Origin of the sequence: Mucilaginibacter sp. NFX135 (assembly GCF_048565145.1) — a bacterium.
In the GTDB taxonomy this organism is placed as follows: domain Bacteria; phylum Bacteroidota; class Bacteroidia; order Sphingobacteriales; family Sphingobacteriaceae; genus Mucilaginibacter.
Window position 1 is genome coordinate 1,382,323 of the sequence record NZ_CP183412.1, and the last position, 115,343, is coordinate 1,497,665.

The window sequence follows — 115,343 nt, forward strand, 5'->3', positions numbered from 1 at the left end:
CTTCCTGCCCAGATCGGTACCATGGATCAGATCGGGGTGGATGAACAGTGCCCAGCCTTCTTCTACTTGAACATCTGGTCCGGGACCTATAACCTGGTCGGGCGCTGTAAACATCAGAGAGCCTTCATTAAAATCATAATGTCCCTTACCGTATTTTAACAATCCGTCGAACTTTTTACATGAAATGATATAAAACCCAAACCGGTAAAATACCTCTGCTTTAGGCCGATAGTTTTTATAGAAATCGCAATGGTCAATCACACTCACCAGAGGATGCCTGGGTGAGGCGTATTGTACCATTTGGTGCAGTTGGCTGATTGATTTAATGTCAATGTATTTATCGGCCATGTTGTTATTGATAAGATAAAGTTACTATAAAAAAGGGAAGGCTGCCCAGGTTAGAGAGTAGGGATTTTTGGGAATAAGGAGCAAGGATATAAGGAGCAAAGACTAAGGAAAAAAGAAAAGTCCTTGCTCCTTATTCCCAAAATCATTGCTCCCTACTAAATCCCCATTTGGCCTATTATCATTTTTTTGAAATCCACATCATCCATTTGGTGTCTTGCCTCCAATATTGGCCCGGCATCATGGCCTACTGGGTAACGTAATTTTTCGGTACCATCGGTGGCTGCTTCATAAATGGCATTGGCCACTTCGCTAATGTTCTCAGACATCGGCCATTGCTCTACCGCGCTGATAAATTTATCAAATGGCGCCTGGTAATCGCCTGATCCGCCAACGCCGTAAATGGATATAGAACGACCTGCGAACTCGGTTTTATAACCACCCGGTTCAACTATTTTTAAGCGGATACCTAATGGGTTTAACTCATATTGGATAGATTCTGTTAAACCCTCCAACGCAAATTTGGTAGCATGGTAAAGAGATGAAAATGGGAAAGTAACCTTGCCTCCGATGGAAGAAACATTGATAATGATGCCTGATCTTTGCTGGCGCATCAGGGGTAACAAGGCTTTGGTCACATCAATCAGCCCAAAGAAATTAACATCGAATTGTTTTTTGATCTCTGCTTCACTGGCAGCTTCCAATGCACCAAATGCACCATAACCCGCATTGTTTACCAATACATCAATGTGACCAAACTTTTCAATACCGGCTTTCACTGCGTTTTGTATGCTGGCCTTGTCGGTTACATCCAATTTGGTTAATAAAACCTGATCAAGTGCCGGTAATTCTGTTTCTTTTTCTGGCGAACGCATGGTAGCTATAACGTTCCAGTTGTTTTTATGAAATAATTTAACGGCCTCTTTTCCAAATCCTGATGAAGCGCCGGTTATTAATACTGTCTTTTTCATTGCTTTTATATTTAAATGCTGAAGCAAAGGTGGGACGAAAGGCGCAGACAGATTTATACTTTTCAACTGATCACTTATACTTTTAGAGGATGATGATGAGCTCATCCTTACATTTATCATTTTGATAACTCTGCCCTTTCAAAATGATAGTCGGGATTTTCCCCTGTTTTTTAAAATACCACTATTTTATGGCCCTATCTCATTTTAAGCCGATTTATAGCAACAGGTATTTTATGGCATGTTATTGGTTTGTGTGTCCTGATTTATTAATAGTCAAATATTTTATGTTATGGCATCAATTTATATCGTATTAAAAATAGTGACTTTATTAGCGGTTATCATTATTCCGTTAGCCGGTCCCAAAAGGAAAAAACCGGCACACATATCCGGAACAGGCAAATTTGCGGTAAATGAAAATGGTTATCTGGAACATTACACCGGTAACCCTATACAAGCGTACAACCCTGCTCAATTACCATTCAGATACGGTTGAACTCAGTGAAAGTTAGATGATCCATTTTGTCCCGAAGTAACCTCGGAGAAATTTTACAGACCGGATAGTAATGATGCCGGTATCATTATAATTGATGTCATTAATAAATCATAATCAATAATTATGAAAATTTCTTAAACTTTTCATAAATCCAAATCGTTACTTGTTAACTGAGGGTTAATAAGTGTTTGTCATTAAAAATCAGGAATTATGAAGATTTTTGTAGCGAATATTCCATTTTACGTAAGCGGTGTAGGTATCAGGCAATTGTTTGAATTATTTGGTGCCGTTATAGCTGTTAAAATTATAATAGAACCTAAAACGGGTAAGAGCAAAGGTTTTGGCTTTGTGGAGATGCAGGATGACCAGCAAGGTTTACACGCGATCAAGGAATTGGATGGCAGTACCATAGGCGATCGGGACATTGTGGTTAAGCTTGCCGATCAGCAACCCGAAGAAGTCCATGTACATAAACGCCCGCGCATTTCAATAAGATAAACAAATGCGCTTTTTCTTATTTAATTAGGGTTATTTTAATGAACGAAATGATAACAATGGCAGAAATTGCTGCCAGAACGTTAACCGTTAACGTGATACATTTGCTAAAAAGCGAGATAGGGGAACAAGGGATAGTGGCCGCTTTGGGTAACCAGGTGTTGATTAGTATTAGCAAAGCTGATTTTGAACAAAAGCTCGGTAATCTCCTGCAAAAGATCTATTACACTATTGACAAACATTTTCCGGTACGCCAGGATCATCTATCAGTTGTTATACGAGATACGGATGCCCGATATGAAAATGTGTTCAAAATATGGAAGTCGGTCTGAGTTTTTAATTATTTAACTGAACCGTATTTATTGCTATAAATACAAGCATACAGTTAAAGAACTAAGCAATAGTAACGGTAACACCAGCACTTTCCAGCGTGTTTACTACATGATCTGATACCTGGTCATCGGTAATGATCTGGTCTATTTCATCAATATTACATATTTTACCAAAACCACGTTTCCCGAATTTGGTAGAATCAGCCAGTACAATGGTTTTGTTAGAGATGGCCATCATTTGTTTATTCAAATGGGCCTCCATAGCATTGGTTGTAGTGAGGCCATATTCAATATCAATACCATCCACACCCAAAAACAGCATGCTGCAGAAAAAATCTTTCAGGATGTTTTCGGCGTAGGCGCCCATTACTGATGAGGAACTTTTTCTGATCATTCCACCCAGTTGCAATACTTCAACCCCCGGGGTATGGATCAGCTCGATAGCTACATTTAACGATGAGGTGATAACCGTAAGAGCTTCCCTGGCTTGTATGCTTTTTGCAAAGGCCTGTATGGTTGTACCCGAAGCCAGAATAATAGAATCATTAACCCCGATGAGGCCGGCAGCAGCAGCCCCGATACGCATCTTTTCGGCCGAATTTATTTTTTCTTTTTCATTTACCGGCCTATCAGAAGTGTAAGGGTTACTTTGTGTAGCCCCGCCATGCGTACGGAAAAGCAAATGTTTTTCTTCCAGATATTTCAGATCCTTCCTGATGGTTACGGACGAGACTTTCAATTCTTTGCACAGGTCAACTACTTCAACATAGCCCTCCTTTTGCATTTTATTGATAATATACTGGTGTCGCTCTGTTAAATTGATCATAAAATCATCAATCAAATTTATAGGGCCAAATTACACATTATGAATATCAAATGTTTAATAAAGTACACGATTAACCACTATAAAAACAATTTTATATACGATGATCAGCAATCACTTGTAGCTGTTGCATATCATGCTAACTTTAACTTATTGTTAGGCTATTGTTTTTGATGTTTTTTTCTGGTAGTGTTAATGTAGTGGTAAACTAAATGGAAAAGTGAATGGCAATATCAAAAATTCCTATTTATATTTAGGTCCCAATTAATTATAAACGTAAATAGTAAAGTGCATAAAATTATTAACAGTGATCAAATTCAGCAATTGATTGCAGGTGAAGAGTCTGCATTTGATGCTATTTATGAAATGTACTGTGAAAAAGTTTACAGGCTGGCATTCAGATTTTTAAAAGACAGAGAACAGAGTGAAGAGATTGTTCAGGAATGTTTTATAAATCTTTGGATGAGCCGGGAAAAATTAAACCCCGAAGGAAATATGTGGCTTTACATTTATGTAATTGCCAAAAGATTATCACTAAATGCATTAAGGCAAATTTGCCAATCCAGAGAGTTTGCCGATAAATTGATCAATCGTATTGTAACCTCACACAACGATACAGAAGAAGATTTGCTGGTTAATGAATTGGAGAAGTTTACAGAAAACATCATTAATAAACTACCCAAACAGCAACAACTCATATTCAGATTAAGCCGCGTAGAGCACCTGTCGCACAAAGAAATAGCTGATCAATTGCAGATATCGCCAAATACGGTAAAAAACCATATGGTTGAGGCGCTCAAAACTTTAAGATCCCACTTGCAATATTCAGATCTCATCTATTTTGCAGTTTTATTTTTCTGGATTTAATTTTTTTTATTTCTGACTAGTCCTATCCTATAGTTGGTGTGTTCTCTACGTACCAAACCCATTCTGGGTATTATAAACCATCATATATGAATAAGGATAAACTCGAGCGTTTATTACAGCAGTATTTTAATAATACCATAACTGATACCGACTGTATTGAGTTGCTTGATTATCTGCGTAATAATGATTCCGACGAAATAGCTAAGACAATAGATGAGCGGTTATTGATGCTTGAAGAAGGGCCGGAGTTTAATCGTTTTCAGGCTAAAAAAGTTTTAGAGCGCATTAAATCTGATAGCAGATTTATTCGTGAAACTGAAGAACCTGAGGATAGTAAATCTGCAAGCAAATGGTACAGCAACTGGATAAGAGTTGCCGTTATCCTTGTTTTTTTTAGCGCTGTTAGCTTTTATTTTTTATTTAACAGGTATAATAAAGTAACCGATCAAAATGATTTAACAAAAGTTAAATCTTCTCAAATTTTACCGGGCAGCGCTAAAGCAAGCTTAACGCTGGCAAATGGTAAAGTTATTTTATTGGACAGCGTGGCTGATGGGATGCTAACAAAATCTGGCCGAACAGTGGTTAACAAGGCTCATAATGAAGGACTTGTTTATAATGCGCAGGCAGATAATAACAGAACAATTGCACATACCGATACTATATATAACACATTAAGCACCCCGCGTGGAGGCGAGTATAAAGTGAAGCTCCCAGATGGTACCAATGTATGGTTAAACTCATCATCATCATTAAGTTACCCCGTGGAGTTTGCAGGTAACGAAAGGCATGTAAAGCTTACCGGAGAAGCCTATTTTGAAGTCGCTAAAAATAGGAATAAGCCTTTTTATGTTCATGTTACTAACACCTATGTGAAAGTTTTGGGTACACATTTCAATATCGCGGCCTATAATGATGATGCGGAACTTACCACTACTTTATTAGAAGGCTCAGTTCAGATCAGTAAAAATAATAAGCAGTGTTTATTAAAGCCAGGCCAACAGGCTGTTATTAAAAACAACACCGATTTAATCAATGTTTCTGAAGCCAGCATTAACCAGGTTATGGCCTGGAAAAACGGGTATTTTGTATTTAACGATGACAACATCAACGCCATCATGAAAAAGTTATCGCGCTGGTATGATGTGGATGTTGAATATCAGGGCAGCTTTGAAAATCAGCGTTTTGGGGGCACATTTTACCGCTCCAAAGGAATTACAGAGTTATTGAATAATCTGGAAAAAATAGGAAAAGTACACTTTAAAATTACAGGAAGGAGGATTATAGTTATGCAATAAATCTACATTCCCATTTCTCACTTATTATTATCTGGAAGTAAACCAGGAGCGTTTCGGACCGCCCCTGGTGTCAGCCATGATCCGGCTATGACAGATAATGAAATTAATTGCAGCGAATACAACCACTTAATTAATAAACTGACATTCAAATGTATAAAAATTTTACTGCATTTACTTGCGGCAAACAACGTGGGCGCCTATATAAACCTGTGCTTATCATGAAACTAACCCTAATTTTGCTAACGGCCACCTTTTTACAGGTAACAGCAGCAACTTACGCACAGAAGGTTACATTGAAGGCCGAAAAAAGCAATCTGAAAGAAGTATTTGAGCAAATACAAAATCAAACAGGCTACGATTTTTTATATAACTCAGACGACCTGAAGTTTGCCAAACCGGTAAGCCTTGATCTTAAAAATGTCCCTTTAAAACAGGCACTGGATATGTGCTTTGCCAACCAGTTACTCACCTATGTAATTGAAAATAAAACCATATTAATTAGTAAAAAAACAGGCCAGAGTGACAATGCTAAGCCACCGAAAAAAATTACGGGAAAAGTTACTGACAATAAGGGCTTTCCCTTACCAGGGGTAACGATTAAAGAGAAGGGAACAAGAACTGGTGTAGTGACCGACAATAATGGAAATTATACCATTAATGTTAGTGATGATAACGCCATACTGGTTTTTAGCTTTGTTGGCTTTGTAACCCGCGAAATGCCGCTTAATGGTAAACCACAACTCAATATAACCCTCGAAGATAATCCAACTGACCTGAACGAAGTTGTAGTAGTAGGTTATGGTACGCAAAGGAAAGAATCGGTTACCGGGGCCATTACCTCTATTGGTACTAAAGACCTGGTACAATCGCCAACCGCGAATTTAAGTAATGCATTAGCCGGCCGTTTATCAGGTTTAACGGCTATCCAAACATCGGGTAAACCAGGCGATGATAACTCAACCCTATATGTGCGAGGTGTTGGAACCTATACCGGTGTAACCGCACCGCTGATCATGGTTGATGGTGTTGCACGCGATACCTATAATGACATCGATCCCAATGAAGTTGAAACGGTGAGCATATTAAAAGATGCTTCTGCTACAGCAGTATATGGTGTTCGTGGTGCCAACGGTGTTATTCTGATCACCACCAAGCGCGGTAAAGAAGGCGCTCCTAAAGTAAGTGGTACAGCCCAAACGGCTATATCACAATTCTCCAGTATGCCTAATTTTGTTAATTCATACCAATATGCTTCCTTATTAAATGAACAGAGTTATGAGAACTATTGGATACAGCATTCCCGTGATGCTGATGTAAAAACCTGGAGTGATTTTGCCCAGAAAAGAGATGCTAATTGGGTAAAAGAAGCCACGATCTATTACTCACCTGATGACCTGAAATATTACCAGAATGCACATACGCCCACTGTCAATGGAAAGCCAAATCCTTATTATGACCCTTACGGACATCCGGATCAGGATTGGAAAAAACAGATCTTTAATAAGTTCACACCGCAAACCCAGTACAACGTAAATATTACCGGTGGAACGCCGTCTGTAAAATATTTCGTATCCCTTGGTTATTTGAAACAAGGGGGCTTGTTTAATACAGATTATATGCCATTCGGTGACGACATGCAGTTCAAGAAAAAACGTTACAATTTGCGTTCAAACCTTGATTTTGATGTCAATAAAAACTTCCGCGTATCGGTTGATATTGCTACACAGTATGTAACTATAACAGGTATGGATAATGATGCCTATACCTGGGAAAAACGTATCCTATGGTCTTCGCCGCTTGGATCGCCTGGTATTATCAATGGTAAATTTGTGGTGCCATTTAGTAATCAGAACGAACAGCTCAATCCATTATATGCCATAGCCAACAGCAATAATTACAATATCAACACCAATAGTACCTTAAATTCTTCAATCAAATTAACGCATAAACTCGATTTTATTACCGAAGGTTTATCAATCAACGCAAGAGGTGCTTATGATAGTTATTTTCAGGACCGCTCTTACGGAAAGTATACACCATTGCTATATGGTGTACGACCTAATCCAAATGGCGATAAATTAAATCCCATCCTGGTGCAGTTGACTAATGATGTGGCGCCCATGAGATCAACTGATTACTACACCGAAAAATGGCGTAAGCTATATGGAGAGTTTTCGATAAACTACAACCATACTTTTGCAAAAAAGCATGTTGTTACAGGTCTGATATTAGCAAATGCCGAAAAACGGTATGACCCAACTTATGTCCCTGATCTGCCCCATGCATATGAAGGTGCCGCTGCAAGGGTAACTTACGCTTATGATAATAGATATCTGGCCGAGTATAACATGGGTTATAACGGATCAGAAAATTTTCCCGAAGGTAAAAGATTTGGTTTCCTGCCTGCTTATTCATTGGGTTGGATTGCCAGTAATGAGTCTTTCTTCCCCAAAACCGATTATGTAACCTACCTGAAAGTCAGGGGGAGTTTAGGTAAGGTAGGAAATGATGGGATTTATGTACCTGGGAGTAATCCCCCACAGTTAGCGCGTTACCTGTACCTACCTGATACCTGGAAATATGGCGATAGCTATACTTTCGGAACGCTCAATGATCGTAACAGTGTACAAGGAGCAATGGAGAATGTATTGGGTAATCCAAACGTTACCTGGGAGGTTGCCACCAAATCAAATATAGGTTTAGAGGCACATTTGTTTAACGAACGTGTTACGCTTACGTTTGATCACTTTAACGAACATCGTAAAAACATCCTTTCATACCGCGGAAGTGTTCCGGGTATAGTTCAGGCAACTTTACCTCCATACAATTTAGGTGAGGTGAAAAATTGGGGTAATGAGTTGGAGATCACCTATAACAGTGCCCCCGGAAAATTTACCTGGTGGGTAAAAGGAAATGCCTCAACCAACAAGAACAAGATTATTTTCCAAGACGAAGCTATTGCTCCCGGACAGGAATATAATGCCGCTACCGGTCGCCCTATCAATCAGGGATCATACCTGCAGGCAAACGGCTTGTATACTTCATGGTCACAGCTATATGCTATTGATGGTAACGGAAACCCCATATTGTCAAGCCCGGTAAGGGCCTTAGATAAAAGTGGGAAACCTTATGTAAACGCTGCAGGGAACCCGGTTTATCAGAAAGATCTGGGTTATGCGGGTGCTCCGCTGCAACCCGGAGAGGTGAGGTTGGTGGATGTTAATGGTGACGGTATCATCAACGAAAAGGATTATGTGCGAACCGGTAAAACAGATATACCGGAACTTAGCTACGGTTTTTCATTCGGTTTCAGCTATAAAGGTTTCGACTTTTCGGCACTCTTGCAGGGTGTTGGCGGAGTGGCCAAATATGCCATGCAGGAGCTTCATTTTAACAAGCAGCAATCACTTTTTGATGTGGATCTGAACCGCTATACGCAGGAGCGCTATGACAATGGCGACCGGATCGACTTTCCTATTGCTGCCTATAACCAGGCGGCCGCCTACAGCACTTTTTTCCTGAAAAGTACCTCATATCTGCGATTGAAAAACATGGAGATAGGGTATACGCTCAAGCCAAGTTTTTTGAAAAAAGTGGGTATCAAATCTGCCCGTTTTTATGTGAACGGTTTGAACCTGTACACATGGTCACCTAATAAAATATGGGGTGATCCCGAAAACTTAGGATACATCGGTTATCCGCTAACCCGAACTTATAACGCGGGTTTAAATGTTAATTTTTAATCAACTAATAGCTAAATAATGAAAAGAATAAATATACTCATATTGCTTTTTGTAGGTATTGTTGGTGGCTTGTCTACAACAAGCTGCAAAAAAAGCTTTCTGGAAAAACCCAAAGGTGGGTCGGTAACGGTTGATACTATTTTTGACAGCAAGAACCAGGCACAGTATGCGATAGCAGAGATGTATTATCTGTGCATAAGGGGTTATTTTCCGCAAACCTATGATGGTTGCCGTCCCGAAGCCATTACAGATCAGCTTTATATTATACACCCTGCTTATGATTGGGCTTCAAATACAATTGGTACCGGATCATATATAACCGGTAACATGAGTGCCGACGCCAACTGTGATTACGGTTTTGGCGCGGATAATGGCCCTGGTTATGGCTGGCATTACAAAGGCATAAGGCAGGCAAACCTGGTATTAAAAAATATCAATAAGGTTGCTGATGCCGATGCAAACTGGAAGACAGATGTAAAAGGGCAGGCCCTTTTTTGCAGGGCTATGCAGCATTTTGAGGCGTTTAGATATTATGGTGGTATCCCCATTGTAAATAAACCTTTGGACGGTGACTCCAAAATCGAGATACCGCGCAGCTCGGTACAATCTGTAGTTGATAGTGTAGTTAAATGGTGCGACCAGGCTGCAAGCATGCTGCCCGCTACACGTGCATCTGCCGATTTTGGAAAGGTTACCAAGCTGGCTGCTTTGGCTTTAAAAGCCAGGATATTATTATATGCTGCAAGTCCGCTTTATAATACACCAGCCAATTTAAAAGCCGAAGTATCAGGCGCTCGTTTTGGAGATGGTCGCGATACAGTATTGGCTTATGCGAGTTATGACCAGGAACGTTGGAACAAAGCGGCCAAGGCTGCTAAAGACGTAATAGATAACGCAGGAGGTGCAGGGGTATCTTTACTCAATACCGGGAAACCTTTAACAACTGGCGAAACCTATGCCACACTTGGTGATTATGAGTCGGTATGGAACGTATTTGCAAACCAGGAGCTGATTTTAGTGAACACGGCTAACCAGGCGGGCAGCGGTTTTGTGTGGGGACAGTATTTATCGTCGAAATTACGTTTGGCTCAATGGGGCGTAAAGAACAATGTGCCTGTTGAATTTATACAGCAGTATGAAAAAACGGACGGTACTAAGTGGACTTTACCTGCTACCGGTGCCGACTTGCCGGTTGATATTGCAGCTCTTAATCTTGATCCCAGGTTTTATCAAACCATTGCTTACGATGGTAAATATTACAGCAGTCAGCGTGGTGTTTTAGCCTATTATAAAAAGGGGGATTATGCAACCGATGGTAACCTGGCCAGTAGTGATGCCGGGGTTGATGGTTATGCTACAGAGGTGTATAAGTTTGTTGCCCGGGTTGATAACATGACGGATAATCACCTGGCCTGGCCGGTGTTTCGTTTAGCGGAATTTTATTTGAGCTACGCCGAAGCATTGAATGAATACCAGGGGCCGGGAGGCGATGCCACCAACTATCTTAACCTGATCAGAAAAAGAGCCGGTATGCCCGAAAAGCATCCTGCTGACGCCGGTTCATTCAGGGATGCTATTCAAAATGAACGTACTATTGAATTAGCCTATGAAGGTCATCGGTATAATGACCTTAACCGTTGGCTAAAGGCAAAATCGGTGTTAAATGGTACTTTGCACGGTATCCAAACCACCGCAAGGAAAGGTACAGACGGGCAATTAAAGCGAACCTGGCAGGTTGTGCCTTTTGTTACAAGAGTGTTTCCCGCAAAATACTATTACGTTCCGTTCCCCAGTAAAGAGATCAGTTTAAGATATCTGGGTAATAAGAGTTGGGATGGACAAAATCCGGGGTGGTAATCAGCTGTACACATTAACAATTAATGAGAAAAATGAAAAAAGAATATATAAGCCTTTTTGCATGGATTTTTACGTTCTGTAGCTTTTCTGCCGCCAATGCGCAAACTACAAATGTAAGTCAGGCAGATTCCATTAAAGCCAATAATACCGCTTCAAAAGCAATAATTGATGGTGGAATAAAAACTGAAAGATCCTGGAGAAATACAGGCGCGGTTTTTACCCTGCCGGGTGAAGACTTAACCCATATGACCGTAGGTAATTTATTAAATACACTTCAGGGGCGCATTCCGGGTTTAACTGTGGTAACCGGATCTGGTGAACCTGGGTATGATAATCCCACCCTTTATGTTAGGGGGCAAAGCAGCTGGAATATAGCCGGGAACCAGGTACTCATTTATCTGGACGGCTCACAGGTTGATATGGGAGCCATAAGTGGTTTATCAGCTTATGAAATAGAATCGGTAACGCTGTTAAAAGACGCTGCTGCATTAGCCGTATATGGGTTACAGGGCGGAGCTGGTGTGCTCAGTATCAAAACCAAACGAGGAGCGGTGATGCCTAAAACACAAATAACTGTTAACGGCAGGTATGGGATACTCAGCGCCATTGACCTGCCCACGGTGATGGATGCCTATGGCTATACCACAGGTTATAATCAGGCTTTAAAAAATGATGGCTTGCCTATTAAGTATCCAAATCCGGAATTGTATAAGGCTGCTAACGATCCGTTTCACCCAAATGTGAACTGGTATGATGAGTTGCTTAAAAAAACCTCAACTATTCAGGATTACAATTTTTCTTTCAGGGGAGGAAATGCCACAGCCAAATATTTTGTGCTGATGAATTACACCAACTTTGAAGGTTTATATAAAAATGCCAATATTATTGATAAGGATTTTGGTACAAACGCCAGGTATACCAAGTTAAACCTTCGGGCTAATGTGGAACTGCAGTTGAACAAAAATCTATCGGTAATGGCCAATATCAGTGGTATAACTGAAGATAGAAATACCCCATCAGGCTTTGCCGCGGGTGATGTATTCAACGCGCTCATGTATTTGCCCGCTTCTGCTTTCCCGGTGAAAAATCCAAATGGTTCCTGGGGAAATAGTTCTGTGTACAATTTTAACCCGGTTGAGCTTCTGCAACAAAACGGAGTGTATAGCTCTCACACCAGAACCCTGCAAACAACCTTTAGCTTTACCCAGAAACTGGATGCCATAACCAAAGGCCTGGATCTGCGGGGCTTGGTATCATTTAGCAACCAGTATGTTGGTGTTTATCAAAAACTGTTCTCGGTGCCGTCTTATGAGATTGTAAAAGATGCTAATGACCAGCCGGTAATGTCAAATGGCAGTGTTGTTTATAAAACGATAGGCACTATCAGTCAGTCAAGTAATGACAACGGCGGCCCATTCTGGAACCGGACTACTGTACAGGTGGGTTTTGATTATGATCGCAGTTTTGGCAAACATACTTTTACCGGTATGATCATGGCCCGAAGGCAAGGTTATAGCCACAACGGTTTAACTTATCAGGTACGTACACAAGGCTTGTCTGGCGATTTAACCTATGACTATGATAAAAAATACATTGTTGATTTTTCTGCCGCGTACAATGGATCGGCTGATTTTCAGCCAGGTAACCGATATGGTTTTTTTCCTGCGGTTGGTTTGGGCTGGATAGTATCTAAAGAAGATTTCTTGAAAGATAACGCTTCTGTTAATTTCCTGAAGTTAAGAGCTTCTTATGGTTCTACCGGTAGTATCAATGAAAATTACCGTTTCTTATATCAGCAATTTGCAGTAGGTGCCCCGGGATGGATTACCGGAACCGCTAACACCAACCATGGTGGTCTTGCAGAGGGCCCTTTCACCAATGCGAATGCTGCATGGGAAAAGAAAACCACACTAAACATTGGTGTTGATTGGGAGTTATGGAAAAACCTCTCGGGTACTGTAGATGTATTTACAGAAAAACGCACGGGTATCCTCGAGATCCCATCGGCTGGCGTACCCGATTACACCGGTTTTAACTTGCAATATGCCAATACAGGTGAGGTACATAATAAAGGAATTGAAGCCTCTCTTAAATTTGACCAAAAGCATCGTAATTTTGAATACTATGTAGGTGGATCGGTAGCTTTTGCCCGGAATAAAATAACCAAAAGATCCGAAGCTCCGCAGCCTTATAATTACCTCTACACACAAGGCTATCCGCTTAATCAAATGCGGGGGTTGGTTTTCAAGGGCTTCTATCAACAATCTGATTTTGATGCTAATGGTAATTTAAAGCAGGGTGTAGTTGCCTCTTCATATACCAATGTGAAGCCAGGTGATTTGAAATTTGCCGACCAGGATGGCAATGGTATCATTAATGATTATGACAAGGTACCCTTAAATTATACCAAATTACCCGAAATTACCATTGGCTTTAACCTTGGTTTTAAATATAAAGGATTTGATTTTGACGCCTATCTGCAGGGGGTTATGCATCGTACAGTTAGCTTGCTTGATGATGCCCCATACTATATTAAACCATTTGTAAACAATAACAACATTACCGCATTTTCGGCAAACAGCTGGACTCCTGAAAACGCCACTACGGCTACTTCGCCCCGCCTTTCTACCCTGAGCAATGCCAATAATACCCAGGCATCTGATTTTTGGATGCGCAACGGTAACTTTTTGAAACTACGCAGTGTTGAACTGGGCTATACTTTACCTCAAAAGGGCTTTTTAAAGAAGCTGGACGCCATAAGGGTATTTGTAAATGGAACCAACTTGTTTACATGGGATAAAATTGACGATCTGGAGGCCGAACGCCTTTCTATGGGATATCCTTTAATGAAAACTGTAAGTTTTGGAATGAAAGTGAAATTGTAGTAATAAACTATTTGTAATTACAAGGAAATGAAAAAAAATCGATATATAATAACATTGCTGGCAATAGGTACGCTGCTTTACTCCTGTAAACGTGATTACCTTGATGTGCAAACGCTGCAGGCGGGTGTTACTGTTGATAAACTTTACAGCAACTATAACTATGTACAGCAGCAGGTTTGGAATATTTACAGTTACCTGCCCGATGGTCTTGCCAATCTGGATATGGAAGCCGCTACCGATAATGCGGAAGCTACCAACGCCTTAGATACAGCGCAAACCTTTAATACCGGTACCTGGAACCAGTACAATAACCCTGCTGATGTTTGGGCCCGAAACTTTAAAGGTATAAGACAAGCTAATCTTTATCTGAAAAATAAGGGTGCAGTTGATATTTCCTATATCAAGGATAAGATCACCTCAACAGATTCAACCGCCTATTTTAACGCCCGCAATAACGTTAAGTTTATGGAAGGTGAAGCCCTTTTTTTGAAAGCGTTTTTTTACCTCGAATTAGTTAAGCGTTATGGAGGCGTGCCTATTTTGGAACAGCCGTTGGATTATGATGATGCTAACAGCTGGAAAAATGTACAGCGAAACTCTCTTGATGAGTGTCTGAAGTATATTGCTTCCTTGTGTGACAAATCAGCGGCTATTATACCGGCTAACCTTAGTCCTTACTCCTGGTATGAGGCGGGCCGTGTTACGCAAGGGGCAATAAAAGCGTTAAAAGCAAAAGCGCTGTTATATGGAGCGAGCCCGCTGTTTAAAGATAACGGTTCAACTGTAACCTGGGCACAAGCAGCAGCCGCGGCGCATGATGTAATGACCTTGAACGCTTATTCTCTTGATGCTAATTATACCAATTTATATGGTGCAAATAGCACAACATCAGCCGAGCTTATTTTTTATCGTCGTTATGGAGCTATAAATACGGTTGAGTATGCGAATTACCCAATCTCATTTCAAAATAGCAGGGGCGCCAGCATCGCACCAACTGAAAATTTTGTGGAAAGTTTTGAAGTGCTTCAAAAGGATGGATCGGGTAATATAACCGGTTCTGTACCCTTTAGCTGGAGCAATTCAATCCATGCGGCAAATCCATATCAAAACCGCGACCCCCGTTTCACTGCCACCGTTGTATATAATGGGGCTACTTTTAAATCCACAACTATCGAAACGTTTACCGGTGGTAATAGTGGCCTGCCAAAACAAAATGCTACTAAAACTGGCTATTACCTATCAAAGTGGGTTAATCAATCTATCGATCTGGTTAATAACACGAAGGCCAATCATGCCTGGATCTATTTCCGATATGGAGAACTCCTGCTGAATTATGCTGAAGCCATGTATAATGCTTACGGCGCCGATGCCGATCCTCAAGGATACGGGATGACCGCACTGCAGGCCATCAACAAGGTAAGGCAACGCGTAAAAATGCCGGTATTAACTGCTTTGAACCAGCAAGCCATTGAACATGAGCGTAATGTGGAGTTGGGTTATGAAGATCAACGTTTTTGGGATGTCCGCAGATGGAAAGAAGGATCATTATATTTCAAAGCTCCGGTAAGCCGTATTGAGATCACTAATTCTGGAGGTTCAAATAGCTATGCAGTTAAGCAATTAGAAGCGCGGGTGTTTGATGAAAAAATGAATTGGTTCCCGATTCCGCAAAGCGAGATCGCGAAAACCAATTGGAAACAAAACCCGGGTTGGTAATAATATCCGGATCATCATATGGGCAAAGTATGATGATCCCTCTTAAATATTAAGGATTTAAAAAATATTTTATGAAAATTCATGTATCATCAATGCTAAAATGGGCTACCTGTTTTGTATTGACCATAGCTTCCTGTAAACAGGAATACCTGGAAGGTGTAAAATCAAATCCAGCGGTAAAGGTTTATTTACCACAGGCAGAAAAACCAAACGGGCTTGTCGACGTCCTTGTTGACGGCAAACTGGTTGTTGACAGCGTAGCCGGCACAGCTAATTTTTCGGTACTAGTATATCGTGGCGGCGAATCAAACTTTGATGCTTTAACCGTAGATGTTGGTATTGATAATACCGCGATTGCAGGATTAATCACCTCAGGTGCATTACCTGCCAATACCGTTGTACTTGATCCCGCCGATTATAGCTTGCCCTCAAAAGATTCTGTAACACTTGATAATCATATCATGAAAGGCACTATCATACCTAAAGTAAAGATCGCTTCTATGACTAAATATGGTGGGAAAACGGTGGCTTTAGGGATTAAAATAGCCAATTCATCAAAACAGGAGATCAACACCGATATGAATAAGGTGATCATTTATTTTAATGTTGATCAGTTATTGGATGCCGTTACCCCTAAAACCAACATGGTAGATAAAACCAAATGGACAGTTTTAAAGATAGCATCTAATGATAATGTTACGTTTAAGATTAATGATGATGGAAGCATACTGGCATCAGGAGGTAGCGGCGGGCACCAGGGTGTTTATCAGCCTTTTGAAGTAAGAGCCAACAAACAGTATAAGATCGACTTTAATGTACAGGGACAAGGTGCTACCAATACCTGGTTTGAGGTTTATTTGAGTGCTTTGCAGCCAACCCAAGGTAAGGATTATAGCGACGGAGGCATCCGTATGGCGCTGAATACCTGGACAGGTTGCGGAAATACACCTTTTAACGGCTTATTATCAGCTGTTAAATGTGCCGGAAGCGGAAATGTAGTTTCATTCCCTAATGCTGGTACCGTTTGGCTGGTTATTAAATCGGGGGGTGACAATTTGGGTACTGGTGGTATTAAACTCACCAATATAGATTTTAGAAGGGTTAATTAACCCATAATATTAGCGAGCTCTTTTTGAGATATAGTTGATATAGTATATGGATACCATGAAGCGTCCCGGGATGAGATACGGGGCGCTTTTTTATTTATTACAAATTATCAAATAGTAGTACCTTCAAAAAATGTTAAATAAGAAGTTTATAGGCCTGATCAGTATATTGTTTGTCATGATTGTTTGGGGGAGCAGTTATCCTGTAACTAAAATGATCATTAATGACATACCGCCAATAGCACTTGCTTTTTGTCGTTGTTCTGTAGGGGCTATTACTTTGCTGCTGATATTTTTTATCAATAAGGATAAACCTTTCCGCGAATATTTGGTTGATGCACCCTGGTTTCTCATCATCTTTATGGGCCTCACAGGCGTTACCTGTTTTTATATTCTTTTTAATATTTCTGCCCAAATGACTTCTGCCTCGGTGGGCTCTTTGATACAGGGTTTTATCCCAATTTGCATAGCCTTATTTGCTGCGGTGTTCCTTAAAGAAAAACTATCTGCAGGGCAGATCACCGGGATAATTGCCTCTTTAATAGGCGTAATGCTGATCGGGTTTTTATCAGGCGATAATAACAGCGATACCCGGAATAGCATAACCGGGAACTTGCTAATGATAGTTGCAGTAATGTCATGGGGGGCATACACTATTATGTCTAAAAAGACAGCTCACTTTAACCCGCTGCTAATTACGAGTTTAAGCACGTGTATTGGTTCACTGTGTTTGCTACCTGCTGCAATATTTGAGAACCGGCACTCGGGCTGGCCGGTTATACACCTGGGCTCCTGGCTGGCTATCTTATACCTCGGGGCTGTATCTTCGGGTATTTGTTATTTGCTTTATAATAAATCACTCCGCTTATTATCGGCTTCACAGGTTGGAAATTTCACCAATCTCGATCCGGTAGTTGGATTGATCATTTCGCTCGTTTTTTTAAACGAGCATATCAATATTTTACAGATGGCCGGCGCTGTTTTAGTTTTGGGCGGAATTGTGCTGAGTATCAGGAAAAGCCGGTTGGCTGATTAAACCAGCTTATATATGAGTATCTATGAAAGTTAAAAGGATCGTAACTAATATCAGCACAACAGATGTTACTGAAGCTAAACGTTTTTACCAGGATGTATTAGGGCTTGACGTGATAATGGATTATGGGTGGATAGCAACATACGGCTCGTCAGATAACATGAGTATCCAGATCAGCTTTGCATCCGAAGGCGGCTCTGGTACACCGGTTCCCGATGTTTCTATAGAAGTAGATGATATCAATATCGCCATCGAACGGGTAATTAAAGCCGGTTTCAGGATTGAATATGGGCCGGTTGACGAACCCTGGGGCGTAAGGCGCTTTTATGTACGTGACCCATTTGGCAAGCTGATCAATATACTTGCGCACCTATAGCATATCAATCCCTTATCGGATAATAGCCACCCAACCCGCTAAAGGCTTGCTGCCATTCTTTAGATCGATGATATAATAATAAGTACCCGGTGGTACCTTATTGCCATGGTAAGTGCCATCCCATGGTGTACCATAGCCATTGGCATGAAATAAAGCCTGTCCATAACGGTTAAATATATTAACGGTACAATTCGGATAGTTAACCAGATCGTCAATTTTCCAATCATCGTTATACCCATCTCCGTTGGGCGTAAATGTATTGGGGATATGAATGGGGGTTATTACTGTAACCGTAACCGGAACCACAGATTGGCAATTGAGCGATGAGGTAGCCGTGAGGTAATAAGTGGTAGTAACTGCAGGGTTTGCTATCGGATATGATGTATTGGTACTGCTCAACCCCAATGCGGGCGACCAGCTTAAAGATACAATATCCCCGGATAGTTGTGGAACCAGCGTAATATTTTCGCCGAATTTTATGGTTGGATTTTGGGCAAAAACAATACCCGGTGCCGGGTTAATATGAGCCTGTACAGGCATACTGGTTTGTGGAACGGTGCAACTCGCGTTATTAGTTGTAATACATGTAACCACATCGCCGTTTTGCAGGGTATTGCTGCTAAAGGTTGGCTGGTTTGTTCCGGCATTAACGCCGTTTACCTGCCATTGGTAACTGTTTACTGTTGCTCCTGGAGGTATACTTGCTGTAAAGTCAATAACCTTGCCTGAGCATACGGTAGCATCAGCCGGCAAAGAGCTAATGGTAGAAACTATACCCCCTTGTGCAGAAGTAGAGTTGATAGAGCTTACCACAGTAATAGGAACATCGATGGAGGCTGTACCTCCTAACATTGCCGGCGTGTTAGTATTGCCATTATTATTGCCAACTATACCATTCCCAGCTATAGTAGTAAGCTGTCCTCCCGGGGTTATGCGTACAATACGCTCATTATCCCTGTCAACTACGATCAGGTTACCAAAAGGATCCAGTTTGATGCCGATAGGGTTATTTAGGGTTGCCTTATCACCAGGGTTGGTGGTGTACAGTGTAAGCGTGGTCACTTTACCCGATGGATCTATCTTACGGATGGCATTATTCTTTGAGTCAGTTACGTATAAATTCCCCTGGTTATCCCTGATAATACCTCTCGGCTGGTTAAAACTGGCCGCAGCTCCGATACCATCAGTAAATCCTGAACCGTCATGGCCTGCTATGATGGTTATAGTGCCATCAGGTGCTATTTTTTTAATAGCACTGCTATAATCGGTTATATATAAATTCCCGAGCGGATCTGTAGTAATGCCTACAGGATTGTTTAATTTCGAAACAGATGATGGGGCGGTAACGGTAGTAACCATACCCCCCGGCGTTACCTTACGGATGAGATAATCGCCTTGCGTTATATATAAATTGCCGATAGCATCTATAGTAATACCCTTTGGGTCCTGAAAGCTCGCAGCCGTGCCTTGTCCATCAACCGTTTTATTTTGACCGTTACCGGCTATGGTAGTAACGGTGCCATTAGGTGTTATCTTTCTCACGCGGTCATTCTCGTCAATTACATATAAATTCCCAGATGGGTCAATGGTTATACCATTAAGCACTTTAAACTTAGCGGCCGCGCCACTACCATCGGCATAATCACAGGAGCTGCCACCCGCCAAAGTGGTTACCGTACCATCGCTCGCAATTTTCCTGATACTGCAGCTATAGCCATCAGCCACATAAATATTGCCGGCTGCATCGGTTACCGCATCGGAAGGTACGCTAAAAGTAACAGCCTGGGGGTTGGGGCGCAAATTGCTGCTGGTAAGTGTAATAGTTTGATTTCCAATATTTGCGCAATTCAAATTTTGAGGACTTATGGTATTAGTTAACGTGCTGCCATCACATACAAACGGCGAGCCCAGATCCGATACCTGTACCTCATAACTTCCACTTTCACTCAATTGAAGTGTTATGGGGCCTGGTCTTGGAAAAATTACGGGAGTTGCATAAGAGGTAACTGTAAAAAAAATGGCTGTGATACCGCCAAACTGATCGCTGGCAGTTAGGGTTATTTGAGTGGGTTGATTTACGTTTAATGGGGTACCAGCAAGCGGATCTTGTTTGATGCTAAGTATTGCAGCAGTACTGCAAATATCATGAGGGGCAAACACTGCGGTATAATCCGGCAAAACGGTATTACAACTATTGTCTGCAGGAATGGTTATATCATGGTGATCTGGAAATACAGGAGTGCTGGTAACTATCACCGGTATGGATTGAGTTACCGTTGTGCCCGGTGTACCATTACTGGCTGTTACGGATATACTTCGGAGACCAAGTGATGAGCAATCGAGTGGGGGTGTATTAACTACTTTGGTTCCGCTTGCAGCAAGCCCGGTGACATCGGCAACATCTGTAAACAGAACAGTTCTGTGGCCGGTTTCGTCAAGCTGCAATCTTACGCCTGTTTTAGCTGTGATTTGCGGAGCTTGTGCTGAGGCTATGCCAAAGACAAAAATTAACAGGCAAAATACGTACAAGCCTTTTTTTAATGCTCCGGATACACCAGCAATTATCCTGTAATTTTTTAGATGATAGCGAGAGGCAAAAATAAAGGTTGAAAGCATCTTTTTCCTTGCATTACAGATAATGCATCGCATTATCCAGCAGTTAACACAAAGCCATTAGTTTAGCAAATTAAACGAAAAAGCAGTTCATTATGTTCAGTGTGCCTGTATCCATATTATTCATTATCCATAGATCCTTTCATAACCGATTGGCAAAAGATGACAATAGGTTAAGCTAAACTATAAGCTTTAAAACCTAAATTAGTGATCATGAAAATGGAGCGGTATCTTCCTGCTGAGATTTTAGGTCCTTTTGTTGAGCATTACCTTTTTATTGAAAGCGAACATGGGATGGAAAATCGCGTGCTGCCTGATACTGGTATGGTTATGGGATTTAGGTATAAAGGCACCATAAGCGATGAAATTGCGGGAATAAAAAATAATTTGCCAACTGCATTACTCACCGGATTACGAAAATCAGTCCGCCTGATCAATTACTTGGGGCAAGCTGCTTCGTTTCTTGTTATTTTTAAACCTGGAGGAGCGACGACATTTTTTAAAGAACCGCTCCATGAATTGTTTGGTGTAAGCTTAGCACTGGATACCCTGATCGGGCAGCAGAAATTGGTTGAAATAGAAGAACAACTGGCCGAAGCAAAGGATAATTTTCAACGGATTGCCATTATAGAGCGGTTTTTACTTTCCAGGTTATATCAGACCAAATCTGATTTGCTTATCCAATATGCTATTAAACAGATCCGCTTAAGTAAGCTACTGTGTGGACACATCTTTTCAATGCACTAATAGTTAAAAAAAGCTGCTCCGGAGGAGCAAAATGTCGGTAGCAATAATAAAAGTTAACCTCTTTAGTGCCATAGGTACTCCACTAATCGACTTAGGGTCTATTAATGCACTATTATTTGACCCACGAAGTTAAAAAGTGACGTACCTACGGCAAGTAAAAATTTCTTTTGATCCTTCTTCTACCGACATTCAGCCCCTACAGGGCATATTAAAAGATGTGTCCGCACAGTAGCTTAAGTAAGGGGAATTTACGAATAAAAGAACTCATAGGTACATTGCCCATTAGTCATGATTCCTTCGAAAAAAGGTTCCGAAAAATAACAGGCACATCGCCCAAGCAATTTTCGTCTATAGTGCGTTTACGAAACCTGATAGAGAATTATGATCCTACGGTCGATCTTACCGAGACTGCTTTGGCTGCCGGTTATTTTGACCAGGCCCATTTTATAAAAGATTTCAGAACGTTCGCCGGGCAAACCCCGCATGAGTTTTTCAAATCGACCATTTACTGGTAAATCAATGATTTTTTACAATTATTAGGTTTCTGCATTGCTGAATTTTGGATAAACAATAATTCAGAATATATCATGCAACAAATATTCATCGACAAATTTATAATCCCTCAAAACGGTAAACAAGAATTTACCGAGCGGATGAATTTTAACAGGGATTTTATTAAAAACTTACCGGGCTTTTTAGGTGATATAGCTTACGAGCGCGAAGACGAAAACGGGAATACCATTTGTATTACCGTTGCCACCTGGGAAAGCGAAGATGCCCTAAATCAGGCGAAAGCCGCAGTGCAAACGGAGTACCAGCGCATTGGCTTTAATCCGGCCGAATTGATCGCCCGCCTGAACATTACTATGGAACGGGATATTTACCAACCAGCAGGCAATTGATCAAAGTATCAGCAGGTATATTTTATTTGTATACCTGCTGATTCTTCAGGCCTTACGGGATCACTTTTTTACGGCGGAATTCATCAAACAAATCCTTGAACATCTGTTCAGTATCTACATATTCATGAAAACCAAAGCGGCGTGCTTTGGAACCATCGGCAAAAAAATCATAATCCCAGGAGAATACAAAATCGCCAAAACCCCAGTAAGAAACATCTTGATAATAGTGTTTTTCGAGACCATACTTTTCCTGTATCTTTTCCCATATCGGCGCTTTGTCCGCCATTACCGTTTGCAAAGGCATTTGGAGCGGAGGTGCAATTTCCATATCAAAATAGCGTGCAATTTTAGGCCACATTTCGTTCCACCTAAACAGATCACCGTTGTTGATATTAAAAGCCTGATTAGCACAGGTTGGGTTTGTTGCCGCCCACACCGTAGCTTTTGCTAACAGCCCGGCATCGGTCATTTCCATCAATTTATCATAGGCGCCCGGTTTACCCGGAAAGCGTAAAGGGATCCCCAGCTCTTTAGAGATAGTAGCATAAACAGCAATGAGGAGAGCCAGGTTCATTGGATTACCCAATGCAGTGCCGCCCACTACCGAAGGCCGGATGGCCGACCATGTCCAGCTTTTGCCTTGCTGTCGTTGCTCCAGAAAATTTTGCTGATCAACGTTAAACTCGGGCGGCATATGGCCGGCGTCACTTTCTTTAGCGGGCGTTTTAAAAGGGCCAAGGTGTGCACCATAAACTTTATATCCCTGCATCAGGCTGATGTGTTGCAAGTTCAAAGCGATAGGTTCGATGGCATCAACCACGTTAATCAGCATGGTTAAATTGGGCTCCACCAGTTCGGCCCAGGTAGGTTTATCCTGATAGGCGGCATAAAATATATGGGTAACCGCCGATAGTGAGTTGAGTTGTTTAACGGTATCCTCCTTATCAAGCAGGTTTACCGGGATGTAGGTAACGTTTGCCGTAGAAGTACCACCCCGTCGGGATAAGCCGATAATATTCCAGCCGCCAAGTAACAAAAGATGATTGATAAGATTAGTGCCGATAACGCCGTTAGCGCCAACTATCAGTGCCGTTTTAACAGGATTTGAAATTTGATTGTTCATGATATTGTTTGTTGCTGATATCAAAATTCAAGCTTTTGGATCCTTTAAACCCTGTAAAAAACAAGTATTAGTTATGTAAGATCATAGGTAAGATGAATAGAGAAAAAATATTTTTTAAAATACATTGTAATGCGATGCTATTTGTATAGCTTTGTATTATGGAAGCTAATGTAATAGCAAAATGGGAAACGCAAATGAAAAAGGGTACGCTTGATTTCATTATACTGCTGCTTTTAAAAAAGAAAGACCAATACGGGTACGAATTATTGGAGCACATTAAGTCGGCATCAGGATATGATATCAGCGAAGGAACCATCTACCCGCTTTTGAACCGCTTAAAAGATGATCATTTAATTGAATCAAAATGGGTAGAAATGGAAACCGGCATGCCCCGGAAATATTATAGTATCACCAGTAGCGGCCAGCTTTCATTGGAAAAAATGACAGCATTTTGGACTACGCTATCCGGCAATCTTAAAAACCTTATTTAAAAATATTAAATCATGAACAAAGACACACTACTAAATGATCAGCATTATAAAACCTATATGAAAAAGGTGCATAGCATGATCAGCAGGCTGCCTAAACATGATCAGGCAGATATTCAACGGGAGATCAGCAGTCATATTTATGAAAGCTTGAATAACTACCCCGAAACAACAGTAGAGCAAGCCCTGGAAAATCTGGGAGAGCCACAAACCTATCTATCAGAATGGGTGGTAACCAAAAAGTTGGAAACGGCTGCCGGTACGTTTAATCCTTTCCGGATAATATGGGGGCTGATCAGCGGGATTGTTAGGCATAGCGCATACGCGTTTAAGTATATTCTTTTTGGTTTACTATATTTATTTACGCTGGCCTTTGGCTCCCTTTGTATCGTTAAGATCATTGCCCCAGGTCATACCGGATTATTCCTCTATCAGCAAGGTTTTACTTTTGGCTTTAGCAGCGATATCGGCAACGGGCATGAAGTACTTGGAAATAAATTTATTCCTATTTGCTTATTCATTACCATTTTATCGTATATGGTGATCACCGTTTTGTTAAAGATGTCGTTATCAAAAGCTAAAGAACGACTTTTTTAAAGACGCTTTAACGAAACCTGCTGGTCTTATTCCAGCCCGTATTCTTTTAGTTTCCTATATAAGGTGGCTACACCGATGTTTAGCAACTGGGCAGCTTCGGCGCGGTTGCCATGGGTATGGTTCAGCACCCGCTGAATGTGCAGTTTTTCTACCGACGACAGATCAAACGCCGATATCGGGATGCCTGTTTTTACCTGTTGCTGCTGAATTTCGTAAGGCAGCAGGCTTTCATCCAAAACATGGGTATCGGTCAGGATCACCGCCCGCTCAATAACATTTTTGAGCTCACGGATATTGCCCGGCCATGGATAATCTTCCAATTTATGAACAAATTCATCGCTGAGTTCATTGATCTGCTTTTTAACCTTCAGGGCAAAATGCTGCATAAAGTACTCTGCCAGTAGTTTAATATCTTTTTTACGCTCGCGCAGGGCAGGCAATGTGATCTGGAAAACTGAAAGCCTGTAAAACAGATCCGACCGGAAGTGACCATCGGCAATTTCGTTTTGCAGGTTACGGTTTGTTGCCGCCAGAATACGTACGTTTACCTGGGTTGGTTTAATATCACCAATTTTTAAAAATTGTTGTGATTCCAGCACACGGAGCAATTTGGCCTGCAGATCGTGGTCGAGCTCACCTATCTCATCTAAGAAAATAGTGCCTCCGTTAGCTTCTTCAAAAAGGCCTTTTTTGTCTTTCAGCGCCCCGGTGAACGATCCGGCTTTATGACCAAACAGCTCACTTTCCAGTAATTCCTTAGTAAAAGCGCTGCAGTTTACGGCCACAAACGATTTTGTATTGCGGTTACTGGCCTGGTGAATAGCTTCGGCAAAAATTTCCTTGCCGGTGCCGGTTTCTCCCAGTAACAGAACGGTGGTATCGGTTAAAGCTACCTTTTGTGCCAGCTTGATCACATCGCTGATGGCGGTTGATCTGCCAATGAGCCTGTCGAACCCAAACTTATCATTCAGCTTGCTTTGTAGTTCTATAACCGTTTGCTGTAACAGGGCCTTGTCCATCGCCTTGCTTACCAGCGGGATAATTTTTTCGTTATCATCCCCTTTGGTGATATAATCAAAAGCGCCGGCTTTAATAGCTTTTACACCATCATTAATGGTACCGTAAGCCGTGAGTACAATAATTTCTGTTGAAGGGTAATTCTTCTTGATGGTTTCTGACAGGGTAATACCATCAGTATCGGGCAGCTTTACATCGCTGAGTACTACATGTATATATTCCTGCTGTAATTTACGCAAGCCTTCTTTACCATTGGCAGCGGTAAAAACTTCATGCCCTTCCAGTTGCAGGATACGGGCAAGCAGGTTGCGTAACCTTTCCTCGTCATCAATAATTAAGAGCTTACCTTTTTGCATGATGGCAAATATGGTAAATTTTGACCGTTGATTTTAATGATTACCCTGATTTCGTTGATGGTTTGTACGCGAGACTATGATTTTAATTACTTAACATCCGCACATCTGCATATCAGTAGTTTACCACGCCCTTGCCCGGCGGGTGGCACGCATTAGTTGGCGGTGCCTTTTAGCCTCATAATAATCGTTGGTTACCAGTATGGAATGTATTACACCCGGTATCCAAAAAAACAAGGTTAAAAATATATTCAATATAAATGCTCCAATACGGCCGGTGGTCAGAATGGCCAGCGGAGGCAGTAAAAAACATAAAAAATATCTCATGGCGCTAAAATTTAAATCAACTGATACACCGTATCATAACGTTTAGACCACAGAACTATTTTTTTGTTACTGCTGCTTTTAATCGCGCAGATTTAGCGGTAGCTGATCACCAAAAAACAGGGCTTTGAGTTCTGTAGCATCGTTAGGCTTCATTTTTCCGCCCAGTATCAAGCGTAATTGCCGGCGACGCAAGGCACCTTCAAAAAAGGTTATTTCTTCCTCGGTTTCGGGTATTAGTGCAGGTACTGTTGTTTTTTGTCCGTCGCTGTCAAGCGCTACAAAAGTGTAGTAGGCTTCGTTGCTTTTTACACGGGTACCGGAAGGGATATTTTGCGCCCATACGTCCATCCTTACTTCAACGGAAGTAGTGAACGCGCGGGTTACTTTAGCTTCAATACTGATCACATCACCCAGTTTTATTGGCGACTGGAACGATACATTATCAACCGAAGCCGTCACTACAATACGGTTGCAATGTTTTTGCGCGGATATGGCCGCGGCAATATCCATCCAATGCAGCAGGCGCCCTCCCATCAGGTTGTTTAACGTATTGGTATCATTGGGTAATACCAGTTCATTCATGATGGTATATGATTCTTTGGGCGATTTTCCGGTCATGTGCTAAATTTTATACAAAGATAAGCTTTTTTGGAACAAGGATTTTTGGAGCAAGGATTCTGGGAACAAGGAACAAAGATGTAAGGAGCAAAGAAAAAGTCCTTGGTCCTTGTTCCAAAAATCTTTACTCCCACAAACCTATTTCTTCACTGTATTCAATTCCCCAAAGCCAACCAACTCATCCCAGCGGGCCGTTGGGGCGCGATAGTAGATAAGCAACTGGTAATCATTTTCGGTTTCGAAATGGCTGCCTTCCAATGGGATATCACTGGCCCTTTTAGTGGTGTTATCATACCAAACATATTCGTAGTCATATACGCCCTGTTTCAGGAGCAGGTTGATATGATATTTGCCATCTTCGCCAAACGTGAGTTTGCTGCGTTCATCCAGTTTATAGTCGTTAAAGGCACCCACGATGTATGGACTGCCCTCTGAATGAGGCTTATAAGCAGCCAAACCAAAATAAATATGCGCGTAATCGGCATCTGTGCGCGGGTCGGTGCCATCCTGGTTCAGCACAAAAAATTTACCGTCATTATCATACAGCAACAAGTAATCCGGGCTATCACGGATAGGGTCAGTCAACAGCACTACATTGTTGGCTGTGTCTTTGATGATACGGGCAATGCGCTGGGAATTAAGCTTTAAGGTACGAGTATCAAAAAGCCTGAATTCATTGCGCCCCGGAAAATCGTTGATTGATACATCGTTATAAACCAATTGTGTACCACGTACATAGGTTGGCTGCGTATTTAAAATGCCGGTTTGCGTACGCGCGTTTTGCATCAGTAGGGCACGGATCTCGAACGAAGGATTTTGGACGGGTAAGCCGGCATAGTCAACCGTAAAGTTTACCTTTTGATTGGTTTTGCGGGTCTGCACTTCAGGCGAGGTGCCGATAGTGGCCGCTATGGATACCTTTTTGTTTACCACGTATAAACGGCGGGTAAGTACCAGTTTTGATTGATCGCCATCCTCGTAAACTTTCAGTATGTAATTGCCTGATATTTTGGGTGCTATATTGTTATTCGGCAGCTTGAGCTCATAGTGTGTATATTTTTGAATAGTACCGGTTGAGTAGGTATAGGTATACAAACGATCGTCGGTAAAGCTTTGCAGGTACTCGGTGGTAGACAGGTTTGAGGAGTTCCAGCGGGTATCGCAATGCTCAATGGTATAGTAGTAATTGCGACTTCCGCCACGCAGATCATCAAAGGCCAGCGTTACCTTTTCTGTTGATCCTAAGGCGATTATCGGGAATGAACCCTGTTTTTGCGTGTTGTAAAACTCCACGCTTTTGATGGCCGGGTCATATACATTATTATCATAAGGCGATTGTGCAAATCCCCGTAGGGTAGTGAATAAGAGAACCAGTAGGTAATAATGTTTTCTCATTGTGCTTAAGCTTATTTTATTGCCCCGATCCTTGACAGGATTGGCGTGGCGAAATTTAAGAATTCCGGAACAGAAATAACCCGATGTTGTGTATTTTAAAAAATTATCCTCTAATGAAACCTTTTTAAACCCTGAATTTTAACACTTTTCTGCCTGAAAACAAGGTAAAATCATTCAAAAGTGAACTCATAACCATCGATTTTAACACTTTTTAACAAATTTTAGCACGGTTTTAACGTGTTTTTAAAACTTTAAAAAGTTTTAAAAAATTGATCGTCAAATAACTATATAAAATGGTTGATTTTTGATCCTGTTTTGCTCTTAACTAAACAGCCCGGCTACCTGTTTAAGAGGCAGCCGGGCTGTTGTTGTATAAATATACGAAAAATTTGTCTGAACCCCAACCTCCGGTACTTTTTTGACCAATGGTGTTAATCCTTTGACCACTGAGTCGTGCTTTAATTTATAACAGTTTAAAATTGTAAACTTTTAATACACAGATAATTTAGTTTATAAATTAAAAAATAAAACATCATGAACCAAGGCCAAACATTAAAAAACATTAACCCTGGAAACGCCAGCAGGCAGTATTACCTCGACTGGTTAAGGGTAATCACCATTTGCCTGGTATTTCTTTTTCATTGCGGCCGCTTTTTTGATTTTGACGACTGGCATGTAAAAAACGCAGTTGTTTCACCAACAGCAAGCCTGTTCAGTTTTTTTATGGTACAATGGATGATGCCCCTGTTTTTCTTTATTTCGGGCGCAAGTACGTGGTTTGCGCTTCAGTCAAAAACCGGTGGTAAGTTTCTTAAAGACCGGATGCAAAGAGTTTTAATTCCTTTAATTCTTGGTATTTTCATCCTTTCTCCACACCAGGTTTATTTCGAAAGGCTTTCGCACCACCAGTTTACAGGTACGTTTTTTGAGTTTCTGCCGCATTATTTTTCGGGATTGTATGCCTTTGGCGGAAATTTTGCGTGGATGGGGTTGCATTTATGGTATTTGCTGCTACTCTTTATTTTCTCTGTTATTACCCTGCCCTTGTTATTGCTTTTAAAGCGAAAATCAGCAAGCCGTACAAAATCCGGATCATCTCTAACCTGGTTATTGGTATTCGTGATCCTGCTTGCACTGCCCGGCTGCTTGTTCTCGCCCGAGGGTATCATCGGAGCCAGAGTTTGGGGAGGGTGGAATATGGTAGAGCATTTAGTGTTGTTCATTTTAGGATATTTTGCATTTTCGATGGCTAATATTCCAAGCACCTGGCTAAAGTACCGCTACCCTTTACTGATAATAACAGTTTTATCAACAGCATTAAATATTTATTTTTTTTTAAATAACATAAGGTTTGAATTTGGCACATTCCCGTATTGCCTAAAAATAGCATTACGAAGTTTGATTTGTTTCAGCTGGATCTGTACGTTGCTGGGTTTCGCCAAAAGTAATTTAAACCATAGCAATAAATTCCTCAAATATGGCAATGAGGCGGTGTTACCATTTTATATTATTCATCAGCCTGTAATTGTGTTTATTGGCTATTTTGTTGTGCAATCACAGCTTTCTATCGGCCTTAAATATGTGGTTATAGTTGTTGTATCCCTAAGTATTGTTATGTTTTGTTATGAATTTTTAATAAGGAGATCTGAATGGGTAAGGTATCTTTTTGGGATAGGCCGATCAACGAAAAAATCGAACAAGCAAGTTTTCGTCCCTAAGATTCACCCTGGCATCGCTTCAGTCGCCACTCAGCGAAGTGTAGACAGGCTGAGGCATCTAACAATATAAAAGCAGGATCAGAATAACTACAGATTTGTTGACCGTTATGATGAATATATGTATAAATTACATTTAATAAATTTGATATATTTATTTATATCATTGATTATTTGCATGTTAAGATAACATAATAGATTGCTCATATCGGTTACTAATAGCTGTAATCAGTATTATAGTTTTATAACATTGAAAAATAAGCGGTAATATCTATACGTTGACTGCTTAAACCAATTAACCTGTAACCAACTAATTTTCCTGCAATGAAAAAAATTTACAACAATTCTCCCCGTGGCTATGCTTTGCTCCCAAAGGCTATTAATGTGGAATGGGCTATATCGTTAACACGATTAAGCCTGAGCAAAAAAGCTTAACCTCACTCATTTTTTTACAGCTGGCCGGTAGCTTTAACTGTCTATTAGTCGCCCAATCTGGTTAATCTGTAACTAATTAAATTTCCTGCTATGAAACAAGTTTTACCCCTGCCTTGTAATGGCCGCGCTTTGCCCAAAAAGATCATTGATGTTGTGCTCCGACTGCATTTAAGGGCGTACGGCTAAATGCTAAGGGCCCACAAACCTTATCCAATTCACAACCAGGTGAACAGTCATAACTGCCCGCCCGCTACTCTAATCAATTAATCTGTAAACCAATTAAATTTCCTGCAATGAAACAAATTTTTCCCCTGTCTTTCAGAGGCCCGGCTTTGGGCCTGAAGATCATGTATGTTGCATTGGCTGTATTGATGGCCATGACCATGCCACTCAACGCGAAGAGCCTGCGAACCTTCCATTATTCATCCCTATTGCCCATTGATGTAAAGGGCAAGGTTTTGGATGAGAATGGCCTTGGGGTACCCGGAGCAACTGTTAAAGTAAAGAATGTTGAAAAAGCCACTATAACCGATACGGAAGGAAACTTTAGTTTGAAGGGCATTCCTGATGACGCGACCCTGGTAGTATCATACGTGGGCTATATTACCCAGGAGGTGCAAGCGGGTCCCGGAAACATGTCGATCAAACTCGTGCCGCAATCAAAAAAATTAGATGAAGTTGTAGTTATCGGTTACGGATCGGTTAAAAAGTCAGACTTAACCGGATCGGTGGGAACAGTAAAAGCCGAAACACTGCAGGAACGTCCGTCTTCTTCTTTAAACCAGGGATTGTCTGGCCGGGTATCAGGGGTAAACGTATCTTCCAACTCCGGCAGGCCTGGCGCCCGGTCAAATATCCGCATCCGTGGTTCCAGTTCACTGAGCGTTTCCAATAATCCGCTATACGTAATAGATGGGGTGATCCTCAATCCAGTAGATCTGCGAAACGGTAGTACGCCGATAGATTATTTGAACCCTAATGATATAGCCTCCATCGAGGTACTAAAAGATGCTTCTTCTACCGCTATTTACGGAGCTCGCGGAGCCAATGGCGTGATACTGGTAACCACCAAACGCGGAACTTCTGGCGGTGGTAAAATTACTTATGATCCTGATTTCAGTATAGGTGTGTTGCCTAAAAAGCTGGCGGTGCTCAACTCCAAAGAGTTTTTAGCTGTGGAGGACCTGGCTTACGCCAACGCGCAAAAATATGACCCCATTGGCTGGGCCACGGGTACAAAATACACCAATCCCAAAACCAAGCGTACCAATCCTAAATTATTTGATGCCAACGGAAACCCGTTATATGATACCGACTGGCAGGAAGAAGCATTTCAAAAAGCCTTTACGCAAAACCATCAGTTGGGTATTACCGATGGCGACGAAAAAAGAAGTATAGGCGCTTTTTTAAACTATCGTAACCAGGAGGGCCTGGCAAAAGGTTCATGGCAAAAAAGGTTTGCCGGCCGTTTTGTGTTTGACAGCCAGGTAAAAAGCTGGATAAAAATTGGCGGTACCCTGAGTTATACCAATCAAGACGATAAGCAGGTAGATCAGCTTGACGGTGGCGGTATTACCATGATGCGCCAGGTGATAGAAGAACTGCCTATCATCCCGGTAAAATATCCGGATGGAACATGGGCAAGTAACAGGGACTATCCGGGAATGGAAGGTGGTGATAGCCCTTTAAGGATAGCCGCAGACAGGATCTCGCTTTTACATACCCAAACTTTGCTTGGCGATATGTCGGCCAATATTCACCTGGCGCCGGAATTGGATTTTAAATCGACCGTAGGTGTAAATATTATTAACCAGCGGGAGGATTATTCGGCGGTGAAAGGAATGCAATATATTTCGGATAATGGAGATGCCTCTGTAAATAATAACCGGTATAATTCGTGGCAGTTTGAAAACTACCTTACTTATAATAAACGGTTTGCTAAAATACACGCGGTAACTGCCATGGGAGGTGTATCCTGGCAGCATGTTGACCGGTTTGAGGACCAGGCGAGTACACAGGGTTTTACCGATCCCTATTTTCAGTTCAATAATTTGGGTGCGGGATCAAGCCCCCAGGCGCCTTATTCAAACGCGCAGGCGTATGGATTAAACTCTTATTTTGCCCGTGTCAACTACGGTTTTCGGGACAAGTATTTAGTCACTTTTACCGGCCGTTATGATGGCTCTTCAAAATTCGGGACCGATAATCAGTATGCTTTCTTTCCTTCGGCAGCCTTGGCCTGGCGGGTAATGGAGGAGGATTTTATGAAGAATATCCCTGCTATTTCCAATTTAAAACTGCGGGCCAGTTATGGCGCTACCGGCAACTCCGAAATTCCGGCCTACAGGGCTTTGGCCGGTTTGGGTAATTATAACGTTATTTTTAATGGCGAACGCAATATTGGCGTAGGCACCAACCGGGTAGCCAATTCAACCCTGCAATGGGAAAAAACAAAGCAACTGGACTTTGGTATGGAACTGGGCCTGTTCAACAACAGGCTGAACCTGGAGCTTGATCTGTACCGCCGCAAAGTAGATGGTATGTTGCTGGACGCCCCCTTACCATTCTCCAGTGGTTATGGCAGCGTTTACTCCAATGTAGGCAGTATGGAAAATAAAGGGATCGAGTTTACCCTTAACTCCACTAATATTAAAACCGGCGATTTTACCTGGAGCACCACTTTCAATATTTCAGTCAATAAAAATAAAGTGCTTGCATTGGCCAACGGCAATGCCGATATCTACTCGGGTAACGGTGTCATTAGGGTTGGTGAACCTGTTGGTTCTTTCTTTGGCCGGGTTAGTTTGGGAACCTGGGGCACCGCCGAGGCTGCCGAAGCTAAAAAATATGGTATGCTGCCGGGCGATATCAAGTATAAAGACCTGAATAATGATGGTACCATTAATGACCTGGACAGGACGATCATCGGAAAAGGTATACCCGATGGCTTTGGTACTTTCCTGAATACTTTCCAGTATAAAGCATGGTCGCTCACTGTAGATCTGCAATACATGTATGGTAATGATGTACTCGATCGGAGCATTCACTCGGCCGAAGACAGACAGGGCATCGCCAACAGTTATAAAACGGTATTGAACGCCTGGACAGAAACTAATCAGAATACACCTATAGCGCAGATCAGGCCTATTAACGCTTATTATACCACCAATAACGATAGCCACAAGGTAACCGACGGTTCGTTTATCCGCGGGCGCAATTTGCTGCTGGCGTATACTTTTCCGTCAAAAACTATTTCGAAATTAAAATTGAGCCGGTTAAGGATCTACGGTTCGGTTCAGAATTTTTTCGTGGCTACCAAATATAAAGGATATGATCCGGAGGTTTCCAACTCCAGCGCGCCTTTTGACCAGGGCTTAACACTGTATGATTATCCAAAGCCAAGGGTATTTATGCTCGGCCTTAACATCGGATTATAATTGAACGCAAACCTTTAAAGAAAAAATCATGAAAACTATCATAAAAAAATACGGATTACTGGCCTTAGCAGTTGGTACGTTAGGAGTTACCGGTTGTAAGAAATTTTTAAATGAAACCGACAAGAGTAATTTTACCGTTGATAATTATTTTACCAAGCCTGAGCATGCCCGGAGTTCGGTAAATGCTATTTATGCCAGCTTGCGCGATCCCATGAGCAGCGGCTTTGGCGGCGGCGCCTGGACAATGACAGAATTTGCAACCGGCCAGGCCGCTACCGACCTGGGGCAGGCTGTGGATAGCTACTTTGTAAAAGATCTGCGCAATACCGCCGATAATGCTTATGGCTTGAATTACTGGCAAAATTATTATAAAGGAATTGGTAATGCTAATTTGTCCATAGCCAAGATACCGGGCATAGCCATGGATGCAGCCGAATCAAAAAGGTTGTTGGGTGAAGCTCATTTTTTAAGGGCCTGGTATTATTTTACGCTGGTACAGTTGTTTGGCAATATCCCCCTGATTACGGAGCCCGTTGATTTGCAATCACCACAGTTGCGACCTAAACAGGCAGCCCCGGAAGATGTTTATAAAGTGATAGTCGACGATTTGAAAACAGCTGAGGCTGCCGGATTACCCTGGACTGATGCCAGCGGGAAGGTAAGTTTAGGAGCGGTAAAATCGTTACTGGCTAAAGTATACCTCACCATGGCCGGTTTTCCCCTGCAAAAGGGCGCGGAGTATTATGATCTGGCATCTAAAAAAGCGGAAGAGGTATTGGACTCCAAACAATTTAAATTATTTACCACTTACGGTGATCTGCATAACCCGGCGAAGAAGAATGTGGAAGAGAACATTTTTATGATCCAGTATAAAACACAGATCATACCCGGAAACTGGCAGGAGTTGATCATCCCTTATAACAAAAACATCTCGGCATATTCCAGCGAAACCGGGGGAATCTATGCTACAGGGGCCTTTGTACAATCGTATGACCCTGCAGATCTGCGCGCCAAAGAAGGACAGTTCTTTTTTACCAAATTCACCAACCAGGACGATAGGACTAAGGTGGTTGATCTGGGCGGATATTTTATTTATAAGATATTTGATGTGGTTGCACAAACAAGTACCGCCAATAGCGATTTGAACTGGTCGCTTATCCGTTATGCCGATGTGCTGCTGATTTACGCGGAGGCTTCCAATGAAGTTAACGGCCCGGGTGCAAAAGCGTATGACGCGGTTAATCAAATACGAACAAGAGCAACTTTACCCAACCTCACCGGCTTATCAAAAGAACAGTTCCGGGAAGCCATTTGGCGCGAACGCTGGTACGAGCTATGCTTTGAAAACATTACCTGGTTTGATATGGCACGCCTTCGCAAAGCATTTAATTTGGACACCAAAGGCTTTGATAATTATGTTGGTCATAAATTTTCATACGGCCCGGTTTTAACCGACAGAGAGCTTTTATTCCCGATACCAAGCCGGGAATTACGGAATAACCCCAACCTGGTACCCACAAAGGGATATTAATTAGTGAGTGGTGAGTAGTGAGTAGTGAGTAGTGAGTAGTGAGTGGTGAGTAGTGAAGTAAGCCTTCCGAAGTTTTTAAACTTTGGAAGGCTTTTAAAAATATAATCTGATGTTCTCAGCCTTGCGCTCGTTTGCAACGAGTGCTTACCATGGATTTGCGTTTAAAACGCAAGGGCGATGCAATCGCCTTTCCACAATAAGCACTCGTTGCAAACGAGCGCAAGTGGATGAGTGGTGAGTAGTGAATAGTGAGTGGTGAGTAATGAAGTAAGCCTTCCGAAGTTTTTAAAACTTTGGAAGGCTTTTAAAAATATAATCTGATGTTCCCCCTTCAGGGGGTTAGGGGGTTACGCTTCCAGCTCGAGGATCTGCTCGGCCAGTGCTTCCCATTTTTGCTGAACCTGTTTTAGTTCGGCTTGTTTTTGGGAATAGTTCGCGTTGGTATCTTTTAATTTGTTGCTATCGGTATAAATTTTATCGTCGGCCAGTTGGGCTTCCAGTTGCTTTACCGTTTTTTCCAGGTCGGCAATCTGTTCTTCCATTTTGGCCAGGTCCTGGTTTAGTTTTTTAAGCTGCTGATGTTTGTTTTCGCCTTGTGGTTGTTTAACCGGTTCAGGCTTTTTCTCTTCCTTTTTAGGCTGAGGCGCAGCCGGTATGGCTGTTTTAGGTTCCAGCTTGCGTTTAGCCGCCCACTCATCATACTCGGCATAAGTACCCGGGTAAATCTTAATCTTCTGATCTTCAATAAACCAGATCTTGTTGGCCACGTTATCCAGGAAATACCTGTCGTGCGATACCACAATGAACGTACCTTCATATTGCTCCAGCGCCTGGATCAGGATATTTACCGATTGCATATCCAGGTGGTTGGTAGGCTCATCCAGTACCAGGAAGTTGGCATCGGCAGTAAGCGCCTTGGCCAAAGCCACGCGTGATTTTTCACCACCCGATAATACCTTGATCTTTTTAAACACATCATCGCCGGTAAACAGGAACGAACCCAATATAGTACGCAGCTCTGTATCGGTATGTTTTGGGGCAAAAGCCTGTAACTCCTGCAATATCTGGTTTTCCAGGTGCAGGGATTCCAGCTGGTGCTGGGCAAAAAATGTAGTAGTTACATTATGCCCGGTAGTTACTTTACCTTGATAATCATGATCGGCAGAAGCAATAATGCGCAACAGTGTCGATTTACCTTTACCGTTGGCACCGATCAGGGCAATTTTATCGCCTTTTTCAATTACCGCCTCGCCGCCATTCAAAATATCAATGGCAGGGTATTTTTTAACGATATCCTCTAAAGTCACCACGTGACGGCCAGATTGCCTGGAGAAACGGAAGGCGAAGTTAACGGTTGGGTTATCATCATCCACATCATCCACACGTTCCATTTTATCCAGCATTTTGATACGCGACTGAGCCATTTTCGCTTTGGATGCTTTGGCGCGGAAACGCTCGATCAAACGCTCTTCCTGTTTTATTTTTGATTGCTGGTTTTTGAACTCCCCACGCTGAATTTCTTCGCGCTGGGCTTTCTCCTCCAGGTAAAAAGTATAGTTACCCGCGTAAACGGTCAGTTTGCCCTTGCGTGATTCTACCGTACGGTTGATCACTTTATCCAGGAACCACCTATCGTGCGATACGATGATGATAGCGCCGTTAAAAGCTTTCAGATAATCTTCCAGCCATTGGATAGATGGTAAGTCCAGGTGGTTGGTAGGCTCATCCAGTAGCAGGATGTCCGGGGCCTGCAATAATATTTTGGCCAGCATTACCCGCATGCGCCATCCACCCGAAAAGGTGTTGAGTTTGCGTTCGCAATCGCTGTCGCTAAAGCCCAAACCGGCTAAAATTTCACGGGCCTTATATTCAATGTTATAACCATCAAGCAGCTCAAACTCATGTTGCTTATCGCTCAGCTTGTGTAAAAGATCTTCGGTATAGTCGGTTTCCAGCTTTTTAAGCAGGTTTTCTATCTCGTCATGCAGTTGGTTCTGGCGCTCAAAAGCCTCCATCGCTACATGCACAATAGTTTTATCAGATGAGTATGACAGCAAATCCTGGTTCAGGTAACCCATGGTAAGGTCCTTAGCCATTGATATGGTGCCCGATGTAGGTTTATAGTCGCCTACAATAATTTTCAGAAGGGTAGTTTTCCCGGTTCCATTGGCACCTATTAAACCAATTTTTTCACCGGGTTTTATATGCCAGTTGGCTTCATCGTAAAGGGCCCGCGCACCAATCTCAAACGTAAGGTTATTTATAGCAATCATTTGCGCGCAAAGATACGATTTTTGAGCTTAAAGCCGAAGGCCGAAAGCTTAAGGCTGAAAGAGTAATATCGAATAATGAATTTCGGATGATGAATGACGAAATAATGTTTGTTTCTTACGTCAATATTCGAAACTCAGCATTCATTATTCGATATGGAATCCTTTGTCCTTGTTCCTTAATCCCAAAATCTTTTATCCCACAACCGCTTTAAGCCATGTTTGTGCCATGAGTGCTTCGCCGGGTACACTGGGATGGACACCGTCCATGCTCCAGTAAGGGGCAGGGGCTACTTCCAGTGCTTTATCAAACGCGGCCTGGTAGGGTACAAAAACGGTTCCGAACTCGGTAGCGATGTCACGCGCGGCTTTGCGGAATAAGTTAAATGTAGGGTACCATTTATCGTCCACCGCCCGTACACCTTTGGTGGCAAAAGGCTCGCAGATCACCAGTTTAATATCGGGCAGGGTTTGTTTGGTAAGGGTAAGCAGTTTTTTATAGTCGGTGATGTACGTATCAATAGTGCCGGTATAACCGCCCGTAAGCGTATGCCAAAAATCGTTTACACCGATGTGGATGCTCAGGATATTGGGTTTCAGGTCCAGGCAATCGCTGGTCCAGCGTTCGGCCAGTTGAAAAACCTTATTACCGCTGATGCCTTTATTGTATATCTGCAAATTTTTATCAGCATGATCAAGCAGTAGTTTTGATGCGGTTATTAAGGCATAGCCTGAGCCAAGTGCTTTTGTGTTATTAGGTTCTTTTACGTTACGATCGCGGCCCCAGTCGGTAATGGAATCACCCTGGAATAAGATCACGTCGCCGTTATTGAATTTTAATTTGGGCGCGTTTTTTTCGGTAGCCAATGCTGCCGATACAATTTGGGGGATGCCCACCGAAGCTATTGAACCTACGGCTGCGGTTTTCAAAAAATTACGACGGCCCTGCTTAAAAGTGTCTCTTAATCTTTCTCTGATCGTCATTTGGATTTGTTTTAGGAACTGAATTTCCGAAAATACAGATTTACCTTGTTTTTTGAAATAAAAAAATGCTGCCGCGAGTTTAGCGAAGCGTAAAACAACTCACCCCGGCAAACATCCTCCCGCGCGTCATTGCTGTAAGGCACGAAGCAATCTCTATGCTATACAGAGCAAACAGAATAACCTACGTTAATTGACCTGCCTGTGTAGAGATTGCTTCGTGCCTCGCAATGACGCGTGCAGAAAAGGGTTTACCCTCTTTCCACAGCAATGTCAGCAGCCTCCAAATCAAAAATCCTAAAATTCTGGTTTACACACATAAAGGAATGTGCTAACTTCGCGGCATGTATTTTTTATTAAAACCCATCCTATTCCAGTTCGATCCCGAAAAAGTACATTATTTTGTAACCCGCAACTTAAAACGGTTCAACCGTTTTCCGGGTGGAGCTACCTTGAGCAGGGCCATTTGGGATGTGAACAACCCGCGACTGGAAAGAGAGGTATTTGGCCTCCGGTTTAAAAACCCGGTAGGACTGGCAGCCGGTTTTGATAAGAATGCCGAACTCATGGGCGAAATGGCCAACATCGGTTTTGGTTTTGTAGAGATAGGCACCGTTACCCCGTTGCCACAGCCTGGTAACCCAAAAACACGGATGTTTCGCTTACCAGCAGATGGCGCGCTGATTAACCGCATGGGTTTTAACAACTTTGGTGTTGATGTGGCCGCTGAGCGGATAGCTACTTTCCGCAGAAGCGCGAAAGGAGCACAGAAAGATTTGATCATCGGCGGTAACATCGGCAAAAATAAGGTTACTCCTAACGAAGAAGCGGTTAATGATTATATCAAATGCTTTGATCGCCTGTTTGATGTGGTTGATTATTTTGTGGTAAACGTAAGTTCGCCCAATACACCAGGCCTGCGCGAACTGCAGGAAAAGGAGCCGCTGATGCATCTGCTCCATACGCTGCAACAACGCAACTCAAAAAACGGTATCAGCAGGCCAATTCTCCTGAAAATAGCTCCAGATCTCACCGATTCGCAGCTGGATGATATTGTTGATATAGTACAGCAAACCGGCATAGCGGGTATTATTGCTACCAATACAACTATTAGTCGCGAAAATTTAACTGCTGCCGAAGATTTAAAAAATGAAATGGGAGGCCTGAGTGGCAAACCATTAACCAAACGCTCAACCGAGGTGATCCGTTACCTGCATCAAAAATCTAAAGGCTCGTTCCCCATCATTGGTGTGGGTGGCATCCACTCTGCAGATGACGCGGTGGAGAAACTACAGGCCGGCGCATCGCTGGTGCAGCTGTATACCGGTTTTATTTATGAAGGGCCAGGATTAATAGGCAGGATCAATAAGAAGCTGCTAAACCGTTGATTTGTTTGATTGCGTTGATTTCGCTGATTTTTTTCTGAACCATGATTTTCACTAATTGATTATTTTTCAATGGTGTTCAAGAGGGGCTTCGCCGTTTTTAGGATTATTCGATTACCCCGATTTTCTTAAAAAATCAAAATAATCCCCAAATCCTAAAAATCATGGTTCTGACAAATAGCTGTTCTGACAAAAATCATCAGCGAAATCAACGTAATCATTTTCATCAATGGTCAAATTTCCACCCATAAAAAAATCCCACCGGTTTCTGAAACCAGCAGGATTTTATAAGATCTTTTTGAGCACAGCTAAGCGCCCAAATAGAAAAATTATTTTGCAGCAGCTGCAGCTTTTGCTAAAACTTCGTTGTTTTTAGCTATCTGGCTGTGTTTTGACTCAGCAGAACGGCTTCCGTACTCCAGGTTGGTAGCCAGTTTCAAAAACTGAACTTCTAAACGTGAAGTGGTTTTGTTTTTTCTATCTTTTCTTTTTAAACGAGTAACGCCCATGGTGTTGATATTTTAAATTTTTTTAAACCCTTGAGGTCGGGAGCGGATTCGAACCGCTGTAAAAGGTTTTGCAGACCTCTGCCTAGCCACTCGGCCACCCGACCATTTTTTAAGGACTGCAAAAATAGTAATTTATTTTTTGGAAAGCCAACATTTATTTCATTGAATTTCTTTTTATTTCAGAACAAAGTATGGCCGTTGCAATTGCCACGTTCAATGATTCGGCATTTCCGGCCTTGGGGATGGTTACGGCGCTGGTTATCAGTTGCTCAACAGCGGCGCTGATGCCGTTCCCTTCGTTGCCCATCACCAGCAGGCCTTCGGCGCCAAAATTGGTGTTATACATATTGTGCCCGTTGAGCATAGCGCCAAATATGGGAAGCTTGATCTGCGGCAGCACGCTTAAAAGATCAGCATAATGCACATTCACGCGCGCCAGCGAACCCATGGTAGCCTGTACTACTTTGGGATTATATACGTCGACCGTGTCTTCCGAGCAGATAATATCCTGTATACCAAACCAATCGGCTGTACGGATGATGGTGCCCATATTGCCCGGATCCTGCACGTTATCCAGCACCAGCGAGAATTTTTTTTCGAGTGCTTTGTAATTTAATATCGGCCATATTGGTATCTTGACCAAACCAATTACCTCCTGCGGTGTTTTCAGGGAGCTGATTTTTTGGAGTTCATTTAATGAAATTTCCTGAAAGTTTATTTTTCGGGATAAATTCAGCAATTTTGGAGCAATTGCAGGGGTATGGTATATGGTATCAACCTGGTAAGCAGAGTTTATAAATTCCGTAACCGATTTGTAGCCCTCAACCATAAATAAGCCATGTTCCCTGCGGAACTTTTTATGTTGTAAGGATGATAATAAACTGATTTGTGATTTTGAAAGCATATATAAACCCTGCTGTTTTCCGCCTTACAATATTAAGTATTTTGCTGCTCATTATCGGATCGGGCTGCAGCAGCACCCGTGGTTTAAAAAAAGACCAGATAATTGTGCGCAAAATTACCATTAAAGGTATTGATAAGGAATTTGCCGAAACTGCTGTAAATTATGTAGATAAAGAACAGCAGCCCAATAACTGGCTCAATCTGCAATTTTATTATACTTTCAATAAAAACGGCAAACGCAATTTTGGCGAAACACCTTCCATCCTGGATAGTAACCTGGTGGAGTTTTCACGTGGCCAGATAGAAAAATATATCCGGAACCGCGGGTATCTGAAAGCTACGGTAAAGGACAGCATTTTAGTTAAAAAACAAAAAGCCGAATTGGTTTTTACCGCCCAGGAGGGGCCTATGTTTCGTGTAAGGAAGGTATCAGATAGTATTGCCGATAAAAAAGTTAAAACTTTATTTGATGCCAACCGAAATAAGATCTCCCATATTTCGCCGGGGGCGCGTTTTGATACCGATAGCCTGGCTCATGACAGGGATGAGCTTTACGCGCTGATGAAACGGAATGGCTACTTTGATTTTTACCGGCAATATGTGAGCTTTGATTACGACTCTACCTTTAATAATAGTGTGGTTGATGTTAAAATGATCGTTGATAATCCGCCGGGAAAAAAGGAACATCCTCTTTACTGGATCAATAATACACTGGTTACCATTTCGCGGAGCAGCGGGCGTACAACAGGTAAAGTGGATACCATACAGGTTGATTCGCAGTTTAGGTTTGTTGATTTCTCTGGCCGTTTTAAGCCACGGGTGGTAAAAGATTATACCTTTCAGCACAAGAATGATCTTTACAATGCAGATAATCAAACCCTTACCACAGCCCGGCTTTCGGAATTAGGTGTGTTTCGTAATGTGCCCAACCCTACTTATGAAAAACTGCCCGACAGTAGTCACCGGCTTAATACCAAAATTGATATCGTACCGCTCAAAAAAATGTCGGACCGGGTAGAGGGTGAGGTCCTGTTTAGTGGCGGGCGTTTTGGTTATAACATAGGTAATACCTTTACCAACCGTAACCTGTTTAAACAGGCCGCTATTTTACAGGTAAAATTAAACTGGAGTATTTTATTTGATAACGGGCGCAGCATCCAAAACCAGGAACTAAGAGCTGGGGTTAACCTTATTTACCCCCGTATTTTAACCCCGTTTAATTTTCCGTTGTTAGGTAAATTCGGTGTGCCTCATACTACCTTCTCCAGCAACTATTCGCTGTTTTACCAAAAAGGCATTGTGCGGCGCGAAAGCTTTATTAACTCTGTGAGCTACGATTTTTTTGAAACCGGTCGTAAGCAACATACTATTACACCTATCAGTATTGAGTTTTCGCGGGGTATACTTGACCCGGTTGCCATGGATACCCTGATTAAACAAAACAGGCAATCCTATATAAAATTAATTGGCCGTACCACGTTTACAACAGGCAGCCAGTACACCTTTCAGTATAACGCCATTGAATTAAACTCTTATAAGAACTTTATGTATTTCCGTGGCAGTTTAGATATCGGGGGCAATTTTCTGAGCCTGGCAAGCAGCGTGTTTAATGCGCCGAGAGACGCGGATAATGAACGTAAAATTTTTGGTTATACTTTTTCGCAATATGCCAAAACCGAACTCGATCTGCGTATTTACAAAACACTGGGCGGAGAGCGGCAATTTATATTCCGCATTAACCCGGGTATCGGCATCCCTTACGGTAACAGTAACCAGTTGATATTTGAAAAAAACTTTTATACAGGCGGCGCTAACGATATCCGTGCCTGGTTACCCCGTACCCTGGGGCCCGGACAGTTTAACCGCGGAACTTATTATGGAACCGATACTACCAATCGTGCAGGTTTAAAATATCTTGATCAGTTTGGCGAAATAAAAATAATAGGCAATGCCGAGTACCGGTATACACTCGCTAATAACCTTTGGGGAGCCAAACTAAAAGGAGCCATATTTATGGATGCCGGTAACGTATGGCGCCTGGGTAAAAAGGCCGAAAACCCCGGCGGCGAATTCAGGTTTGATAACCTGTTACAATCAACAGCTATTGGTATTGGTACAGGCCTGCGGTTCGATCTCGGCTTCTTCATCTTCAGGCTCGATGCGGCATTTAAATTTAAAGATCCTCAGTTTAACGGCTCCGATCAATGGGTGCTGATCAAACACTTTGGCGAATTATTTAAATCGGGCGAATTTAAGGAAGCCTATTTAAAAGCCAACAAAACCAGCACCGACAGCAAGGGCAAAATACAGGGCGACAGCTACAACTTTATGCAGCTAAACTTTGGTGTCGGACTGCCGTTTTAATGAGTGAATTATTGAGTTAGTGAATTAGTGATTTAAGATAATTACTGAGTTATTGAATTAGTGATTTAAGCTAATTATTGGATTACTGATTTATTGAATTCTTTTTGTCTGAATCAGAATTTTGGAATTAACAGAATTTGCACATCTGCACATTCACATATCCGCACATCTACTAAAACATTCCCTTCAGTCCGTCAATAATACTCTCAAAAAAAGTAGGCATACTCAAGCCGTTGTGGTAGTTAAAATACAGGAATATGCAGAGTATGATCACCGCTATAATTATAAACCGCTTAAACATATAAGCCAGCAGCGCCAGTGCCAACGGAATGGCCACCAGGAAGATCCAGCTGATATGGAAGGGGCTTAATTTACTATCGTGCTTATAAATATAATAGAGTATGGCGTGTGTGCCGCTGTCATTCATGTGTTTGGCATATAAAAAGCTGGAGCGATCAAGCTTATGGCGATAAAAGGCGGTCCCTTTTTCAAATTTCAATTGTTCCTGAAAACCGTTCATTACAAAGGTGAATACCCCATTTACATCTTCCTGAATCACACCTGCGGTATCGGTAGCAACCACTGCAACCTCATCAACAGCAAAGGGGTTTTCTTTTACAACAAAGTGGTTAATGGCGATGGATTTTGCAAAGCCAAAGCCCTGGGCGGCCATAAAAAGGCACACTAAAAGGAATAGTTTCTTCATTTTTTTAATTAGCCGGTTATGTTTACCGTATAAAAATGTACGCAATAAAAATAGTGTTTTAAAGCGGTCGGTTCAAGAAATATATGCTTGCAATTAATACCCTTGCAAATTTTAATTAAATAATACAGGCACCGAAAACTACAATTTTATTTTGGGCGTTGATGTTAAGCAACAACGCTTATCAACATTTATATGAATTTCGATATAGACAGACAAACACTAAATGATCTGGCCATATTTCAAAATAACAATTCCCGCCAATCGGTATGTGGTCTTTTCGGCCAAACAAATACCATTGGTGGTAATGAAATGTTGCTGGATATGTTCAACAAACCGCTCGTTGATCCTGTTCACATCAAGGAAAGAGTAGCAGTGTTTTTGTATTTGGAGGAACATCATATTAAAATCAGCTTTAATAGAAACGATTATGATTTTGTTGAATTTTATTTAAGAAAGCATGATCAGGCCAACCTATTTTCAGGTATAACCGGGTTTCTGGAAAAAATCATATACGCGTTTAAGTTTAATAATAGTGATTATTATGTAATTAAAACCGGCATAGAAAGCGCACTGTTGATATTGGATAGCTTAATCAAATTTGCTGAGGCCTTACAGTCTGATCTGCCTAAACAACTACAGGAATTCCGCCGCACTATTTTAAGCACTTTCCAGCCGGCGGAATTTGCATGGCTAAAACAATTGATCAGGAAACCCAATCGCAACGTTGCGGATATGGCGAAGGCTGATCGCTTTTTCAGACAGATAGCGTATGAGCAAATGAAGACTTTGCTAAATGTTGCGTATCAGTTAGATGTTTATCAATCTGTGAGCCTGAGCGGTAAGGCCCTTGGTTTTACATTTCCGGTAATTAATGAAAATAGCGCAGGGGGATTAACTATTGAAGGTTTATTCCATCCATTTATTGCTAATCCAATAAGTAACGACATCGAATTTAATGCCGGCAAAAATGTTTGTTTTATTACCGGTACCAATATGGCCGGAAAATCATCCATGCTTAAAGCCATTGGAATTGCTATTTATTTATCTCAGATAGGCTTTCCTGTGCCTGCAAAACGTATGGTGACTTCCGCATTTAAAGGTTTAATTACCACCATAAACTTAGCCGACGATGTGGAACAAGGACATAGCCATTTTTATAAAGAAGTATTGCGGGTTAAGCACGTGGCCAAAAAATTAAATGAGTCAAAAGATATGTTCGTGATTTTTGACGAACTGTTCAGGGGGACAAATGTTAAAGATGCCTATGACGCTTCTTTGGCCATCATTGCTGCCTTTGCCGAAGTGAAAACCTGTTTTTTTGTAGTTTCTACGCATATTGTTGAGGTTGCTCATGAATTATCATCTATTAAAAATATTAATTTCAGATACATGGAAACTATTTTTGAAGATACCAACCCGGTAAACAGTTACAAATTAAAAGAGGGCATTACTGAAGAGCGATTAGGCATGTGGATAGTAAAAAACGAAGGGATCCTGGAAATCATAAAAAGCGCTTTAAAATCTTAGCATGTCTTAGGCTCACGATGCCTCAATAATTTACAATGCCATTATACCTGCTTCATCACTAAAATAGCAAAATGTATTAGCTTAGCAGCCATTGCAAACACCGCTCAATAAAATGATCAAAGCATATAAACTATATACCGGGACCGACGGTAATTCGCACATACAAACGGGCAGCGTGGCCGAAGCTCAGTTTAACGAGGCCTCGGCAGTCCGGTTCCAGGAATCGCCGCCACATTCATTCTTCGATTGGCATAATGCGCCAACCAACCAATACGTGATCACCCTGTTAGGTACATTGGAGTTTGAGACCCGCACAGGCGAAACTTTTATACTGAAACCCGGCGAAATACTGATAGCTACCGATACTACCGGCACCGCCCACAAATGGCGCCTGATCAACGACGAGCCCTGGCGCCGCGTTTACGTAACATTTGAGCAGGAAAATCAGGTGAATTTTATACCGGATGCTGTTTAAGTTCGAAGTTTTTTGGGGAAATAAAAAGCTGTCATTTCGAACGAGGTACGAGGAGAAATCTTCTTCGACACGCAATTGTCGCTTTGTAAACAGCAGAAGATTTCTCTTTCGCACAACGCTCGTGCCCGCCTATGCTCTATCGAAATGACAGCCTTTCTTTAAAGCTTTGAGACTATTTTATCCTCACGTAAGTATTATTGTATCCATCGCTTATGGATATATCGTAGAGGTATAGGGTGTCATTTCTGATCAGTAAGGATTGGTCAAACCTATTGCCTGTTTTGAATACGTCGATAGTTGTGCCGCCATATTTATAATTCCTGATGATAGAGAATTTGCCTTGCATAGCCACCGTATCTTTTCTGTAAAAACGAAAAGTGCTATCGTCATTAAATTGGTAGCGTTGAGTAAAACCGGCGCTTTGCGGTGTTATAGTAAAACCACCTATACCACCTGTTGATTTAACCCAGCGCCATTGCCCCATGACGGAAGTTGACGTAGGAAGTTTGTCTTTTTTGCAGGAGCTCGCGCCGCATAGTGTAAGCGCTATAAGCATTAATGAAAATTGTTTCATACTGTAAGGTTTATATACTAATTACGATATGCGCCGGTTAAACGATACACCGGGCTGATTTTAAACCATATAATTGTTTGTATAAATGATACCTGTTTGTAAATTACGCGCAAATTCTTTTTGTACCCTGATACTATGATTATTGTTATTCAATGTAAAGACCAGGTTGGTTTGGTAGGTTCCATAGCTACCATATTGGCTCAACATCAGCTCAATATCGTTTCCATGCGCGAACATGTGGATAAAGCCGAAAATATTTTTTTTGTACGCCTGGAGGTAGAGGATGGAAACACCGATGGATTGGAGGATACATTGAAAGATATATTACCAGCAGGAGCTATTATATCGGTAAACCCTACCCCACATAAAAAAATAGTGGTGATGGTAACCAAAGAGTACCATTGCCTGGCTGATATACTCATCCGTAATTATTTTAAAACCCTGGGTGCAGCGGTGCAATGTGTAATTGGTAACCATGCCACCTTGCAGGATATTTGCGAGCGCTTTGATATGCCCTTTTACCACCTGTCGCATGAGCAATATGGCCGGGAAGAGCTGGAGCAGCAAATGGCTGATGTGATACAGCAATATGCGCCGGATTACATTGTATTAGCCAAATTCATGCGTATCCTGTCGCCGGCGTTTGTAGCCCGGTTCCCAATGCGGATCATTAATATCCATCATTCGTTTTTGCCTGCATTTATTGGAGCCAACCCTTATAAGCAAGCCTTTGAACGTGGTGTGAAGTTGATAGGCGCTACAGCTCATTTTGTATCCAACGAACTTGACGAAGGGCCTATCATTGCCCAGCAGATCATCCCGGTAAATCATTCGTTTACGGCTGCTACCATGGTAAAAGCCGGTCAGGAAATTGAAACGGCTGTATTGGCCAATGCCCTTAAACTGGTTATTGAGGATCGTGTTTTTGTTTACGGGAACAAAACGGTTGTTTTTGGATAAGAAATTGATTGTTATACCGAACTGCAAAACGGGATGTCATGGTGAGCCGTCGAACCATGGTGGGCAGGCCTCTGCGCACGAGTCTTCGACAAACTCAGACGGACAGGCCTTTTTTATGTTTTACAGTTTTACAACCTGATTTGCCTGTGAGGTCCCGAAATAAATCCGGGATGACTTTGTGATTATTTATTTAGGTAATTAACGCCTGTTTAATAAGCAGACTGTATTTTTGCTATCTATAAACATCTGTTAAAACTATCATGAAAAAACTCCTGCTTCTTTTAATCCTGGCTATTGTTACCTGCACGGCCAGCTTTGCCCAGCAATTTACGGTGGCTTCCTACAATATGCGTAATGATAACCCCAGTAATGACGATTCGCTACGCGGTAATGGCTGGAAACAACGTCTGCCTGTAATTGTAAAACTCATCCGGTTTCATGACTTTGATATATTTGGCACCCAGGAATGCCTTATCCACCAGTTACAGGGCCTTAAAGCCAGCATGCCCAATTATGCCTATACCGGCATAGGCAGGGATGATGGCAAAACCGAAGGCGAGTTTTCGGCCATTTTTTATAAAACCACAAAGTTTAAACTGTTAGCTCACGGCGATTTTTGGCTGGCCCCCATTACTAATAAGCCAAATAAAGGCTGGGATGCCGCTTTGCCGCGCATTTGTTCATGGGGATCTTTTCAAGAGATCAAAACGGGTTATAAATTCTACTACTTTAACCTGCATATGGATCATATTGGTGTGGTTGCCCGCAGGGAGAGCGCTAAACTGGTTTTAACCAAGATCAAAGCCATTGCCGGTAAAGCCCCGGTTATATTTTCGGGCGATTTTAATGTCGATCAAACTTCTGATAGTTATGCGGTTATCAATAACTCAGGTACCTTAAAAGATGCTTATGAGCTATCGCCGATAAAATATGCGGAGAATGGTACATTCAATGATTTTAACGCCAATACCAAAACCGCCGCACGCATCGACCATATATTTTTAACTAAGGATTTTACCGTAAAAAGGTATGGGATACTGACCGACAGTTATAGGGGAAAAGCAAAGGGGAGTGATAAATACGAGGCCAAACTTCCGTCGGACCATTTCCCGGTAATGATAGTGGTGGATCATAAATGACCCACCACACCAGAGATATAGTTGATTAGTATAAGGCTTTTTATTCTACTATAAGCGTAGCGATGGAGTGCGGCAAGCTGGTTGTTTTAGCGGCTTTGCCTTTGATCCATAAATAGTATTCAATTTTTTCGTCGGTTTTATTCATTACCACTACGGCCAGTTTACCATCGGTATTGAGGTAGGCAGTGGTTAACAGTTTATCTCTGCTGGCTACCGCGCTTACACGTTTAGCACCTGGGCGGATAAATTTAGAGAAGTGACCCAGGTAATAGTATGAGCTGGTGTAGATCAGATTACCGGTTTGCGTATCGGCATGTACCGGCGCAAAGCAAAAGTTGCCAACGTGATTTGGTCCGCCTTTTTCATCAAGCAAAACGTTCCAGTCGGTCCAGGCTACGGTGCCGGCGTTAAAATCATTGATCATGGATAGGCCGTATCTCTCGCCCATGGCCCAGTCGTTAATTTTAGCAAAATCATACTTTTCAATACAGCCCTCTGTAAAGATCAGGTTTTTATCAGGGAATGATTCGTGCACACGGCGGGTGCTTTCGAATTGTTGACCGGCACCGGTCCAGGTCTCATACCAGTGGAAACCTACACCCCAGATGTATTTGGCAGCCTCAGGGTCCTCTAAAATGGTGCTGGCACGCTGATAAAGCAAATCGCGGTTATGATCCCAAACGATCAGTTTCTTTTCGGCTAAGCCTTGTTTGTGCAGGGTTGGGCCCAGGAAGTTCTTTACAAAATCGCGTTCTTCACCGGCAGTGAACATACATGACTCCCAGCTTTGTTTAGCCATAGGCTCGTTCTGTACCGAAAGGCCCCATACCGGGATGCCTTCTTTTTCGTAAGCTTTTATAAATTTCACAAAGAAATTGGCCCAGCTTTGGTCAAACTCTGGTTTTAGTTTACCGCCGTGCAGTACATCATTATTATCTTTCATGAAAGCCGGCGGGCTCCATGGCGAAACAAACAGGTTTAATTTGCCGCCAGCTGCCGCCATAGCGGCTTTGATAAAAGGTATACGGTAAGTTTTATCATGACTGATGTCGAATGTTTTCAGATCGGCATCGCCTTCTTTTACGTAACTATAGCTCGCGCTCGAGAAATCGCAGCTTTGAATATTGGTACGTGCCATGGTATAACCAATACCTTTGTCCTTATCGTAATAGGCGGTCAAAAACTCTTTTTGTTTATCTTTTGGTAGTTTAGCGAATACCTCGGCCGAGGCATCGGTTAAGGCGCCACCAATGCCCAGCATGGTTTGGAATGTTTTAGCCGGATCAACAAAAACAGATACCTCGGTTTCGCCGGGTTGTGGTTTATCCGTAAACTGAAGTGTTTCGGTTGGTGTAAGCTTATAACCTGCCTCTTTTTCAGATACAATTACCTTTACCGATTTGTTGCTGACAGAAAACGGAGCTGTACCCTGGGCATTTACAAAGCCAGCTTTTACAAGGCCGCCTGCTATAAGACAGGCAATTAAAAGTTTTTTCTTCATGGATTTATATAATAGAATACCGGTTTGAATAACGCTGAAAATGGACGTTTCCGGCAATCCAAATTTATTAAAGTTAATGAGAATAAAGCAAAAAGAACAATATAAATAATTGATTTATAATAACTTGATATGAAATTGATACGGTTTAATACCAGACTTGACTTATGGTGAAAAATCTCATAATCAGCCTGTTCTGATCAAGGTAAGCGTACCGGAATTAAATTTTGATGCGCTTAAATACAAAATTTTGATGGTGATTAAATAAGACACTTTTGATGGTTTAAATAGCCAATGGGGATGTCACCCAGAGCTCCGTCGAAGGGTCGAGTGCAAAGGCCTGCCCACCATGGTTCGATGGAGCTCCATGACACCCTCTTGTTTGGGTGAGTGTCTTTTGCTATTGTACTGTCTGTATTTGGATCAACTACTTTTGCACCTTGATCTCTTCCTCAATCCGAAGGCTTTCTTTGTGGATGGCATTCATCAGTTCGGTTACAAAAGTTTCTGATAAGCCCTCCTTTTTACCAGCCTCAATGCTTTTTTCAATCACCTGCTTAAAACGGTCGGCCTGCAATGCCGGGATATTGTTCTGAGCCTTGTAAACACCAATTTCCTTTACCACCCTTTCGCGCTCGCCCAGCAGGGCTATCAATGCCTTATCAAGCGAGTCGATCTTTTTGCGGCTTATCTGCAAGGTTTGGTCGTTGCCTTTTGGGGTTTTCATCGGGGCTGTTTGTGCGCTAACTAAACTATAACTAAACAGGGATACTAATAAAAAGCCAAATGCGCGGCTATACAATTTTATTTTCATGCTTTTTTAACCAATAAACCCATTAATTATTGTCAATGTTTTCAATTATGCATAAAAAAAGCAGGCTTAATTTAAACCTGCTTTCCATTTAGCTTTTATCCTTTACCGGCCATCGGCGTTGTGACCGTGTTTAATCATGTCTTTAACCGCCTGAGCCAAAAATTCCTTATCGGTTTCGTTAAGCATGGTTTTTTTGCCATCGTCATTTAGTTCATAAGTGATCTTTCCGTTGTGATCACTCTCGGCAATTAACTGTTTGTCATCCCTTGAGTATTTTACATAACCGTTTGGCGAAATACTTTGAATGCCGGTACCATCGGCGGTAAAATAGGTTTGGCCTACATACTCTATTTTTACGGTGCTGCCGTTGCCGTTTTCCATAATGGTGGTATGCCTTTTGCCAAACCTGCAGGCGGTTACGGATAGGAGGATACCAATAGCCGTGATTAATTGTAGTTTTTTCATGATATAAATTTTTAGTGATTTAAAAGTTGTTGATTTTCCTGTAACGAAACAAGCCTGATGAGCCCGATGCTAAGACCCGTGAACCATACCGACCAGCCCAAATGCGCGAACCTTTGAATAAGGCCCGGATAGGTATTTTCAATAGCGGGTACAAAGCGTAAAAATATCAGCAGCATAAGGGCCAGGCCCAGCAATGAAGATATTCTTACTGATACCAGTTCTTTTTTACCTCTCCATAAAATAGCAACCAATAATGCGCCCAGGAACAATATAAAAAATACAGGCCCTGTGGCCGAATGCAGGTGGTTGCCCAAATGAAACATGGCTGCCCAGCCCATCATAAAAGTAAACGCGGGCAAGGTAAATACCGGGATAATGTTAAGGCCTAATTGTTTGCAGGCGCCATACACTCCCATTATAAAAAACATACTCAAAATGGCGCCGAACATGGTTAGGGTAGCCATTAAAGGTTCAGATGGGGAGCCTATTGCCCCAAGCTCGCTCACCGTACCACTCAGATGGTTATAATGACCATGGATAAAACCACAAATGATGGTCGACCCCCAAAAAACTATGGGAATAAGGATGCCGGTATATAGTAATGTTTTGATATTCATGATGCCGCTAAGGTTAAAAATTAAAACAAATATATACAAAACATGGTACTATACAATACATAGTACTATATATTTAAAAATAATTTTTAGACTGTAACCTAAGCGCTTGAAAGCGGGTCAAATAACACCAGATGCCATACTATACTAAACGGATAGGATAAATGGCCCAAAATCGAACAACCTGTGCGAAAACGGACGATTTAATTGATGGTTATTGTAGTTAAAATTTTGTAAATGAGTTATTTAAAGTAATGGCATGCCTTTTAGTATAAATAAGCACTATCTATAAATTAAGTTGTTGCCAATATGAACACGGAAGACCGTATCTGGAACCTGGTAATAAAAAAGCTAACCCACGAAGCATCCGGGCAGGAGCTGCAGGAACTGAACGCGCTGCTCAAGGAAAATCCGGACTTTAATAATAGCGTGAGATTTATGCTGGAATGGTGGCAGCCCGGAACAGCGCAGGAGTCCGGGGATTACAGCTATTTCCTTTTTAAAAAGATATTAAAGCGCATTAAAGAAGCCGAAGCGAATGCCCAGGCAACTAACCCTTATAAAGAAATAAAGACCGGTAATTCAGAATCAGGCTTTAAAAAAAAAGTACTAAGCCATCCAATTGATCACTATGTAAGCTATATCACCATGATAAAAAATTATTTAAAAATTGCATTCAGGCAATTGCTCAAACAGAAAATGTACGCGGCTATCAAGGTGGGGGGATTTGCGCTGAGCATTGCCGCCTGTTTGCTTATCGCCTTATATATACGGGAGGAAATGAGCTTTGACAAAAGCTACCCGGATAGCGATCGTATTTACAGGATTGTTGGGCAATATAATATGGACAATATTCATGAAAAAGGAGTTGATTGGCCGGCAGTAATGGGTAAAACGCTCAAATCTGATTTTCCGGAAGTAGAAAAATTTGGCCGGCTGATGCCTAATTCACTTTTTTGGGGTGCCGGCAGCAATGAGTTGAAGCGGAGCGATGCGCCCGAAAATACCCATGAGGATGGTTTCGCTTATGCCGATCAGTCGCTGATTGATATATTAAAGCTGCCCATGGTTTATGGTGATGCCGCCCATGCGCTTAGCGAACCTTATACCATGTTGATATCAAAAAGCAAGGCCGATAAATACTTCCCAGGCCAAAACCCGGTTGGCAAGGTCATGTATCTTAACAATAATAAAAGCAGAGCTTATAAAATTGGCGCGGTGATGCAGGATCTCCCAACGACGTCGCACCTGCATCAATATAACTTTTTATTAACGCTTGCAGGCATTGAATTTTGGAAAGGCGAACAGACTACCTGGGGAGCAAGTAATTACCATGTTTACGTTACACTAAAACCGGGAACTGATGTTCCCCGCTTTAACAAAAAGGTAACCGATGGGTTAATTAACAATTATTATATCCCGGATATGGTAAAAAATGGAGATAAAAATGCTTCGAAAATTGCAGGTGCATTAAGCATGTATGCGCAGAATATCGCCGATATCAATCTCAGGTCATATGATATTCACGATGGCATGTCGCATGGCGATATCCGTTTTATTTGGTTATTTGGAGCTGTTGCGGGCTTTATATTGGTTATAGCCTGTATCAATTTTATCAATCTGTCTACCGCCAAATCGGCCAACCGGGCTAAGGAAGTTGGTTTGCGCAAAGTAGTGGGTTCACAACGCAGTGGTTTGATCCAGCAGTTCTTAACGGAGTCATTGCTGTACAGCTTCTTTTCTTTCGTGCTTGGTTTAATCTTGGCTATTATACTGTTGCCTTATTTTAATGTATTGGCATCAAAATCCTTAACTATACCCTGGCAGCAATGGTGGTTGTTACCAACAGTGCTGATATCGGCTGTTGTAGTTGGTGTGGTTGCGGGAATTTACCCGGCATTTTATCTTTCGGGCTTTAAACCTGCCGAAGTATTAAAAGGTAAGCTAAGTTCAGGCAGCAGAAGCTCAGGGCTGCGTAATGGATTGGTGGTTTTTCAGTTCACCACATCCATCATTTTAATCATCAGCACTTTTATTATCTATAACCAGATGCAATTCATTCTTAATAAAAAGGTTGGTTTTGAGAAAGACCAGGTAGTGATGATACAAGGCACCAATACCCTGGATAACGCGGTAAAGAACTTTAAGGATGAGCTGTTAAAATTGCCGGCAGTAAAAAGCGTATCGATCAGCGATTTTCTTCCGGTAGCCGGTACCAAGCGCAATGGAAACCCATTTTATAATGAAGGAAAAGTTAAAACAGAAGCTTCAGTTGGTGGTCAGTTTTGGGATGTTGATGCCGATTACATAAAAACTTTCGGAATGAAGCTGGTTGCCGGCCGGGATTTTAACCCAGCCATGAAAACCGATTCGCAGGCGGTTATCATTAATCAAACCCTGGCCAAAAGACTTAATCTTAAAAATGCAGTAGGTAAAAGGATCAGCAATGGCGGAAACCCGATGCTGGTGATAGGTGTAGTACAGGATTTTAATTTTGAATCGCTGCGCGACGGGATAGAGCCTTTGGTGATGCATTTAGAAAACAGCAATTCCATCGTATCAGTAAAAGTAAAAACCGGCGATATGAAAAATACATTGGCCGAGATCACCAGGACCTGGAAATCTTTTTCGCCCAACCAGCCTATACGGTATTCTTTTATGGATGAGCGTTTTGCCAACATGTATGCCGATGTGCAACGCATGGGTCGCATATTTACCAGTTTTGCCATCCTGGCTATTATTATAGCCTGCCTGGGCCTGTTTGCTCTTGCCGCCTATATGGCCGAGCAGCGGAGCAAGGAGATAGGTATCCGCAAGGTGCTGGGTGCAAGTATTGGCAACATCACTACACTGCTATCCCTTAATTTTATAAAGCTGGTATTTATTGCCATTATTATAGCATCGCCTATAGCCTGGTGGGCCATGACCAAATGGCTGCAGGATTTTACCTACCGCATTCCTATTGGCTGGGAGGTATTTGTATTTGCAGGGGTAGTTGCCATTGCAATAGCCCTGTTTACGGTGAGCTTTCAATCTATCAAAGCGGCCATTGCCAACCCTATCAAAAGTCTCAGAAGCGAATAACCCATCTTAACCTATCATAAAAAAAACAGCCCCGGTTTGTCCGGGGCTGTTCTGTTTTATATTAACCTGTATTAATTAAAAGCCTGGGTTATTAGGCAATAATTTTGGATTAACATCTGTTTCCTGTTTTGGTAAAGGGAATAATAATTGTTTTTCGGAATAAGTTGCGTTGAACACGGTTTTATGTCCCACAAAATTATCCCAGTTACCGGTAACATCATTGTGTATTTTACGGGTGCGGATCATATCAAACCACATTTTATTTTCAAAGCAAAGCTCAAAATAACGTTGCAGCCATACTTCCTTCTCAAATGCGTCTTGTGACAATGCACCAATCGGCGCCAGGTTAGCCCTTGCACGGATCTGGTTTACATAACTAATAGCATTGGCATTTGGTGAGCCATCGGCACGGTTTGATGCTTCGGCATACATTAACATAACATCGGCCAAACGATAAATGGTATAGTTCAGATCTGATTTAGTGGTGTTGGTAACCGCGTTTACATCAAACCATTTATAAATATAGTGATTTTTAAAGGTGATGGTTTGCCCGGTTTTAGCACTTACGTAGCTGGTGTAAAAGAATTGTTTTTCGGCAGCACGCTTATCACCCGGAGCGAATGAAGCAATAAACTGATCTGTAGGCCAAACTGATCCATACTCGTCTGAGTATTTTGATACACCAGAAAAGTTAGGGATGGTAAGCGGCGTAAGTGGATTGGTTACCGGAACCGCGGCCGAATACTGTACCTGTAAAATAAACTCTGTAGTGTTTTTATTACCCGGAACAATCATATCGGTATAATTCGGGAACAGCGTGTATCCGCCATTTTGAATTACATCCAGTGAACGTTTTGCCGATTCTGCATAGTTTGCAGCACCACCGTTTATAGCGGCACCGGCATAAGTTAAATAAACATCGGCCAGTAATGATTTTACAGCGGCCATGGTTACTTTACCCGATGGGTCTTTCCATGGCAGGGTTGATTTTTCGGCAGCAAGCAGATCTGGTATAATTACTTCATCATAAATTTGCTTGGCCGGTGTGCGCGGCAAATTCAGGTTCAGGTCCTTGGCTGGTTCGGTTACTTTAACCACGGCGCCATACATGCGTACCAGGTAAAAATAATACAGAGCGCGTAAAGTGCGCACTTCGGCCACCATATTTGCTTTATCTGCATCGGCTAAGCCGGCAGCATTAATAGTTGGTATTTTTTGAATAGCCAGGTTACATGCGCCAATACCCAGATACATTTGTTGCCACCAGGTATCAAAATAAAACGAGGTATTGCTGTAGGTAAGGGTCTGAAAGCTTACAAAGCCGGTTTGACCCAGGTCGCTGTTTGCCTTGCCTGTCATAAACTCCAATAAGTTCCAGGTGTTACCACCATATGAGCCCGATTGGCCATTGAGCAGTCCCGTAAGGTTCTGATAGCCAGCGTTGGCGAACGCCCTGGCCACTTTCGCGCTTGAAAGATCGGCTCCAGGAGTTAAAAAGTTGGTTGGCTTTTCTTCCAGGAACTTTTTGCATGAGCATGAAAGCAACATGCACGATACGATTAATATATTTTTTAATGTTTTCATTTTAATGCGATTTATTAGATGGTTTCTATTATACCCTTCACGGCTATTGTTCTTTCTGTTTTGATCATATCGCCAGTTTTTAGAATCCTACTTGTACACCAAGGTTCCAGATACGTGGACGTGGGTTAGCGAAGAAATCTATATTTTGTGAAAATGCTTGATTTGAACCATAGCTGCTGTTAAACGTATCAACCTCTGGGTCATAACCGGTGTATTTGGTGATCACAAACAGGTTCTGAACGCTTGTATAAATGCGTAAACGGCTCATGTGCACACGTTGCAACATAGCAGTTGGGAAGGTATAACCTAAAATGAAGTTTTGGCCGCGTATAAATGAACCATCCTCTACCCACCAGGTATCAAAGTGCGAATCCTGTGCGTATTTGTAATTACGCACTTGCGATATCATGGTATTTTGATTGTTTGGGGTCCAGCCGTTCAATACGGTTGCTAAACTGTTTGAAATGGTTTGCCTGTCTTCAGACGAGTGTTTGAAGTTAGCCGCGGTATTTACGCCTTCAACAAAGCGGATATCGAATGAGAAATCCCAATGCTTGTACCTGAAACTGCTGCTGAAAGTACCAGTCCATTTTGGATAAGCGCGACCAATGATGCTGTAATAGTTGCTGCCATCGGCATTGTAGATATATTTTCTGTCGCCGGCTTTTAAACCATGTTTGGCGGCTTCGGCAACATCAGCAGGCGAATCGCTGTAAGTACCCACACGGGTCATACCGTAAAAAGAACCTAATGGCTGGCCTACTCGGATCACATAGTTTTGACCCAGGAAGTTAGGGCCAGGGAATATATCTGCACCGTTATCATTCAATTTGGTTACTTTGTTTTTGTTGGATGCAAATATGAAATTGGTTGTCCATTCAAAATCTGAGCTTCTGATATTCACGGTGTTCAGGGCAAGCTCGATACCAGTGTTTCTAACCGAGCCTACGTTTTTGTAAACGTTAGCAGTGGTAAAGCCTGCAGACCATGGAATAGGTGTTTGTAATAACAGGTCGCTGGTATTTTTGATATAAAAATCAGCATTCAGGTTTACCCTGTCACCAAATAGTCCCAGTTCCACACCACCATCAACCATTTTGGTTCTTTCCCATTTCAAATCGGGGTTACCCAGGTAGCTTGGCAGCAATGATATTTGAGCCGCGTTACTTAAAACTGTCTGGCCGGTGCCGTATTGTGGCAGCGACCGGTAGTTACCGATCTCTTGATTACCAAGTATACCGTAGCTGGCCCTGATCTTTAAGTTAGAGATGGATTTACTGCTTTTCAGGAAATCTTCCTGAGATACACGCCATGCTGCACCAACTGAAGGGAAGAATGAGAATTGGTTTTTTGTAGCAACCCGTGATGTACCGTCATAACGACCGGTTGCGGTGAACAGGTATTTTTCATCAATGTTATAGCTGATACGACCGTAGAATGACTCCAGTGAGTTTTTCTCGTCCTGAGATTCATTTGCGCTTTTTACCGAACCAGCCTGCTGATAATGATACTGGAAAAAATCGTCAATGAAGTTTTGTGTTTCAGATCTTACCCTTTCATATCCGTTTCTGTTAAAAGATATCCCCGCTAAAGCAGTAAATCTTTGATGTTCATTGATCTTTTTGTTCCAGGTAAGGTAGTTTTCTGTTTGCCAAAAATAGTTCTGGTAGGCATTGATATTAGCCACACCACCCTGATCGGCAGATAAATGCTGCAGGGCTAATGACGAGTAGAAATTGTTTTTTTGTGAGCTCAGGTTATAACCAAAATCTGTTTTGAAATCCAATTCTGATGATATCTTGAATTGGAAATATACGTTACCCAACATTTGCATGTTGTTATTAAGCGTATAGCGTTCATTGGCAATTTGTATAGGGTTAGGCGCTCCTTCAAGCCCGGCTATATCAAAGTTACCTGCATAAGTTCCGTTTGGATATTTTATAGGAACAATCGGTACTTCCTCACTTACCGCGCGTGGTACGTTCAAACTACCGTTACCATCAGTAACCAAACGTTGGCGACTGCTGATCAGGTTAATGCTACCACCTATTCTTAACCAATCTTTAACATCGTTATCCATAGTCATTTTAATGGAGTAGCGTTTAAAGGCCGATGTTGGAGTTAAACCATGCTGGTTAAGGTACCCTAATGATAAACTGTAAACAGATTTTTCGCTACCACCCTGGATATTCAATTGGTGGCTTTGTGAAAAAGAAGGTTTGTAGGTTTCTTTTTCCCAGTTGGTATCATATTTAGGGCTGTTATCCGGATTAAATAGTAGCGGGAAATTTTGATAATTTAATGCCTTGGCAGGTGTTTGCACAACACCGTTAGGATCAAATTTTGACCCGTTTGCAAATGATTGGTTGTAAATGTCTATGAATTGTTTTGAGTTTAGGGTTGGTACATGTCTATAAAGATCGCTGATGTTTCCGTTAGCATCATAGCTAATGGTTGCAGGGCCTTTTTTACCACGTTTGGTGGTTACCATGATAATACCATTAGCACCACGCACACCATAAATGGCTGTTGATGATGCATCTTTTAAAACTTCGATAGAAGCGATGTCATTAGGGTTGATAGTATTGGGATCAACGCCCACAACACCATCTACAACGTAAACCGGGTCGATATTGGAATTGATGGAGCCGATACCCCTGATGCGCACTTTTGCACCTGCACCTGGTGCATTGCTGTTTACGCTAACATCAACACCGGCAACTTTACCTTGCAATGCCTGTGTTAAGTTAGGCACTGGTTTGTCCAATAGTTGCTCGGCTTTAACGGTAGTTACGGCACCGGTAAGATCTGATTTTTTTGCCGTACCATAACCAATAACCACCACTTCATTCAAGTTGCTGGCCACCTCTTTTAATTGAACATTCACCGTTGTTCTGCCTGCTACGCTTACTTCTTGTGTGGCAAAGCCGGTATAGGAAAATATTAATGCAGCATTAGCATTTGGTATGGTGATACTGTAGTTTCCATTACCATCAGACACGGTACCGGTTGATGTACCCTTTATTTTGATGCTTACAGCAGGTAAGGCCGAGTTGTCTTGCGCACTGCTAACCTTTCCGCTGATTTTAACCTGTGCCATTGCCTGCAGGGATAACAGGACGAACAGGATCGAGTAAATAATGTGTTTCTTCATAACGTTGTTAATAATTTAAGAATTGATTCTTTAGGAGAATATCGCGGGGGATACTAATGCGTATCACAGCGAATACTAAGGCGGTTTACTACTAAGGGGGCTGGCGGCATACGGGAAGAGTACCCTTAAAAAAGGGCAAAGCCATCCACGTTACCTTAATGGTATTATTTTTTTTCATGAAAATTTGATTTAGTACTGGTTTTCTAAAATTGTATGCTAATAAGTGTTTTATTTATTTTTAATAGCCCATTGTTTTAAAACTGTGATCGCATCAAATAAAACGCCGGCCTCGCCCCTGAAATCGCCCGAACCTTTGGGAGCGCCGGTTTGCACATCGTACCATTCATAAAAACCTTTGTGTGCAATGGCCCTTTCAATCATTGGTATTAATTCGTTATAAGCTTCTTTTGCCTGGCCATTAGCAAGCAGGGCCGCAATCATTCGCCCGCCAAACCATGTCCAGTCGCCGGCATTCTGATAAATGTAAGGATGCATATTGGGGAACTGCGCTGCCGGGTAAGCCGGATAAACCGTTTTACCAATGGTAGCATATTTATCTTTGGCCGCGGCGGCAAGTAACTGCCTGTTTATTTCTTTAATCTCGGCAGGGGTATTAAACCCGGCCAGTATAGCGCATATAGATCCGCCGCTGTACAGGATCTCGTTTTCATTAAAATTTTTGGAGAAGGGGCTGCCGTTCAGATAAAGATGAGGGCGGTATTTCTGTGCCCCGGGCATCCATAAATATTTGCGCACATTTTTTTTGATGGTACTGGCTATGGCAGTCCAGTTTTGTTTGGTTTGATAATTTGAGGGTTTCATAGCCATAAAATCATGGATAGCTATGACATACATGGCGTTATCGTAAATATCAATGGCCCATTTGGTTTTATCATTAATGGCTACACCCCACCCGGTTTCTGGCTGCACGTCGCCCCAGTCAATCGTAGTAGCCCCGGTTACCAGGCCGTATCTGGCCGACCATCTATTTTTTTGAATGTAGACAAAAGCATCTTCTACGCGTTGCAGAACCGTTTTAGCACCTATTACTTCAAAGAGTATGGATCTGTCGCCGGTTACGTCTATATATTTTTTTACAGCCTGAATAAGGGATGATTCCTGGTCGGTTTCAACGGTATTTTTGTGTGCCGCCCAACCAGGTAGTAATGCCGAGTAGCGATATTGATAGCCTACGCCCGCCTTTGCACTGTCAACCACACCATCAACAATATTACCGTCCTCGCCCTGAATTTTAAAAAACATCAGGAGCATTTCTTTCACCTTTTCTTTGGGGTGTACTTTTAAGGACCCTTTGATGAAAGTATTAAAATCCCTTATCCATACTTCGTTATAGGAGGTGCCTGCTGAGAAACCGGAAAGTAGTTTTAAGCCCCGTTCCTGTATCGTATCCAAACGGCTATCTGCCATTATGGAACCCGCTAAAGCTGCGTTATTTTTTACCTGCGCGTTAACGTTCAGATAAAATAGGCACAGGAATATAAGAACACCAGGTAAACGTATCTTCATGCAGGGATCGTTAAGGATGTAATATGGTTGAGTGTATTTTTAATAGGCAAAATACACTTGTGAAATTGGTTATTTTATATGTACAAACATACGTACATTAAATTCATTTCCAAATTTTTTGTATTATAAAATGGTTAACTTTTAGTCGTTTGGTAATTATAAATCTTAATCGGCGGTTAAAGGTAAACTATTTGTTACAAAAATTGCCATAAAGATTTAAACTTAATCGATTAAGAGGTGGGATTTAACCCGTAATACAAGCCGAGGGGTTATTCTATATGTATTTTCATAATTTTATATGAAAGTACATATTTAATTAACAAGAAGGGTGATTTATGAAGCAAACCAGAATTTGTGTGTAGAAATTTAGGAGAAGTGTTTTGTGCTGCTCCTGTATGCTGTCAAAAAATTTGGCCATAGTTTACTATCCTTAAGTTAATACTTCAGTATCCGCAGGTTGACGGCGACTGGCAATTATACGTTCCCGGTGCTGTTTTCCCCATTTTTGCAGCTCTTCTAAAACCGGCCCCAATGTTTGGCTGTAGGGGGTAGCTTCATAAGTTACGGTAACGGGGGTAGTTGAAAAAACATTCCGCTTTACAAATTCGTTCAGTTCCAGTTCCTTTAATTCTTTTGACAATATTTTGGGGGTGATCTCGCCCAAAGCTCTTTGAATATCATTAAAACGCAGCGGGCCGTCGGCAAGGGTGGCAATAAGCGGCAATTTCCATTTTCCGTTTAACACATAAAGTGCGTCCCTAACTGCACTTCCTGCGGCCTTGCAAGCTTCGGAACTGTGATCTCTTTTTTTGAATTGACCTTCCATATATAAAATAGCTATCCAAAAAGATACCACTATCCTTTGGTATAGTAGTATCTTTTTAATAGTAAAGGTAGCTAAGTTTGTGCAAAAAAAGAAATGAAAGCACTAAAGATCACTTACTGGATCACCACAAGCATAGTAGCATTAATGATGACCTTCTCGGCTTATACTTATTTAACACAGCCTACAATGTTACAGGCTTTTCAACATCTGGGTTATCCTGGCTATTTCAGGGTAGAGCTGGCCCTGGCTAAACTGGCCGGCGCTGTTTTGCTGTTGATCCCCCTAAAATCATTGATTAAGGAGTGGGTTTACGCGGGTTTTACTTTCACTTTTATCTCGGCATTTATAGCGCATAGCGCATCAGGCGATCCGGTAAACTATCGCGTAATGCCGGTTATTTTCCTGGTGTTCCTGGCCGTCTCTTACATTACCTATCATAAGGTAAAGCAAGCTACGACCAAAAGCCCTGCACTTTAATTTGCCCCGACGGATAACCCTGGTGTTTGAGCAGTTTACGCAGTTGCGCTACCATGGTATTATTACCGGCCAGGTAAAATACCGTGTTTTCCAAACTGTATTGCTGTTCAAGTACCCACTCAATGAGGCTGTGATGACCAAAAGTATCCTTACGTGCCACCGGCTGTAGGGGCGACCAAAAGTATTCATGAAAAAGCTTGCGGTGCTGCTCGTTACCGATCACCAAGCCGCCCGAAAAACGGGTATGCGGCAATACCATTTTTTGCAGGGCCAGTAAATGCCCCATGCTGCTTTCATCGCCCAGGGCAACAACTGCAGAGGTGGGCGTTGGGCTGTGATCCGTTGAACCTATTTTAAGATAGCTCACCACATCGTTCTTCTTTAGTTGATTTGCCCATCTGCTGCCAGGTCCGTTGTGTGCCGCATCAACATAAATGGTGCAGGTACTGGTTTCGGCATCCCAGCCCGATGGAGTGTAATCGCGAAAGGTAAAGTCGTCGACCCGGAATTTTATATAGGGTATCTCGTTCCATTGTGCTATATCGGCAGTGGGAAGGTGCAGGTCGACCTCAATTAAGGTTGATGGCTCCCAGTGCCGAACTTCAAGCACCCGGCCGGATTGTAACCTGTTTTCAAACAGTTTTCCGGCTTTTCTTTTGATTTTTTGAAAAGTGGATGTTTCCATGGTAGTTTTTTAATTATACAAAGAAACTGCCTATTTATCCCCAAATCAATGAATGGCTTACGGTAATGATTGGACTATTTACGGTAATGTGTGCGGAATAAAAGCGGGGTAGTGCCTTCGGCTTTTTTGAATAGTCTTGAAAAGTAAGTATGGTCTGTATATCCAAGCGTATGAGCAATTTCTTTTACATTCATTTCGCTGTAGTATAGTAAGCGTTTAGCTTCCAGCAGGACTTCCTGTTGGATCCAGTAGCTCACCGAAAGACCGGTCACTTTTTTCAAGGCCTCATTCAAATAGGTTTCCGAAATATTGAGCATAGAGGCGTAGACCGATGGGCTTTTAACCTGCCGGATATTACCGGCCAGTAGCTTTTTAAATTCCTGGGCCAACTGTACCGGTCGTGATAAAGCAAATTGCGAATTGCAAAATCCGCTAAAGCAACAAGCCGCTATTCCCACAAATGATTGTACCAGCGAGTGTACCACCTGCAAATAAAACGGACCGGGATTTTCTTCCCGGTATTTTTCCTGCATGAGGGCTAACAGATCGGTACATTGACGAAATTGTACCTCATTGAGCGTAAAGGGTTGTTGTAATACCAGCTGGCTTTCAAAAACATTCCGGTAATCGGGGGCTATCAACAGGGCGTCGATCGCTACAAACCAGCCATAACCTATCTCATTACGGATCCGGTGGTGTACTTGTCCCGGTAGTATATAATATAAAGAATAGGCGCCAAACTTTAACTCCTGAAAATCGATCATAAGTGATGCCGCACCTTCTTCAATAACAAAAAATATATAATGATCATCCCGGTGCGCACCCAGGGTATCGGTTTCATCGTGGGGCACATCATCCCCGGCAACAAAATGCCTGACCTCGAGACCCGTTGAGGCCCGCTCTCTTAGTTGATATACCGGAATATCTTTCATGCAGTTTGTTATCAAGGCCAATATATGGCTATTTGGGCAGAGGAAATCTTCTTGAAATGTCAAAATAATTCGAGACTTACTGTAGAGTTGACTCACCCCGCCACGCTTCGCGGGCGACCCTATCTGCCGCGAAGCGGCAAAGAGGGTGAAAAAAACGCCTTTCCCTCCGCGCGTCATTGCGAGAGGAACGAAGCAGGAGCCTCACCCAACCCTCTCCAAAGGAGAGGGCTTTAAAATATTTTTTTGAAGTCTCCCCCTTTGGGGGAGATTTAGAGGGGGCTTAGTACCTCGTAATGAGGCGTGGGGGTTTTTTTACCCTCTTTGCCGCTTCGCGGCAGAGAGGGTCGTCCAGCGAAGCGCAGACGGGGTGAGTCGTCTGCGATATGGCTAACGAACTAAAACAACTCCCACTTTGATATTCAGCCTATCAAAATGATAGGCTTACTTTGATTAAAAAGCCTACCGATAACTTTAATGAACTAAATAAATGGCTGTAATACAGTTATTTACCTGTATGTTTTTAATTATTGGCATTTGCTTGGTAAAGGACTCTGAAAATATTGAATACTATGGATGTTTTACAAGTTATTATTTACGTGGTGGTCTTTGCGGCCATCTTCTGGATCTTTTTTAAATCAGTTAATTACTTCGAAAAAATCTAATCACCATGATCGCATTATTCATTGTGGCCGTAGCCGTGTTTGTATACATGGTATATGTGCTGCTTAAACCCGAAAAATTTTAATTACTTAAATCATGAACACTGAAATTTCAGGTGTAATATTTACCTACCTGCTCACACTCGCGCTGGCAATACCTTTGGGCCGGTACATTGCCCGTGTTTTTAAAGGCGAGAAAACCTGGCTCGATTTTCTGGCCCCGTTAGAACGTTTCATTTTCCGTTTTAGCGGCATCGACGCCAAAAAAGAAATGAACTGGAAACAGCATTTATTTGCCCTGCTTACTATTAATAGCGTATGGCTCATTTATGCCTTTGTTTGTTTAATGGCGCAAGGTCACCTGCCGCTAAACCCGGATGCAAACCCCGGCCAGTCGGCAGATACGGCTTTCAATACCGCTATCAGCTTTTTGGTGAACTGTAACTTGCAGCACTACTCCGGCGAAAGCGGCGCTACCTATTTTACACAGCATTTTGTATTCATGTTCCTGCACTTTGTATCTGCAGCTACCGGCATTGCCGCGCTGGTTGTGTTATTCAGGGCCATGAAAGATAAAGTAACCGATAAGCTGGGTAACTTTTGGGATTACTTTGTAAAAACCATCACCCGCGTATTACTGCCTATATCATTCGTAATTGCTGTAATATTTGCTTTCAATGGCATGACTACCAGCTATGCCGGTAAGGATACTTTTATCAGCATGCAGGGCGATACTGTTCACGTATCCCGCGGACCGGTTGCTGCCTTAGTAGCTATTAAGCACTTAGGTACTAACGGTGGCGGCTGGTTCGGCGCCAACTCGGCCCATCCTATTGAAAACCCTAATTATTTAACTAATACAACCGAATTGGTTGCCCAGGTACTGATCCCTATAGCATTGGTATTTGCCCTTGGTTTTTATCTCAATAAAAAGAAGTTCGCTTACGTTGTGTTTGGCGTGATGACGATAGGCATGCTCCTGTTCCTGATTCCGACCATGAATGCCGAGCTGAATGGTAACCCGGCTATAGCCCATATGGGTGTCAGCCAGCCATCCGGCGCTATGGAAGGTAAGGAAGTTCGGTTTGGTCCGGCTAACTCGACCTACTGGAGCATCGTGACTACCATTATATCTACCGGTTCGGTCAACTCCATGCATGACAGCGCCATGCCTATGTCTGGTAACATGATGTTGCTGGGTATGATGGTGAACTGTTTTTATGGCGGTTGTGGCGTAGGGATCCTCAACTTTTACATCTTTATCATCATCGCGGTATTTATATCCGGACTGATGGTAGGACGAACACCAGAGTTTTTCGGCCGGAAGATAGAGGCCCGCGAAATGAAGATCGCTTCCTTGATCGCCTTATTGCACCCCTTTATTATCCTGGTTGGCCTGGCCATATCATCATACGTAGTGGTACATATGCCCGGCGCCGACTGGGCCGTTAAGCCATCCAGCTGGTTAAATAACCCGGGCAACCACGGTTTTTCCGAAATGCTGTATGAGTACACTTCAGCAGCGGCCAACAACGGTTCGGGTTTTGAGGGTTTGGGCGATGGTAATATTTTCTGGAACGTTACCACAGGTATCGTAATGATCCTGGGCCGGTTCCTGCCCATTATTGGTCCGCTGGCAATTGCCGGTTTATTAGCCAATAAAAAATTCATCCCTGAATCAGCCGGAACACTAAAAAGTGATACCACAACTTTCGGAATAATGATCTTCGCGGTGATCATGATCATTGCTGCCCTGTCATTTTTCCCTGCACTGGCATTAGGTCCAATTGCCGAACATTTTTCATTAAAATAAACAAGCCTCAGCTAAATCCTCTCCAAAGGAGAGGACTTGAAAACCCTCTCCTTTGGAGAGGGCAGGGTGAGGCCTAAAAATATAAATCATGAACTCAAATCAAAATACATTATTCCAGGGTGACCAGATGAAAGATGCTTTTAAGCAGTCATTCATCAAACTAAACCCACGCATCCTGTTCCGTAACCCGGTGATGTTCACTGTAGAGATCGGTACGTTTGTGATGCTCATTGTAAGCATTTACTCTTTTGCCAATAAAGGGCAGGGTAGCTTTGCCTATAACTTTACCGTATTCATTGTTTTATTTTTAACCGTACTGTTTGCCAATTTTGCCGAGGCCATTGCCGAAGCACGTGGTAAAGCACAAGCCGAAAGCCTGCGCAAAACCCGCGAAGAAACACCTGCCCGTTTGCTGGTTAACGGCAAGGAGCAAATGGTAATGTCATCCCAATTAAAAAAAGGCGATGTGTTTATCTGCGAAACAGGTGATAACATCCCAACAGATGGCGAGATCATAGAAGGTATCGCTACTATTGATGAGTCGGCCATTACCGGCGAATCTGCCCCAGTTATCCGCGAATCAGGTGGTGATAAATCATCTGTTACCGGTGGTACCAAAGTACTGTCAGACAAGATCAAAGTAATGGTAACTACCCAGCCTGGCGAAAGCTTCCTGGATAAGATGATTGCCCTGGTTGAAGGTGCATCGCGCCAGAAAACACCAAATGAAATAGCCTTAACTATTTTGCTGTCGGGTTTCACGCTTATCTTCGTGATCGTATGTGTTACCCTGAAACCATTTGGAGATTATGCCAATACCCCTATAACTATAGCTGCCTTTATCTCCCTGTTCGTGTGTTTAATTCCTACTACAATCGGCGGTCTGTTATCAGCCATCGGTATCGCAGGGATGGACAGGGCTTTAAGGGCCAACGTGATCACCAAATCGGGCAAAGCGGTAGAAACCGCCGGTGACCTTGACACTTTGCTGCTGGATAAAACCGGTACCATTACCATAGGTAACCGTAAAGCCACCAACTTTTATCCGGCTACGGGAGTTACAAATGAAAACTTTGTTGCCGCCTGTGTGCTGAGCTCCCTGGCTGATGAAACCCCCGAAGGTAAATCAATTGTTGAACTGGCCCATGAAGACAAAACCATGCCAAAAGTGGTTGCTCCTAAAGACGCGGTATTCATCAAATTTACTGCCGAAACCCGTTCAAGCGGTTTGGATACGCCTGATGGTTTGCGGATCCGTAAAGGCGCGTTTGATTCGATACGGAATATCGCTTTAAAGGCCGGTCACCCGTTCCCTACTGAGGTAGAAGATAATGTGAAAAAGATCTCCTCAAACGGTGGTACCCCATTGGTGGTATCGCAAAACGAAAAGATCATGGGTGTGATCGAGCTGCAGGATATCATTAAAACCGGTATTGCCGAACGTTTTGAACGCCTGCGCAAAATGGGTGTTAAAACCGTAATGGTAACCGGCGATAACCCGCTTACCGCCAAATTTATTGCCGAAAAGGCCGGTGTGGATGATTTTATTGCCGAGGCCAAGCCAGAAGATAAAATGAACTACATTAAAGCTGAACAACAAGGCGGTAAACTGGTAGCCATGATGGGCGATGGTACAAATGATGCCCCCGCCCTGGCACAAGCCGACGTGGGTGTGGCCATGAACAGTGGTACCCAGGCCGCCAAAGAAGCCGGTAACATGGTGGATCTGGATAATGACCCAACCAAGCTGATTGAGATTGTGGAGATAGGTAAACAGCTGCTCATGACCCGTGGTACATTAACCACTTTCAGTATAGCTAATGACGTGGCCAAGTATTTCGCCATTGTACCAGCCCTGTTCATGGTATCTATACCCTCATTAAAGGCCCTTAACATCATGGACCTGCACAGCCCGGAATCGGCCATATTATCAGCGGTAATATTTAACGCCATCATTATACCATTGCTTATACCACTGGCATTAAGAGGTGTGGAATACAAACCGATAGGTGCAAGCGCACTGTTGCGCCGCAACCTGCTGATATACGGTTTGGGCGGTGTAATAATTCCATTCATTGGTATTAAACTGATAGACCTGGCCGTAGGGATGTTCCTGTAGATGTGCAGATGTGCGAATATGCAGATTTGCAAATGCGTAGATATGCAAATGACGAATGGGCAATTCTGATTCAGACAACAGAATTCACTAATTCACTAATTCACTAAATCAATAATTCAATAATTAAAACGATGAAAACATATTTGTTGCCCTCATTAAAGTTAACGCTCATTTTGATCGTAATAACTGCAGGCATATATCCACTGGCTGTTGCTGGTGTAGGTAAATTAACTCCCGGTCGTGGTGATGGCGAAACATTAACCTATAAAGGTCGTGTAGTAGGCTACGCGCTGGAAGGTCAGAAATTCACTAAAGACGAATACTTCTGGGGCCGTCCATCGGCAGTTGATTATAATGCTGCCGGATCAGGCGGTTCAAACAAAGGTCCCTCAAATCCTGATTACCTGAAAGACGTTGAAAAACGGATTGAGGATTTCTTAAAACATAATCCAGGTGTAACCCGTGCCCAGATCCCTGCCGAACTGGTTACCGCATCGGGCAGTGGTTTGGATCCTGATATTTCACCGGCAGGTGCCCAGGTACAGGTAGCCCGTGTTGCTAAAGCTCGTGGACTATCTGCCAGTCAGTTAACCAAACTGGTTGATGAACACACCGAAAAACCAATGTTTGGCCTGTTTGGCCCAAGCAAAGTAAATGTGCTTAAACTAAATATAGCTTTAGAAGAGCTTAAAAAATAACCGGGACGGAGATTGAGGATCGAGGTTCGAGGATTGGGGGTTCGGGTTTTAATAGACCATTATTTCCCCGAGCCTCGCAACCCGAACCCCGATCCTTTCTCTTAGAGATTATACCATATAAAATGAAACCCTTACTAATTATATCAGCAATTATTTTAATAACCAGCCTGGCAGCAAAAGCCCAGGACAGCACTAAAACAGATCCGCCGTTAATTATATCCGGCTCTGTAGATACTTATTATAAATACGACTTCTCTGGACGAAAAAACAATATACCAACCAGCTTCGCTACCGATCAAAATTCTATATCCATTGGCATGATCGATCTGGGACTGAAGAAAAAAGTTGGGAAGGCGGCATTTGTGGGCGAGTTGTCATTTGGTCCGCGGGGGCAGGAGCAATCCATCCCTAATGCAGGTGCCAATAATAATTCGTTCCATATCCAAAACCTTTATATAGCCTATGATTTAACTGATAAACTGGTACTAACAGGTGGTTATATGGCTACCTTCATTGGTTATGAAGTGATCAGCCCTACAGGTAATTTTAACTATTCCACTTCGTACCTGTTCACCAACGGTCCTTTTCAGAATGCCGGCTTTAAGGCCACCTATGCATTTACTGATAAGGTAAGCCTGATGGCGGGTGTGTTTAACGATCAATGGAATGCCTATAAATCCGCCAATAGTGTAAACAATTTTGGCGCGCAGTTAACCATAGTGCCCGTAAAAGGCTGGACGGCCTACCTGAACGTGATCACCGGTAAAACTTCGGGAACGGAGTTCGACCTGACCACGGCTTACCAGATCACAAATGCCTTTAAACTGGGACTGAACGCTGCTGATTATAAAGCCAACAACGGCATAACCGGTGGATTTACAGGTGTGGCGCTATACCCACAATACGCGGTGACAAAAGCAGTGACCCTGGGTTTACGTGGAGAATATTTTAAAACAAAAAGCGGCGACCTAACCTTAGCTGGTCCGGTACCGGGAGAACATGTTACCGCGGTAACGTTTACCGCTAATATTAAGGCAGGCCCGTTATCGCTGATACCTGAGGTTAGGCTCGACGGCGGATCGGCGGAAGGATTTACAAACCGGTCGGGCGATCCGACCAAAACTGCCTCTCAATTTGTTTTGGCAGCGGTGTATGCGTTTTAGGAGCCTCACCCGTGTGATAGTCGAGTTGTAGAACTGACTCACCCAGTTTACGCTTCGCTGGACCACCCTCTCTGCGACAAGTCGCAAAGCGGGTAAAAAAGAAAGAAAAATCCCCTCTATGCGCGAAGCGGAGAGAGGGGTGACAAGCGTAGCGAAGTCGGGGTGAGTCGATGGAGATCAGGGTGACAGCCTTCTTAGGTGAGGCCGAAGATATGTATGATTGTTTTCTATAATTAATGTTTGGTTGTTAATTATAAGTTTGGTTGACGAACATTCATACTATAAAAGGGGATTTTTCGGAATCTCCTTTTATTAGTTTTATAAAAAAAATTATTAACGATGAAAATGCTAAGTTTAGATATAGGTAGGGCTGTGCGGTTAAATGCCGCACAATCGACTCACCCTGTCATCGCTTCGCTCGACATCCCTCTCTTCGCCTACGGCGTAAAGAGGGAATCGAAGGTTGAAAAAAAGAAGGTTGAAAAAAATAAAACTCTCTCCCTCTTTGCAGCGAAGCCGGAGAGGGCTTAGGGGAAATAAAATCCCCTCTATGCGCGAAGCGGAGAGAGGGGTGACAAGCGTAGCGACGTCGGGGTGAGTCGGCACCACTTGATAATAGAAACATAAATGAGCGAAGAAAATAAAGAGCAGTCTGTTGAGCATTTCCTGGAACTTATAAAACGTTCAAGGAGGGGTAAATTTAAGGTTTACATAGGCATGAGCGCCGGTGTGGGTAAAACCTACCGCATGCTGCTGGAGGCCCAGGCCCTGATGCGTAATGGCATCGATGTTAAAATAGGCTACATTGAAACTCACGGCCGTAAAGAAACCGTGGCTCAACTGGAAGGCTTGCCGGTAATACCACGCCGTAAGTTATTTTATAAAGGCAAAGAGCTGGAAGAGATGGACCTGAAAGCTATCATCAGCCTGCGCCCCGAAGTGGTGGTGGTTGATGAATTGGCTCATACCAATATTGAAGGCAGCAGCAACGAAAAACGCTGGCAGGATGTGATGGAGATCCTGAACGCGGGTATCAACGTGATCAGCGCGGTGAACATCCAGCATATGGAAAGCCTGAACGAGGAAGTGCAGCGCATTACCGGGGCAACCATAAGCGAGCGCATCCCCGATAAGGTTTTGCAAATGGCTGATGAGGTAGTGAATATCGACTTGACTGCCGATGAGTTGATCGATCGTTTAAAGGAGGGGAAGATATATGATGAAAAGAAAGTACCGCTGGCGCTCAGTAACTTTTTCCAGGCCGAGCGGATACTGCAGCTGCGGGAGCTGGCCCTGCGCGAGGTAGCTCACCAGGTTGAACGGAAAATTGATACCGAGATACCCAAAAACATTAAACTGCGGCCCGAACTTTTTTTGGCCTGCATTAGTACCAATGACGCGTCGGCAAAAATAATTATCCGCAAAACGGCCCGGTTGTCGTCATACTATCGTTCTAAATGGTATGTGCTATATGTACAAACCTCGCGCGAAAGCAGCGATAAAATAAACCTGGCATCGCAGCGCCACCTCATCAACAATATGAAACTGGCCACGCAGCTGGGCGGCGAAGTACTTAAAGTAAAAAACGATCACATAGCTAAAGCCATTTGGGAAACGGCCGAAAAATATGATATCACCACCATTTGTATTGGTAAACCGAGGTTTAAATTTTACCAGTTGATCATGAAAACGGCGGTGTTTACCCAATTGTTAAATAAAATGTCAAAAACTGATATTGACCTTGTAATACTATCATAACATGACCATTAAAAATAAACTGCGTACAGGCATAGGTTTTTTGTTTGTACTATCATTCATCTGCTGCGGGTTGTCGGTGTATTTCCTCAACCGTTTGTCGGCCGATGCTGGTGCTATTCTAAAAGATAACTATAAATCATTGCAGTACGGCCAGCAGATCCTGTCGGCTGTTGATGCAGATGGCGGACCGCTTAGCCCGTCGCAATTAAAAATAATTGAAACTAACCTGGTGCAGGAGGAGCACAACATTACCGAGACCGGCGAAGGCCAAACAGCTGCTTCTCTGCGTTCCGTTTTTGAGGAGATCAAACTGCAAAATCACGATGCCGCTAAGCTAACCGCATTACGCGTGCAGGCAAGGCAATTGGTTTATAAGTTTATGCAGCTAAACATGACGGCCATTTCCCATAAAAATGATATTGCCAAAGGTACAGCCAAGCGTGCCACCATACTGGTTGCTTTTTGCGGGGCGTTCTTATTCCTGGTGGCTTTTAGTTTCGCGGTTAATTTCCCGGGTTATATAGCTAACCCTTTGAAGGAGCTTACCGCCCGCATCAAAGAGGTATCCAATCGTAATTATCATCAGCAAATTCATTTTAAATCAGACGACGAGTTTGGCGAATTGGGGCAAGCCTTTAACAACATGACCCGTAAGCTGGATGAATTTGAGAACAGCAACCTGGCCAGTATCCTTTTTGAAAAGAAACGGATCGAAACCATCATCAATTCTATGCACGATGCCATTTTAGGTCTGGACGAAAAAATGATCATCATATTTGCCAATGAAGTAGCCTGCTCATTGATAGGCATGACCGCCGATCAGCTCAATGGCCGTTATGCACCTGACGTGGCTACCGAAAACGACCTGCTGCGTAATCTATTGGTAAATGATCAGGCCAGGCTAAAAATATTTGCCGATAACCGCGAGAGTTTTTATTCGCGCGAGTCGCTCTCAGTAAGCAGTAAAGACAGGGTGATAGGCAAGGTGATCATCCTGAAAAACATTACCGAATATCAGCAGTTGGATGAGGCTAAAACCAATTTCATCGCCACCATATCGCACGAATTAAAAACCCCGATCTCATCCATCAAAATGAGTCTCAAATTATTGGAGGATGTGCGTATTGGCGATGTAAATGCCGAGCAACGGCAACTATTGGAGAACATTGAGGAAGATGCCCGCCGCCTGCTGCAAATAACCGGCGAACTGCTGGATATGGCCCAGGTTGAAACGGGTAAGCTGCAACTTAACTTTGGCAAAACCCATCCCAGAAACATAGTGGATTACGCGGTAAAGGCCATCAAATTTATAGCCGATCAGAAACAGGTGACTATCAAGGTCGACTGTGATGAAAACCTGCCCGATGTTCACGCTGATCTGGATAAAACCACCTGGGTGCTTATTAATCTGCTGTCCAATGCCATCAAATACAGTCACGAAAAATCAACGGTAGAACTGGTGGTGAAAAAACGCCATGCCGACGAGATCGAGTTTTCTGTACAGGATCATGGCAAAGGGATAGAAGAGCAATACTTGTCGCGCCTTTTCGAACGCTATTTCAAAGTCCCCAATGCCACCGCCGATCAAACCGGCACAGGCCTGGGCCTGGCTATAGCCAAAGATTTTATCGAAGCACAATCAGGCAAGATCGCTGTAGACAGCGAACTGGGTGCAGGCAGCAGGTTTGCGTTTACGTTGAAGAGGGTAGCTTGATGCGCTAATACCCAAAGGGGCTGTCACGCTGAGTTCCATTGAAGAGTCGAGCGCAGATGCCTGCCCACCATGCTTCGAAATCAGCATGACAATCATCGCTGTCCGAAGTCTCTGACTTCGGATTAAATATGCTTGTAGTCTCTGACTACAGGCATAGGATAACAAGATTTAATTTTGCGCCGCGGTAGTTGAAAACTACCGCATAATCGTTCAAAGTCAGAGACTTCGAACAGCGGAGAGCTGCCACTCTGAGCTCCGTCGAAGAGTCGAGCGCAGATGTTCGCCCTCCATGTTTCGACAGGCAGCATAACAACCCCTTTTTACGTCTGTAGAGACGTATATTTGCGTCTCTCAATTGCATGGCAACCCGGATATATGCCATCTCATCTTGAAGGGAGACGCATATTTGCGTCTCTATAACAAGAAAATTAATCAACCTCAATGATCTTTACATCCCAGGGTGCAAGCTGTACAGCGGTATTTTTACTTACACTATTTCCGGATAACAGTTCCTTACCATTGTTATAAGGATACGTGAAACTGGTTTCCTTATTCGAATAATTGAAATAATAGTGAACCGTTTTTCCTTTTTGATTAACACCCGATTTGGTGATGACAGGGAAGGCGATCTGCTGATCCTCATTCCATAAGCCTGCTTTTTTAACCGCGTCGGCCAGGAGCTTATCGGTCACCGCGCTGGTGGTAAGGCAACCTATGTAAGTGGCTATCCCTTTGCCATAATTATTTTCGGTAATGGCTGCATACTTACCCCAAACCGGGTGGTCGTAATAGGCCAATACTTTGGCTGTGGTAGGGGTTATCAGTTCCATCCAGGTATTGAGCTTTTTATCAGCATCGCTTAAGCCCAGGTCGCCTTTGAGCGATACATTTTCGGGTACTGTGAACTGGCTGTAGTAAATACCGCAAGCCTCCTCAATAATGCCTGGCTGGTGCTTGGTACGAACCTTTACGTTTTCGTCAGAGAAGCCGCTTTTAAAAGTATAAATAATATGACCGCCGTTTTTTACAAAACGGTTTAAACGCTGCAGCAAACTATCGGGCGCGGCATACAGCAGAGGCACGATGAGCACTTTATAATTTTCGATACTTGAGCTGCTGGGGTCAACAAAATCACAGGGAATGTTCATGTGGTAAAGGCCATCGTAAAATTGCCGCAATACCTCATTATAACCGGTGCGTACACCCCATCCAAAACCAAAGGCTTTGAAACCGCTGAGTGCCTCATTGCTGAATAAGATAGCTACTTCACTTTTCTTTTTGAGGTTGATGAGTTGCGGGCTTAAGCGGGCAAAATCCCTCCCGATGGTTTTGGCTTCGTTATAAACCGGGTTGGGTTCAAAATCATGACTCAGCAAGCCTTTCCAGTAAGTTTCGGCCGAGTTGTGGATGGAGTGCCAGGGCCAATACTCCACCATGTTGGCGCCCGAGGCCAGGTGACTAAAAGCCTGCAACCGGAGCTGCCCGGGGTAAGGTGTCCATTGCGGAAAGCCTTGTGCTTCGGTTTCCATCACCAGGTAATTTTTAACACCCTTCATGGAACGCGCCACATCACCTCCGAATGAAATTTCGGCGCCGGTTAGCTTATCCTGGCTGGCATGATAAATATCAACACCGGCAATGTCCAGCGCTTTTGCAGCGGCAAAATGGTCAACCTCGGTTTGTATACCAAAGGAGTAACCCCGCCAATCAAAATCAAAATTATGGGTGATAAACTGATCAGGGCGTTTATATTCCCTGATAATAGCAGCCTGCCAGGCCATATAATCGGTAACCAGTTGCCGCTGAAACTTGGCAAACTCAGCAGCCAGACTGCCGTTGATGGTACCGTTCATCGATGGGAAATCGTCCCAGTTATTGATGCGGTTGCTCCAGTAATCCAGGCCGAATATCTTATTGATGTTATCCAGCGTTTTGTATTTGGCCTGCATGTATTTCACAAACAAAGCCTGCACATTTGGCCCGGATGTACCGTATGATTTGGTTTCGTTATCCACCTGGTAACCGATCACAGCCGGGTTATCCTTCACATGCTCCATGATCTTCCGGATCACCCGGTTGGCATAAAACTTAAAATCAACATTGCTGATGTCCATGTTTTGCCTTGCCCCGTACTGGCTTTGGCCCGATGGGGTAATAGCCAGTATTTCGGGGTGCTTTTTCACCATCCAGGTAGGTACGGCATAAGTAGGCGTACCAATAATTACACTGATACCGCCTTTGTGCATGGCGCTCAGCACCCTGTCGATGTGGGTGAAATCGAACACGCCATCCTGCGGTTCCACCGTGCTCCAGGTTGATTCGGCTATGCGTACCACATTAATACCGCAATCCTTCATCATCTGCACATCTTTGTCCAGCCTTTCATAGGGCATGTACTCATCATAATAAGCCACGCCGTATAAGAGTTTGGTCATTTTTGGGTATTGGGCAAACGTATGTCCGCAAAGACACAATTGCAGCAGCAAAAGCAGCAGGTATTTCTTCTTCATGAATAGCTTTCTTAGGGAAAAGGGTTTCAGGAGATGAATGTACAAATTAATTGTGTTTTTAACACACAATAATAAAAATGTTTTTTTTAGAGGCGCTGGGGATTTGAACGCTGGCATCAACTCACCGATCTGCACTTCGCTGGGTCACCCTCTCTCCGGCTACGCCGCAAAGAGGGGATACACCTTTTTTCTCGCACGTCCTTGCGGAGGAGGAACGACGTGGCAATCCCCGATATGCATAGCGTCTCTGTAAGTTGGGGATTGCCACGCTACGCTCGCAATGACGTTACTTTTTATTTCCTCCGTCAGCAGAACAGCTTCGGGCGAAATCAGGCAGAATAAGTTGGCCTGTGCGGTGGCAAGGGCATAGCGAACCTTACCTGAAGCGGGTGGTATGGGCGAACGAAGTAGAGGTAAGGTTTAGCAGCCCGTGGTTCTGCTTGATTTGCAGGGTAAAGGCCATGTGCGCAAAGAAGCATTTCTGCTGAAAGCCTTTTTGGGTACTTTTGTGGCGACAAAAGTACCTGGCCCTCCCGCGGCCAAGAGCGGGTATTCGTCAAGTGAAGCGGCTCTGTACAGTTTAGAGATTATTAATGTTGTGTTTGTTTTTTATGGGCATTAATGAGCTCCCTTCGGTCGGTTGTCTTCGTACCTCGCAATGACGTTGTTTTTAATATTTTCCCAACCCTCTTTCCAGCGAAGCTGAAGGGTGATGCAGCAAAGCGCAGATCAAAGGTGAGTCGCCCCATTGCACATCCCAAACATTTTTTGTATCTTTAAATATACCACAGGCCGGCCCTGCTTACTTTGAAAACTGTAAGCAGGGCTGTTTGGTTAAAGGGATAAAATAGCCCCCAAACCGACCGTTTGGTATGTGGCTATTTGACTATAAGTAAAGTATTACTTTTTAAAGTTTTTTAAACTGCCCAAAATCGAGTTAAAATTTGTTAAAAAGTGTTAAAATGGATGGTTTTGAATGAATTTTTGAATGTTTTTAGCCCGTTTTTGAACAGAAAAATGTTAAAATAGAAGGTTTAAGAAGTTTTGGCCTGTTTGAATTTTATAAGTTTATAAAACCATGAAAATTTGTACACGTATTTTACTCCTGATATTATGCTGCCACGGTCTGCTGCCGGCGCAGGCGCAAAATAAAAAATTAACCTACTGCAATCCCCTCAACCTTGACTATGGTTATACACCCTTTGCCGACTTCGCCGCCTGGGGCAAGCACCGCGCCACCGCCGATCCTACCGTCACCTTGTTCAAGGGGAAATACTACCTGTTCAGCACCAATCAGTTTGGCTACTGGTGGAGCGATGACATGCTGAACTGGAAATTTGTGTACCGCAAGTTCCTGAGGCCCTACAATCAGGTTCAGGGCGATGAGCTTTGTGCTCCCGCAACCCTGGTTCTGGGTGATACCCTGCTGGTTATAGGTTCAACTTATAATAAAGATTTTACACTGTGGATGAGTACCAACCCCACGCACGACGACTGGAAGGCCGCTAAAGACTACTTTAAAGTGGGCGCCTGGGACCCGGGCATGTTCGCCGACGATGATGGTCGGGTTTACATCTACCATGGCTCCAGCAACACGCTGCCGCTTTATGGGCAGGAGATAGACCGTAAGACCTTTGAACCCATCGGTCCTAAAAAAGAGCTGGTCAAACTAAACCCCGAAATACACGGCTGGGAACGTTTTGGCGAGCATAACGATAATGTTTTCCTGCTGCCTTTTATCGAAGGCTCCTGGATGAACAAGCATAATGGTAAATACTACCTGCAGTTCGGGGCACCTGGCACCGAGCAAAGCGGCTATGCCGACGGTGTTTTTATAGGCGATAAACCGCTGGGACCGTTTATCTATCAAAAGCATAACCCCTTCTCGTACAAGCCCGGTGGCTTTGCCAAAGGAGCTGGGCACGGGGCCACCTGGCAGGATAAGTATGGCAACTACTGGCATATCTCTACCATGGGCATCTCGGTAAAAAACAATTTTGAGCGCAGGATCGGTTTCTGGCCTGCTGGTTTTGACAAGGATGGCGTGTTGTATACCAATACAGCTTATGGCGATTACCCGCATTATTTACCGGCCAGTCCCGAAGATCACCTGAAAAGCAACTTTACCGGCTGGATGATTCTCAACTATAATAAACCCGTGGAAGTATCCTCAACCCTGGGCGGGTATGAGCCCAATTACGCAGTTGATGAGGATATCAAAACCTATTGGAGCGCCAAAACAGCTAACAAAGGCGAATGGTTTAAAACCGACCTGGGCCAAGTGAGCACAGTAAATGCCATACAGATCAATTATGCCGATCAGGATGCTACGTTTATGGGTAAATCGCTGGGTGTTTTTCACCAGTATATCGTTTATTCTTCATTGGACGGAAGAACCTGGAAACCGCTGATCGACAAAAGCAAAAACAAAACCGATGTACCGCATGACTATGTAGAACTGAAAACTCCGGCCAAAGCGCGTTACCTCAAAATGCTGAACCTGCACATGCCGACTGGAAAGTTCGCCCTATCAGGCTTCCGAGTATTTGGTAAAGGGGCGGGGGCAAAACCGGATACGGTTCAAAGTTTTATCGTACTACGGGGCGACAGCGAGCGTCGCAATTCCTGGTTAAAATGGAAACCGGTGGATAATGCCACAGGCTATACCATATACATGGGCATTGCGCCCGATAAACTGTATAACAACATGATGGTATACGGTAAAAACGAGTACTATTTTAACGGTATGGATAAAAACCTGCCTTATTATTTCCAGATCGAATCGTTTAATGAAAACGGTATTTCAAAGCGGTCAAAAGTGGTGAAAGTGGAGTGAAATTAACCATATTCATTTCGAACGAAGAGAGAAACAAAAAGCGGGGCTGTCACCCTGAGCTCCGTCGAAGGGTCGAGCGCAGAGGCCTACTCACCATGCTTCGACGGGGCTCAGCATGACACCCTTTTTAGAAGATTTTTCGCTGCCCTCAAAAGATAGTTTCTCCTCGTACCTCCTTCGAAATGACATGCGTTGGGTTTGTTTGTAAATACATTAACTTTTAGTTATTTTTTTTCGTTGGATGCCCTAATAGTTGAGGTTTTTTCGTAAAATGCCACATGCTAAGATCAATACTTCCACTTATTACCATTTTGTTCTTTTGTAGCGCGGTTCAGGCGCAGCAGGCGGATAGTACACTGAAAAAATCGCCGGTAAAAACATTGACCGATAAACAATATACCGCTTTGTTGAATGGTGAGGATGTGTATAATAACCTGGCATTGCCCGCTCAAATCAATCATTTTCCGATGCCCGACCAGGCGATCAAATTTAAAAAAGAGCTGGGACTGAGCCCAAATCAGGTAACCAAAATTACCGCGATTGCTACTGAACTGCACCGCAAAAGGGTGGAAATGGGTTCGTTCATTATTAAAAATGAGCAAACTTTAGATGAGCTTTTTCGTAAACAGCGCTTAAATAATGGCGATGTAATATTTTATGCCACGCGCTCCGGGTTGTACTATGGCGAGCTCAGAAACGCCATTTTACAGGCTTGCTTAAGCACCGGCGACCTGATGGCTCCCCAGCAAATTAAAAAGCTGGAAACTTTACAAAACCCTAATTGATAATATACCGTAGGATTTACTTAATTTAGCGGCCCAAATAAATAGTATGAAGATTACTTTTGATTTTGAAAAGCCACTGGCTGAGCTGATACAGCAGATTGAAAAGGTGAAGCAGGTGGAGGATAAAAACAAGCTCGACATGTCTGCAACCGTAGCCGAACTGGAAGCCAAGCTTGATGCCGCTAAAAAGGATATATATTCAAATCTTTCCGGCTGGCAAAAGGTGCAGATCTCCCGTCATCCCGAAAGGCCTTATACCCTTCAATATATTGAATTAATGTGCGATGATTTTATTGAATTGCACGGCGACAGAACAGTAGGCGACGATAAAGCCATCATTGGCGGCTTTGGAACGCTGAACGGTCAAACGGTGATGTTTATCGGTCACCAAAAGGGGCGTAATACCAAAGAGCGCCAATATCGCAACTTTGGCATGGCTAATCCCGAGGGTTACCGTAAAGCATTAAGGCTCATGAAAATGGCCGAAAAATTTAATAAGCCTGTTGTTACCCTGATAGATACCCCTGGAGCCTTCCCTGGTTTGGAAGCGGAAGAGCGCGGACAAGGAGAAGCCATTGCTCGCAATTTGCTTGAAATGGCGGTGTTAAAAGTGCCGGTGATCTGTGTGATCATAGGCGAAGGCGCATCCGGCGGAGCTTTGGGTATAGGTATTGGCGATAGAGTACTGATGCTTGATAACTCCTGGTATTCGGTAATATCTCCCGAAAACTGCTCAACCATCCTTTGGAAAACCTGGGAAAATAAAGAACGTGCCGCCGAAGTATTGAAATTGACTTCGACAGAGATGTATAAAAATAAATTGATCGACGGTGTGATCAAGGAGCCTCTTGGCGGTGCTCATCAGGATCCCGTGGCTATGGCTTCCATTCTGAAAAAGCAATTGCTTAAAGACCTGAAAACATTGGGCGAACGCGACATCAATGAACTGGTTACCGAACGTATTGACAAGTTCTGCAACATGGGTGTTGTAAACGAAGGATAATAAAGATATGATCTATATAAAAAAGCGACTTATGTCGCTTTTTTTGTTTTACGATAAAGGGCTGTCATACTGAGTTTGTCAAAGTATGGTGGGCAAGCCGCTACGCACGCCCTTCGACAAATTCAGGGTGACAGCCCTGCTTTTATTTATTAAGGTACTTTACTGTTTGGGTGTGATACCAAATTTCGTTTCAAAGCCTTTTAATTGTGCACTGAATTTGGTGTTTAGTTCCGTCTGTTTAAAATCTTTGGTAAAGCCTACCAGTCCGCTCAAAATTTGTATGGAGTATTGTACATCGCGATTATTATCCAAACTGATCTCGTTGCGCTGTAACAATGCATAGTTATAATTGAGCAGGTTATTTACATAATCGTCTACCTGGTTAGCCAGTTTGTTGGCCAATGGGATGTCACCCAAACGGTAGGAGCTTTCGATCATATAAAACTTACGTACAGCAACCTCGGTTGAGTTAATAATGCCTGGCATCACTTCGTCATATTTTTTCAGGGTGTTTTTAGCCAGGTCGGGATGTCCTTCTTTCATCAGGTTATCAGACAAATTAGAATAAAGTCTGGTAATCAGCGGGTAAAACATAGTCATGGATTCATGATCAAGGTAACGTGCTGTTTTCATATTACCCCACTTAAATTTAGTCATCATGTTATGGTACATCACCGGGGTATTGCTATTTTCGAGTGCGTTAGAAGCCGTGTCAGGTTTCAATGGCATTAAACGATAAGCGAATCCCTCATTGTACAAATATTTGTCGAGGCCTATCATGTTATCATTGGGTACGGTCACCGAAAAATAGATCGGTCGTTTCCAGTTATTGTGGGATAGGATGTCCATCATCGCCAAAACATCTTTGGTCACATACCGGCCGCTGAAGGTCCAGTCCATTTCGGATACTATCTTATCCTTTTCGGCAGCCGGAACGGTACCGGTTTGTACCACCTGGTTAGGGTCAATGGTCAATTTAAAGTTTTTGGTAGGCAGGTAATTGGCCATGTCACCATTATTATATTCTACCATGGTTGATTTATCGTCTGAAGTGATAAAGTCAAAAACCTCTTTCAATTCGGTAGAACCGGCAACTTTCTGATCATTAAAATAAATCACATCGCGCACGCCGGGTTTAAACTTGTCGTTCGGCATACTGATAGGCAATGGCTCCGACTCGTTCATCTTATTTTTCATGCCGCGTATGTACCAATCGGTACCCAGCAAGCTCAAGTTCACTATACGCACATCCGGACGCACATTTTCAACCTCCTGTATATACCAAAGCGGGTAAGTATCGTTATCGCCATAGGTAAATAAAATGGCGTTAGGAGCACAAGAGTTGAGGTAGTTATAAGCCATATCATGTGGCGTAAGCTTGGTAGAGCGGTCATGATCGTCCCATTCCTGGTTGGCCATTAATACAGGAGCTGCCAGTAAGCAGATTAGTGTGGCTATAATGGCGCTTGTTTTGGCATTGATCTTTTTGGACAGAAAATCGGCAATAGCCAGTACACCTAAACCTATCCAGATAGCAAAGGCATAAAAGGATCCCGCATAAGCATAATCTCGCTCACGTGGCTGCAAAGGATCCTGGTTTAAGTATAATACAATGGCCAAACCCGTAAAGAAGAAAAGTACCAATACCACACCCGCATTGCGCTGATCGCGCCAAAAGTGGAAGAACAAGCCGATCAGGCCGATAATAAGCGGTAAAAAGAATAAACGGTTATAGCTTTTACTTTCTGTAACTGCATAGGGTAGCGGCTTGCTGAAATCCCACCCGCTTAACCAGGAACCATCGATACCGCCTTTACCATCAATGGCTCCGGTTTGCCCATCAAGATCGTTGGCACGACCGGCAAAGTTCCACAGAAAATAACGGGTATACATTTGGTTTACCTGCCAGGTGCCAAAAAAGCCCAGGTTGGTAGCAAAAGTAGGATGCTCTGTTTGGCCTAATTTGCTCCATGCACGGTAAAAATCCGGATGACCAGCCTTATCGCTAAACATACGCGGGAAAGGCGTATTACGGTCATAAACAGTGGTCAGTTTTTTACCGGCCACTTCATATTTTGTTTCACCACGACGATAAAGTGTGGCCCCTTCGGTTTGTTCGATTGGCGTTGAATCAAAAAATTGTCCGTAAAGTAATGGCGTATCACCATACTGGTCGCGGTTCAAGTAGCCGTTAAGTGCGAAAGCGTTTTCAGGGTCGCTGTTATTCAGGTTAGGATTTGCTTTGGCTCTTACCACAATCATCACGAATGAGCTGTAACCAAACAGTATAAATAACAGGCAAATTAAAAAGGTATTTAAAGCGAAACGTTTTTCGCGGATCTTAACTACGTACTCCAGCAGTGCTAATACTGCTAAGCCAACAACCACGCCTATAATTCCGGCACTGATGCCCAATACCAGTATAAAACATACTACCGCTACAATAATGGCCGGTTTTTGCGGCTTAATGGTATAGTATATGCCTGCTACGATGGTGGCGATGAGTAAAACAAAAAACATGACTGCACCGCTGCCAAAGCCCATGCCTAAAGTATTCACAAAAAGCAGATCGGAAAAGGCCGCGCCTTTTACCGTATATTGAATAACACCCCAAAGTACAAAGGCCACAGCCACAATGCCGGCAAAAAACGCCCAGAAAGTACCTTTGGAGGTAATGTTTTTTGCCCTGCGGAAGTAGATCACCAGTGCAATAGCCGGTATTACCAGCAGGTTTAATAAGTGAATGCCTATGGATAGACCCATCACATAAGCAATAAACACGATCCATTTATCGGCATGGCGCTCATCAGCATAGGCATCCCATTTTAATATAGCCCAAAATACAACGGCTGTACATAAGGATGATTGGGCGTAAACTTCAGACTCTACGGCTGAAAACCAGAAAGTATCAGACCAGGCATATGCCAGGGCGCCAACCAGGCCCGCACCTATAATGAGTATCAGATTTGCGGTGCTGATGTCTTCGGCTTTTTTAACCAGCAGTTTTTTTGCCAGGGCGGTAACCGTCCAAAACAGGAACATGATAGTGGCGCCGCTGGATAAGGCAGATGCTATATTGGCCCAATAAGCCACTTTGGTATTATCGCCCATAGAAAGTAAGGTAAATACCTTTCCTATCATGGTAAAAAGCGGGGCACCAGGCTGGTGAGCCACTTGTAAACGGTAAATACAGGCAACAAACTCGCCGCAATCCCAAAAGCTGGAAGAGGGCTCTAAGGTTAAAATATAAGTTAGCGAAGCAATGATAAAGGCTACCCAGCCAAATATATTATTGATTTTTTTGTAGTCCATGTCTGAATTTTACAATGCGAAAAAAGGTTGAATGCAGCCCGAAATTAGTAAAAGTATTATGATGTTAAAACCAAAAATGCCGGATTAACACTTTTTAGGCTCGTTTTTCGCCTTAAAACGCAATCAAAAATACTTTTTTCAAATTCTTTTTGAGAGTTAAAAAATCGTCTTATATTTGCATTCCTTTTCGGGGAGTAAAACAAACCAAAGGAGATTGCCTGATAGTATAATGGTAGTACGACGGTTTTTGGTACCGTTTGTCTAGGTTCGAATCCTGGTCGGGCAACAAGAAAGATTTCGGATTTCTGATTTTCAATTTCGGATTTAGGTCTGATAGAAAATTGAAATCCGAATTGTTTTTTATACGGGCTGTATGTGTAAAGTGATTTAGATTAAGGATTAAGAAAAATCCGAAATCTAAAATCCCAAATCCAAAATAAGAAGATGCCATTACAATTTAATCCGGTTAAGTTATTTGCAGGATCAGGTTCTAAAGAGCTTGCGCAAAAAATTGCTGATGCTTATGGCCGCGAATTGGGTGACGTGGTGCTTTCACGCTTTAGTGACGGGGAGTTTCAACCACATTTTAACGAATCTGTAAGGGGATGCGATGTATTTCTGATCCAGAGTACCAACCAGCCTACGGATAACCTGATGGAATTGCTCATGATGATTGATGCCGCACGCCGTGCTTCATCACATTATGTAAGCGCCGTTATTCCGTATTTTGGATTGGCCCGTCAGGACAGGAAAGATAAGCCACGTGTAGCCATCAGCGCTAAGCTGGTAGCTAATTTGTTAGTTGCTGCAGGCATTAACCGTATCATGACCATGGATCTGCACGCTGCGCAGATACAGGGCTTTTTTGATATACCGGTTGACCACCTGGATGCTTCTATCATTTTTGTGCCTTATATCAAAAGCCTGGGTTTAGAAAACTTAACCATTGCATCGCCGGATATGGGCGGCTCATACCGGGCACGTAGTTTTGCCAAGTTCTTTAATGCAGAAGTGGTAATTTGCGATAAACGTCGTAAACGTGCTAATGAGATCGAGTCCATGACGCTTATTGGTGATGTGACCGATCAGGATATTGTGCTGATTGATGATATATGCGATACAGCCGGTACATTGGCTAAAGCGGCAGGATTAATTATGGAGCGTGGGGCACGCAGCGTACGCGCGGTTTGTACACACCCAGTATTATCGGGCAAGGCTTATGAAACTATCGAAAATTCGGCTTTAACCGAACTGATAGTTACGGATACTATACCGTTAAAACATACAAGCCCTAAAATAAAGGTATTATCTACTGCCGAACTGTTTGCAAAAGCTATCAGCAATGTGAACGAGCATGGCTCTATCAGCCAGTTGTTCAAGGTAGATTAAATAGAATGCTTATAGTTCATGGTTGATGGCTCGTCGTAGCCGGAAACATGGATTTTGATAGAATAAAAATATTTGTGCGGATTAGATACCATGAACAATGATCTATGAACCATGAACTTAACAAATAAATAAATACAAATAATGAAATCAATTGCTATTAGCGGTTCTCCAAGAGAGAACGTAGGGAAAAGAGACGCTAAAGAACTGCGTTATCAAGGCTTAGTGCCTGCAGTACTTTACGGTGGGCCAACACAATCCCACTTTGCAGTGTCCGCAGCTGATTTGAGAGCCGTTGTTTATACTCCGGTTGTTCATTTCATCGATCTTGAAATTGCTGGTGTTAAATCACAAGCTATTATTAAAGATATTCAGTTTCACCCTTTAACTGAACAAATTATCCACGTTGACTTTTTGTTGCTTGACGAGAAAAAGCCAATCACTATCGAGATCCCTGTTAAATTAACCGGAACTTCTCCAGGTGTTAAAGTGGGTGGTAAATTAGTTCAGAAATTAAGGAAACTGCGCATCAAAGCATTACCTAAAGATCATTTAGATGCTATTGAAGTAAGCATAGAAGCTCTGGAAGTTGGTAAATCAGTAAAAGTTGGTGAAATTAAATTGCCAAACCTTACAATCACCAATGCTCAGGAAGATACTATTGTATCTGTAACTACTTCACGTGCATTACGTCAGGCAGAGCAGGAAGCTGCTTCAGGTAAAAAGTAAGCTTTATCTGATTTGAAAAAAAGCGCCGGACTTGTGTCCGGCGCTTTTTTTTTGACAAAAGATGAAGGACGAAAAGACAAAGGACTTTTTTTAAACATTAGAGGATAAAAGATAAAGAATATCTTAGAGTGAAATAATTAAGATATGCTAAAACATAATTTCAGACAGCTTCGGATCTGGATTGATTCTGTGGAATTTTCAAAAGATGTTTATTTACTTACACAAAAGTTCTCTGCGGAACACCGGTTTGGAATATCAAATCAGCTTTATCGTGCCGCTCTTTCAATTCCTTCAAATATTGCTGAAGGCTCTTCAAGAAAGTCACAGAAGGATTTTAGTCATTTCTTATCAATGAGCCTCGGCTCAGCATTTGAACTGGAAACTCAATTAATCATTGCTGAACAATGTGAATTAGCTATAAATGTTGATTACCAGAGCTTGCTTACCAGAGTTCAAGCCTTACAAAAGCAGATAGCATCCTTTGAATATACAATTTCGCAATAGTTTTCTATATCAACGTTCTTTACCAAGGTCCCGTCCTTTGCTAAAAAATCCTTTGTCCCAAAGTCCTTTATCTTTTGTCCATAATCCTATCTTTGCTCCGCAAAATGAAATATCTTATAGTCGGTTTAGGAAATATAGGGCCCGAATATGCCGATACCCGGCATAATATAGGGTTTATGATACTGGATGAATTAGCCAAACAAGAGGGTGCAAAGTTTTATCACATGCGCCTGGCATATTACAGCGAAGTATCATTCAAGGGGCGTACATTGCATCTCATTAAGCCAACAACTTATATGAACCTCAGTGGCAAGGCGATGAATCACTGGATGAAGGAATTGAAAATACCTATCGAAAATGTATTGGTGCTTGTAGACGATATTGCACTTCCCTTGGGCACCCTCAGGTTAAAACCCAAAGGTAGCGCTGCTGGTCATAATGGCTTAAAACATATTGAAGCAACGCTTGGCAACAATAACTACGCCCGCCTCCGGTTTGGTGTAGGCGATAATTACCCCAAAGGCCGCCAGGTTGATTATGTTTTAAGTGGTTTTGACGATGATGAAAAGCCGGAACTTCCTGCGCTTATTGATCGCTCAATAGAAATGATCAAAAGCTTTGCTACAATCGGTACCGAATTAACTATGACCCGGTATAATAAATAATGCATCCCTCCGTTTCAATCGTAAACTAATCGCTTAGTTAAAATTTGTTAAATAATTTTTGCTGTATGCAACAGTTGTATAACTTACGGCGTCTTATCACTAAATCCTTATGAAACAATTTTTACTGACCCTGCTCTTCTGTTATCTTTCGGCGATTTGTTTTGCCCAGACTCAAAATTCGCCAACAAACATAACTGTTAAGGGTTCTGTAATTGACTCGACACTAAATAAACCCTTAGGTTATGTTACTGTAGCACTTCAGGATGCCACTACCCATACACCCGTAAAAAGTACGCTTGCCAAAGACGATGGAAGTTTTGAATTAAAGGCCCCGGATGGTAAAACTTACCAGCTGGTTGTTGCTTTTATTGGATATGCTACCAAGATTTTGCCCGTAAAACTAACCGGAAATGAATTTAATGCAGGTAAAATTTTATTGGCTCCCTCCAGTAAAGAATTAAAGGAAGTTACCGTAACAGCCGTACGACCAACCCTGAAGCAGGAAGTTGACCGCCTTACTTACGACGTAACCGCTGATCCTGAAAGCAAGGCTGTATCTGCATTGGATATGATGCGCAAAGTACCGCTTTTATCAGTTGATGGGGATGATAAGATCAGGCTCAAAGGGAGCGGTAATTATAAGATCCTGATCAACGGAAAAGAATCGGCATTGATGGCCAAAAGTCCATCTGATGTATTGAAATCAATGCCCGCCACCAATATCGAAAAGATAGAAGTGATCACTACGCCACCCGCCAAGTATGATGCGGAAGGTTTAACTGGTATCATCAACATTATCACCAAGAAAAACGCCGATCAAGGTTATAACGGCAGTGTCAATATGCGCTATAATTCTGTCTGGGGACCGGGGTATAACCTGAACGCTACCGTAAAACAAGGTAAATTTGGTCTTTCCGGTTATGCTGGTTTTGGTACACAGAAAGAAGTAACCGCCGCAACGCACAACACACAGACGCAATTTTTAAATAAATCAGTATCAAGCATATTAAATCAGGACGGTACCAATACCTTTAGCGGTAAATACAAATACGCCAATGCCGAATTAAGTTATGAAATTGATAGCCTTGACCTGCTCACTGGTTCATTTGAGATCTTCCAGGGGCATTTTGATCAAAATGGCTCCTTGCAATCAAACCGGGTAAACAATGTAGGGACACTTGATGAGGCTTACCGAAATGCCACTACCAGTAACAGTAAAGATAAGGGAGCCGATATCGCTATCAATTATCAGCGGAATTTTAAAAACCACAAAGATGAGCTGTTAACCTTGTCGTACAAATACAGCTACTCCCCAAGCGATCAAACAAGTTCAAACGCATTTACCGACAGGTTTAATTATGATGATGTGAACAATCCCGATTTCAGGCAGCGTAATAACGCGGGTAACCGGGAGCATACCATTCAGCTTGATTATGTATATCCGCTTAAAAAACTAAATATCGAAGCAGGGGCTAAAGCCATCCTGCGTAATAACTTTAGTGATTTTGGTCGCGAAGATCTTGATCCTGCTACAAATGAGTATGTGGTTAACACCGGGCAAACAAGTACGTTTGACTATCACCAGGATGTGACCAGTTTTTATAACTCCTATCAGTTAAAACTAAGTAAGTGGACGGCAAAAGCCGGTTTACGCATTGAACACACAAAAGTAAGTGCCGATTTTACGGGTACACCACTTGATAGGGGATATAACAACCTAATACCATCTATATCCCTACAGCGCAGTTTGAATAGCAGCAGTATTAATTTCGGTTTTACACAGCGTATACAACGCCCGGGTATATACCAACTTAACCCTTTTGTTGATAATTCAAATCCTAAATTTATCAGCACCGGTAATCCGGATTTGCGCCCGGAGCTTAACAACACCTTTGAACTTACCTATAGCAACTTTAAAAAGGCATCTGTTACAGTGGGTTTAAGCTACGCGTTCTCTAATAACTCTATCCAAACAATAAGCAGTTTACGTGATACGGTAACCTATACCACCTATCAAAACCTGGGTAGTAACCGCACACTGGGCTTCAATATCAATACCAATTTTTCCATCATCAAACCCTTGACTGTTAGTTTAAACGGGCAAATTTCACATATTTGGCTAAAAGGTATTTATAATAGCGATTTTTTCAAAAATGATGGCTACATCGGTAATGCATTTGCCAGCTTTACCTATAAACTAGGTGATACTTACAGATTTGGCTATAATGCCGGTTTCTTTAGTGGTGACGTAACCCTGCAAGGTAAATCAAGTAATTTTATTTATAATTCATACACTGTTGCCAAGGATCTTTTCAAGAAAAAATTTACGGTAACACTTGTAGCGAATAATCCTTACAGCAAATACAGGGCGTTTACCAATACCACCAATACACCAGATTTTTCTCAAACCATCAGCCGGGAAAATCCATACCGTCATTTTGCTATCAGGCTTAATTATAAATTTGGTAAGCTCAATAGCGATATTAAAAAGAATCAGCGCAGCATCAATAATGATGATACCAAAGGTGGTGGTAAAAGTAGCGGTGCCAGTCAGTAAGATTGCGTATTAGATTAAAAACACCTGACATATTTTCGGCGCAAAAAGGATAAATTAGCCCGATGAAAGTTTACGGAATAACTAACTGCAATACAGTTAAGAAAGCGCTTGACTGGTTAAAGGAAAATAAGATTGATTATAATTTCCAGGATTTTAAGAAATTAGGTGTAAGCAGCGAGAAATTACAGGAGTGGGATAGCAAAGCCGGGTACGAAAAGTTCCTGAATAAGCAAGGCCTTACCTGGAAACAACTTGATCCTGAGGTAAAAGAAAGTGTAAAAACCAACACTGATGCGCTTACACTATTGCAGCAAAAAACCAGCATGATTAAAAGGCCGGTTATTGAAGATGGCGACTTTTTGTTTTTTGGTTTTGATGAAAAAGTTTACCAATCGCACTTTTTAAACAAGTAAGGGCGGGATATCTTCATATTCTTTAATTAATGTCTGTAAATCTTGTATATCTACCTGATTTATAGGCTTTGTGTTTGTTTAATCAGTAATTCAATAATTCATTAAATCAATAATTAATATTCTGGTAACAATCGTTTTACCCGGACGTTCAAAAACGTTTTTTTGTAGTATACTTGCTGTATACATACAAAAAATATTGAAATGAATTTAAAACTGATGGCCGGTTTCAGCATGGCCTTTATGCTGGCGGTTAGTGTAAGTGATGCTCAGCAGACCGCTTCAACTAATGCGCCTGCTTCTGATTACAATTATCATGAAACTTTTGGGCCTGGCTTTTATACCAAAAATGGTACAGAATACCGTGCCGCAAGCGGCGAACCAGGACCTAAATACTGGCAAAACCGGGCCGATTATCAATTGGCTGCAAAATTGAATGATCAAACCAATGAGATTACCGGTTCTGAGGTTTTAACTTATACCAATAATAGTCCGCAGAACCTGGACTTTTTATGGATGCAGCTCGACCAAAACCTGTTTAAATTAGATTCACGCGGAACAGCTATCGTGCCGCCTGCCGGCAGCCGTAACTGGGGGCGTGGTGAGGTGTTTGATGCGGGCTACAAAATAAAATCTGTAAAATACGCTTTGGGTAAGGGTGAATTTGCCGAAGCGAAATTTTTGATCAGTGATACCCGCATGCAGGTTTTTTTGCCTAAGGAGGTAACAGCCAATGGCGGGCAAGTTAAACTTAAAATTGAGTACTCATTTATTCCGCCAAACTATGGATCGGATCGTATGGGTTACCAGGATACCAAAAATGGTAGGATTTATACTATTGCCCAATGGTATCCGCGTATGTGCGTATATGACGATGTAATGGGATGGAATACCCTGCCATACACAGGTCCGGGTGAATTTTACCTGGAATATGGTGATTTTGACCTGAGCATCACTGCTCCTGCAAATCACATCGTGGTAGCATCCGGCGAACTGCAAAATCCGCAGGAGGTTTATACACCTGAACAACAAAAACGCTGGGCCGAAGCTGCTCAAAGCGAAAAAACAGTAATGATCCGTACTGCCGATGAGGTTAAAGACCCTAAATCGCGCCCGGCAGGTAAAACAGAACTAACCTGGCATTTCAAAATAAAGAATGCACGTGATGCTTCATGGGCTTCATCGGCCGCGTTTATTATTGATGCCTCCAAAATGGATTTGCCAAGCGGTAAAAAATCAATAGCTATTTCGGCCTATCCGGTTGAAAGTGACGGCAATGATGCCTGGAGCCGCTCAACAGAATATGTAAAAAAATCAATTGAATATAACTCTGCCAAATGGTTTGAATATCCTTACCCTGCTGCAACAGCTGTTGCCGGTATTGTAGGGGGTATGGAGTATCCGGGTATTGTTTTCTGCGGATACAGGGCAAAGAAAAACGCGCTTTGGGGTGTAAATGATCATGAGTTTGGCCACACCTGGTTCCCGATGATAGTAGGTTCAAACGAGCGTATGTATGGCTGGATGGATGAAGGTTTTAACACTTTTATCAATACGCTTTCAACCGCCAATTTTAACAACGGTGAGTATAAAAATACCCACCAGATAGATATGCACCGCACCGGCGAATTTTTCACTAAACCAGAACTGGAAGCCATAATGAGCCAGCCGGCCAACCTGAAAGAAAGAAATACAGGTACATTACTGTATGCGAAACCGAGTGCCGGTTTGGTTTTATTACGTGAGCAGATATTAGGCCCCGAACGTTTTGATTTTGCTTTTAAAACCTACATTAACAGGTGGGCATTTAAGCACCCAACACCTGATGATTTTTTCCGCACTATCGAAAATGCATCAGGCGAGAGCTTGCAATGGTTTTGGAGAGGCTGGTTCCTGAACGACTGGCGCCTGGATGTAGCGGTTAGCGATGTGAAATATGTTGATGGTGATGCCTCAAAAGGAGCTATGATCACCATAGATAACTTGGGTAAAATGGCTATGCCGGTTATCCTGGAGGTAAAAACCAAAAGCGGTAAAACAGATCGTATTAAACTGCCGGTTGAAATTTGGGAGCGTTTTGCTTCATGGACATTCAAATATCCATCAACCGAAGAAATTGAGTCAGTTACTTATGATCCTGATAAAGTACTGCCCGATTATAATCCTGACAATAACGTTTGGAAGAAATAAAAGCAAAGGGTCCGGTTAGCCGGGCCCTTTGCTTTTATCCCCGTTATGTCATTGCGAGGCACGAAGCAATCTCCTCGCGTTCTCACTGATGAGAATAGCTACGCGATTGCTTCGTCGTTCCTCGCAATGACATGGTTTATGGATTTGTTTTAGACTTATAACAAATCCTTCAAATGTTTATAGTTTGATTTTACAGTATCCAGAACTTCATCCATATGGCCGTTAAGCATCAGTTTGGTCATCGAAACCGCCATGCCTTTCACTTGTTCAAACTCAATTTTAGGCGGCATTGCCAGCGCGTTCGGGTCGGTAAATACATTTACTAAGGCCGGGCCGTCAAAAGCCAGTGCTTCAGTAATTGCCTCCTGAACATCTTGCGGGTATTTGACAGTAATACCCTTAATGCCCATAGCCTGCGCTACTAAAGCGAAATCTGGATTGTACATATCCGTTTGCCAATCGGGTAGGCCGGCAACTTCCATTTCCAACTTCACCATACCCAGGGAACGGTTGTTAAAAACGATGATCTTAACAGGTAATTTATATTGGACAATGGTAGCCAGATCACCTAACAACATTGACAACCCACCATCGCCACAAAGTGCGATTACCTGCTGACCGGGACGAGCCAGAGCAGCGCCAATGGCCTGCGGCATGGCATTAGCCATTGAACCATGATTAAAAGAACCTATCATTTTGCGCTTGCCAGTAGCATTGATATAACGGGAACCCCATACGCATGACATACCGGTATCCACGGTAAATATAGCATCATCATCAGCTGTTTTATCCAGCACACTGGCTACAAATTCAGGATGTATCTTATCCTGCTCGCCACTGTCGTTTACATAGGTTTGCATCTTTTCTTTTACATCGGCGTATACTTTAAGCTGTGCCTTTAAAAAGCTATCATCCTGTTTTTGACCGATCAGCGGGAGTAGCGCTGTTAACGTATCTTTAACGTCGCCGCATAACCCCACATCCACTTTAGCGCGGCGACCAATACGTTCAGGTTTGATATCTATCTGTACAATTTTGCAATCCGTAGGCATAAATGGAGTGTACGGAAAATCGGTACCTAATAATATCAGCAGATCACTTTCATGCATGCTATGATAGGCCGATGGCAGGCCTAAAAGCCCCGTCATGCCCACTTCGTTAGGATTATCATACTGAATATCCATTTTAGCCCGGAAAGAGTAAGCTACCGTAGCATGAAGTTTTTGAGACAGGGCTACTACTTCCTTATGCGCTTCGCCTGCACCTATGCCGCAAAAAATAGTGATCTTTTGGTGATGATTGATCAAAGCGGATAATTTTTGCAAATCCGTATCTGAAGGCCTGATTACAGGAACAGTGTTAAAGTTTTGGGTTGATGTATTGATCTCCACAGCATCCATACTGGTAATATCGCCTGGCAACCCAATTACTGCCACTCCTTTCTGGTGTAATGCACTTTGTATGCCCGCCTGCAGCATGCGTGGCAACTGCCTTGGAGTAGCGGCTACCTGGTTATAATAGCTGCAATCATCAAACAGTTTTATGGTATTGGTTTCCTGGAAGTAATCGGTGCCAAATTCAAAAGTAGCTATGGTTGAAGCAATGGCTATAACCGGTGCGCCAGAACGGTGTGCATCATACAAACCATTAATGAGATGAACATGTCCCGGGCCGCTGCTGCCCGCACAACATGCAAGGCCGTTCAGCTGCGCTTCTGCTCCTGCAGCATAGGCGCCAACTTCCTCATGACGTACATGTACCCATTGTATATCACCTGCCCGCCTTACAGCGTCATTTACTTCGTTAAGGCTATCGCCGGTAACGGCATATATTCTTTTTACACCAGCGCTTGCCAGCATTTCTACCAGTTGATCTGCAACGTTTTTCGCCATGGTTAGGTTAATTTATGTTTTGATATTTATAAAGCTAACCACAGAATATGATGTGGGTTTTAAAAATTGTAAATTGCTGTAAAATATGACAATTATGGAGCGAATAGTTATTGTAGCTTATAAACCAAAACCGGGAAAAGCAGATGCCGAAGTTTGCGATTATGTAAACCTGAATAGCCTAAGCGAAACCGCAAATATGTTTGCTGAATTTATCCCGGCGAACTGATCCGGCTGTTAACGAATGGTAAAATAAAACAGGCAGACTTTAAAAAGAGTCTGCCTGTTTTTATGTGTCAATATATAGAGAAGCCTTAAACGGCTGTTGATTTCTTGTATTGATTAAGAATTAATGTTTCCTTAATCAATACGTTTTGATATATGATGGAATTTACAGCGATAAAAGATTATCTGTAAATGACGGTTAAAATTTGATAAGTTTCCCAGTAGAGCTGTAGCAGCCTGCCTTTTAGTAAGTTTAAGTTTTGTTTTTTCATGGCCTTTATTTCTTATTGACATAACAAAGGTACTGTGGATAGTGAGGCGTATCAATCTCAATAAATCGGTTTTAAGAACCAATTTTTCCGATAGAGATGTTTTACCGTCAGGCAAGGGTCATGAAAGGTGTTTTGGATCGAAAAAATCGAAAGGTTTTATTGAACCTGCTTAAACTCCGAAGGATTATACCCCGCAAAGCGTTTAAAAAAACGACTGAAATGTGAGCTGTTATCAAAGTTAAGCCGCTCGGCAATTTCTTTTATGCTAAGGCCCGATGATGATAGCAGGTATTGCGCCTCCAGGAACTGCCGGTTATGGATTACGTGCAGCGCATTTTGACCCGTTTCGTTCTTTACTATTTCGGTTAAATACTTGGCCGATATAAAGAGTTCGTCGGCATATTCCTGTACAGTTTTCATATCCAGGAATCTTTCCTCCACCAGCTTTTTGAATTTATATACCAGTTGATACTGTTTACTCAAATGACGGGTTGAATTCAATAAACAACTTTCGCAGGCACGGTTCATTTCATAGAGCAGATCGGTTAAAAGCAACCGCAGGATCTGTAAATGGAAAGCCCCTTGCTCCCTGCATTCGTCACTGATCTTTTCATACAAAGCCTTTAAGGATGCTACTCCTTCTTTGGGCAGGCCATAAATAGGGGGGTAGTCGGGGTTTACCTCCAGCAGGTTGTCCAGGATGTTTTCTTTCAGAAAGTTATGGGTTAAAAAGTCCTTTTTAAACAACACCTGGTATAATAATAGATCGTCCGAAGCATCCTCAAAAGAAGTAATATATGCCGGTGATACCAGGTGAATGGAGTTAGGGTAAACTTCAAAAACAAAATGACCAACTGTTTTTTTATAGCTGCCGCTGAGACATAAAATAACCGAATAGTAATCTGTTTTAACAGGTAAGCCATACCGTACCCCGTTTTCATTACTCAATACCGCAAAATCTTCCTGGCTCCAATTTTCATTTACAATGCCAAAATCGGGTTTGGCAATATTTGCCGATGTAATGTGGCGTTTAAGCGTTGAGGGGATATCAAAAACAGTTACTTTATTACTCATATGGGATGGTAACATCAAATATAAAGCAAAATTATGATCCGCAGATATTAGTCGATTTGTAAGCGCTCAGCTTTCAGCTTTTTTTGAACATCCTGCTTGTAATTACGGCCTATAGGTAATTCATGACCCGCTACTTCAATACTGTAAGAGTAAAAAGAGTCTATTTTAGTCAGGCCAACAATGAACGAACGGTGAATGCGCACAAATTTATTTTCAGGTAGCAGTTCTTCCAGTATGCTGATCTTTTGCCCAAAATACTTATCCATTCAATAATTCACTAACTCAGTAATTCGCTAATTAATTTTCCTGTTCTACCCAGTTACCATCTTCCTTGATAATACCGATGAGCTCATCAAGCGCGTTTGCCGAGCTGATGTTTTTCTTTACGGCTTCTTTGCCGCGATACAAAGTTACCTTATCGGTACCAGAGCCTACATAGCCATAATCGGCATCGGCCATTTCACCTGGGCCATTCACAATACAACCCATAATGCCAATTTTAAGGCCTTTGAGGTGGCTTGTACGGCTGCGGATCATCTGGGTGGCCACCATTAGATCAAACAGGGTGCGACCACAGCTCGGGCACGATATGTACTCTGTTTTGGAGATCCTGGAACGGGTTGCCTGTAAAATACCAAATGCAGTTGATGTAATAACGTTAGCCGGTAATTCCGGCGCATCTATCCATATCCCATCGCCAAAGCCGTCAACCAGCAAGGCGCCCAGGTCTGTAGCGGCATATAGTTGTAAGTTCTGAGTCTTAAATTCTAAGTCGTTAGTCGGAGAGTCATTTTGATTTTTGACTTTTGACTTTTGATTTTCAAATTCATAGCTCCTTTTTATGATCACGGGTATCTCCAAACCAAGCTCTTCCAGTTTAAAGAAGAAACTGCGCTGATCAGCCATGCCATGCAGCGCCGTTGTTTCCAGTACAAACACCAGCGAATTATCAAAAGGCAGGGAGCCAAACTCGTCCGACTCAATATCGGCAGGTACTATCCTGACCAGGTTTAATTTGGACGAACGGTCGGTACCCGGTGCAATGTATTCAGCTAAGGAAAACACCGGGTGGCAATTGGTTTTATCAGCCAGTTTTTGCCAGGTGTTATAGCTATATAATTGTTTTACATTGCTTGGAAATACAAACGATGGCAATTCATCGGCCAGGTAAACAAAATCAACAGATTGTTCGGCCATGTTGTATTTATCCAACAATGGCGAATACAGGTATCCCGCATCCTTCAAAACAGCCGGATCTTTCAGGTTTTTTGCCGACAGATCAACCACTACCCTTGGCACCATATGCCCGCCAATAAAAGCGTTGGCTTCATAAGTATGGCGTTTTTTGTACTCGTAGGGGGAGTGCTGTTGAGGCGAAAGGTGAAAGGTTAAAGGTGAAAGGTTTTTTTCGTCCGCATTATTATTGTCTTCTGCCTTTCGCCTTTCGCCTTTTGCCTTTTCCCTTAAAGCGTAGCGTTTCACCAGTTCAATGGCCACAGGAGCTTCCGCTTCTGGTTCTTCGGTAAGGGAAACACGTACGGTATCACCCAGGCCGTCTTCTAACAAAGTACCGATGCCTACTGCCGATTTGATACGACCATCCTCACCATCACCGGCTTCGGTTACACCCAGGTGCAGGGGGTAGTTCATACCTTCCGTCACCATGGTATCTACCAGTAAGCGGTAAGCCTGTACCATCACCTGCGGATTGCTCGATTTCATGGAGATCACCAGGTTATAGTAGTTCAGGGTTTCGCACATCCGTATAAATTCCATGGCTGATTCTACCATGCCCTGTGGGGTATCGCCATAACGGCTCATGATACGGTCGCTCAGGGAGCCGTGATTGGTGCCAATTCGCATGGCGGTACCATATTCTTTACAGATGTTAACCAAAGGAGCGAATTTTTTATAGATGCGTTCCAGTTCGCCCTGGTATTCCTGGTCGGTATAATCTATCTGGTCAAATTTCTTTTTATCGGCGTAATTACCGGGGTTTACCCTTACTTTTTCAACTATGCGTGCGGCTACTTCGGCAGCATTGGGGGTAAAATGTATATCGGCCACCAGCGGAACGTTATAACCACGCTGGCGAAGTTGTTTCTTGATCTCGGCCAGATTTTGGGCCTCTTTGATGCTGGGTGCAGTGATGCGTACGTACTCACAGCCGGCATCAACCATACGGATGGATTGTTCTACGGTGCCCATAGTATCCATGGTATCGGTAGTGGTCATGCTTTGGATCCGGATAGGATTATTGCCGCCCATGGGCACATCGCCAATGTTCACCTCGCGGGTAATAAAACGCGAATACTCGGTCAGTGAATTACAATAACGGCCTTGGAGCAATTTAACAGCATCAGTATTCATGCAGTGGATGAATTAATAAGATGCAAATTTAATGAATATAGTCGAATAGCTATTTAAATTTCTATGGGTAACTTATTCTGTGGGTCACTTTTAAAACAGCCTTTCCTTGATCACCAGGGTATTAGCCAGCATATCATGCAGGCATTGCTGTTTTTTATTGAAGAAGGCGATCATGTAACCTAAACAAAACGGCAATGCGGAAATCAGTTTGAGCAAATTACGACTAATAGCCGTGCCTGTACTGATACGGCCACCATTCATATCAACTACCTTGATCCTGAGCATTTGTTTGCCGTAGGTGGCCTGTTTAACCGAACTTTCCATTACTATATGATAGACCACTTTAGCCAGGGGGATAACGCCTAAAATGCTGAAGGATACAATGATCCGCATTTCTTTATCCTGTATAAACAGCAGTACCACGATAAAAGCGATGATCACAAACACCCCGAAAAGTATAAACCAATCCAGCGCCGAAGCCAGCAGGCGCTGATCAAAACTACCATAATACTGCATGAGCAGTGAGGGTTTGGCAAAGCCGAAAAGCGCGCGTAGTTCGGCAATTTCCTGTGCTTCTTTATAATCATCCATTTCGGGAGTTTTTATAAAGTCGGTAGGTTTTACTTTGAGGCTTTTTAGCTGGTCGATGCTAAAAGGGCCTTGCGGTTTGCCTTCAATTACCAGTATGTAGGTTTGAGCCATTAGTCGGGTTTTTTTGAGAAGCGTTTACTTATTTGATTATCGCAAACGCCCGAAGTTACTTTGTTGGATTGAAAAACTTTTTAAACTTCAAATTTTAACACTTTTTAGTCGAAAACAAGGTAAAAAGTCTTAGTTATTGTTCGTTTTAACCGGGCTTTAATGCCATTTTAACACTTTTTAACAAATTTTTAACTGGTTTTGAAAAGTTTAAAAAGTATTAATAAATTGATAGTTAAAATGGTAAATACCAATGATCGGTTTTTGGTCCCTTTTTCCTTTAACAAAACAGCCCGGTTTTCTGGTTAAAGAATCCCGGGCTGTTGCGTATATAAATATACAAAAAATTATGAAGAATTCATCATGTGCTTATGGGGAACTTATACTAAACGGCTGAAATATGTACCCCCTTTTACTATGATTTATCGACTATGAGCTGTATGACAAATACGGTTTCCACCAGTTGGAGGTATACTCACTTTTTACTTCAGTTGGTTCGCCGGGTTTGGGGACAAACAGGTTGATGTTTTTATCTTTTGCCAGATCGGTTAGCCATTCAATAGGTTCGTACCAGGCGTGCGGGGCCAGACTGAAAGTGCCGTAGTGTACGGGCATCATCAGCTTGCCTTTGAGGGCCAGGTGCGCGTTGGAGGCATGATCGGGCCCCATGTGTATGTCGGGCCAGTATTTGCCGTAAGCGCCGATCTCCAATATAGTCAGATCAAACGGACCAAAAGCTTCGCCGATCTCCGCAAAACTGGGCGACCAGCCCGAGTCGGCACCAAAATAAATATTGTGTTTGGGACCCCTGATCACGAAAGACGACCACAAGGTTTCATTACGCCCGGTAATACCCCGACCCGAAAAATGCCTGGCTGGCGTGGCTGTCACCACCAGATCGTTACCGATTACCACACTATTCCCCCAATCCATTTCGGTAATTTTATTTTCGGCAATGCCCCATTTACGCAGGTACTGTCCTACGCCTACGGAGCAATAGAAAGGAATGGCTGATCCCGCGAAAAATTTGATAGTATCCTTATCCAAATGGTCATAATGATCATGCGATATAATAATGGCATCCAGCGGGGGGAGTTCACCCAATGAAAGCGGGGGCTGAAAAAAGCGTTTAGGTCCGATATATTTTGAAAAGGAAACACGTTCGCTCCAAACCGGATCGGTGAGGATACGTTTGCCGTCAATTTCGATCAATATACTGGTATGGCCTATCCAGGTAACGCGCAAGCCCGTGGCCGGCTGATTTTGGTAAATGGTAATGTCGGTTTTAAAAGGACCTAATGTTTTCTTTGGAATATTCTCGGCCTTGTTGTTGAGGTATTGCCGCAGTATGGGGAGCATTTTATCAAAGCCGGCCTCATCGGTTGGTATAACGTTAAGGTATTTTTTTCCTTCTTTTCGTGATCCTTCTAAACTCATGTTAGTTAATAGTATTTCGGTTTAAGATAGGGTTAAGTGTATAAAGTTACGGTAAGTTTTTTCCTGGGGTGTTTATTGACGGTGGAATGACGCTTGGGGGATGGCGTATACCCGCTCTTGGCCGCGGGAGGGCCAGTCACTTTTGTCGCCACAAAAGTAACCAAAAAGGCTGTCAGCAGAAATGCTTCTTTGCAGCACATGGCCTTTACCCCGCAAAGCCGACAGAACCACGGGCTGCAATTATTTGCCCAACTTCGTTCACGCAAAGTCCCGTGCTTCTACAAAACTTGCTATGCCCCTGCAGCCGCACAGACCACCATTGTTCTGCCCACTTTCACCCGAAGCTGTTCTCCTGACGGGGAAAAAGAAGATATTTTGTATGAAAGAGGTTTGTCATTCTGAACGCAGTGAAGAACTATCTCTTGAACGTAGTGAAAAATCTATTATTGGTTATCGCTTCGCTTGACCACCTCTCTTCACCTGCGGCGGAAAGAGGGGAAACCTTTCTCTCCACGCGTCATTGCGAGGTACGAAGCAATCCCCGACTTACAGATCGGCCCTGTATAGCATAGAGATTGCTTCGTACCTCAATGACGTGTTGAGAGAAGAGCTCCTTGTCTTCCCCTCTTTGCGAAGCAGAGAGGGGTGCCGCGCGAAGCGCAGGCGGGGTGGGTCAACCCCGCAGAAATATTATCACCGCATCGCAAAATTCATGTAAAGCGGCAGGTAGCGTGTCTCCACTATAAGGATGCGATGCCCCCAAAACATGGTCGCCACCTTTGATGATCATCAATTGGGTGTTGGGTTGGGCGGTGTGCAGTTCCCGGGCATGCTCCAGTGGTACTGTTGGGTCAATATCACCGTGTACCAGCAACCAGGGTTGTTTTACTTCGGCGGCTTTGGCCTGGATATTCAGTCGTAGAGGATGTTTGTCGAGGTCATCCAGCAGGGTTGATTTGAGTGGCATTTGTTGCCCGGTGCGGGAGTTATGCATGTAAATGATACCCTGCAGGTACCATTGGGCTTCGCTTTGTTTTGTCCACAGGTTACGGAACCCGGATATGGAGGCCATGGTAATCAGTTTTTTGATGCGACTGTCTTCGGCTGATTTAATGATGCTGATGCCTCCACCCATGCTGTGGCCTATTAAAAATACGCCCTCGGCAGCTGCCATGCCCGCGCCGCTGCAGGCAAAATCAATAATGGTATCCAGGTCTTCCAGTTCGATGGAAAAGGTATTGTCGCTAAAGGCGATTAGATCGGCAAAGTCTGTGGGATGATCGGGCGTGGTGCCGTTATGCGAAAAGTTGAATTTGAGGTACCGGAAACCATTACGGGCGAAATGATCGGCCACCAGGTTATGCGTGCCCCAGTCCTTAAACCCTTTAAAGCCATGCGCGAAGATCACTACCGGCGCGTTTTTCAGCGCATCGTTATACGTTACATCAATCAGCATAGGGCGGCCCTTAGCGCCGGGCAGGGTATAATTATCTTTACGGATCATGGGTGGAAATTACGGTTTTTTGCTGGGATGTACACGGGGGATGTACGCGCAAGCATGGCTAATCTTATTTTGCCAGCAACTCTTTTAAAGTAGCTGCCGCTCAGCCTGTGGTCGGTGTTATCACGTACCTCTATTACATATACTTCATATAAGGCGTTATCAAGTTTAGCTATGAGTGGTGCGGTGACAACACCGACCACAGGCTAAAGATTGTCTTTTGGCTAAAGCCAGCAAACACTTTTTATTATCCGTCCCATAAATGGGACGGCAATGAATAGAAAACAGTTGATTGATCTCTCATTGCCGTTGGTTTTAACCAACGGAATACAATTAAATAGTTATGGGCTTTAGCCAAACCCCCGCCAGTTCAAGCGTCTTTCGCTTGAAATATAATGGTTGTAAGCGTCGACGCTTACTTTAAAATAGCATTCAAGCGTGGACGCTTGAATGGGCAAAGTAGCGTTTGCTTTATCATTTCAAAGCCTCATTAATAGTTTTTTTCATCCAGTAGGGTGAGTTTGCGGCAAAGCTTACTGTATGGAACGCTACTTTACCCTCCTTGTCCAATATCACACTGGTAGGGTAAAGATGTATTTTATAGATATCGGCAATAGAACGGCCATCATCGATAATATCAAAATTAAAAGGGATTGTTTTTATAAAAGTTCTGATATCCCAACGGGGATCTAAGGCAACGGCTATAAAAACAACGTTGGGATTGTCCTTATATAGTTCAACCAGTTTATTTAACTCAGGTATTTCTGCCCGGCAGGGCGGGCAGCCAATAAACCAGAAGTTCAGCATCACTACCTTCCCCCTCAGGTCTTTCAGCTTTACTTTTTTGCCATTCATATCAGTGGTACTGAATGTTTCTATTTGCTGGCCAATAGTGAAATTTTCCGATTCCATAGGTTTGGGATACGATGCCATACGTTGCTCTTCTGCTTCCCCGGGCGAAAGGTTTTTTTGACCGGCCGGCATTGTATTGCCTGTATTAACAGTAGCGCTGTATTTACGTAATAGAGCATCTTTTTTAACCAGCTTAAATGCCGTATTGGGGTTGCTCGTATCCTCGGGCATTAAAACATATTCACGTGTACGGGTTAATGCGGTCCATTCCTTATAAGTACATATCTTCCCGGTCGAATCCTTAACAATCGTATTCATGTCTATATTAAACCGCATAGGAACCGTTTTTTTAACTGTGTCCTGTGCCCGAACTATAAGACTTGCGCTTAACAGTAAAAGTATCAGATAAATATTTTTCATGGATGTGACAGACTTAGGTTTCATTATTTCAACAAGGTTTTTATTGATGTTGAATGTAAATATTATTTATATAAGTCGCATTTGATTTATTAAATATTTCGACAAACTATACTTTTTTACCGTTGAATGTAATATTATAAAGATCAGTTCGGCGGTCTTTCAGATTTTGTACGCTGCCGTATTCGTGCAATTCGTCCAGCAAGGAGAGATCCACATCTGCAATCACGATCATCTCGCTGTTGGGTGTAGCTTCCGATTGGATACCGTTGGTTGGGAAGCCAAAATCAGACGGGGTAAACACCGCCGATTGTGCGTAGCTGATCCCCATGTTGTTTACATTGGGCAAGTTACCCACACAGCCCGCAATGGCCACATAACATTCATTCTCCACGGCACGGGCCTGGGCGCAAAATTTCACCCGGTTGTAGCCGTTCTGCGTATCTGTAAGGAAAGGCACAAACAGGATCTGCATATCCTGCCCGGCCAGTATGCGCGACAGCTCGGGAAACTCTACGTCATAACAGATCAGGATGCCTATTTTACCGGCATCGGTTTCAAATACTTTTACCTCGTCGCCGCCGCGCATACCCCATGAGCTGATCTCGGCCGGGGTAGGGTGAATCTTATAAACCTCCTCCATACTACCGTTTCGCCTGAACAGGTAGGATACGTTATACAGCGAATCCTCAAAAATAACGGGCATGCTGCCTGCAATGATATTTACGTTGTAGGATACCGCCAGTTTGGAAAACTCCTCGATAATAGGCTGCGTGTACTTAGCCAGCTCGCGCATGGCCTTGGCCGAATCCATGTGGTTATAATCGGCCATCAGCGGGGTATTAAATAACTCGGGGAACAAAATAAAATCGGCCTGGTAATCGCTTACGGCGTCAATAAAGTACTCGGCATGTTTCAGCAGCTCGCTGATGTTATTGTAACTGCGCATTTGCCATTGTACCAGGCCTATGCGCACCACTGTTTTTTGGTTAATGGCTGTACTTATCTCTTCGTAATACACATTGTTCCACTCAATGAGCGTTGCAAAACCTTTGGAGCGGCTATCCTCGGGCAGATAATTGCGCAACACTTTGCGCACGTGAAAATCATTGGCTAACTGAAACGACAGTGTAGGATCATAGATCTCCTTATATTTTACCTTGTCGATATATTGCCGGGGTGTCAGATCGTTCTGGTATTTCTGATAATTAGGGATGCGGCCACCGGCGATGATGCTTTTCAAATTCAGCTTTTCGCAAAGGGCCTTGCGGGCCTCATACAATCGGCGGGCCAGGCGCAGGCCGCGATAATTGGGATGGATAAAAATATCAATACCATAAAGCACATCGCCTTTATCGGTATGGGTTTTAAAAGTACTGTCGCCGGTTATTTGTTTGTAGGTATGGTTATCGCCATACTTTTGATAGTCGACGATGATAGACAGCGCACAGCCTACCACCACTTCATTAACGGTGATACAGATCTGACCTTCGGGAAACAGTTTGATGAGCCGTTTGATGGAATTGGCATCCCAATAGTCCTCATCCATATCCATATAGGCCGATTTCATTGACTTTTTAAGCTCCTGGTAATCCTGTACTTCCAGGTTACGCATTTCAACACTTTGCAGATCCATAGGTTATTTTTATATTTTTTGTATCTAAAACGGTTTTATGAACATCCGTGACGATTCACCCCGCCGGTGCTTCGCTGGGCGACCCTCTCTTCGCCTGCGGCGGAAAGAGGGTGGAAACTCTTCTCTTCACGTGTCATTGCGAGGTACGAAGCAATCTCCGATATGCAGGTCGGCTCTGTAAGTAGGGGATTGCCACGCTACGCAATGACGGTTTTTTACATATTTGTTCCCCTCTTTGCGAAGCAGAGAGGGGTGACAAGCGCAGCAATATCGGTAGTCAACCCGCTTTGCAATATCTTTGTTCCTTACTCCAAATATCTTTGCTCCCAATGTCTTGCTCCTAAAAATCCTTGCTCCATTCTTTAGTATACCACCATGCCCAGGCTATCAGCACCGGCTGTAACGCCAATCGTATCCAGGCCAGTAATGGTGTTATAGTAAGTTTGCCCAATTTTAGCGGTGCATCGCTTATCATGCTGATGTGTACCGGTAAAAAAGCGATGAGCATGAGTATAATAGTATAAGCCGCCCATGGCCTGGTTTGGCTGGGTATCAGTAACAGGGCCAGCAATATTTCGGCAGCACCCGCAACCATATTAATAACTACCGGGTAAGGTAAATAATGCGGAATGATACGGTAATATGATGTTGGATTGATAAGATGATTGATACCTGCAAGCATATACCCAATTACCAGTATAATCAGGCTTATATTTTTGATAAGATGCATTATGTAATATACATTATTTTGTTAGATATTGTTTTAAGCAGTTTTAATGTTGTTTTACGGTCAGATTTCGTAATTTATAAACATTCTAAATAGCCCTGTATGACAAAGTATTGACACGGGATCTCATTTATAGTGATATTTTTGTTCGGTCAAATTTAAAACTGCTTTGAAGTATTTAAAGGTTATTGCTTTTACACACAAACAGATTGAACTGAAGGAATTAGGTAGATTGGTGGTTTGCCAGGATAATCTGACAGAAAAACTTCAACAGGTAAAAGCTCAATTTGGAATTCCGGAGATATTTTATCTGGCTACGTGCAATCGCGTTGAGTTTGTTATGACAACCCCTAATAAGGTTGATAAGGATTTTGCCCGTAAGTTTATCGAATCATTTAATACTGAATTGTGTGATCATTCGCTGAGTACCTTTATGGATAGTGCTTCTATCTATGAAGATCAGGAGGCTATGATACATCTTTTACGTACTTCATGCTCATTGGAAAGTTTGATAGTTGGAGAAAAGGAAATACTGGCCCAGCTACGTAAGGCTTATGAGCATTGCAAAGAAGCCGGTCTTACCGGCGACGGTTTACGCATGGTGATGAACTGTGTGGTAAAAACAGCCAAAGAGGTTTACACGCATACCAATATCTCTAAAAATCCCATCTCTGTAGTATCATTGGCTTACCGCAAACTGCGCGACCTTAACCTGTGTGCCACAGATGCCCGTGTACTGATCATCGGTGCCGGCGAAACCAACCGCAATATTTCCAAATATCTTAAAAAGCATAAATTCACCAATTTCGCGGTATTTAACCGTACCCTGTCAAAGGCCGCCGAACTGGCATCTGATTTGGGTGGTGAAGCGTTTGACCTGAAGGCTTTAAAAACATACAACAAAGGTTTTGATGTGATCATTACCTGCACATCGGCAGTGGAGCCTCTTATCACTACCGAAATATACCAATCACTGCTTAACGGCGAAACCGGTCGCAAAACAATTGTCGATCTGGCTATACCCAATGATACCGCTCCCGAAGTATTGGAGCAGTTCCCGGTTAACTTTATCGAAGTACATTCGCTTAACGAGGTTGCCAAACGTAACCTGCAGGAGCGCTACCAGGAACTGGTACACGCCGAAGCCATTATTGAGCAAAACATCGCCGAGTTTTTAACCCAGCTAAAACAACGCCGCATTGAAGTAGCCATGCGCCAGGTGCCCGAAAAAATTAAAGAGATCCGCAATACAGCCATCAACTCTGTTTTTGCCGATGAGGTACAGGGTTTGGATGAGCAATCGCGCGAGATCCTGGAAAAGGTGATGAATTACATGGAGAAAAAATATATCAGCGTGCCCATGATCATGGCCAAAGATATATTGATCAACGAAAATTAATCCTACTTTTTTTTAGGTATGTCATTGGAGCGTAGCGCGGCAATCTCCTCATTTGCTTGGCGTATACCCGCTCTTGGCCGCGGGAGGGCCAGTCACTTTTGTCGCCACAAAAGTAACCAAAAAGGCTGTCAGCAGAAATGCTTCTTTGCGCACAAGGCCTTTGCCCCGCAAAGCAAACAGAACCACGGGCTGCTAAACCTTACCTCTACTTTGTTCGCTCATTCCTCTGCTTCGGCAAGGTTTGCTAATGCCCCTACAGCCGCACAAGCCACCATTGTTCTGCCCGCTTTCGCCCGAAGCTTATCTGCTGACGGAAAAAAAGAATTACCTAACAGCATAAAATCACTAATTCGCTAAATCACTAATTCAATAATTAAAAAGCGTTAGGGATAGCAGCGGATACCGGCCATGAGCCTAAGGCCTGCAGGCGTATGAGCCCGTCCGCCGACTGGCGGAAACGCCCGGACAATGTTTAATATCTGCAAACTCCTATTCTTTAGTATCTTATTAGCCTATCTTTCAAAAAAAATCACTAATTCACTAACTCGCTAATTCAATAATTAACAATTATTAGTCAGCCTACTTTCATAACATGAATTAATGTTAAATTCATGCCTGTAAAAAATTAAATTTGCACCGTAAAAAATCATTCTTTTGGACAGAACACTGATAATAGGAACCCGCGGCAGTGAATTGGCGCTATGGCAGGCTAATTTTGTAAAAGATAGCCTTGCCGCCATTAACGTAAATGCCGAACTAAAGATCATAAAAACCCAGGGCGACCGTATATTAAACCTGAGCTTTGATAAATTAGAAGGAAAGGGATTTTTCACCAGGGAATTAGAAGAAGAATTATTGGCCGGTGCCATTGATATCGCGGTACATTCGCACAAGGACCTGCCAACTGAAAACCCTCCGGGACTCATCATCGCAGCAGTTTCAGAACGGGAGGACCCGGCTGAGCTGTTGTTGATCTTGAAGGATTGTGTGGATGTGCATCAAAAGCTATCGGTAAAATACGGCGCTATTGTGGGCACATCATCCAACAGGCGTAAGGCTCAACTGCTGGCACACCGCCCCGACCTGGAGATAGAGGATCTGCGTGGTAATGTGCCTACCCGTATAGGCAAGCTGCGCGACGAAAAGTATGATGCCATTATGATAGCCAAAGCAGGGGTAGTGCGTTTAGGTTTAGATCTGAGTGAGTTTCATGTAGAGGAAATTACTCCGGTAGAATTGATCCCAGCTCCTGCGCAAGGAGCGCTGGCTATCCAGATCCGCGAAAATAATCAGGAAGTTTTTGATATACTGCAAACGCTTCACCACCCTGATGTGGCTGAAGAGCTGGCTGTGGAACGCACTGTACTGAAAATGTTTGGCGGTGGCTGTCATTTACCTTTAGGTTGCTATTGCCGCCGGGATGAAGGCATGTTCCAGGTATTTACCTCGAAAGCCGATGAGGGAGATGAGTTTCCGGACAGATTGTTTTTAGAAGCACCAACCAGCGAAGGCCTGGCAGAAAAGGTAGTGGCTAAATTTGCTAAAGACCGCAAGTTTCCATTGAAAGTATTTATATCACGCGAACTGTCTGAGCAAAGCTACTTTAAAAAAGCGATGGAACATTTAGGTATCGAGGTAGAGGCGCGTTCGCTGATCCGTACGGTACCGGTGATCACCAAATTTGATTCCTATATATTAAAAAATATCGACTGGGTGTTTTTCTCCAGTAAAAACGCGGTGGATTATTTTTTCCAGCTGAACCCGCTGTTTCCTAAAAAGGTAAAGTTTGGTGTGATGGGCAGCGGCAGCGAAGAGATGCTGCGCCGCAAAGGTTATTTCACCGATTATGTAGGTGAAGGTACTGATACCGCAGAAGTGGCTGAAGAATTTGCCAAGCTGGCGAATGGCAAGATCGTGTTGTTCCCCGGTGCCGAAAGCCCGATGAGGAGCATACAGCAAGGATTATCTGCGGATACCAAAATTATTGACCTGCCGGTATATGAAACCGTGCTGGCCGAAGATGTAGAGCCAAGCGGTGCCGATGTAATGGTATTTACCAGTCCATCAAACGTTGAGGCTTATTTTGCCGATAACCTGTTGGATCCTTACCAGAAGGTGGTGGTCATAGGCAAATCAACCGGCAAAAAATTTGATGAAATGGGTGTAAAATATACCCTGCCTTACTCGCCCGACGAAGTTGGGCTGGCCGAGGCTGTGTTTGGATTATAGGTTAGTTCATTGGTTCATTTGTTCACTGGTTCATTGGTGGTTTGTTCAATATTTCCCACTATAAAAGACCAATGAACTAATGAACCAGTGAACAAATGAACTAAAAGATATGTTACAAAGACCACGTAGAAACCGGAAAAGTGAAGTGATACGCCAAATGGTGCAGGAAACACATGTTAGCGCGGCTAACCTGATATTCCCGCTGTTTATTGTGGATGGTACGTTTCAAAAAACAGAAGTGGCATCTATGCCCGGCATTTACCGCTATTCTGTTGATAATTTGCTGCGCGAGGTTGAAAGCTGCCTGAAACTGGGCCTGTATTCTTTTGATCTGTTCCCTAATATTGAGGACTCATTAAAAGATCCACTGGCTACCGAAAGCTATCGCGACGACAGTTTATATCTGCGAGCTATACGTGAGGTTAAAAAGAACTTTCCGGAGGCTTGTGTGGTTACCGATGTGGCGATGGACCCCTACAGCAGTGATGGTCACGATGGTATTGTGAAAGATGGCGTGATTCTGAACGATGAAACCTTAGAAGTATTGGGTAAAATGGCCCTGGCCCATGCCCAATGCGGTGCGGATATCATTGCCCCTTCTGATATGATGGATGGCCGTGTGGGATATATTCGTAATGTATTGGACGAAAACGGCTTTACAAACGTTTCTATCATGTCATACTCGGCTAAGTATGCCAGCGCTTTTTATGGCCCGTTCAGGGATGCCTTAAATTCGGCCCCCAAGTTTGGTGATAAAAAAACCTACCAGATGAACCCGGCCAATCAGCGCGAAGCATTGATAGAAGCTAACCTTGATGAACTGGAAGGCGCCGACTTTTTAATGGTAAAACCGGCATTGCCTTACCTGGATGTGATCAAACTGATAAAAGATAATACCGAATTGCCGGTAGCTGCATACAATGTAAGCGGCGAATATGCCATGATCAAAGCGGCTATACAAAAAGGCTGGTTGAATGAGCAGCGCGCCATTACCGAGGTGCTCACCAGCATCCGCAGGGCAGGTGCTACCGCGATACTAACCTATCACGCCAAAGAAGTGTTGGAGAATAAATGGTTGTAGGAAGCTAAAAGCCTAAGGCGTAAAGCCCAAAGCTTTTACAAAACGATAATAAACGAGCTTTAAGCTTTTTGCTTAAAGCTTTCAGCTAAAAAACATGTTAGATTCAATAAAGAAAATATTTTCGGGTGAGGCCAATGAGCCTTTGAATACTACAGGCAAGCCTGATATCAGCAGGGAAAAGTCTGCAGAGTTGTACGCGAAAGCGAAAACTTATTTTCCGGGCGGTGTAAATTCACCGGTAAGGGCGTTCAAATCTGTTTATGGTACGCCGCTGTTCATCCAAAAAGGTGATGGCAGCCATATCTGGGATGCCGATGGTAACGAGTTTGTGGATTTCTGCTGCTCCTGGGGGCCGCTTATTTTAGGCCATAACAATACCAAAGTACGCGAAAAAGTGACCGAGGTAATGCAAAATGGCATGTCGTTCGGTGCGCCGACGGCTTTGGAGAACGAGCTGGCCGAACTCATCCTGAAAAACAATAAACTGATTGAAAAACTGCGTTTCGTAAGCTCGGGTACAGAGGCTGTAATGTCGGCTATTCGCCTGGCCAGGGGTTATACCAAACGCGATAAGATATTAAAGTTCGAGGGCTGCTACCATGGTCACGTAGATGCCCTGCTGGTAAAAGCAGGCTCGGGCCTGGTAACCTTTGGCGAAACCTCATCAGCAGGTGTACCCAAAGCCTTTGCCGACGAAACCATCGTAGTATCACTAAACGATAAAGAAGCTTTAACCAAAGCTTTTGAAGATTTTAAAGACCAGATAGCCGCCATTATTATTGAGCCTATACCGGCCAACAATGGTTTGTTGCTGCAGGAAAAAGAGTATCTGCAATTCCTACGGGATATCTGTACTCAAAACGGAACGCTGTTGATATTTGACGAAGTAATATCGGGTTTCAGGATAGGTTTTGAAGGTGCATCTGGTCATTATGGTATCAAACCGGATATCATTACCTATGGTAAGATCATCGGCGGCGGTATGCCTGTTGGCGCTTACGGATCCTCGGCTGCTATTATGGGCAATATATCGCCCGAAGGCCCGGTTTACCAGGCAGGTACTTTATCAGGTAATCCGGTAGCTATGGCCGCAGGTATTGCGCAATTGAGCGAACTGCTGAAAATGGGTTTTTACCGCGACCTGAATAACAAAACCGAGGAGTTTCGTGAGGCGGTACAGCGCTTTGCCACAGCACGTAACTATAAGTTTAAGGTGTTTGGCATCGGCTCCATATTCTGGTTTGCTTTTACAGATAAAGAGTATATTCGTAAAGCCGAAGATATTGATGCTTCCAGTATGGAAAAATTCAAAAAGTTCCACCGCGAGCTGATCAACCGGGGTATTTACCTGGGTCCATCGGGCTATGAAGTGGGTTTTATATCATCGGCACATACAAAAATAGACCTGGAAAAGGCTAAACGTGCTATCTTTGATAGTCTTGACCTGGTATTTAACGGAAAATAGGTTCGAGTTGCGAGGTTCGTGTGGCAGGTAGTTTAATTGAATTACCGGTAACCCGAACCCCGTAACCCGAACCCAAAAACTAAAACAATGAAGAAGCCATTTATTATTTTCTATGCGCTCATCATATACGCCGTTTCCGAACTGGTTTGGTGGGGCTATATGCTGATAAAACTGCAGCCGCAACGCATTGGGATGATCCTGGGCGAGGGCTCTATGTTCATATTGATATTAATAGTAGGAGCCTATAGCCTGCACGCGTCGATCAACAAGGAGCGTAAGCTTCAGGAGCAAAAGAGGAATTTTCTGCTTTCGGTTACGCACGAGCTTAAATCGCCGCTGGCCTCTATTAAAATATTGCTGCAAACCATTCAGAAGCGGTCGTTAACCAAAGAGCAGCTGCTTGATTTTGTAAGCAAGTCATTACTGGATGTGGAACGATTGGATGATATGGTAGAGAATATGCTGCTTGCATCAAAAATTGATAACCAGTCGTATACCTTCCCCAAAAATACTTTTAACCTTTCGGTTTTGGTTGATAGCATTGTTAATCGCTTACAGATCACCAAGTGCGATTGCAACCAGCAGATCATCGATGCCGAAATTGAACCCAAGATAGAGATCACCGGCGATAAGTTTGCGCTTACATCGGTGGTAACTAACCTTATCGAAAACGCGGTTAAATACTCAAGCCCTTGCTCTGCAGTGGCTGTAAAACTGTTTTCAAAAGACGATAAGGTTTACCTGGAAGTAGCCGACCAGGGCATTGGTATAGCCGATAACGAAAAAACACGTATTTTCGATAAGTTTTACCGTGTAGGCAGCGAGGATACCCGTAATACCAAAGGTACCGGACTGGGGCTTTATATTGTAAAAGAAGTACTTGATAAACACCAGGCCAGCATCAAGGTGCGGGATAACCGTCCGTCGGGCAGTGTTTTTGAAGTAGTATTTGGATGAACCTAAATTTAAAAAAATAATATGCTTAATAAGAAAAGAATTTTATTGGCTGAAGACGAAGAACATTTGTTGGAAGCCATCAAACTTAACCTTGAGCTGGAAGGTTATAAAGTTTCTACAGCTAAAAATGGTAAAAAGGCTTTACAATTATTTAAAGAAGAGCGCTTTAACCTGGTGATATTAGACGTAATGATGCCCGAGATTGATGGCTTTGTAGTAGCCGAAACCATCAGGCTTGAAAATACCGAAGTGCCTATTATGTTTTTAACGGCTAAAAATACCAATGAGGACAAAATAGCGGGTCTTAAAAAAGGCGCAGATGATTATCTGACCAAACCATTTAACCTGGAAGAGCTGATTTTAAGGGTGAACAACCTGGTAAAACGCAGTCTGAAAGGCGAAGATCTGAAAGAGTTTAACAGCTATAAAATTGGTGATAAAACCATCCATTTTAACTCCTTTGAACTGGTAAATGCCGATGGGTCTATCACCGCGCTTACCAAAAAAGAAACCATGCTGCTTAAACTGCTTATCGAGCGCAGAAATGATGCCGTATCGCGCGAGCAGATCCTGGAAACGGTTTGGAACTATGACGTATATCCTTCAACCCGTACTATTGATAACTTTATCCTAACCTTCCGTAAGTATTTTGAACCAGATCCTAAAAACCCGGTTTATTTTCACTCTATCCGTGGTGTGGGTTATAAGTTTACCGATAATCAGCATTAATGTTCAGTAACAGGGTACGTTTATTTATAGCATTTATTTTCCTGTTATCATTGGGCCTGTTACTGTACCTGCGCATTTATGAACTGGCAGCAGTAGCGGTAATGATGATATTGCTGCTCATTTGGGATTACTTTAAACAAGGTACCCTGGTAGTAGCGGCAAAGTATTTTCATGCTAAGGACTATATAAAAACCGAAGCATCGTTAAAAGAGATCAGTAATCCGAAATGGCTGAGCAAAAAGCGCCGTGGGTTTTATGAGTACATCTATGGAGGCGTTTGTATCCAGCGGCAGGAGTTTGAGGCCGCTGAACAGCATTATGAGCTGGCCGCGCAATACCCGCTGCATACGCTGAATGATCACGTAGCCGCGCTGGTTACTGTAGCTAACCTTAACATCAGGTTTGGTAATTTTGAAAAAGCCAAAGCTTATTTAGGACTGGCCGAAAAACATACCGATAAAATGACAGCCAAAATGAAAGAG

General features: G+C 42.9%; 92 protein-coding genes and 2 tRNA genes (2 of these 94 only partly in view). 56 read left to right on the top strand and 38 right to left on the bottom strand.

Features of this window, described 5'->3' with window-relative positions:
• Positions 1–348, bottom strand: the beginning of a protein-coding gene (locus ACNURT_RS06090; RefSeq protein ID WP_419700982.1) for a helix-turn-helix domain-containing protein. It extends 558 nt beyond the left edge of the window; the window shows 348 of its 906 coding nt (coding positions 1–348); it begins with the start codon at positions 346–348; the stop codon falls past the left edge of the window.
• A gap of 155 nt (positions 349–503) precedes the next feature.
• Positions 504–1,316 carry an SDR family oxidoreductase gene (locus tag ACNURT_RS06095; protein ID WP_419700983.1) on the bottom strand — a complete coding sequence of 271 codons (813 nt, stop codon included), beginning with the start codon at positions 1,314–1,316 and terminating at the stop codon, positions 504–506.
• A 289-nt stretch (positions 1,317–1,605) separates the two neighbouring features.
• Here ACNURT_RS06095 and ACNURT_RS06100 point away from each other — a divergent pair, with 289 nt between their 5' ends.
• From ACNURT_RS06100 to ACNURT_RS06110, 3 genes are all read left to right on the top strand, one after another.
• On the top strand, positions 1,606–1,809 hold the full coding sequence (locus tag ACNURT_RS06100; protein WP_419700984.1) for a hypothetical protein: 204 nt from the start codon (positions 1,606–1,608) through the stop codon (positions 1,807–1,809).
• 210 nt (positions 1,810–2,019) lie between these two features.
• Positions 2,020–2,307, top strand: coding sequence for an RNA recognition motif domain-containing protein (locus tag ACNURT_RS06105; protein WP_419700985.1), 288 nt, complete (start codon positions 2,020–2,022; stop codon positions 2,305–2,307).
• A gap of 38 nt (positions 2,308–2,345) precedes the next feature.
• A complete protein-coding gene (locus tag ACNURT_RS06110; RefSeq protein WP_419700986.1) occupies positions 2,346–2,636 on the top strand; it encodes a hypothetical protein in 291 nt (96 codons plus the stop codon).
• 61 nt (positions 2,637–2,697) lie between these two features.
• On the opposite strand, the gene ACNURT_RS06115 is transcribed toward ACNURT_RS06110, so the two are convergent.
• On the bottom strand, positions 2,698–3,462 hold the full coding sequence (locus ACNURT_RS06115) for a DeoR/GlpR family DNA-binding transcription regulator (protein WP_370994023.1): 765 nt from the start codon (positions 3,460–3,462) through the stop codon (positions 2,698–2,700).
• Between the two features lie 285 nt (positions 3,463–3,747).
• On the opposite strand from ACNURT_RS06115, the gene ACNURT_RS06120 reads away from it, so the two are divergent.
• From ACNURT_RS06120 to ACNURT_RS06160, 9 genes are all read left to right on the top strand, one after another.
• On the top strand, positions 3,748–4,326 hold the full coding sequence (locus ACNURT_RS06120; RefSeq protein WP_419700987.1) for an RNA polymerase sigma factor: 579 nt from the start codon (positions 3,748–3,750) through the stop codon (positions 4,324–4,326).
• An 86-nt stretch (positions 4,327–4,412) separates the two neighbouring features.
• Positions 4,413–5,624: a FecR family protein gene (locus ACNURT_RS06125; RefSeq protein WP_419700988.1), complete on the top strand. Its 1,212-nt coding sequence runs from the start codon at positions 4,413–4,415 to the stop codon at positions 5,622–5,624.
• Positions 5,625–5,842: 218 nt separating this feature from the next.
• On the top strand, positions 5,843–9,367 hold the full coding sequence (locus tag ACNURT_RS06130; RefSeq protein WP_419700989.1) for a TonB-dependent receptor: 3,525 nt from the start codon (positions 5,843–5,845) through the stop codon (positions 9,365–9,367).
• An 18-nt stretch (positions 9,368–9,385) separates the two neighbouring features.
• Positions 9,386–11,224 carry a RagB/SusD family nutrient uptake outer membrane protein gene (locus tag ACNURT_RS06135; protein ID WP_419700990.1) on the top strand — a complete coding sequence of 613 codons (1,839 nt, stop codon included), beginning with the start codon at positions 9,386–9,388 and terminating at the stop codon, positions 11,222–11,224.
• Positions 11,225–11,256: 32 nt separating this feature from the next.
• Positions 11,257–14,109, top strand: coding sequence for a SusC/RagA family TonB-linked outer membrane protein (locus tag ACNURT_RS06140; protein WP_419700991.1), 2,853 nt, complete (start codon positions 11,257–11,259; stop codon positions 14,107–14,109).
• Positions 14,110–14,136: 27 nt separating this feature from the next.
• Positions 14,137–15,825: a RagB/SusD family nutrient uptake outer membrane protein gene (locus ACNURT_RS06145; protein WP_419700992.1), complete on the top strand. Its 1,689-nt coding sequence runs from the start codon at positions 14,137–14,139 to the stop codon at positions 15,823–15,825.
• A gap of 71 nt (positions 15,826–15,896) precedes the next feature.
• A complete protein-coding gene (locus ACNURT_RS06150) occupies positions 15,897–16,934 on the top strand; it encodes a DUF1735 domain-containing protein (protein WP_419700993.1) in 1,038 nt (345 codons plus the stop codon).
• A 130-nt stretch (positions 16,935–17,064) separates the two neighbouring features.
• Positions 17,065–17,967, top strand: coding sequence for a DMT family transporter (locus ACNURT_RS06155; RefSeq protein WP_419700994.1), 903 nt, complete (start codon positions 17,065–17,067; stop codon positions 17,965–17,967).
• A 22-nt stretch (positions 17,968–17,989) separates the two neighbouring features.
• Positions 17,990–18,340, top strand: a complete 351-nt coding sequence (locus ACNURT_RS06160; RefSeq protein ID WP_419700995.1) for a VOC family protein — start codon at positions 17,990–17,992, stop codon at positions 18,338–18,340.
• Positions 18,341–18,352: 12 nt separating this feature from the next.
• Here the strand turns inward: ACNURT_RS06160 and ACNURT_RS06165 are convergent, their stop codons facing one another.
• On the bottom strand, positions 18,353–20,956 hold the full coding sequence (locus ACNURT_RS06165) for a gliding motility-associated C-terminal domain-containing protein (RefSeq protein ID WP_419700996.1): 2,604 nt from the start codon (positions 20,954–20,956) through the stop codon (positions 18,353–18,355).
• A 210-nt stretch (positions 20,957–21,166) separates the two neighbouring features.
• Between ACNURT_RS06165 and ACNURT_RS06170 the strand changes: the two genes are divergently transcribed.
• The 3 genes from ACNURT_RS06170 to ACNURT_RS06180 all read left to right on the top strand — a co-directional run bounded on the left by ACNURT_RS06170 (position 21,167) and on the right by ACNURT_RS06180 (position 22,602).
• Positions 21,167–21,700: a DUF6597 domain-containing transcriptional factor gene (locus ACNURT_RS06170; RefSeq protein WP_419700997.1), complete on the top strand. Its 534-nt coding sequence runs from the start codon at positions 21,167–21,169 to the stop codon at positions 21,698–21,700.
• 215 nt (positions 21,701–21,915) lie between these two features.
• Positions 21,916–22,215, top strand: a complete 300-nt coding sequence (locus ACNURT_RS06175; protein WP_419700998.1) for a helix-turn-helix domain-containing protein — start codon at positions 21,916–21,918, stop codon at positions 22,213–22,215.
• 72 nt (positions 22,216–22,287) lie between these two features.
• Positions 22,288–22,602 (top strand): hypothetical protein, encoded by a 315-nt coding sequence (locus ACNURT_RS06180; protein WP_419700999.1) that lies wholly within the window; start codon positions 22,288–22,290, stop codon positions 22,600–22,602.
• A 52-nt stretch (positions 22,603–22,654) separates the two neighbouring features.
• On the opposite strand, the gene ACNURT_RS06185 is transcribed toward ACNURT_RS06180, so the two are convergent.
• Positions 22,655–23,725: an SDR family oxidoreductase gene (locus ACNURT_RS06185; protein ID WP_419701000.1), complete on the bottom strand. Its 1,071-nt coding sequence runs from the start codon at positions 23,723–23,725 to the stop codon at positions 22,655–22,657.
• A 158-nt stretch (positions 23,726–23,883) separates the two neighbouring features.
• On the opposite strand from ACNURT_RS06185, the gene ACNURT_RS06190 reads away from it, so the two are divergent.
• Together ACNURT_RS06190 and ACNURT_RS06195 are read left to right on the top strand one after the other, a co-directional pair.
• Positions 23,884–24,216: a PadR family transcriptional regulator gene (locus ACNURT_RS06190; RefSeq protein WP_370994009.1), complete on the top strand. Its 333-nt coding sequence runs from the start codon at positions 23,884–23,886 to the stop codon at positions 24,214–24,216.
• A 12-nt stretch (positions 24,217–24,228) separates the two neighbouring features.
• Positions 24,229–24,810, top strand: coding sequence for an HAAS signaling domain-containing protein (locus ACNURT_RS06195; protein ID WP_370994008.1), 582 nt, complete (start codon positions 24,229–24,231; stop codon positions 24,808–24,810).
• 26 nt (positions 24,811–24,836) lie between these two features.
• Here ACNURT_RS06195 and ACNURT_RS06200 read toward each other — a convergent pair whose 3' ends face one another.
• The 4 genes from ACNURT_RS06200 to ACNURT_RS06215 form a co-directional block, all read right to left on the bottom strand.
• Complete coding sequence (locus ACNURT_RS06200; RefSeq protein ID WP_370994007.1) at positions 24,837–26,183, bottom strand: sigma-54-dependent transcriptional regulator; 1,347 nt, start codon at positions 26,181–26,183, stop codon at positions 24,837–24,839.
• Between the two features lie 120 nt (positions 26,184–26,303).
• The gene (locus ACNURT_RS06205; RefSeq protein ID WP_310102883.1) at positions 26,304–26,507 is read right to left on the bottom strand and encodes a YqaE/Pmp3 family membrane protein; all 204 of its coding nucleotides are present in this window, start codon (positions 26,505–26,507) and stop codon (positions 26,304–26,306) included.
• A 78-nt stretch (positions 26,508–26,585) separates the two neighbouring features.
• Positions 26,586–27,125, bottom strand: coding sequence for an acyl-CoA thioesterase (locus ACNURT_RS06210; protein ID WP_419701001.1), 540 nt, complete (start codon positions 27,123–27,125; stop codon positions 26,586–26,588).
• A gap of 138 nt (positions 27,126–27,263) precedes the next feature.
• Entirely contained in the window at positions 27,264–28,520 is a 1,257-nt protein-coding gene (locus tag ACNURT_RS06215; RefSeq protein ID WP_419701002.1) for a DUF5103 domain-containing protein, read from the bottom strand.
• 534 nt (positions 28,521–29,054) lie between these two features.
• On the opposite strand from ACNURT_RS06215, the gene ACNURT_RS06220 reads away from it, so the two are divergent.
• From ACNURT_RS06220 to ACNURT_RS06230, 3 genes are all read left to right on the top strand, one after another.
• Positions 29,055–30,308 (top strand): acyltransferase family protein, encoded by a 1,254-nt coding sequence (locus ACNURT_RS06220; protein ID WP_419701003.1) that lies wholly within the window; start codon positions 29,055–29,057, stop codon positions 30,306–30,308.
• Between the two features lie 655 nt (positions 30,309–30,963).
• Complete coding sequence (locus ACNURT_RS06225; RefSeq protein ID WP_419701004.1) at positions 30,964–34,107, top strand: SusC/RagA family TonB-linked outer membrane protein; 3,144 nt, start codon at positions 30,964–30,966, stop codon at positions 34,105–34,107.
• 28 nt (positions 34,108–34,135) lie between these two features.
• Complete coding sequence (locus ACNURT_RS06230; RefSeq protein ID WP_419701005.1) at positions 34,136–35,638, top strand: RagB/SusD family nutrient uptake outer membrane protein; 1,503 nt, start codon at positions 34,136–34,138, stop codon at positions 35,636–35,638.
• A gap of 347 nt (positions 35,639–35,985) precedes the next feature.
• Here the strand turns inward: ACNURT_RS06230 and abc-f are convergent, their stop codons facing one another.
• Together abc-f and ACNURT_RS06240 are read right to left on the bottom strand one after the other, a co-directional pair.
• On the bottom strand, positions 35,986–37,911 hold the full coding sequence (gene abc-f, locus ACNURT_RS06235; RefSeq protein WP_419701006.1) for a ribosomal protection-like ABC-F family protein: 1,926 nt from the start codon (positions 37,909–37,911) through the stop codon (positions 35,986–35,988).
• A 192-nt stretch (positions 37,912–38,103) separates the two neighbouring features.
• Positions 38,104–38,892 (bottom strand): SGNH/GDSL hydrolase family protein, encoded by a 789-nt coding sequence (locus tag ACNURT_RS06240; protein ID WP_419701007.1) that lies wholly within the window; start codon positions 38,890–38,892, stop codon positions 38,104–38,106.
• Between the two features lie 341 nt (positions 38,893–39,233).
• Here ACNURT_RS06240 and ACNURT_RS06245 point away from each other — a divergent pair, with 341 nt between their 5' ends.
• Positions 39,234–40,277 carry a quinone-dependent dihydroorotate dehydrogenase gene (locus tag ACNURT_RS06245; RefSeq protein ID WP_419701008.1) on the top strand — a complete coding sequence of 348 codons (1,044 nt, stop codon included), beginning with the start codon at positions 39,234–39,236 and terminating at the stop codon, positions 40,275–40,277.
• A gap of 326 nt (positions 40,278–40,603) precedes the next feature.
• On the opposite strand, the gene ACNURT_RS06250 is transcribed toward ACNURT_RS06245, so the two are convergent.
• The 3 genes from ACNURT_RS06250 to ACNURT_RS06260 all read right to left on the bottom strand — a co-directional run bounded on the left by ACNURT_RS06250 (position 40,604) and on the right by ACNURT_RS06260 (position 41,687).
• Complete coding sequence (locus tag ACNURT_RS06250; protein ID WP_370993996.1) at positions 40,604–40,783, bottom strand: spore protein; 180 nt, start codon at positions 40,781–40,783, stop codon at positions 40,604–40,606.
• Between the two features lie 33 nt (positions 40,784–40,816).
• Positions 40,817–40,887: transfer RNA gene (locus tag ACNURT_RS06255), tRNA-Cys, on the bottom strand.
• Positions 40,888–40,937: 50 nt separating this feature from the next.
• Positions 40,938–41,687: a TrmH family RNA methyltransferase gene (locus tag ACNURT_RS06260; RefSeq protein WP_419701009.1), complete on the bottom strand. Its 750-nt coding sequence runs from the start codon at positions 41,685–41,687 to the stop codon at positions 40,938–40,940.
• Between ACNURT_RS06260 and ACNURT_RS06265 the strand changes: the two genes are divergently transcribed.
• Positions 41,678–44,050 carry a BamA/TamA family outer membrane protein gene (locus tag ACNURT_RS06265; RefSeq protein WP_419701010.1) on the top strand — a complete coding sequence of 791 codons (2,373 nt, stop codon included), beginning with the start codon at positions 41,678–41,680 and terminating at the stop codon, positions 44,048–44,050. The genes ACNURT_RS06260 and ACNURT_RS06265 overlap by 10 nt on opposite strands.
• 172 nt (positions 44,051–44,222) lie before the next feature.
• Here the strand turns inward: ACNURT_RS06265 and ACNURT_RS06270 are convergent, their stop codons facing one another.
• Positions 44,223–44,756 carry a hypothetical protein gene (locus ACNURT_RS06270; RefSeq protein ID WP_419701011.1) on the bottom strand — a complete coding sequence of 178 codons (534 nt, stop codon included), beginning with the start codon at positions 44,754–44,756 and terminating at the stop codon, positions 44,223–44,225.
• A gap of 192 nt (positions 44,757–44,948) precedes the next feature.
• Here ACNURT_RS06270 and ACNURT_RS06275 point away from each other — a divergent pair, with 192 nt between their 5' ends.
• On the top strand, positions 44,949–46,283 hold the full coding sequence (locus tag ACNURT_RS06275) for a MutS-related protein (RefSeq protein WP_419701012.1): 1,335 nt from the start codon (positions 44,949–44,951) through the stop codon (positions 46,281–46,283).
• A gap of 112 nt (positions 46,284–46,395) precedes the next feature.
• The gene (locus tag ACNURT_RS06280; RefSeq protein ID WP_419701013.1) at positions 46,396–46,758 is read left to right on the top strand and encodes a hypothetical protein; all 363 of its coding nucleotides are present in this window, start codon (positions 46,396–46,398) and stop codon (positions 46,756–46,758) included.
• Positions 46,759–46,930: 172 nt separating this feature from the next.
• Here the strand turns inward: ACNURT_RS06280 and ACNURT_RS06285 are convergent, their stop codons facing one another.
• The gene (locus tag ACNURT_RS06285; protein ID WP_419701014.1) at positions 46,931–47,332 is read right to left on the bottom strand and encodes a hypothetical protein; all 402 of its coding nucleotides are present in this window, start codon (positions 47,330–47,332) and stop codon (positions 46,931–46,933) included.
• A 135-nt stretch (positions 47,333–47,467) separates the two neighbouring features.
• On the opposite strand from ACNURT_RS06285, the gene purU reads away from it, so the two are divergent.
• Together purU and ACNURT_RS06295 are read left to right on the top strand one after the other, a co-directional pair.
• Positions 47,468–48,292, top strand: a complete 825-nt coding sequence (purU, locus tag ACNURT_RS06290; protein ID WP_419701015.1) for a formyltetrahydrofolate deformylase — start codon at positions 47,468–47,470, stop codon at positions 48,290–48,292.
• Between the two features lie 260 nt (positions 48,293–48,552).
• Positions 48,553–49,431, top strand: coding sequence for an endonuclease/exonuclease/phosphatase family protein (locus ACNURT_RS06295; protein WP_419701016.1), 879 nt, complete (start codon positions 48,553–48,555; stop codon positions 49,429–49,431).
• A gap of 40 nt (positions 49,432–49,471) precedes the next feature.
• On the opposite strand, the gene ACNURT_RS06300 is transcribed toward ACNURT_RS06295, so the two are convergent.
• The 4 genes from ACNURT_RS06300 to ACNURT_RS06315 form a co-directional block, all read right to left on the bottom strand.
• Positions 49,472–50,932, bottom strand: a complete 1,461-nt coding sequence (locus ACNURT_RS06300) for a glycoside hydrolase family 30 protein (protein WP_419701017.1) — start codon at positions 50,930–50,932, stop codon at positions 49,472–49,474.
• 424 nt (positions 50,933–51,356) lie between these two features.
• A complete protein-coding gene (locus tag ACNURT_RS06305) occupies positions 51,357–51,743 on the bottom strand; it encodes a chorismate mutase (protein ID WP_419701018.1) in 387 nt (128 codons plus the stop codon).
• A 102-nt stretch (positions 51,744–51,845) separates the two neighbouring features.
• Positions 51,846–52,208, bottom strand: coding sequence for a hypothetical protein (locus tag ACNURT_RS06310; protein ID WP_370993985.1), 363 nt, complete (start codon positions 52,206–52,208; stop codon positions 51,846–51,848).
• 11 nt (positions 52,209–52,219) lie between these two features.
• The gene (locus tag ACNURT_RS06315) at positions 52,220–52,825 is read right to left on the bottom strand and encodes a DUF998 domain-containing protein (protein WP_419701019.1); all 606 of its coding nucleotides are present in this window, start codon (positions 52,823–52,825) and stop codon (positions 52,220–52,222) included.
• A gap of 306 nt (positions 52,826–53,131) precedes the next feature.
• On the opposite strand from ACNURT_RS06315, the gene ACNURT_RS06320 reads away from it, so the two are divergent.
• Entirely contained in the window at positions 53,132–55,906 is a 2,775-nt protein-coding gene (locus ACNURT_RS06320) for an ABC transporter permease (protein WP_419701020.1), read from the top strand.
• Between the two features lie 75 nt (positions 55,907–55,981).
• Here the strand turns inward: ACNURT_RS06320 and ACNURT_RS06325 are convergent, their stop codons facing one another.
• From ACNURT_RS06325 to ACNURT_RS06340, 4 genes are all read right to left on the bottom strand, one after another.
• Complete coding sequence (locus ACNURT_RS06325) at positions 55,982–57,490, bottom strand: RagB/SusD family nutrient uptake outer membrane protein (RefSeq protein ID WP_419701021.1); 1,509 nt, start codon at positions 57,488–57,490, stop codon at positions 55,982–55,984.
• A gap of 79 nt (positions 57,491–57,569) precedes the next feature.
• Positions 57,570–60,644, bottom strand: coding sequence for a SusC/RagA family TonB-linked outer membrane protein (locus ACNURT_RS06330; protein WP_419701022.1), 3,075 nt, complete (start codon positions 60,642–60,644; stop codon positions 57,570–57,572).
• Between the two features lie 228 nt (positions 60,645–60,872).
• Positions 60,873–62,171 carry a hypothetical protein gene (locus ACNURT_RS06335; RefSeq protein WP_419701023.1) on the bottom strand — a complete coding sequence of 433 codons (1,299 nt, stop codon included), beginning with the start codon at positions 62,169–62,171 and terminating at the stop codon, positions 60,873–60,875.
• 430 nt (positions 62,172–62,601) lie between these two features.
• The gene (locus ACNURT_RS06340) at positions 62,602–62,997 is read right to left on the bottom strand and encodes a winged helix-turn-helix transcriptional regulator (protein WP_370993978.1); all 396 of its coding nucleotides are present in this window, start codon (positions 62,995–62,997) and stop codon (positions 62,602–62,604) included.
• 93 nt (positions 62,998–63,090) lie between these two features.
• Here ACNURT_RS06340 and ACNURT_RS06345 point away from each other — a divergent pair, with 93 nt between their 5' ends.
• Complete coding sequence (locus ACNURT_RS06345) at positions 63,091–63,474, top strand: DoxX family protein (RefSeq protein WP_370993977.1); 384 nt, start codon at positions 63,091–63,093, stop codon at positions 63,472–63,474.
• On the opposite strand, the gene ACNURT_RS06350 is transcribed toward ACNURT_RS06345, so the two are convergent.
• Positions 63,449–64,159 carry an SIP domain-containing protein gene (locus ACNURT_RS06350; RefSeq protein ID WP_419701024.1) on the bottom strand — a complete coding sequence of 237 codons (711 nt, stop codon included), beginning with the start codon at positions 64,157–64,159 and terminating at the stop codon, positions 63,449–63,451. The two genes, ACNURT_RS06345 and ACNURT_RS06350, sit on opposite strands and share 26 nt — an antisense overlap.
• A gap of 74 nt (positions 64,160–64,233) precedes the next feature.
• Positions 64,234–65,091, bottom strand: coding sequence for a helix-turn-helix domain-containing protein (locus ACNURT_RS06355; protein ID WP_419701025.1), 858 nt, complete (start codon positions 65,089–65,091; stop codon positions 64,234–64,236).
• A 667-nt stretch (positions 65,092–65,758) separates the two neighbouring features.
• On the opposite strand from ACNURT_RS06355, the gene kdpF reads away from it, so the two are divergent.
• The 8 genes from kdpF (at position 65,759) to ACNURT_RS06395 (ending at position 75,015) form a co-directional block, all read left to right on the top strand.
• Positions 65,759–65,836 carry a K(+)-transporting ATPase subunit F gene (gene kdpF / locus ACNURT_RS06360; protein ID WP_090651871.1) on the top strand — a complete coding sequence of 26 codons (78 nt, stop codon included), beginning with the start codon at positions 65,759–65,761 and terminating at the stop codon, positions 65,834–65,836.
• A gap of 11 nt (positions 65,837–65,847) precedes the next feature.
• A complete protein-coding gene (gene kdpA, locus ACNURT_RS06365) occupies positions 65,848–67,563 on the top strand; it encodes a potassium-transporting ATPase subunit KdpA (protein ID WP_419701026.1) in 1,716 nt (571 codons plus the stop codon).
• Between the two features lie 88 nt (positions 67,564–67,651).
• Positions 67,652–69,682: a potassium-transporting ATPase subunit KdpB gene (gene kdpB / locus ACNURT_RS06370; RefSeq protein WP_370993973.1), complete on the top strand. Its 2,031-nt coding sequence runs from the start codon at positions 67,652–67,654 to the stop codon at positions 69,680–69,682.
• A 131-nt stretch (positions 69,683–69,813) separates the two neighbouring features.
• Positions 69,814–70,380, top strand: a complete 567-nt coding sequence (locus tag ACNURT_RS06375; protein ID WP_370993972.1) for a K(+)-transporting ATPase subunit C — start codon at positions 69,814–69,816, stop codon at positions 70,378–70,380.
• A 122-nt stretch (positions 70,381–70,502) separates the two neighbouring features.
• A complete protein-coding gene (locus ACNURT_RS06380) occupies positions 70,503–71,543 on the top strand; it encodes an outer membrane beta-barrel protein (protein WP_419701027.1) in 1,041 nt (346 codons plus the stop codon).
• A gap of 339 nt (positions 71,544–71,882) precedes the next feature.
• Complete coding sequence (locus ACNURT_RS06385) at positions 71,883–72,074, top strand: hypothetical protein (RefSeq protein WP_419701028.1); 192 nt, start codon at positions 71,883–71,885, stop codon at positions 72,072–72,074.
• A gap of 96 nt (positions 72,075–72,170) precedes the next feature.
• Complete coding sequence (locus ACNURT_RS06390; protein WP_419701029.1) at positions 72,171–73,301, top strand: sensor protein KdpD; 1,131 nt, start codon at positions 72,171–72,173, stop codon at positions 73,299–73,301.
• Position 73,302: 1 nt separating this feature from the next.
• Positions 73,303–75,015: an ATP-binding protein gene (locus tag ACNURT_RS06395; protein ID WP_419701030.1), complete on the top strand. Its 1,713-nt coding sequence runs from the start codon at positions 73,303–73,305 to the stop codon at positions 75,013–75,015.
• Between the two features lie 428 nt (positions 75,016–75,443).
• Here ACNURT_RS06395 and ACNURT_RS06400 read toward each other — a convergent pair whose 3' ends face one another.
• The gene (locus ACNURT_RS06400) at positions 75,444–77,525 is read right to left on the bottom strand and encodes a beta-galactosidase (protein WP_419701031.1); all 2,082 of its coding nucleotides are present in this window, start codon (positions 77,523–77,525) and stop codon (positions 75,444–75,446) included.
• Positions 77,526–77,955: 430 nt separating this feature from the next.
• Here ACNURT_RS06400 and ACNURT_RS06405 point away from each other — a divergent pair, with 430 nt between their 5' ends.
• The 4 genes from ACNURT_RS06405 (at position 77,956) to ACNURT_RS06420 (ending at position 82,149) form a co-directional block, all read left to right on the top strand.
• The gene (locus ACNURT_RS06405) at positions 77,956–78,147 is read left to right on the top strand and encodes a hypothetical protein (protein ID WP_419701032.1); all 192 of its coding nucleotides are present in this window, start codon (positions 77,956–77,958) and stop codon (positions 78,145–78,147) included.
• Between the two features lie 456 nt (positions 78,148–78,603).
• Positions 78,604–80,361, top strand: a complete 1,758-nt coding sequence (locus tag ACNURT_RS06410) for a family 43 glycosylhydrolase (RefSeq protein ID WP_419701033.1) — start codon at positions 78,604–78,606, stop codon at positions 80,359–80,361.
• A gap of 278 nt (positions 80,362–80,639) precedes the next feature.
• A complete protein-coding gene (locus ACNURT_RS06415) occupies positions 80,640–81,146 on the top strand; it encodes a hypothetical protein (protein ID WP_419701034.1) in 507 nt (168 codons plus the stop codon).
• Between the two features lie 46 nt (positions 81,147–81,192).
• Complete coding sequence (locus tag ACNURT_RS06420) at positions 81,193–82,149, top strand: acetyl-CoA carboxylase carboxyltransferase subunit alpha (protein WP_419701035.1); 957 nt, start codon at positions 81,193–81,195, stop codon at positions 82,147–82,149.
• A gap of 159 nt (positions 82,150–82,308) precedes the next feature.
• Here the strand turns inward: ACNURT_RS06420 and ACNURT_RS06425 are convergent, their stop codons facing one another.
• Positions 82,309–85,461 carry a protein O-mannosyl-transferase family gene (locus ACNURT_RS06425; RefSeq protein ID WP_419701036.1) on the bottom strand — a complete coding sequence of 1,051 codons (3,153 nt, stop codon included), beginning with the start codon at positions 85,459–85,461 and terminating at the stop codon, positions 82,309–82,311.
• A gap of 215 nt (positions 85,462–85,676) precedes the next feature.
• On the opposite strand from ACNURT_RS06425, the gene ACNURT_RS06430 reads away from it, so the two are divergent.
• The 8 genes from ACNURT_RS06430 to ACNURT_RS06465 all read left to right on the top strand — a co-directional run bounded on the left by ACNURT_RS06430 (position 85,677) and on the right by ACNURT_RS06465 (position 93,902).
• Positions 85,677–85,747: transfer RNA gene (locus tag ACNURT_RS06430), tRNA-Gln, on the top strand.
• Positions 85,748–85,905: 158 nt separating this feature from the next.
• Positions 85,906–86,850: a ribose-phosphate pyrophosphokinase gene (locus tag ACNURT_RS06435; RefSeq protein WP_419701037.1), complete on the top strand. Its 945-nt coding sequence runs from the start codon at positions 85,906–85,908 to the stop codon at positions 86,848–86,850.
• Between the two features lie 141 nt (positions 86,851–86,991).
• Complete coding sequence (locus ACNURT_RS06440; protein WP_166090502.1) at positions 86,992–87,576, top strand: 50S ribosomal protein L25/general stress protein Ctc; 585 nt, start codon at positions 86,992–86,994, stop codon at positions 87,574–87,576.
• Between the two features lie 144 nt (positions 87,577–87,720).
• A complete protein-coding gene (locus tag ACNURT_RS06445) occupies positions 87,721–88,080 on the top strand; it encodes a four helix bundle protein (protein WP_419701038.1) in 360 nt (119 codons plus the stop codon).
• A gap of 104 nt (positions 88,081–88,184) precedes the next feature.
• A complete protein-coding gene (pth, locus tag ACNURT_RS06450; protein ID WP_419701039.1) occupies positions 88,185–88,745 on the top strand; it encodes an aminoacyl-tRNA hydrolase in 561 nt (186 codons plus the stop codon).
• Between the two features lie 109 nt (positions 88,746–88,854).
• Complete coding sequence (locus ACNURT_RS06455; RefSeq protein WP_419701040.1) at positions 88,855–91,302, top strand: outer membrane beta-barrel protein; 2,448 nt, start codon at positions 88,855–88,857, stop codon at positions 91,300–91,302.
• Positions 91,303–91,364: 62 nt separating this feature from the next.
• Positions 91,365–91,715 carry a Spx/MgsR family RNA polymerase-binding regulatory protein gene (locus tag ACNURT_RS06460; RefSeq protein ID WP_419701041.1) on the top strand — a complete coding sequence of 117 codons (351 nt, stop codon included), beginning with the start codon at positions 91,365–91,367 and terminating at the stop codon, positions 91,713–91,715.
• Between the two features lie 201 nt (positions 91,716–91,916).
• Positions 91,917–93,902, top strand: a complete 1,986-nt coding sequence (locus tag ACNURT_RS06465) for a M1 family metallopeptidase (protein ID WP_419701042.1) — start codon at positions 91,917–91,919, stop codon at positions 93,900–93,902.
• 155 nt (positions 93,903–94,057) lie between these two features.
• Here the strand turns inward: ACNURT_RS06465 and ACNURT_RS06470 are convergent, their stop codons facing one another.
• On the bottom strand, positions 94,058–95,794 hold the full coding sequence (locus tag ACNURT_RS06470; protein WP_419701043.1) for a thiamine pyrophosphate-dependent enzyme: 1,737 nt from the start codon (positions 95,792–95,794) through the stop codon (positions 94,058–94,060).
• A 94-nt stretch (positions 95,795–95,888) separates the two neighbouring features.
• Here ACNURT_RS06470 and ACNURT_RS06475 point away from each other — a divergent pair, with 94 nt between their 5' ends.
• A complete protein-coding gene (locus ACNURT_RS06475) occupies positions 95,889–96,020 on the top strand; it encodes a hypothetical protein (RefSeq protein WP_419701044.1) in 132 nt (43 codons plus the stop codon).
• A gap of 424 nt (positions 96,021–96,444) precedes the next feature.
• Here the strand turns inward: ACNURT_RS06475 and ACNURT_RS06480 are convergent, their stop codons facing one another.
• The 9 genes from ACNURT_RS06480 to ACNURT_RS06520 all read right to left on the bottom strand — a co-directional run bounded on the left by ACNURT_RS06480 (position 96,445) and on the right by ACNURT_RS06520 (position 107,004).
• The gene (locus ACNURT_RS06480; protein WP_419701045.1) at positions 96,445–97,362 is read right to left on the bottom strand and encodes a helix-turn-helix domain-containing protein; all 918 of its coding nucleotides are present in this window, start codon (positions 97,360–97,362) and stop codon (positions 96,445–96,447) included.
• A 47-nt stretch (positions 97,363–97,409) separates the two neighbouring features.
• On the bottom strand, positions 97,410–97,628 hold the full coding sequence (locus ACNURT_RS06485) for a LytTR family transcriptional regulator DNA-binding domain-containing protein (RefSeq protein ID WP_419701046.1): 219 nt from the start codon (positions 97,626–97,628) through the stop codon (positions 97,410–97,412).
• Between the two features lie 31 nt (positions 97,629–97,659).
• Positions 97,660–99,732 carry a (E)-4-hydroxy-3-methylbut-2-enyl-diphosphate synthase gene (gene ispG / locus ACNURT_RS06490; RefSeq protein WP_419701047.1) on the bottom strand — a complete coding sequence of 691 codons (2,073 nt, stop codon included), beginning with the start codon at positions 99,730–99,732 and terminating at the stop codon, positions 97,660–97,662.
• Between the two features lie 90 nt (positions 99,733–99,822).
• Complete coding sequence (locus ACNURT_RS06495; RefSeq protein ID WP_419701048.1) at positions 99,823–100,434, bottom strand: RDD family protein; 612 nt, start codon at positions 100,432–100,434, stop codon at positions 99,823–99,825.
• A gap of 426 nt (positions 100,435–100,860) precedes the next feature.
• Entirely contained in the window at positions 100,861–101,868 is a 1,008-nt protein-coding gene (locus ACNURT_RS06500; RefSeq protein WP_419701049.1) for an MBL fold metallo-hydrolase, read from the bottom strand.
• Positions 101,869–102,541: 673 nt separating this feature from the next.
• The gene (locus ACNURT_RS06505; RefSeq protein WP_419701050.1) at positions 102,542–103,372 is read right to left on the bottom strand and encodes an alpha/beta hydrolase family protein; all 831 of its coding nucleotides are present in this window, start codon (positions 103,370–103,372) and stop codon (positions 102,542–102,544) included.
• A 471-nt stretch (positions 103,373–103,843) separates the two neighbouring features.
• Positions 103,844–104,641, bottom strand: a complete 798-nt coding sequence (locus tag ACNURT_RS06510) for a peroxiredoxin family protein (RefSeq protein ID WP_419701051.1) — start codon at positions 104,639–104,641, stop codon at positions 103,844–103,846.
• A gap of 106 nt (positions 104,642–104,747) precedes the next feature.
• Positions 104,748–106,274, bottom strand: coding sequence for a carbon-nitrogen hydrolase family protein (locus ACNURT_RS06515; RefSeq protein ID WP_370993942.1), 1,527 nt, complete (start codon positions 106,272–106,274; stop codon positions 104,748–104,750).
• Positions 106,275–106,614: 340 nt separating this feature from the next.
• On the bottom strand, positions 106,615–107,004 hold the full coding sequence (locus ACNURT_RS06520; RefSeq protein WP_419701052.1) for a MauE/DoxX family redox-associated membrane protein: 390 nt from the start codon (positions 107,002–107,004) through the stop codon (positions 106,615–106,617).
• A 166-nt stretch (positions 107,005–107,170) separates the two neighbouring features.
• Here ACNURT_RS06520 and hemA point away from each other — a divergent pair, with 166 nt between their 5' ends.
• The 7 genes from hemA to ACNURT_RS06555 form a co-directional block, all read left to right on the top strand.
• Entirely contained in the window at positions 107,171–108,400 is a 1,230-nt protein-coding gene (gene hemA / locus ACNURT_RS06525; protein ID WP_370993940.1) for a glutamyl-tRNA reductase, read from the top strand.
• 654 nt (positions 108,401–109,054) lie between these two features.
• Entirely contained in the window at positions 109,055–110,629 is a 1,575-nt protein-coding gene (gene hemC / locus ACNURT_RS06530) for a hydroxymethylbilane synthase (RefSeq protein WP_419701053.1), read from the top strand.
• A gap of 109 nt (positions 110,630–110,738) precedes the next feature.
• Complete coding sequence (gene hemB / locus ACNURT_RS06535; protein WP_419701054.1) at positions 110,739–111,710, top strand: porphobilinogen synthase; 972 nt, start codon at positions 110,739–110,741, stop codon at positions 111,708–111,710.
• 94 nt (positions 111,711–111,804) lie between these two features.
• Positions 111,805–113,175 carry a glutamate-1-semialdehyde 2,1-aminomutase gene (hemL, locus tag ACNURT_RS06540; protein WP_419701055.1) on the top strand — a complete coding sequence of 457 codons (1,371 nt, stop codon included), beginning with the start codon at positions 111,805–111,807 and terminating at the stop codon, positions 113,173–113,175.
• Between the two features lie 87 nt (positions 113,176–113,262).
• Positions 113,263–114,132: a sensor histidine kinase gene (locus tag ACNURT_RS06545; RefSeq protein ID WP_370993935.1), complete on the top strand. Its 870-nt coding sequence runs from the start codon at positions 113,263–113,265 to the stop codon at positions 114,130–114,132.
• A 21-nt stretch (positions 114,133–114,153) separates the two neighbouring features.
• Positions 114,154–114,861: a response regulator transcription factor gene (locus ACNURT_RS06550; protein ID WP_370993934.1), complete on the top strand. Its 708-nt coding sequence runs from the start codon at positions 114,154–114,156 to the stop codon at positions 114,859–114,861.
• Positions 114,861–115,343, top strand: partial view of a hypothetical protein gene (locus tag ACNURT_RS06555; protein ID WP_419701056.1) — the 5' portion only. 39 nt of this gene lie beyond the right edge of the window; 483 of the gene's 522 nt are visible here — the first part of the coding sequence; the start codon lies at positions 114,861–114,863; the stop codon falls past the right edge of the window. Before ACNURT_RS06550 ends, ACNURT_RS06555 begins: the two co-directional genes overlap by 1 nt.

What these genes read in the sequence shown, in the direction of transcription:
- ACNURT_RS06325 (WP_419701021.1), bottom strand. Translation starts at nt 57,490, where the DNA reads ATGAAAACATTAAAAAATATATTAATCGTATCGTGCATGTTGCTTTCA.
- ACNURT_RS06130 (WP_419700989.1), top strand. Translation starts at nt 5,843, where the DNA reads ATGAAACTAACCCTAATTTTGCTAACGGCCACCTTTTTACAGGTAACA.
- ACNURT_RS06105 (WP_419700985.1), top strand. Translation starts at nt 2,020, where the DNA reads ATGAAGATTTTTGTAGCGAATATTCCATTTTACGTAAGCGGTGTAGGT.
- ACNURT_RS06320 (WP_419701020.1), top strand. Translation starts at nt 53,132, where the DNA reads ATGAACACGGAAGACCGTATCTGGAACCTGGTAATAAAAAAGCTAACC.
- ACNURT_RS06095 (WP_419700983.1), bottom strand. Translation starts at nt 1,316, where the DNA reads ATGAAAAAGACAGTATTAATAACCGGCGCTTCATCAGGATTTGGAAAA.
- ACNURT_RS06395 (WP_419701030.1), top strand. Translation starts at nt 73,303, where the DNA reads ATGACCATTAAAAATAAACTGCGTACAGGCATAGGTTTTTTGTTTGTA.
- ACNURT_RS06270 (WP_419701011.1), bottom strand. Translation starts at nt 44,756, where the DNA reads ATGAAGAAACTATTCCTTTTAGTGTGCCTTTTTATGGCCGCCCAGGGC.
- ACNURT_RS06475 (WP_419701044.1), top strand. Translation starts at nt 95,889, where the DNA reads ATGGAGCGAATAGTTATTGTAGCTTATAAACCAAAACCGGGAAAAGCA.
- ACNURT_RS06440 (WP_166090502.1), top strand. Translation starts at nt 86,992, where the DNA reads ATGAAATCAATTGCTATTAGCGGTTCTCCAAGAGAGAACGTAGGGAAA.
- abc-f (WP_419701006.1), bottom strand. Translation starts at nt 37,911, where the DNA reads ATGATTGCTATAAATAACCTTACGTTTGAGATTGGTGCGCGGGCCCTT.
- ACNURT_RS06410 (WP_419701033.1), top strand. Translation starts at nt 78,604, where the DNA reads ATGAAAATTTGTACACGTATTTTACTCCTGATATTATGCTGCCACGGT.
- ACNURT_RS06275 (WP_419701012.1), top strand. Translation starts at nt 44,949, where the DNA reads ATGAATTTCGATATAGACAGACAAACACTAAATGATCTGGCCATATTT.
- ACNURT_RS06400 (WP_419701031.1), bottom strand. Translation starts at nt 77,525, where the DNA reads ATGAAGAAGAAATACCTGCTGCTTTTGCTGCTGCAATTGTGTCTTTGC.
- ACNURT_RS06350 (WP_419701024.1), bottom strand. Translation starts at nt 64,159, where the DNA reads ATGGAAACATCCACTTTTCAAAAAATCAAAAGAAAAGCCGGAAAACTG.
- purU (WP_419701015.1), top strand. Translation starts at nt 47,468, where the DNA reads ATGATTATTGTTATTCAATGTAAAGACCAGGTTGGTTTGGTAGGTTCC.
- ACNURT_RS06455 (WP_419701040.1), top strand. Translation starts at nt 88,855, where the DNA reads ATGAAACAATTTTTACTGACCCTGCTCTTCTGTTATCTTTCGGCGATT.
- ACNURT_RS06375 (WP_370993972.1), top strand. Translation starts at nt 69,814, where the DNA reads ATGAAAACATATTTGTTGCCCTCATTAAAGTTAACGCTCATTTTGATC.
- ACNURT_RS06340 (WP_370993978.1), bottom strand. Translation starts at nt 62,997, where the DNA reads ATGGAAGGTCAATTCAAAAAAAGAGATCACAGTTCCGAAGCTTGCAAG.
- ACNURT_RS06135 (WP_419700990.1), top strand. Translation starts at nt 9,386, where the DNA reads ATGAAAAGAATAAATATACTCATATTGCTTTTTGTAGGTATTGTTGGT.
- ACNURT_RS06220 (WP_419701003.1), top strand. Translation starts at nt 29,055, where the DNA reads ATGAACCAAGGCCAAACATTAAAAAACATTAACCCTGGAAACGCCAGC.
- ACNURT_RS06415 (WP_419701034.1), top strand. Translation starts at nt 80,640, where the DNA reads ATGCTAAGATCAATACTTCCACTTATTACCATTTTGTTCTTTTGTAGC.
- kdpB (WP_370993973.1), top strand. Translation starts at nt 67,652, where the DNA reads ATGAACTCAAATCAAAATACATTATTCCAGGGTGACCAGATGAAAGAT.
- ACNURT_RS06315 (WP_419701019.1), bottom strand. Translation starts at nt 52,825, where the DNA reads ATGAATATCAAAACATTACTATATACCGGCATCCTTATTCCCATAGTT.
- ACNURT_RS06545 (WP_370993935.1), top strand. Translation starts at nt 113,263, where the DNA reads ATGAAGAAGCCATTTATTATTTTCTATGCGCTCATCATATACGCCGTT.
- ACNURT_RS06310 (WP_370993985.1), bottom strand. Translation starts at nt 52,208, where the DNA reads ATGAAAAAACTACAATTAATCACGGCTATTGGTATCCTCCTATCCGTA.
- ACNURT_RS06200 (WP_370994007.1), bottom strand. Translation starts at nt 26,183, where the DNA reads ATGCAAAAAGGTAAGCTCTTAATTATTGATGACGAGGAAAGGTTACGC.
- ACNURT_RS06230 (WP_419701005.1), top strand. Translation starts at nt 34,136, where the DNA reads ATGAAAACTATCATAAAAAAATACGGATTACTGGCCTTAGCAGTTGGT.
- ACNURT_RS06300 (WP_419701017.1), bottom strand. Translation starts at nt 50,932, where the DNA reads ATGAAGAAAAAACTTTTAATTGCCTGTCTTATAGCAGGCGGCCTTGTA.
- ACNURT_RS06305 (WP_419701018.1), bottom strand. Translation starts at nt 51,743, where the DNA reads ATGAAAATAAAATTGTATAGCCGCGCATTTGGCTTTTTATTAGTATCC.
- ACNURT_RS06460 (WP_419701041.1), top strand. Translation starts at nt 91,365, where the DNA reads ATGAAAGTTTACGGAATAACTAACTGCAATACAGTTAAGAAAGCGCTT.
- ACNURT_RS06215 (WP_419701002.1), bottom strand. Translation starts at nt 28,520, where the DNA reads ATGAGAAAACATTATTACCTACTGGTTCTCTTATTCACTACCCTACGG.
- ACNURT_RS06390 (WP_419701029.1), top strand. Translation starts at nt 72,171, where the DNA reads ATGAGCGAAGAAAATAAAGAGCAGTCTGTTGAGCATTTCCTGGAACTT.
- ACNURT_RS06240 (WP_419701007.1), bottom strand. Translation starts at nt 38,892, where the DNA reads ATGACGATCAGAGAAAGATTAAGAGACACTTTTAAGCAGGGCCGTCGT.
- ACNURT_RS06145 (WP_419700992.1), top strand. Translation starts at nt 14,137, where the DNA reads ATGAAAAAAAATCGATATATAATAACATTGCTGGCAATAGGTACGCTG.
- ACNURT_RS06110 (WP_419700986.1), top strand. Translation starts at nt 2,346, where the DNA reads ATGAACGAAATGATAACAATGGCAGAAATTGCTGCCAGAACGTTAACC.
- ACNURT_RS06420 (WP_419701035.1), top strand. Translation starts at nt 81,193, where the DNA reads ATGAAGATTACTTTTGATTTTGAAAAGCCACTGGCTGAGCTGATACAG.
- ACNURT_RS06115 (WP_370994023.1), bottom strand. Translation starts at nt 3,462, where the DNA reads ATGATCAATTTAACAGAGCGACACCAGTATATTATCAATAAAATGCAA.
- ACNURT_RS06170 (WP_419700997.1), top strand. Translation starts at nt 21,167, where the DNA reads ATGAAAATGGAGCGGTATCTTCCTGCTGAGATTTTAGGTCCTTTTGTT.
- kdpA (WP_419701026.1), top strand. Translation starts at nt 65,848, where the DNA reads ATGAACACTGAAATTTCAGGTGTAATATTTACCTACCTGCTCACACTC.
- ACNURT_RS06425 (WP_419701036.1), bottom strand. Translation starts at nt 85,461, where the DNA reads ATGGACTACAAAAAAATCAATAATATATTTGGCTGGGTAGCCTTTATC.
- ACNURT_RS06550 (WP_370993934.1), top strand. Translation starts at nt 114,154, where the DNA reads ATGCTTAATAAGAAAAGAATTTTATTGGCTGAAGACGAAGAACATTTG.
- ACNURT_RS06195 (WP_370994008.1), top strand. Translation starts at nt 24,229, where the DNA reads ATGAACAAAGACACACTACTAAATGATCAGCATTATAAAACCTATATG.
- ACNURT_RS06225 (WP_419701004.1), top strand. Translation starts at nt 30,964, where the DNA reads ATGAAACAAATTTTTCCCCTGTCTTTCAGAGGCCCGGCTTTGGGCCTG.
- ACNURT_RS06505 (WP_419701050.1), bottom strand. Translation starts at nt 103,372, where the DNA reads ATGATCCGTAAAGATAATTATACCCTGCCCGGCGCTAAGGGCCGCCCT.
- ACNURT_RS06470 (WP_419701043.1), bottom strand. Translation starts at nt 95,794, where the DNA reads ATGGCGAAAAACGTTGCAGATCAACTGGTAGAAATGCTGGCAAGCGCT.
- ACNURT_RS06445 (WP_419701038.1), top strand. Translation starts at nt 87,721, where the DNA reads ATGCTAAAACATAATTTCAGACAGCTTCGGATCTGGATTGATTCTGTG.
- ACNURT_RS06190 (WP_370994009.1), top strand. Translation starts at nt 23,884, where the DNA reads ATGGAAGCTAATGTAATAGCAAAATGGGAAACGCAAATGAAAAAGGGT.
- ACNURT_RS06510 (WP_419701051.1), bottom strand. Translation starts at nt 104,641, where the DNA reads ATGAAAAATATTTATCTGATACTTTTACTGTTAAGCGCAAGTCTTATA.
- ACNURT_RS06250 (WP_370993996.1), bottom strand. Translation starts at nt 40,783, where the DNA reads ATGGGCGTTACTCGTTTAAAAAGAAAAGATAGAAAAAACAAAACCACT.
- ACNURT_RS06380 (WP_419701027.1), top strand. Translation starts at nt 70,503, where the DNA reads ATGAAACCCTTACTAATTATATCAGCAATTATTTTAATAACCAGCCTG.
- ACNURT_RS06515 (WP_370993942.1), bottom strand. Translation starts at nt 106,274, where the DNA reads ATGGATCTGCAAAGTGTTGAAATGCGTAACCTGGAAGTACAGGATTAC.
- ispG (WP_419701047.1), bottom strand. Translation starts at nt 99,732, where the DNA reads ATGAATACTGATGCTGTTAAATTGCTCCAAGGCCGTTATTGTAATTCA.
- ACNURT_RS06155 (WP_419700994.1), top strand. Translation starts at nt 17,065, where the DNA reads ATGTTAAATAAGAAGTTTATAGGCCTGATCAGTATATTGTTTGTCATG.
- hemL (WP_419701055.1), top strand. Translation starts at nt 111,805, where the DNA reads ATGTTAGATTCAATAAAGAAAATATTTTCGGGTGAGGCCAATGAGCCT.
- ACNURT_RS06185 (WP_419701000.1), bottom strand. Translation starts at nt 23,725, where the DNA reads ATGAACAATCAAATTTCAAATCCTGTTAAAACGGCACTGATAGTTGGC.
- ACNURT_RS06435 (WP_419701037.1), top strand. Translation starts at nt 85,906, where the DNA reads ATGCCATTACAATTTAATCCGGTTAAGTTATTTGCAGGATCAGGTTCT.
- ACNURT_RS06160 (WP_419700995.1), top strand. Translation starts at nt 17,990, where the DNA reads ATGAAAGTTAAAAGGATCGTAACTAATATCAGCACAACAGATGTTACT.
- ACNURT_RS06280 (WP_419701013.1), top strand. Translation starts at nt 46,396, where the DNA reads ATGATCAAAGCATATAAACTATATACCGGGACCGACGGTAATTCGCAC.
- ACNURT_RS06260 (WP_419701009.1), bottom strand. Translation starts at nt 41,687, where the DNA reads ATGCTTTCAAAATCACAAATCAGTTTATTATCATCCTTACAACATAAA.
- ACNURT_RS06500 (WP_419701049.1), bottom strand. Translation starts at nt 101,868, where the DNA reads ATGAGTTTAGAAGGATCACGAAAAGAAGGAAAAAAATACCTTAACGTT.
- ACNURT_RS06205 (WP_310102883.1), bottom strand. Translation starts at nt 26,507, where the DNA reads ATGAGATATTTTTTATGTTTTTTACTGCCTCCGCTGGCCATTCTGACC.
- kdpF (WP_090651871.1), top strand. Translation starts at nt 65,759, where the DNA reads ATGATCGCATTATTCATTGTGGCCGTAGCCGTGTTTGTATACATGGTA.
- ACNURT_RS06335 (WP_419701023.1), bottom strand. Translation starts at nt 62,171, where the DNA reads ATGAAGATACGTTTACCTGGTGTTCTTATATTCCTGTGCCTATTTTAT.
- ACNURT_RS06125 (WP_419700988.1), top strand. Translation starts at nt 4,413, where the DNA reads ATGAATAAGGATAAACTCGAGCGTTTATTACAGCAGTATTTTAATAAT.
- ACNURT_RS06175 (WP_419700998.1), top strand. Translation starts at nt 21,916, where the DNA reads ATGTGTCCGCACAGTAGCTTAAGTAAGGGGAATTTACGAATAAAAGAA.
- ACNURT_RS06245 (WP_419701008.1), top strand. Translation starts at nt 39,234, where the DNA reads ATGTATTTTTTATTAAAACCCATCCTATTCCAGTTCGATCCCGAAAAA.
- ACNURT_RS06385 (WP_419701028.1), top strand. Translation starts at nt 71,883, where the DNA reads ATGAAAATGCTAAGTTTAGATATAGGTAGGGCTGTGCGGTTAAATGCC.
- ACNURT_RS06480 (WP_419701045.1), bottom strand. Translation starts at nt 97,362, where the DNA reads ATGAGTAATAAAGTAACTGTTTTTGATATCCCCTCAACGCTTAAACGC.
- ACNURT_RS06210 (WP_419701001.1), bottom strand. Translation starts at nt 27,125, where the DNA reads ATGACCGGAAAATCGCCCAAAGAATCATATACCATCATGAATGAACTG.
- ACNURT_RS06465 (WP_419701042.1), top strand. Translation starts at nt 91,917, where the DNA reads ATGAATTTAAAACTGATGGCCGGTTTCAGCATGGCCTTTATGCTGGCG.
- ACNURT_RS06330 (WP_419701022.1), bottom strand. Translation starts at nt 60,644, where the DNA reads ATGAAGAAACACATTATTTACTCGATCCTGTTCGTCCTGTTATCCCTG.
- ACNURT_RS06165 (WP_419700996.1), bottom strand. Translation starts at nt 20,956, where the DNA reads ATGCTTTCAACCTTTATTTTTGCCTCTCGCTATCATCTAAAAAATTAC.
- ACNURT_RS06140 (WP_419700991.1), top strand. Translation starts at nt 11,257, where the DNA reads ATGAAAAAAGAATATATAAGCCTTTTTGCATGGATTTTTACGTTCTGT.
- pth (WP_419701039.1), top strand. Translation starts at nt 88,185, where the DNA reads ATGAAATATCTTATAGTCGGTTTAGGAAATATAGGGCCCGAATATGCC.
- ACNURT_RS06495 (WP_419701048.1), bottom strand. Translation starts at nt 100,434, where the DNA reads ATGGCTCAAACCTACATACTGGTAATTGAAGGCAAACCGCAAGGCCCT.
- ACNURT_RS06295 (WP_419701016.1), top strand. Translation starts at nt 48,553, where the DNA reads ATGAAAAAACTCCTGCTTCTTTTAATCCTGGCTATTGTTACCTGCACG.
- ACNURT_RS06485 (WP_419701046.1), bottom strand. Translation starts at nt 97,628, where the DNA reads ATGGATAAGTATTTTGGGCAAAAGATCAGCATACTGGAAGAACTGCTA.
- ACNURT_RS06345 (WP_370993977.1), top strand. Translation starts at nt 63,091, where the DNA reads ATGAAAGCACTAAAGATCACTTACTGGATCACCACAAGCATAGTAGCA.
- ACNURT_RS06520 (WP_419701052.1), bottom strand. Translation starts at nt 107,004, where the DNA reads ATGCATCTTATCAAAAATATAAGCCTGATTATACTGGTAATTGGGTAT.
- ACNURT_RS06180 (WP_419700999.1), top strand. Translation starts at nt 22,288, where the DNA reads ATGCAACAAATATTCATCGACAAATTTATAATCCCTCAAAACGGTAAA.
- hemB (WP_419701054.1), top strand. Translation starts at nt 110,739, where the DNA reads ATGTTACAAAGACCACGTAGAAACCGGAAAAGTGAAGTGATACGCCAA.
- ACNURT_RS06285 (WP_419701014.1), bottom strand. Translation starts at nt 47,332, where the DNA reads ATGAAACAATTTTCATTAATGCTTATAGCGCTTACACTATGCGGCGCG.
- ACNURT_RS06150 (WP_419700993.1), top strand. Translation starts at nt 15,897, where the DNA reads ATGAAAATTCATGTATCATCAATGCTAAAATGGGCTACCTGTTTTGTA.
- ACNURT_RS06355 (WP_419701025.1), bottom strand. Translation starts at nt 65,091, where the DNA reads ATGAAAGATATTCCGGTATATCAACTAAGAGAGCGGGCCTCAACGGGT.
- ACNURT_RS06100 (WP_419700984.1), top strand. Translation starts at nt 1,606, where the DNA reads ATGGCATCAATTTATATCGTATTAAAAATAGTGACTTTATTAGCGGTT.